Origin of the sequence: Lentzea sp. CC55, from assembly GCF_021056325.1 — a bacterium.
GTDB lineage: Bacteria > Actinomycetota > Actinomycetes > Mycobacteriales > Pseudonocardiaceae > Lentzea > Lentzea jiangxiensis.
In genome coordinates, this window is record NZ_JAJCXE010000002.1 from 168,621 (window position 1) to 266,536 (window position 97,916).

Here is a 97,916-nt window from a genome sequence, read left to right on the forward strand (position 1 = left end):
CGCGGTGTGCCCGCGCCCGAGGAACTGCAGCACCAGGTCGCCGCGCTCATCCCCGAGCGGGATCGTCATGCGGTCGGAGAACGTGAGCGTCGGCCACGTCAGGCCGGGGATCTCCCCCGGCTGCTCGAACAGCCGCGGCATGCGGCCGAACTCGCTCTCCCAGTCCTGCTGCCCGCGTTCGGCGATCAGCACCCGCGTCATCTCGTGCGCGACGATCTCCTGCGCCTCGAACGCGCTGGCCCCGAGCGTGCGCACGGCGTGGTAGTGGCTCAGCACGAGGTACCGCACCGGCTTGCGGGTGTGCTCGCGCAACTGGGCGAGCCACCTGCGTGCCGCCGCGGGGGTCGCCCGCGCCTCGAAGCAGATCAGGAAGTCCTCGGCCTCGATGGCCGCGACGTTGGGGTCGCCCTCGGCGGTCAGGGTGTAGACGCCCTCGGCGAGCTCGACGAAGACCTCGTCCTTGGGGGTGAGGTCGGCGCTGGAGGCGAACGGCTTCTTGGCCATGCCTCCACCGTAGCCACGTGATCCAGCTCAGGAGACCTCCACGATCGGCAACCGCAAGGCGGCCGGGGCCTGCTCGGGCACCGCCGGGTTCTTCGGCTTCGTCGGGTTGACCCTGCGGTAGGGCTGGTCCTGGGCGGGCCGCTGGTCCTCCTCGCCCTTGTTCGGCCACAGCGAGAACGCCCGCTCGGCCTGAGCGGTGATCGTGAGGCTCGGGTTCACGCCGAGGTTCGCGCTGATCGCCGATCCGTCCACAACGGACAGACTCGGGTAGTTGAAGACCCGGTGGTACGGGTCGATCACGCCCTGCCGCTCGTCGGACGCGATCGCGCAGCCACCGATGAAGTGCGCCGTCAGCGGGATGTTGAACAGCTCGCCCCACGTGCCGCCCGCCATGCCGTCGATGTGCTTGGCGGCCAGCAGGTTCGCCTCGTGCCCCGCCGGGATGAACGCCGGGTTCGGCTCGCCGTGACCCTGCCTGCTGGTGAGCCTGCCGCGCTTGAGGAACGTGGTGATGGAGTTGTCGAGACTCTGCATGACCAGCAGGATCACGGTCCGCTCGCTCCACCGGTGCACGCTGAGGAGCCGGAGCAGCCGCAGCGGGTGCCGGACGGCCTGCTTGAGGAACTGCACCCACCGCGGCGTGCTCAGCGCACCGTCCGTGGCGAGGGTCTGCAGCATGCCCATGGCGTTGCTGCCCTTGCCGTACCGGACGGGCTCGATGTGCGTGATCTCGTCGGGGTGGATGGAGCTCGTGATCGCGACGCCCTGCGTGAAGTCGTTGTCCGGGTCGACCGCGTACCGCGCGGCCCCGATGATCGACTCGGAGTTGGTGCGGGTCAGCTCACCCAGCCTGGCCGAGATCCTGGGCAGCGTCGTCGCCTTGGCCTTGTGCAACAACTGCTGCGTGCCCCACGTGCCGGCGGCGATGACGACCTGGTCGGCGGTGAACGTCCTGGTGGCGCGTCCGCCGGTCGTCCTGGTGTCGATGGTCCACCTGCCGCCGCCCTCGTGGAGCTTCGTGACCGTGGTCAGCGGGAAGACCTGCGCGCCGAGCTTCTCCGCGAGGTAGAGGTAGTTCTTGACCAGCGTGTTCTTGGCCCCGACCCGGCAGCCCGACATGCAGCTGCCGCACTCGGTGCACCCCGTCCGCTCGGGCCCGGCGCCGCCGAAGTACGGATCCGCGGCCTTCTTGCCGGGCTCGCCGAAGAACACCCCGACGGGCGTCGGGTGGTAGCTGTCCTCGACCCCCATGTCCTTCGCGACCTTCTGCATGACGACGTCGCTCGGGGTCGTCGTGGGGTTCGTGACGACCCCCAGCATCCGGCTCGCCTGGTCGTAGAACGCGTCCAGCTCGGCCTGCCAGTCGGTGATGTGCGCCCACTGCCGGTCCTCGTAGAACGGCTTGAGCGGCCGGTACAGCGTGTTCGCGTACACGAGGCTGCCACCGCCGACACCGGCGCCGGCGAGCACCATGACGTTGCGCAGGGTGTGGATGCGCTGGATGCCGAAGCACCTCAGCCGCGGCGCCCACAGGTACCGGCGCAGGTCCCAGCTGGTCTTCGCGAACTCGTCGTCGGCGAACCGGCGCCCCGCCTCCAGGACGGCGACGCGGTAGCCCTTCTCGGTCAGGCGGAGCGCGGCCACGCTTCCGCCGAACCCGGAGCCGACGATGACGACATCGAAGTTACCGGCGAGTTCACCCATGAACCGGAGAGTAGGCGTTACTTCCGGTAACGCCTAGTCCTCGATCGGTTCAGACGGCCGCGACCCGGTCATGAAGGCCGTCCACCGGTCCACCGCCTGCTCCAGGCTCAGGGCCGCGACCTGCTCCAACGGAACACCGGCCGTGTGGACGAGCCGGTTCGCCAGCCAGTCGGGAACCGGCTCGCGCGCCGGAGGCTCGTCGACGACCACGTCACCGGCCAGGCGACCCAGCCTGCCGATCACGTCAGCCAGCCGGGACAGCACGGAGTCCTTCTCGGCGATGGCGTCGAGCCTCGCCGCCGCCTCCGAGCAGACCTCGGCGTCCGACCGGACGTCCGACCTCCGGGTCGTCGAACGGGATCTGCACCTTCTCGAGCAGTCTGGGGACGACATCCGGCCAGAGGCGACGCAGGTCGTCGACCGCCGCGTCGGTGAACAGGACGTCAGCCATCGAGCGAGTCGTCGGCCTCCACCACGGCCGGCGACTCACGAGGGTGCGCGGGCAGGCGCACCCCCGCCTCAGAGCACCAGGCCCTCGATCACCCAGACCATGAAGGCCACGCACAGGGCGGTGATCACCAGCCCACCGCAGAGGAACAGCGCGAGGGCCTTCCAGCCGATGCCCCCGACGCCCTCGTCCTCCTCGGGCGCTTCCTCGACCTCGCGCTCCTGGACCTCGGCGTCCGGGTCGATCGTGTCCACGTCGCTGTTCTTGCCGTCGCCGAACAAGGCATCCAATTCCACGAACAGTGGGACGCACGGAGTGGTGGTTCGGTTGCGAGATCAGGTTTGGGCCCAAGCGGCGATCGGCAGGCCGAGGTGCACGCCCACCGGCCGCGAGCGGCAAAGCAGAAGGGCGCGCACCAGCCGGTGCGCGCCCTTCCGGGTGATCGTGTTCAGCCGCGGATCGTCAGGCCGACCTTCTGGAACTCCTTGAGGTCGGAGTAGCCGGTCTTGGCCATGGCCCGCTTGAGCGCGCCGAACAGGTTCGTCACGCCACGCGGGTCGGCGGACGGGCCGAACAGCAGCTGGCGCAGGTCGAGCTCCTGGTCCACCGCCTCGGCGACGAGGCTGCGCGGCACCGACGGGTGCGCGGACGAGGCCGTCCAGTACAGGCCCTGGCCCGGCGCCTCGGTCGCGGCCGCGAGGGGCTCGCCGAGCATCACGGCGTCGGCACCGCAGGCGATGGACTTCGCCACGTCGCCCGAGGTCGTGACGCCGCCGTCCGCGATGACGTGCACGTAGCGGCCACCGGTCTCGTCGAGGTAGTCGCGGCGCGCGGCCGCGGCGTCGGCGATCGCGGTGGCCATCGGCACGCCGATGCCGAGCACCGAGTCGGTGGTCGTGACGCCGGGCGTGTAGCCGTAGCCGACGATCACGCCCGCCGCGCCGGTGCGCATCAGGTGCATCGCGGTCCGGTAGTCGCCGACACCGCCGGCGATCACCGGGATGTCGAGGTCCGCGATGAACGACTTCAGGTTCAGCGGCTCGCCACCGCGGCTCACGTGCTCGGCCGAGATGATCGTGCCCTGCACGACCAGGATCTCGACGCCCGCGGCCAGCAGGTCCGGCGTGAGCTCGGCAGCGCGCTGCGGGCTCACGCGGACCGCGACGGTGACGCCCGACTCGCGGATCTGCTTGACCGCGGCGGCGATCAGGTCCATCCGCAGCGGGGCGGCGTGCAGCTCCTGCAGCACCTTCACCGCGGCGGCGGGGTCGTCGTTGTCCTCGGTGGCCTGCACGAGGCGGAACAACGCCTCGTCCACGTCACCGTGCCGCGCCCAGAGCCCCTCGGCGTTCAGCACGCCGAGGCCGCCGAGCTCACCGACCGCGACCGCCGTGCCCGGCGACACGATGGCGTCGGTGGGATGGGTGATCAGCGGGATGTCGAAGCGGTAGGCATCGATCTGCCACGTCGTGGAGACGTCCTTCGACGACCTCGTCCGACGCGACGGGATGATCTCGATGTCGTCCAGCTCGTAGGCCCGCCTCGCGGTCCGGCCCATGCCGATCTCGACCAGATCGCGCACCTGTTGTTCCTCTCCAAAGCATTAGAACAAGGCTTCAAGCAGCCAGAACACCCTAACGGGTGGTGTAGTTCGGAGCCTCGACGGTCATCGTGATGTCGTGCGGGTGGCTCTCCTTCAGGCCCGCCGCCGTGATGCGCACGAGCTGCTGGTTCTGCAGCTCGGCGATCGTGCGGGAGCCCGTGTAGCCCATCGCCGCCCGAAGGCCGCCGTTGAGCTGGTGCACGACCTGCGACAACGGGCCGCGGAACGGCGTGCGGCCCTCGATGCCCTCGGGGACGAGCTTGTCCTCGTTGAGCACGTCGTCCTGGAAGTAGCGGTCCTTCGAGAACGACTTGTTCTCGCCGCGCGACTGCATCGCGGCCAGCGAGCCCATGCCGCGGTAGGTCTTGAACTGCTTGCCGTTGACCAGGATCAGGTCGCCGGGCGCCTCCTGGGTGCCCGCGAGCAGCGAACCGAGCATCACGGCGGACGCGCCGGCCGCGATGGCCTTGGCGATGTCGCCGGAGTACTGGATGCCGCCGTCACCGATCACCGGCACGCCGGCCGCACGGCAGGCGAGCGAGGCCTCGTAGATCGCGGTGATCTGCGGCACACCCACACCGGCGACGACGCGCGTGGTGCAGATGGAGCCGGGGCCGACACCGACCTTGACGCCGTCCGCGCCCGCGTCGATCAGCGCCTGGGCACCGGCGCGCGTCGCGACGTTGCCGCCGACGACGTCCGTCGAGTCGCCGAGCTCCTTCTTGATGCGGGCGACCATCTCCAGCACGCCGCGCGAGTGGCCGTGGGCCGTGTCGACCATCAGCACGTCGACCCCCGCCTCGGCGAGCGTCATCGCGCGCACGAACGAGTCCTCGCCCACACCGACGGCGGCGGCGCACAGCAGGCGGCCGTCCGGGTCCTTGGTGGCGTTGGGGTACTGCTCGGTCTTCACGAAGTCCTTGACCGTGATCAGACCCTTGAGCTTGCCGTCACCGTCGACGATCGGCAGCTTCTCGACCTTGTGGCGGCGCAGCAGCCCGAGCGCGGCGTCGGCCGACACGCCCACCTGCGCGGTGACCAGCGGCCCGTTGGTCATGACCTCGCTCACGCGCTTGCTGTGGTCGAGCTCGAAGCGCATGTCGCGGTTCGTGATGATGCCCACGAGCTTGTTGCTCGCGTCGGTCACCGGCACACCGGAGATGCGGTACCGCGCACACAGCGCGTCGACCTCGGCGAGCGTGGCGTCCGGCGAGCACGTGACCGGGTCGGTCACCATGCCGGCCTCGGACCGCTTGACGGTCTCGGCCTGGCGGGCCTGGTCCTCGATGCTCAGGTTGCGGTGCAGCACGCCGATGCCGCCCTGGCGCGCCATCGAGATCGCCATCCGGCCCTCGGTGACCGTGTCCATCGCGGCACTGGCCAGCGGGATCTTGAGGGTGATGTTGCGCGAGATCCTGGTGCTCGTGTCGACGCCGCTGGGCACGACGTCCGACTCGGCAGGCAGCAGGAGCACGTCGTCGAAGGTCAGTCCCAGCATCGCGAACTTGGCCGGGACTCCGTCAGCGTTGAGCTCGCTGGTCATAGCGGGTGACATGCCTTCCGTGGTGCGGTCTGCGCTCTGCCTGCCCTTTTGGGGACCTGCGTGTCCAGTTTCCGCAGGCGGAGGCGGTGCGCCCCATGGTATCTGGACGCCCACAACACCACGGGGGGTACCGTGCGGGGTCGTGCCGCACGACGCGTTGCCACCGGACCCCTTCGCGGGCGACCCAGAGGACCCCGCGCTGTCCCTGGGCGAACCCGACCACGACCACCCGCCGATGGACGAAGACGAGCGAACAGAGCTGGTCAGCGACCTGAGCGACCTCGCCGTCTACCAGGCGCTGCTGGAACACCGCGGCGTCCGGGGCATCGTCGTGGACTGCGGCGAGTGCCAGGAGCCGCACTACCACGACTGGGAGCTGTTGCGAGCCTCACTGGAACAGCTCCTCGCCGACGGCCACATGCGCCCGCACGAGCCCGCGTTCGACCCGAATCCCGGCGCCTACGTCAGCTGGGAGTACTGCCGGGGGTACGCGGACGGTGTGACGGCCACGGAGTCGGCTCGCTGAGTTCTCCGCTTTTCGTGCGGTGCGCCGTGTCGGGCTGCGGGTGGGCTGCGGCGCGTCGGGATGCGGTGGACCAAGCCGCGGTGGGCGGACGTTCGCTGACCGGAGGACGACCAGTGACAGCGCGGCTCCGGAAACGCAGGCCGCGTCAGAGGCGCGGCCCGGGTCGGCTGCGAGTCGGCTGAGCAGCCTGAATCGCCAGGTTCGGCTCAGTGCTGAAACGCGCCATCGTCGCTTGTAGGAATGTCAACATTGCTACAAGCCGAGGCGGGCAGGACAGGTCGGAGCGAGGCTGGCCACGCAGGGCTGGGCGGAGCGAAGCTGGCCACACAGGGCTGACGGGCAAACCGACCGAGCAGGGCCGGTAGGCCGGCGGAACAAGCCGGGCGAACGCAGAGCCGTCTCACCGCGACGTCAAGCAGACGCAAAGCCGCCCCACCGCGACTCAGGCAGGCGCGAGCCCGCCCCACCACGACGTCAATCAGGCGCGAGCCCGCCCCACCGCGACGTCAATCAGGCGCGTGAAGCCGGATCCAGCATGAGGGCGAGCGGAGCCCAGCGAGGTTGAACGCAGGCTTACGCAAGGGTCCCCTCTGATTCCGAGTCCCCCGCGACCAAACGTACTCAGCGGGTCTGACAACCCCGGCGCGAAGCCGAAGGCGAGCCACCTCCCACCCACCGCGATGGCGAAGCCGAGCCGCACGAACCACACGGCCCTGAACAAGACCACCCCCGCCGGAACCGGAACCCAGCTCACGCAAGCCGACCTGGGCCACACCACCAGCCGACCGGCAGTTCACATTCCACCCGACGTGTGACACCCCGGGCATGTGAACGGCCCCTGACCTCGAAAGATCAGGGGCCGTTCACATCGCGTCTCACATGGCCGAGAAGGCCTCAGTTGGTCCCGGTCGACTGCCCGGCGGTCTCCGCGGCAGTCCCCGCGGTCCCAGCCGTCCCGCTCGACCCCGGAGTGGGATCGACAGGGGGCGGCGGAGGCGGGGGCGGGTCCTCCCCGTTGGACACCGGTGGCGGCGGGGTCTCCGACGAGGTCGAAGGCGTCGGCCGCGTGGTGACCGGCGGCTCGCTCGACGGCGTCGAGGACGGCGTCGACGGCTGCGTGGACCGGGTCGGCTGCGTGGCCGGGGTGGTCGTGAGGGGCGGTGGCGTGGTCGAGGTGTTGGTGTCGAGCTCCTTTTCGAGCTCCTTGTGCTTCTCCTCGAGCTGCGCCTTGCCGTCCGCGGTCGACACGGAGCCCAGGCTGGCCTCGACCTTGTTCAGCTTCTCGCGGGCCTCGTTGACCTTGCCCTCGCGCAGTGCCAGGCGGGCCGCGTCGAGGTCGCCGCTGATGATGGCGGCGGCTTCGATCGACTTCGCGTGTTCGGAGTACAGGACTCGCGTGAGGCCCCAGAGCGCGTCGCCCGGCTGTGCGTCGCGGGCCACGAGGCTCATGCCGGTGAAGGCGATGGCCAGGACCGCGGCGGCGCTCGCCAGCGGGATCAGGAAGCGGTGCCTCGAGACCGGCTGCGGGCGGGCGGCCTGGATCGTCGCGATGGCGGTGTCGGTGTCGACGAGCTCGCCGAACGGCTCGGTCTCCACCTCGTTGCGCCACGCGAGCAGCAACGCGTTCAGGTCGTCGTCGCCCCACGAGCCGGCCGCACCTGGTGTCGCGGACCCCAGTGCGTCCAGCAGCTTGTCATCAGCCTGTACAGCCGAAAGATCATCTGCGACGTGTTCGTGCGGGGATCTATCGTCCTGTCCGCGCACTTCTTCGTCGTCCTTCCCGTGTTCGTCGGCCACTCAGACCACCTCCTCCGCTGCCAGCGACTTGCGCAGCCGAGCGAGCGCACGGTGTTGCGCCACCCGGACCGCACCCGGCGTCGAACCGACCGCCTCGGCAGTTTCCTCGGCGGAGAGTCCGACCACCACCCTCAACAGCAGGATCTCCCGCTGCTTCTCCGGCAGGACCCGCAGCAGAACGGCCATCCGGTCGGAGAGTTCGCCCTGCATCGCCCGCTGCTCCGGACCAGCTCCGGTCTCCGGCGCGTCGGGAACTTCGGGAACGGGCTCGGAGCGGTTCCTGGCGGCAGACCGATGTGCGTCGGCAACCTTGTGCGCCGCGATCCCGTAGACGAACGCGAGGAAGGGCCGACCCTGGTCGCGGTAGCTGGGCAATGCCGTGAGCACCGCGAGACACACCTCCTGGGCCACATCGTCCGCCGAAGCGAAGCTCCGCTCCTGCCTGCCAACTCTGGCGCGGCAGTACCGCACCACGAGGGGACGTATGGAGGCCAGCAGGCGTTCGATCGCCTGGCGGTCGCCGTCGACGGCCGCGCCCACTTCGGCGTCCAGTCCGTCCCCCAAGTTGGTCATCGCAGACAACAGCCCTGGTGTTACCTGTTGGCGTACCGACAGGAAGCATCACGAGTCACTCACAGCGACTCGGTGCAGCGGCTTCACCGTACCGGTCTTCGGGCCCCTGTTCATCAGGGGGCTATGGACACCCCGAGTGACCAGCCGACACACCGAACAGCTCACAGCCCGGCGACATCGTCACCGGGCTGGGCCATGTTCGCGACCGGAGGACCGCGCGGTTGAACGGGTGAGCCCTCTCACGCCACCGGCCCCGCTTCCCCACATGCGGCATATGAGGACGCGGGGCCGGTGCGGCGAGAGCGGCTTACTGGACGAGGCCTCGCCGGAAGCCGTGCGCGACCGCCTGAGCGCGGTCACGGACACCGAGCTTGCGGAAGAGACGACGTGCGTGCGTCTTCACCGTGTCCTCCGACAGGTAGAGCTCGCGGCCGATCTGGCCGTTGCTCTTGCCCTGGCTCATGCCCCGCAGCACCTGGAGCTCACGCTCCGTGAGCTGCACGCCGGGGTCGGAGGGCTGACGAGGCGCCGGCACCGAGGTGCTGGCGAGCGTGTGCGCGAGGGCTGCCACAAGCTCGGGGCGCGACGCGTCCCACCTCAGGTAACCGCGGGCACCACCGGCGATCGCCGCGGCGATGCTCCCGGCGTCGTCGGGTGCTCCGAAGACGATGACGTTTGCCTGCGGGTTCGCGGAGACGAGCCGACGGGTTGCTTCCACCCCGGTCGGGACGGCGCGCTGGGTTCCCACCAGGACGACGTCGACCGGCTGCCTTGAAAAGCGAGCCAACAACTCGTCACCGTGCGCTACGCAGTCGATGCGGCTAACCCCGGGGACAGCCGACATCACGCGGGTGAGACCCTCCCGCACACTGCGCCGGTCGTCGCAAATAAGGACCGTGGTCACGGGGACTCCTTTCCTGCAGCCGAGTGACGTTCCATCTCCCCTATCGGACGCTGGAGGCCAGACCTTGACACGATCCGGTGCTTAATCCGTCAAGAAGTTCGCCTGAGGGTCTGCGTTCGGGGGTTCCCCGGAACGGAGCAGCCCGGTCGGCACCCAGGGGGACTCGAGTGCGGCCCTTCGGCTGACGGCATCAGCTCTGCGCAACACGCAGCTCAGAGCGTCCGTCGCCCGGTCGAGGACGTCTGCGCCGACCGTGGGGGCATGACCCACCAGGACGAGAGCGCTCGGCCAGATCAACGGATGAAGCTTTTTCAAGGCGCTGTGATTTAGCTCACACCCGACTAGCTCATGCCCTCGTTCCAGGCCTTCGGGTGTCCCTCGCACGACCAACGAGGTGCCCAGGACGAGTGCCGACTTGAGTTCGTGGCGGAGCGCCTTCCGCCTCGTCGCCACGCCGTGCGCCTCCTCGGCGGGCGCCACCGCGGCCTGCGCGCGCCCGGACGCCAGCTCGACCTCGGCGCTCACCCAGCCCCGCCGGACCTCGGCCCGCCACGACCGCGTCTCGGCCCGCGCGAGCAACCTGCGGGCCTCCCCGAGGCGTTGAGCACCGAGCGAATCGGCCGCGAGCCCGAGCAGCGCGTCCGTCCGGGCCCCCGCGGCGTCGATCCCGTCCGGGTCCCCGGCGTCCGTTCCGCGCACCCGCGCGAGCGCCGCGCCGTCGAGCGGCCGGGCGAGGTGGTGCGCCCCCAGCTGGCGCAGGTGCGACGCGCGAGTCGAGAGGGAAAGGGACGCGATCACGGGGTCGGGGTCGTGGCGGAGCGCGGCCAGCACGGTGGCGGCGGCCGCGTAGTGGCCCTGACCGCCCAGGACCACGGCCGCGAGCCACCTCACCCGGGAGCTCCCGGCGCAGAGCGCCGACCAGACGGCGAGATCGGGCGAGTCACCGAACGCGGCCCGGCGCAGCTCCTCTTCCACGGGGTGAGTCTGTCAGGTGACGGCGGCCTCGACGGCGGCCACGGCGGCGGCGAGGTCCTCGACCCGCTCGGCCGGCGGCGTGACCACCCCGCGCCGCCAGCCAGGACCGCCGACGAACACCCGCACCTGCTGCCGGGTGCGCGGCAGCGCGGAGATCACCCCCGGATCGGCGTACCGGGGCAGCTGCGCCCACAGCACCACCGCGGAGGGAGCGGTGCGGCGCACGGCGGCGGACAGCGCGTCCAGCGGCAGCGCCGCCCCCAGCTGCCGGACCACGATTCCGCGCTGCGCCAGTTCCGCCGCCAAGGGGTAGAGAGGAAGGTTGTGCCTCTCCTCCGGCATGCACGCCAGCAGCACAGGCCGATGGTTGCGCCCGAGAGTGACGAGAGGCGTTGCGCGCACGAACGCCGCGAGCACGCACTCGTTCAGCAGGTGCTCCACCTCCACGCCGGCACCGGAGAGCTGCCACCGCGCCGCGACGGCCGTCAGGACCGGGCGGACGACCTCGTTCCAGGTCGCGACGACCCCGTCGGACGCCAGCGAGTCGGCGAGCATCCCCTGCACGGCGATGGAATCCATGGCGACCGCCGCCCTGCCCAGTCCGCGCGCCGTCGGAGACGCTCCGGGCATTTTCAAAACGCGTCCGCCACCACCCGATCCAGCGACAGAAACCTCGCCGTGCGCCATTGACGATTTCGAGTCGAGAGCGAAACGCGCGGCCTCGGCGGAAGACGCGCCACGAAGAAGTGCGCGCTGCATCAATTCGAGCCGGGCGACGTCGCGCGGCCCGTATTTCCGATGGCGGCCGACGGTGTGACCGCTCGGGCCGAGCCCGTAACGGCGGTCCCACGTGCGGAGGGTGGCGGGAGCCACGCCGAGCCGCCTGGCCACGGCGGCCACCGACAGGAGGGGCTCGCCCGCCGGACCACCGGCAGATGCGCGCTCCGGCGGGGTCATCACGGGAGCCATCGTCCGTTCACCTCATCCGGGTGGCAACTCCGGGCGGTGAGTGATCGAACACGCGTGCTGTCACCCATCAGTTGATAAGGGTCTTCTGCCTCTTGAACAAGTTTTGACGCGGTTCTACGGTGGATCATCATTAAGCCGAATGGAGCAGTCGTCACGGAGGCGGTCTCGATGGCGGACACCCGAAGGCTCCCCGGTCCCAACGCAGATCTCTGGGACTGGCAGATGCGCGGTTCGTGCCGGGGCATGGACAGCGCGTTCTTCTTCCACCCCGACGGCGAGCGGGGTCCGGCGAGAGCCCGGCGGGAAGCTCGCGCCAAGGCTGTCTGCCTCGCCTGCCCGGTTCTGGAGTTGTGCCGCCAACACGCGCTGGCGGTGCAGGAACCGTACGGAATCTGGGGCGGGCTCTCGGAATCCGAGCGCGACCACATCATCAAGGCGAGAAAGCGCCAATTGGCGATCGTTTAAAAACAAACGGGCGGCACCCGGAGGTGCCGCCCGTTTCGTTCGTTCTCAAAAGCTGCGCTCGCGGAACGTCCGGAGCGGCGGCCTGGAACTCAGTGGCCGTGCCCGTGGCCGTGGCCGTGCCCGGCCGCGGCGGAGGTGGGCTCTTCCGCCTTCTTCTCGACGACGGCGCTCTCGGTCGTGAGCACCATGCGCGCGATGGAGGCGGCGTTCGCCACGGCGGACCGCGTGACCTTCACCGGGTCGATGATGCCCTGCTCGAGCAGGTCACCGAACTCCAGCGTGGCGGCGTTGAGGCCGAAGCCCCACTCGCCCTCGCGGACCTTGTTCACCACGACGGCACCCTCGAGGCCCGCGTTCGCGGCGATCCAGAACAGCGGCGCGGACAGGGCCTTCGCGACGAGCGCGACACCCGTGGCCTCGTCACCGGACAGGCCGAGGCCGCCGTCGAGCACCTTGGAGCCGTGCACGAGAGCGGAGCCACCGCCGGGGACGATGCCCTCCTCGACCGCGGCCTTCGTAGCGGCGACCGCGTCCTCGATGCGGTGCTTGCGCTCCTTGAGCTCGGTCTCGGTGGCGGCGCCGACCTTGATCACGGCGATGCCGCCGGAGAGCTTCGCGAGGCGCTCCTGCAGCTTCTCGCGGTCCCAGTCGGAGTCAGTGGCCTCGATCTCGCGGCGCAGCTGCTCCGCGCGGCCGGCGATGTCGGCCTTGGTGCCGCCGCCGTCGACGATCGTGGTGTCGTCCTTGGTCACGACGACGCGGCGGGCGGTGCCCAGCTGGTCGAGCGTGGTCTCGGACAGCTTGAGGCCGATCTCCGAGGAGATCACCTCGCCGCCGGTGACGACCGCGAGGTCGTCCAGGAACGCCTTGCGGCGGTCGCCGAAGAACGGCGCCTTCACGGCGACGACCTTCAGGGTCTTGCGAACGGCGTTGACCACCAGCGTGGACAGGGCCTCGCCCTCGACGTCCTCGGCGATGATCAGCAGCGGCTTGCCGGACTCCGCGACCTTCTCGAGGATCGGGAGGACGTCGGCCAGGGCCGAGATCTTCTCGCGGTGCAGCAGGATGCGGACGTCTTCGTAGACGGCCTCCTGCGCCTCGAGGTCGGTCGAGAAGTGCGTCGACACGTAGCCCTTGTCGAACTGCACGCCCTCGGTGATCGCGAGCTCGGTCGCGAGCGTGGACGACTCCTCGACGGTGATGACACCGTCCTCGCCGACGCGCTCGATGGCCTCGCCGAGCAGGGCGCCGATGGACTCGTCACGCGACGAGACCGTGCCGACCTGCGCGATGTTCTCGCGACCCTTGACCGGGGTGGCCTTGCCCTTGAGCGCGTCCACGACGGCGTCGGAGGCGGCCTGGATGCCCCGGCCGAGCGCGGTGGGGTTGGCGCCCGCGGCGATGTTGCGCAGGCCTTCCTTGACCAGCGCCTGCGCCAGCACGGTGGCGGTGGTGGTGCCGTCACCCGCGACGTCGTTGGTCTTGGTGGCGACCGACTTGGCGAGCTGCGCGCCGAGGTTCTCGAACGCGTCGTCCAGCTCGATCTCGCGGGCGATCGTCACACCGTCGTTGGTGACCGTGGGGCCACCGAACTTCTTGTCGAGCACGACGTGGCGACCGCGCGGGCCGAGGGTGACCTTGACCGTGTCCGCGAGCTTGTTGACGCCGCGCTCGAGCGCCCGACGAGCGTCCTCGTCGAAGCTGATCTGCTTGGGCATGTGACTCAAAAGCCTCTCTGGGTAGCGAAACGCCCCGGTAGCCCCGGGTGGGGCGCCGGGGCGTCAGGCATGACAGCCGAGCGTCGTCAGTTAGTTGACGACGGCCAGCACGTCGCGAGCGGAGAGGATGAGGTACTCCTCGCCGTTGTACTTGACCTCGGTGCCGCCGTACTTCGAGTAGATGACGACGTCACCGACGGCCACGTCCAGCGGGACGCGGTTGCCCTTGTCGTCGATGCGGCCGGGGCCAACCGCGAGGACCTTGCCCTCCTGGGGCTTCTCCTTCGCGGTGTCCGGGATCACGAGGCCGGAGGCAGTGGTCGTCTCGGCCTCGGAGGCCTGAACGACGATCTTGTCCTCGAGCGGCTTGATGTTCACGCTCACCGGGATGACCTCCACGGGTCGTTGGCAGGTTCGAATTAACGGCTCCTGCCACCCCGCCGTCGCGGGGGTCGGGGCGGTGCTGGTGCCGTGCAATTGGCACTCTACCCATGAGAGTGCCAAGGCTTCAACGAGCCCCCCGAACCGATCACCATCCGGGAGCCGTATTCAGGGCATGTCCCCGTTGACGCGCCGAACGCTGCTGCTCGCAGGCGTGGCAGGAGTCACAGCTCTCTCGGCCGCCGCCTCAGCGCGTCCCGGCGACCCTTTCACACTCGGTGTGGCCTCGGGCGACCCGGCACCCGATGGAGTGGTTCTGTGGACGCGGCTGGCCCCCGAGCCCCTCGCCGACGACGGCCTGGGAGGCATGCCGGCGCGTCCGGTCGACGTCGAGTGGCAGGTCGCCCACGACGAACGATTCACCCGGATCGTGCAACGCGGCTCCACCACGGCTCGACCGGAGGAGGCGCACAGCGTCCACGTGGAACTCGTCGGGCTGGAGTCCGGCCGCGAGTACTTCTACCGCTTCAAGGCCCTCAACCACCTCTCGCGGACGGGCCGTACGCGCACAACGCCCCCACCGAACGCCCTGCGGGTACCGCTGACGATGGCCTTCGCGTCGTGCGCGCAGTACGAGCACGGCTACTTCACGGCGTACAAGCGCATGGCCGAGGACGAACCCGACCTGGTGCTGCACCTCGGCGACTACACCTACGAGTACGAGAGCGGCATCCACGTCGCCCCGAGCGGCAACGTCCGCCAGGTCGAGGGCCCGACCACCACGACGCTCGCGGGCTACCGCCGCCGGCAGGCCCAGTACAAGACCGATCCGGACCTGCAGGCCGCGCACGCCGTGGCGCCGTGGGCGGTCATCTGGGACGACCACGAGATCGACAACAACTGGGCCGGACCGCTGCCCGACAAGCCGCAGCCGGACTTCCCCGCCCGCCGGGCCGCGGCGATCCAGGCCTACTACGAGAACATGCCCCTGCGCAGGTCATCAAGGCTGTACCGGCGGGTCCGGTGGGGCGAGCTGGCCACGTTCCACATGCTCGACACCCGCCGGTACCGCACCGACCAGGCCTGCGGCGACGGGCTGCAGCTCTGCCCGGAACGGCTGGAGCCGGAGCGCACGATGCTCGGGGACGCGCAGGAGGAGTGGCTGTTCGAGGGCCTGCGGGGCTCGCGGGCGCGCTGGGACGTGCTCGGGCAGCAGGTGTTCTTCTCGCAGTACGACTACGTCCCCGGCGAGGTCGACAAGTTCCTGCTCGACGCGTGGGACGGCTACGTCGCCGACCGGGACCGGGTGGTGGCGGAGCTCGCGAACGTGCGGAACCCGGTCGTGCTGACCGGCGACGTGCACGCGGCGTGGGGTGCGGAGGTCAAGGAGCGCTGGAGCGACCCGTCGTCGAGGACTCTCGCGACGGAACTCGTCACGACGTCGATCACGGCCGGTGGCGACGGGTCGGAGGAGTACGCCGAGACACCGCTGTGGCTGCGCGAGAACCCGCACGTGAAGTACTTCAACAACCGGCGCGGTTACACGCTCACCAGGTTCACGCCCGATGAGTTGCGCACGGACTTCCGCGGCCTCGACCACGTGACGAGGCCCGGCTCCCCGGTCTCCACCAAGGCGTCTTTCGCGGTGGAGGACGGGAGGCCGGGCCTCAACGAGCTGTGAGCCTCAGCCGGACCAGTTGCCGGACACGAACATCATGTACATCAGGGTCTGGGTGACCAGGCCGGTGTACATGACCACGTACACCGCGGGCTTGAGCGCGGCGACGCGCTGGCCGAGCAGCACCAGCGCCAGGTAGATGCCGAAGCACGGCAGCAGGTAGCGGTGCACCGACACCAGGTTGCCGTTCAGCGTGAGCATGATCAGCGACGCGACGCCGAAGAGGCCCACGGGCACCAGGTCACCCCGGCGCTGCGCCAGCAGGTAGGCCGAACCGGCGATCAGCAGGACGATGCCGGCCAGCGGCACCACGTGGTTCGTGAGGTTCCACGTGTTCAGGTCGGCCGGCTTCGTCAGGGTGTTGATGCTCATCAGGAGCTCGTTCCAGAGCGTCCCGGGGATGTTCGGCGTGAACTGGTGGTACGACCAGGCCGGGGCCTTCTCGTACGCCGACGTCATGCCGAGCGGGTCGCCGACCAGGACCTTCAGGTACAGCGCGAAGCCCAGGAAGCCGACGGCGCTCGCGGGGAACCACAGCAGGTGCCACGACAGCAGGCCGCGGAGCTTCCAGTCCTTGCTGCGCCAGAACTCGAGGAAGCACAGGCCGACGAACAGCACCGAGGTGATGCGCACGCCGGTCAGCGGCATCAGGCACAGGCCCATGAAGACCCACTGCCTGCGCAGCGCGAAGAGGTACGCCCACAGGCCGAGCGCGATGAACACTGCCTCGCTGTAGAACGCGTGCAGGAAGTACGCCGACGGCCACGTCAGCATCGCCATCACGACGAGCCACGGCGCGCGCTCGCCCGTCAGGAAGGTCCTGGCGATCTTGAGCAGGGCCACGGCACCCAGCCACGTGGCGACCGTGTTGACGATGATGCCCGCGACCAGCGTGCCGATCTTGCCGAGGAACACCATCTTCACGAGCCACACGAACAGCGGGAAGACCGGGTAGAACGCCTGCGAGGTCGGGACGTTCTGGTACGCGGTGCCCTCGGCGATGCCGGTGAAGTTCTCCGCGTCCCAGCGGTGCGTGTGCGACAGCAGCGTGTCGACCGAGCGGGACGAGGGCGGCGTGCCCTCGAAGATCGGCAACAGCGGTTCGAGCACGCGCCCGAGCACGGTCATGAAGACCTGCCAGGCGAAGACCAGCAGGAAGACCTTGGCGAAGTCGCCCGTCAGCGCGGTCTTCCACCGGGGAGCGGGTCGGGACGCCCCGTCGGCGACGACCTCCGGCTCGCGGATCGCGGTGTCAGTCATGAACGGGTTCCTTTGCGGGCTCTGCCGCCGGCCGGAACACCAGCCGGCTGTACAGCACGTAGTTCCAGACGAGGGCGACGCAGATGCCCGCGAGCTTGGGCGCCGCGATGGCGAGCGTCTCGGGCAGACCGGAGAACGCACCGCGCGTCGCCATGATCATCAACGGCTGGATCACCCACAGCCCGACGCCCGTGACCAGCACGAACAGCACGACCTGCCGGACGGTTCCCCCGCCTGCCGCGCGGAACGTGAAGCTGCGGTTGAGCGTGAAGCTGAGCGCCATGCCCGTCGTGGTCGAGATCAGGTTCGCGATCACGAGCGGGGTGCCGAGCGCGAACAGCACCGTGTAGCCGACCAGGTCGACCAGGGTGTTGCCGATGCCGACCAGACCGAAGCGGAGCTGCTGGGCGTTCAGCAGCTTCTTCACGACGCGAGCGCCCTGGCGTCGTTCGGCACCGGGGTCGCGGTGCGCACCGACGCCACGCTGTAGAGCGGGCGGGCCTGCACCTCCGTGTAGATGCGGCCGATGTAGCTGCCGAGCACGCCGAGCATGATCAGCTGGATGCCGCCGAGGAAGAAGACGGCGCTGGTGATGAACGCCCAGCCGGGCACGGCGGCGGCCGGCAGGAACAGCTTCACGCCGACGACGTAGCAGATGCCGAGGAACGCGAGGGCCGAGATGAAGTAGCCGACCTTCGAGATCAGCTTCAACGGGGCGGCGGAGAAGCCGACGATGCCGTCCGCGGCGAACCGCAGCATCTTGCGCAACGGGTAGCCCGTGACGCCCGCGTGGCGCTTGTCGCGGTCGAACTGCACGGCGGTCTGCTTGAAGCCGATGAAGCTCACCAGGCCGCGCAGGAACCTGTTGTGCTCGCGGAACTTGCGCAGCTCCTCGACGACCTTGCGGTCGACGAGGCGGAAGTCGCCGGTGTTCTCCGGGATGTCGATCTCGGCGACCTTGCGCAGGAACCAGTAGAACGCCCGCGCGGTCGCCTTCTTGAACGCCGTGTCCTGGCGTGAGCGGCGCTGCGCGTAGACGACGTCGTAGCCCTGCTCCCACTTCTCGATCAGCTCGAGGCTCACCGAGGGCGGGTCCTGCATGTCGCTGTCCATGATGATCACGGCGTCGGCGTCCGCGAGGTCGAGCCCCGCGGTCACGGCGAGCTGGTGACCGAAGTTGCGCGCCAGGTCGATGACGGTGACCCGGCCGTCCGCGTCGGCGACGGCGTTGAGCAGGTCCAGCGAGTTGTCGCGGCTGCCGTCGTTGACGTAGATGAAGTTGACCCGGTACCGGTCCTCGAGCGGCTTGACGACCTCGGACACCGTCTTGTGCAGCAGATCGATGTTCCCGCCCTCGTTGTAGATCGGGAACAGGTACGTGATCGTGCGCATGGGTTCAGCGCTCACCGCTTACTCCAAGATTCAAGTCCGCCCAGGATGGGCTCAGAGTATCTGCACCGTGCCGACGGGCAGACCGGGCGTCGTGGAGAGGTCCATGGGCGACGGCTTCGCGCCCGCCGCGACGAGGTGGGCACCGAGCGCGGCGATCATGGCGCCGTTGTCGGTGCACAGCCGCGGCCTCGGCACGCGCAGCTCGATGCCGGCCTCCGCGCACCTCTCGGCGGCCAGACCGCTCAGCCGCGAGTTCGCCGCGACGCCGCCGGAGATGACGAGCGTGCCGACGTCCAGGTCCTTCGCGGCGCGGATCGCCTTCGCGGTGAGCACGTCCGCGACCGCCTCCTGGAACGACGCGGCGACGTCGGCCAGCGGGATCTCCTCGCCGGCCCGTTCGGCGCGCTCGACCCAGCGGGCGACCGAGGTCTTGAGGCCGGAGAACGAGAAGTCGTACTTCGCGTCGCGCGGGCCCGTCAGGCCGCGCGGGAACGCGATCGCGCACCCGTTGCCCTGCTTGGCGAGCTTGTCGATGGGCGGGCCGCCGGGGTAGGGCAGGTCGAGCAGCCGCGCGACCTTGTCGTACGCCTCACCGGCGGCGTCGTCGACGGTCGAGCCGATCTCGGTGATCGAGTTCGCGAGACCGCCCTCGACGAGCAGCAGCTGCGAGTGGCCGCCGGAGACCAGCAGCGCGAGGCAGCGCTGCGGCAACGGGCCGTGCTGCAGCGTGTCCGCGGCCACGTGGCCCGCGAGGTGGTTCACGCCGTAGAGCGGCTTGCCGAGCGCGGCGGCGTACGCCTTCGCCGCGGACACGCCGACCAGCAGCGCGCCGGCGAGACCGGGGCCCGCGGTGACGGCGATCGAGTGGATCTGGGAGAGCTCGACCTTCGCCGTGTCGAGTGCGCGGCGCAGGGTCGGGACGAGGGCTTCGAGGTGGGCGCGGGAGGCGACCTCGGGCACGACGCCGCCGAAGCGGGCGTGCTCCTCGACGCTGGAGGCGACCTCGTCGGCGAGCAGGTCGAGCGAGCCGTCCGGACCGAGGCGGACGATGCCGAAGCCCGTCTCGTCGCACGAGCTCTCGATGCCGAGGATCAAGCGGTCAGACACTTTGAGCAGGCCTTCCCATCGTGTACGCGTCGGCACCCGACGGCTGGTAGTAGCGGCGGCGCAGGCCGAGTTGCTCGAAGCCGTGCGCCTTGTACAGGGCGATCGCGGGCTCGTTGTCCGTGCGGACCTCGAGGAAGACCGGCACGCCGATCTCGTCGACGCGGGCGAGCAGGTCGCGCAGCAGCATCCTGCCGACGCCCCTGCCCTGCCAGTGCCCGGCCACGGCGATCGTGTGGATGCTGGCCTCGTACGCGCCGGCGGCGAGCCCGGCGTAGCCGATCAGCTCGTCGCCCGCGTACGCACCGCGGTAGTAGTTGCCGTTGTTCAGCTCGCTGTGGAACGCGTCCTCGCTCCACGGGTCCTCGCCGGGGAACAACGCCAGCTCGATCTCGTGGCACGCGGGCACGTCGGCGTGCTGCAGCGGCGCGAGCGTGACGGTGCCGGTGGTCATGCCCTGGTCACCCGCTTGCGCCCGGTGGGCTCCACGGCGTCGGGGCGGCGCAGGTAGAGCGGGGTGAGCGCGGCCGGGCGGGCCTTCGCGAGCACCTCGGCGGCCGCGGCGGCGACCAGGCCCTCGGGGCTCGGGTGCCTCGCCTGGAGCAGCTCCAGGCCGAGGACCTCGGCGTAGATCTCCGCACCCTCACCGGTGGCCTGGCGCACGCCCAACGCGGGCAGCTTCCCGGCGAGGTCCTGCGGGCGCTCGACGTGCGGGCCGTCCGTGCGGCGGCCGGCGGCGTCGTACGCGGCCCAGTAGACCTCCTTGCGGCGCGCGTCGGTCGCGACGAGCAGCGGGTGACCGCTGGCGGCGTCCCTCGCGATGGCGTCCGGGGTGGCGACCGGGTAGACCGGGCGGTTGAGCGCCTGGCCGAGCGCGGCGGCGGTGGCGAGGCCCACCCGCAGGCCGGTGAACGGGCCGGGACCGGCGCCGACGACGATCGCGTCGAGGTCGGCGTAGCTCTTGCCGGCCTCCGCGAGCGCGTCGCTGATGTGCGGGGTGAGCAGTTCGCCGTGGGCCTTGGCGTTGAGCGTCACCCGCTTCGCGAGCAGGCGCGGCGGCGAATCGGGCGCGAGTTCGACCACACCGGCGGTGACTGCGGGGGTGGCCGTGTCGACGGCGAGCACTAGCACGATTGTCCAGGGTAGTACGTGTGCCGGACCGCACTTGCCGTGCGTCCGCGAGGCAGGCGTGCGACCTCGGCTCCAGGTTCACCGAAGCGGGTGAAGTGCCGGAACCGTCAGCCGGCCACGCCGCTCAGCCGCCCGCCACCGGGGATGGCCGACGGGCTCGTTCGGCCATCCCCCGCGACCCTCCGGGCTCATCGGCCGGAGAGGTTCCCGTCGCAGGCGGCGGACGACCGCGAGCGGTCGACCGTGAAGATCTCCAGCTGGTCGTTCCACCGCCACGGCGTGACGCAGGCGTCGTCCGGCACGCCGACGCCGGCACCACCGGTGGCGAGGTTGTCGGCGCACGCCGCGTAGCCGGGCGCGTGACCCTCGTGCAGCAGCGAGAGCGGGCCGTTCCACTGCCACGGCGCGGCGCAGAAGTTGCCGGCAACCCCGACGCCACCGTCGCGGTGGTGCTCACCGGCGGAGGCAGGGGCGACCACGAGCAGGGCGCCACCGACGACCGCGGTCGCGAAGAGGGTCTTCTTGGTCATGCGGATCGCATCGGCTCGGGGTGCTCCGTCCTCAACGGACTTCACCCCATCCGCCGACCGGCTTCACACCGGAAGGGTGCGGTCCGCCCATTCGCCGTGCGGCACCAGCTGAGCTGTGCGAACGTCGTCGATCCCGCGTTCGAGGCGGATCAGGAGATGATCTTCGTTCAGGCGTTCCGCGACGCCCTCCCCCCACTCGACGGCGACGACGGCGTCGACCAGCTCGGTGTCGAGGTCGAGGTCGTCCAGCTCGTCCAGGTGACCCCCGAGCCGGTACGCGTCGACGTGCACCAGCCGCACGCCGCCCTCCCGCTCCGGCTCGTGCACGCGGGCGACGACGAACGTCGGCGAGGACACCCGGCCCCGCACGCCCATGCCGCGCGCCAGACCGCGCACGAACGCCGTCTTCCCCGCGCCCAAGGGCCCCGCGAGGAGCAACAGGTCGCCCGCGCGGACGACTTCACCCAGCTTGCGGCCGAACTCCTCGGTGTCCTCCACCAAGGGCAGTTCGACGGTCTTCACGCTCGGCGCCACCACTTCTTCCGACTCTCTCCGCGATCGGCCGCGCAGCGTTCGACGAGCGCGACCAGGTGGTCGTTGACGAGGTCAGCCTGCTCCATCATCACCATGTGCCCGGCACCGGGGGCCCGGACGAGCGTGGCGTGCGGCATCTCCTCGGCCATCCGCTCGGCGTGCGAGAACGGCGTGAGCCTGTCCGCGTCGCCGCTCAGGATCAGCACCTCGCAGTGCCGCAGACCCGCCAGCGCTTTGTAGCGGTCGTGCGTGCCGAGGGTCTCGAGGAACTCGGTGAGCACCTTCACCGGGGTCCCGCCGATCATCTGCTCCATCAGGTCCACCAGGGACGGTGCTACCGCGCGGTCGCCGAACGCCCCCAGGCGGATGCCGCTCCACGTGAGGCTCTTCGCGCTCTTGCGGACCCACTCGACGAGTCCGGGCTGCACGCTCGCGAGCCGGCCGACGCCGAGCGTCACCGGGTTGTACCGCGACAGCACGGACTTCGGCAGCCCCGCGCCGCCGACGGCACCGGCGGCCGTGCCGACCAGCGCGACGCCGCGCACCCGTTCCTCGAAGAGCTCCGGGTGCTTCTCGGCCAGCGCCATGATCGTCATGCCGCCCATGGAGTGGCCGACGAGCACCAGCGGGCCCTCCGGCGCGATGGCCCTGATCACCGAGTCGAGGTCGAGCGCGAGCTGGTCGATCGTGCTGTTCTCGGTCGACGACCGCCCGGACCGGCCGTGGCTGCGCTGGTCGTAGAGCACCTGGTGGACCCGCGGGTCGAGCAGTTCGGCGAGGTCGCGGCGCTGGAAGTGCCAGCAGCGGCGGTCCAGCGCGAACCCGTGCACCAGCACGACGGTGATGTCCGGCTCGCCGCCGTCCGCGGGGTCGACCTCCTCGACCGAGATCGGCACGCCGTCCTCGGCGGCCACGGTCGACTCGCGGTCGGGCCGCAGCCGCCCGAGCGGCTCCTCGGCGAAGCTGTCGGACGCCGTCTTGCGCTCGTGCGAGACCTTCGCCGTCTGCGCCACGGCCGCACCGGCGACGGCGGCGCCGAGGGCGCCACCGACCCACCCGACGACCTTCCACACCGGCTTCACGTGTAGGTCCTCCGCACCCGCGGCCGGTACATCCCGCAGACGATCTCGTAGTCGATCGTCCCGGTCAGCTCCGCCCACTCCGTCGCCGTCGGCTCCCCCCGGCTCCCGTCGCCGAACAGCACGACCTCGGCACCCTCCCGCACCTCGTCGTCCTCGCAGCTCACGACGATCTGGTCCATGCAGACGCGACCGACCACCGGACGGCGCCTCCCGTTCAGGAGCACCTCCATCCGGCCGGAGAGCGCCCTCGGGACACCGTCCGCGTACCCGGCGGGCACCAGTGCCAGCGTCGTGTCCTTCCTCGCGGTCCATGTCATCCCGTAGGACACGGACTCACCTGCGGGGATACGTTTCGTGAGAGCCACGTACGACCGGAAGCTCATGACCGGCCGCAGGTCGTGGTCCGTCGGCACGGGGTTCAGGCCGTAGATCGCGATACCCGGCCTGACCAGGTCGAAGTGCAGGTCGGGCCTCGTCAGCAGGGCCGCGGAGTTCGCGATGTGCCGCAACGGGTCGAGCCCCGCCGCCTTCGCCACCTCGTAGGCGTCGTCGAACCGCTTGGCTTGAAGGTCGATGGACGGGTCGCCGATCACGTCGGCGGACGCGAGGTGCGACCAGATGGCCACGACCTCGTGCTTCTTCGCGGCGTCGACGAGCTCGGGCCAGTCCCGCGGCTGGCAGCCGTTGCGGCTCAGGCCGGTGTCGATCTTCAGGTGCAGCCGCGGCCGCGCGTCGGCCTCCTCGGCGGCCTGCTCGATCCGGCGCAGGTCCGACAGCGAGGAGACGCCCATGTCGACGTCCGCGGCGAGCCCGGCGGCCAGGTCCTCGTCCGGTGCGTCGAGCCAGGCGAGGATCGGCGCCTGGATGCCGGCCGCGCGCAGAGCGAGGGCTTCCTGCGTGCTGCACGAACCGAGCCAGGTGGCGCCCGCTTCGAGCGCGGCCCTGGCGACCTCGACCGCGCCGTGGCCGTAGCCGTCCGCCTTGACGACGGCCATGGTCTCGGAGGACGGCGCGAGGCCGGCGAGCAGGGCGACGTTGTGCCGCAGCGCGCCTAGGTCGACGACTACTTCTGAACGGGCCATAACCTGGTCATCGTTCCACAGGAGCGCAGCTCATCAGGTGTGAGCGAGCGCTCAGAGGCTCCTGATCGCGTCCGGGATCGCGCTCATCAGCCCCGACGCGGGCACCGGTGCCCCGTCCGCGGCCAGTTCCGCCGCCAGCACGTGCGCGTACGCCGCGTACCCCGCCGCCAGGAACGGGTCCAGGCCGCTCGCGAGCAGCGCGCCGATGATCCCCGACAGCACGTCACCCGACCCGGCCGTGGCGGGCCAGGACGACGTCGCCGAGTTGACCAGCGCCCGCCCGTCCGGTGCGGCGACGACGGTCCGGTGCCCCTTGAGCAGCACCACGGAGCCGAAGCGGTGGGCGGCCTTGCGGGCGGCGGCGACGCGGTCGGGGCCGACCGGACCGGCCAGGCGTTCGAACTCGCGGTCGTGCGGGGTCAGCACCAGCGGCGCATCGGGGTCGCGGGCGTCCCACAGCGACGGGGTCGAGGCGAGCAGCGTGATGGCGTCCGCGTCGGCGATCACCGGCACACCGGCGTCCAGCACGAAGCGCAGCACGTCGGCGGACGAGCTGCCGGTGCCCATGCCGGGGCCGACGACCCAGGCCTGCACTCGGCCCGCGTCGGTGATCGAGCCCGTGCAGATCGCCTCGGGCCAGCGGGCGCGGATGGCGTCGGCGGCGGGACCGGCGTAGCGGACCATGCCCGAGGTGGCCAGCACCGCGGCACCCGTCGACAGCACCGCGGCACCGGGGTAGGTCGCGCTGCCGGCGGCGACGCCCGTGACGCCCTGGGTGTACTTGTCGTCGGACGGGCCCGGCACCGGCCAGCTGATGTCCTGCCGGTCGAGCAGCACGAAGTCGGGGTCCTCCGGCCGCAGGCCGATGTCGACCAGGTGCACCTCGCCGCAGTCCGCCAGCGCGTGCACCGGCTTGAGGCAGCCGAACGTGACGGTCGTGTGGGCGCGCACGTGCGGTCCGGAGATCTCGCCGGTGTCCGGGTCGATGCCGGACGGCAGGTCCACGGCCAGGACCGGGGCGCGCACCGAGGAGACCAGTTCGGCCGCGGCCGGGCGCAACGGGCCCCGTGCGGACAGGCCGACGATGCCGTCGACCACGAGATCTGGCTCGCCGACCTCCGAGACGATCCGCCCGCCCGCGCGGCGGAACGCGGCCAGACCTTCGGCGTGGGCCTTCTCCGGCGACAGCAGCACGGCGGACACCGCGACACCGCGGCGGCGCAGGAAGTAGCCCGCCCACAGGGCGTCGCCGCCGTTGTTGCCCGCGCCGACGAGCAGCGTGACGCGGCGACGGCCGGCGAGCAGACGCAGGGCGTGGGTGGCCACACCGAACGCGGCCTTGCGCATCAGGGAACCCGGCGGGACGACCGCCATGAGCTCCTCTTCAGCGGACTTGACGCGTTCGGTGTGCCAGACGCCTCTCACCTATTCGACGGTAACGGACTTCGCGAGGTTGCGAGGCTTGTCGACGTCGTAGCCGCGGGCCGTCGCGATCTCGGCCGCGAGCACCTGCAGCGGGATCGTCGAGATCAGCGGCTGCAGCAGCGTCGGGACGGCCGGGATCTCGATCAGGTGGTCGGCGAACGGGCGCACCGTCTCGTCGCCCTCCTCCGCGATCACGATCGTGCGGGCGCCGCGGGCCTGGATCTCGCTGATGTTCGACACCAGCTTCGAGTGCAGGACGGCGCGGCCCTTCGGCGACGGCATCACCACGACGACCGGGAGGTTCTCCTCGATCAGCGCGATCGGGCCGTGCTTGAGCTCGCCCGCCGCGAAGCCCTCGGCGTGCATGTAGGCGAGCTCCTTGAGCTTGAGCGCGCCCTCCAGGGCGACCGGGTAGCCGACGTGGCGGCCGAGGAACAGCACCGCCTTCGAGTCGGCGAGCTCCCGGCCGAGCGCCTTGACCCGGTCGATGGTGCCGAGCACGCGCCGCACGGCCTCGGGCATGGCCTCCAGCTCGTGGAACTCGCGGGCGACCTCGTCCGGGTACTTGGTGCCGCGGGCCTGCGCCAGGGCCAGGCCGACGAGGTAGTTCGCGGCGATCTGGGCGAGGAACGCCTTCGTCGACGCGACACCGATCTCCGGGCCGGCGTGGGTGTAGAGCACGGCGTCGGACTCACGCGGGATCTGCGCGCCGTTGGTGTTGCAGACGGCCAGGACGCGGGCCTTCTGCGCACGGGCGTGGCGCACGGCCTCCAGCGTGTCCGCGGTCTCGCCGGACTGCGACACGGCGACGACGAGCGTGTCGCGGTCGAGGACCGGGTCGCGGTAGCGGAACTCCGAGGCCAGCTCGACCTCGACGGGCAGGCGGGTCCAGTGCTCGATCGCGTACTTCGCGACGAGGCCGGAGTGGTAGGCCGAGCCGCAGGCGACGACGAAGACCTTGTCGACGTCGCGGAGGTCCTGGTCGGACAGGCGCTGCTCGTCGAGGACGATCCGGCCGTTCGCGAAGTGGCCGCGCAGCGTGTTCGCCAGCGCCTCGGGCTGCTCCTCGATCTCCTTGAGCATGAAGTACTCGTGGCCGCCCTTCTCGGCGGCGCTGAGGTCCCAGTTGACCGTGAACGGCTTGGCCTCGGCGGGCTCGCCGTCGAAGTCGGTGACCTCGTAGCCGGAGCGGGTGAGCACGACCATCTGGTCCTGGCCCAGCTCGACGGCTTCCTTGGTGTGCGCGATGAACGCGGCCACGTCGCTCGCGACGAAGTACTCGTCCTCGCCGACGCCCACGACCAGCGGGGAGTTGCGGCGCGCGGCGACGACCTGGTCGGGCTCGCCGGCGTGCGTGACCACGATGGTGAACGCGCCCTCGAGCCGGCGGGCGATCTTGCGCACGCTGGCGGGCAGGTCACCCTTCGTGTCGCCCTCGGAGTAGGCGAACGCCACGAGGTGCGCGACCGTCTCGGTGTCCGTGTCGGACGCCATCTCGACGCCGAGGCCTTCGAGCTCGGCGCGCAGCGCGAGGAAGTTCTCGATGATGCCGTTGTGCACCACGGCGACCCGGTTCGTCGAGTCGCGGTGCGGGTGCGAGTTCCGGTCGATCGGCGCGCCGTGCGTCGCCCACCGGGTGTGGCCCATGCCGACGGTGCCCGCGAAGTTGTCGCGGCCCACCTCGTCGAGCCTGCCCTCCAGGTTCTGCAGCCGTCCGGCCTTGCGTTCGACGGCGAGGTCGTCGCCCGTCACGACCGCGACGCCCGCCGAGTCGTAACCCCGGTACTCGAGGCGCCTCAGCCCGTCCAGCACGACGTCGAGCGCCGACTGGTGACCCACGTATCCCACGATTCCGCACACGGGAAACAGACTAGCTAGACCACGCCGCTAACCCTAATGAGTGAGAGCGCTCCATTTGCGCAGGTCACACGACCGAGTGGTGTAGACCAATCTCAGGTGTGGTCCGCGCGACAGGATCGACTACGGTTCACCCATGGCTCGCCGCGTGATCACGCTGACCGCGAAACAGGCCCTCGAGCAGCTCAGCAGGCCCGGTCCGCACCCGGTGCTGCGCGGCGACCTCGCGCTCGTGGGGCTTCCCGGCGTGATCTTCACGCCCCGGTCGGGCCTCGGCCTGCCCGCCGTCGCGCTCGGGCACGGCTGGATGCAGCCGGTGCGCCGTTACCACGGCCTTTTGCGGCACCTGGCCTCCTGGGGCGTGGTCGCCGCGGCCCCCGCCGTCGAACGCGGCCCGCTGCTGTCGTCGCGGGTGCTGGCGGCGAACCTCCTGACCACTTTGGACATCTGCACCGGTGTGCGCCTGGGCACCGGCGAGATCAGCGTCGACCCGTCCCGCCTGGCCCTGGCAGGGCACTCGATGGGCGGAGGCGCGGCGGTGCTCGCCGCCGCGGAGGCGGAGCGCGTCCGGGCCGTTGTGACGTTGGCCGCAACGGAGACGCGTCCCTCCGCACTGGACGCCGCGCGCGAGGTCCGCGTGCCCGGCCTGCACCTCGCGGCGGGCGAGGACCGCATCGCACCGCCGGTCGGCCACGCCGAGGCCATCGCGTCCGCGTGGGGCGGTCCCGTGCAGCTGCGGTTGCTGCCGAAGTCCTCGCACCTCGGGTTCACCGAGGGCAGGCACTGGAGCGAGCTGGTGCTGGACGGCCACGCCGAGCGCCGCTCGCAGAAGCTCGGGCGCGCGTTCGTGACGGCGTTCCTGCTGCGCGTGCTCACCGGCGACCGCGCCTACGACGAGCTGCTGGACGCCGACCTCAAGAACGCGAACCTCGTGTTCCAGCGGGAAGCCCTGCCGCAACGCGCCGCACAGCGCTGACCTGACACGCGAAAGGGACGCCCCTCGGGGCGTCCCTTCTGCGCACGATCAGCTCAACCAGGTCTGGCCGCTCAGGTCGTCGTCATCGTCCACCGGTGCCGGGCGACGCGGGCGCACCGGAGGCGGCGGTGCCACCGGCTGCACGGGCGGGAGCGGCGGCGGAGGAGGAGTCGGGGTGGCCGCGCGGGGCGCGTAGCCGCCGTCGTCGTCCTCCGGGCCGAACGCCATCTCGCCGGCACCCCGTTCGGGACGCTCCCACTGCGGCTTGCGCTGCTGCGGCTTCTCCCCCTGCTTGCTGATGTTCTCCGCGCTCTCGCGAGCCTCGGAGACCTCGCGCCTGTGCTTGTCCTCGCGGGCCGCGATGTCCGCGGCGAGCTTGGCCTGGGCCGCCCTGAGCTCCGCCGAGACCTCGGTGGTGCTGCGACGGGTCTTGGCGAGGTTGTCGTCGAACTGCGCCTGCAGGCGCGGGTCCACGTCACCGATCATCGCCACGGGCTCGCGGCCTCCCCTCGCTCATCGCCCAGCACGGTCTGCATGGCGCTCAACGGGTTGCTGTTGTCGTCGTCGAACAACGTGCCCGTGGTGCGCCACTGGCTGGCTCCCCGCTCGGAGTCGCCACCCTGCTGACCGCCCGCTCCGGCGCCGGCCATGCCGCCGCCCATCATCCCGCCACCCATCATGCCGCCGGACGAGGCACCCGACGGCGGCTGGCCGTGGGCGTCCTGAAGGGACGGCAGGGCCGCGGAACCCGGCTGACCGGCTTCGGAGGTGTTCGTGTCGAACGAGCCGCCGTCGCCCGCGTTCGGGCTGGTCCACGCGGTGTCGGCGGACGTGCCGCCGAGCACCGACTCGCCGCTGCCGCCACCGCCGCCGGTGAACGAGACGCCGGAGGTCGTGGTGCTGTCCGAGGCCCGGCCGAGGACCGGACCGTCGGCGGGCCCCCTGGGCTCGCCGACGCTCGGCATGAAGCCGTTGTCCTGGACGTGGTCGCGGGCCACGGCTTCCCCGAAGCGCTCGCCCGGCGCGCTCCAGACCTGCTCCGCGGCCGGCGCGGGCATCGTCTGGAACCCGCCCTCGGCGGCCGGTGCGGGCATCGGCTGGAACCCGGCCTCGGCGGGCATCGTGGTGACGCCGCCCTCGGCCGGCACGACCTGCGGGAAGTCGGCCTCCGGCGTGCGGAGACCGTCCTCGAGCCTCACGCCGTCCATCACACCGCCACCGGCACCCGAACCCGAGTCCGGCGTCTGCGCGGCGGGGTTCTCGTCCTCGCCGAAGCCCACGCCGATCTTGTCCGGCGTGCCGTCGCCGTTGTCCGCGGTCAGGTTGATCTGACCGGTCTCGGTGTCGACCTCGGCGGTGAAGTTCACGCCGTCCTGCTCGATGTGGATCTTGCCGTCGGCGCCGACCTCGACCGGGATCGGGTTCGACTCCGAGCCCAGCGGGCCACCGCCGGGCGCGGCGGCGCCACCGGGTGCCGGGGTGGCACCGGCCGTCGCGCCGGCACCGGGTGCCTGCCCCGCCTGCGCCGGGGCCGAGCCGGTGAGCGTGCCGGCCATGGCGGTGATGGCCTGGGCGCCGTTCTGACCCATGAGGGCCTTGGCGGCCTCGGGGTTCTTGCTGAAGTCGAGGTCGTAGGTCTTCGGCTCGCCCTTGGGCGTGTCGATCGTCATCTTCACGTGCCCGTTGGCGTCGGGCTCCGTGACCTTGATCGTGTTGTCGCCCGCCGTGACCGTGACGGTCTCGAGCTCCTCCTCGGGCTTCGGCTGGTCGGGCTTGCCGTCACCGTCGAGGTCGTCCGGCTTGCCGTCGCCGTCGGTGTCACCGGGGACGTCCGGCTTGCCGTCGCCGTCCTTGTCGAGCGGGTTCTCCGGCTTCGGGATCTCGGGCGTGCCGCCACCGCCGGGCGGAGTGCCACCGCCGCCGGGCGGGGTGCCGCCGCCACCGGGCGGGGTGCCGCCGCCACCGGGCGGGGTGCCGCCACCGTTGTTGTTGACGTTCTGGCGGCCCTGGTTCGACTCGGTGAACGACGGCGGGTCGCCGACCTGCTGGAACGGGTCGCCGCCGAACGCCGTGGTGAGGCCCTGGAACATGGTCTTGTAGTCGGCGTCGACACCGGTCTGCACCGCGTCGCAGTAGCCGTCGAAGGCCTTCTTCTTGTTGTCGAACTCCTCGCAGAGCGCCTTCAGCTTCTCCTTGGCGTCGCTGATGATCCGGTCGCGCACGTCGGCGATCCAGCCGCCCCAGCCGAGGCCGGACAGGATGCCGAGCGGGCCGCCGCAGATCGCGCCGATCACCGAGTTCTTCAGGTCGCTCTGGACGCCGTAGACCCAGTCGAGGACGCCGCCGTCGTTCGGGAAGACGTCGCCGTTCGCGTGCCGGATGGCCTCCTCGGCCTTCTCGACGGTCAGGCCGCCGCAGGTCTCCGAGTACTGGTCGTGGATCTGCTGCGCGAACTCCTTGACGTGCTTCTGCATGTTGGTCACGCCACCGGTGATCGCACCGGGGCCCGTGCCCGCCTGCTGCACGAACGTCTTGGCGGTCGACGCGAACTTGTCGTGGTAGCCGCGCGCGGCATCGGCCGCCGAGCCCTCCCACGAACCGAGGCCGTTCCACGCGGCGCCGAGCTGGTTGTCGTGCTCCTGCGCCTTCTTGACGTTCTCGGTCAGCTTGTGCGCGTCCTCGCGGAACTTCGCGAAGTCGATGTCGCGCACCTCGTCGTACTTGCGGTAGATGTCGCCCTGGAGGTTCGGGGCGGCACCCTGGTGCCCGCAGGCCGGCGCGGCCTTGGCGTAGACCGGGATGAACTTCTCGAAGAACCGCAGGCCGGGAGCGCCGGCGTCGAGCAGCGTGTTGCTGTTCGGGACGTCACCCTGCTCGTTCAGCACCTTCTGGGTGGCGCCGAGCTCGCGTTCCTCGCCCGCCTTCTTGACGAGGGCGTCCGCCTCGGAGCCCTCCACCGTGAAGGCGGCGTGCTGGCCTTCCTTGCGGATGTTGTTGGCCTCGCTGAAACCCAGCGTCAGCGGAGCGAGGACCACGCCCACCACGTGGTCGCCGACACTCGGGTCGTCGGGGACGTCGACACCGTTCGCCTTGCCGTAGCGCTCGACCTCTTCCTGGGGAGCGCCGGCGCCGGCGAGGGCGCGGACGAGCTGCTTCTTGGTCTCCGGCGTGACGTTCGGGTCGTCGAGGAGCTTCTTGATCTCGTTCTGATCCGCCACGGCTGGTTACCCCTTGAACTGGCTCGAGGTCTGCGCCTCGTTCGACTCGTACGTCTTGGCGACGTCCTTCAGGCGCGTGGCGATGCCGGTCGCCTCTTTGCCGAACTTCTCGAGACTCGTGCCGAACTGGTCGAAGAAGGTCTTGTACTGGGCGGCGACGCCCTGGAACTTGCGCCCGACCTGACCGGCCCCCACGCCCGGCACGACCGAAGCCTTCATCTGGACCAGTTGCGACCCCTCGGCGTCGTACACCCCCGCCGTCTTGGTCAAATCGCCGGACTGTACGCCGAACCCAGCCATTCTCCGCCTCCCCTTGTCCCCGATCCGACGCAATTCGGCCTCATCGGGTTCCGCCATACAGTGCCAGCTCGGGTCACGCGGTGACCGGAGCTCCACGAGGTCGGTTGCCTTAGTAAACAGCCGTTCGGCCGAAGCCGCCGACGATCACCACTGACCGGGTGGCGGCTGTTGGGGTCCAGGGGGCTGCTGCGGCCACTGGCCGCCGGTCGGAGGGCCCTGGTGGCCGGGCGGCGGAGCTTGGTGCCCGGGCGGAGGGCCGTACTGACCGGGCGGCGGGCCATATTGACCGGGCGGCGGAGCCTGCTGCCAGTGCTGGGCGGGCGGGTGCTGGACCTTCTTCTTGCGGTTCACCGCGACGGCCACGACGAGCAGCACGGTCACGATGACGGCGATCAGGAACAGGGCCACGAGGATCTGGACAGGACCGATGTGGAACACGGCTCACCAGCCGTTCGGCGCGGGCGGCTGCTGGCCGGGCGCGGGTTGCGGGTGGGTCTGCTGCGGGAACCCCTGCTGCGGGATTCCCTGCGACGGGTACGGCTGCTGCGGGCGGCCGTGGCCGGGCGGGTACGGGGGCTGGGCGGTCCTGCGCTTCGACGCCACGACGACCGCGACGACGACCGCTGTCACACCTCCCAGCAGCACCAGGAGTACGAGCAACATCAGCACGGTCATCTCCAGCCCCCATCCGTCCTCAGTGCACCGAGGAAACCACACCCGCCAGGCGCTGCGCGGCGGACTCGGCCTGTTCGTGGCTCGTGGCCTCGACCATCACCCGCACGAGCTGCTCGGTGCCGGACGGGCGCAGCAGCACGCGGCCGGTCTCGCCGAGCTCGGCCTCGACGGCGGCGACGGCCTCGCTGACCGACGTGGCCTTGGCCACGGCCGCCTTGTCGGAGACCTTCACGTTGATCAGGACCTGCGGCAGGCGGCGCATCACCGAGGCGAGGTCGGCGAGCGACTTGCCGGTCTCGGCCATGCGGGCCATCAGGCGCAGCGCGGTGAGCAGGCCGTCGCCGGTGGTGGCGTGCGCGGGCAGCACGACGTGGCCGGACTGCTCGCCGCCGAGCGAGTAGCCGCCCGCCTTGAGCTCCTGCAGCACGTAGCGGTCGCCGACGGCGGTGGTGCGCAGCCGGATGCCGGCCTCCCGCATGGCGATGTGCAGGCCGAGGTTGCTCATCACAGTCGCGACGAGCGTGTCCTCGAACAGCTCACCCGCGTCGCGCATGGCGAGCGCGAGGACCACGAGGATCTGGTCGCCGTCCACCACGTTGCCGTCGGCGTCCACGGCGAGGCAGCGGTCGGCGTCACCGTCGTGCGCGATGCCGAGGTCGGCACCGTGCTCGCGGACCGCGGCGGCGACGACGTCGATGTGGGTGGAACCACAGCCGTCGTTGATGTTCAGGCCGTCCGGGGTCGCGTTGATCGCGATCACCTCGGCCCCGGCGCGGCGGTACGCGTCCGGTGCGGCCACCGACGCGGCACCGTTCGCGCAGTCCACCACGACCTTGAGGCCGTCGAGGCGGTGCGGTGTCACCTTGATCAGGTGCTCGACGTACTGGGTCTCGGCGTCGGGGACGTCGCGCACCCGGCCGATGGCGGCGCCGGTCGGGCGCTCGAACGCCTGGCCCATGTGCTGCTCGATCTCGTCCTCGACCGAGTCGGGCAGCTTGTGGCCGCCGGCGGCGAAGAGCTTGATCCCGTTGTCCGGCATCGCGTTGTGCGAAGCGGAGATCATCACACCGATGTCGGCGCCGAGGGCCGAGACCAGATGGGCGACGGCGGGGGTGGGCAGGGCGCCGACGCGCAGCACGTCCGCGCCCGCCGAGGTGAGGCCTGCGGTGACGGCGGCGTCGAGCATCTCGCTGCTCGCCCTGGGGTCGCGGCCGACGACGGCGACCGGGCGGTGGGAGCGGTCGTGCTCGGCGAGCACGCGTGCCGCCGCGGCGGCGACGGACATCGCGAGCTCGGGGGTGAGGTCGGCGTTGGCGAGACCACGCACTCCGTCGGTGCCGAACAGGCGGGCCATGAATCCTCCGGATTGGACACTTCGAGGCAGTGGGAAAAGACCCGGAAAACACTGCGGGAGCAGCAGTTCGGAGTGAACTGCTGCTCCCGCAGGTACAGCTGGGTGACGCTCGGGGTGCGGGGAGTCCCCGCTGTCACCGCGGAGGAGCCGTGGTCTGACGAACGCAGACACAGCTCCCGCGGTGACGGAGCATCAACGCTTGGAGTACTGAGGCGCCTTGCGGGCCTTCTTCAGACCGTACTTCTTGCGCTCCTTGACCCTCGGGTCACGGGTGAGGAAGCCGGCCTTCTTCAGCACCGGGCGGTCCTCGGAGTCGACGGCGATCAGCGCACGCGCGATGGCGAGGCGCAGCGCACCGGCCTGGCCGGTGATGCCGCCGCCACGCAGGTTCGCGATGACGTCGAAGGTCTCGGGCTTCTCCGTGGTGACGAGCGGCTCACGGATGAGCTGCTGGTGCACCTTGTTCGGGAAGTAGGCCTCGAGGGTCTTGCCGTTCAGCGTGAACTTGCCGGTGCCGGGCACGAGGCGGACGCGGACGACGGCCTCCTTGCGGCGACCGACGGTCTGCGCGAGGTGCGCGGCGCCGTTCAGCGAGGGCGCGACCACCGGTGCGGAGGTCTCCTCGACCTCGGCCTCGTCGGCCTCGGCCTCAGGAGCCTCGACGACCTCGGCCTCGACAACCTCAGCCTCGACCTCGGGGGTCTCGACCTCAGGGGTCTCGTTCTCAGGGGTGGTCACAGGAACTTCCTCGGTGTACTCGTCGCTCACTGGGCGATCTTCTTGATCTCGAACGCCTGCGGCTGCTGCGCGGCGTGCGGGTGGTTCGGTCCGCTGTAGACCTTCAGCTTGTTCGCGATCTGACGGCCCAGGCGGTTCTTGGGCAGCATGCCCTTGATCGCCTTCTCCACCAGGCGGTCCGGACGGGTGTCCAGGACCTCGCCGAAGGACTGCTTGCGCAGACCACCGGGGAAGCCGGAGTGGCGGTACTGGAACTCCTGGTCCCGCTTCGAGCCGGTCAGGGCGACCTTGTCAGCGTTGATGATGACCACGAAGTCACCGGTGTCAACGTGAGGGGCGTAGGTCGGCTTGTGCTTGCCGCGCAGCAGCGTCGCGGCCTGGGTGGCGAGCCGGCCGAGCACCACGTCCTGGGCGTCGATCACGTGCCAGGTGCGGGTCACCTCACCGGGCTTCGGGCTGTACGTGCGCACGGATCTACCTCGTCGTCACTTGCGTCTGGGGTCACTGCGGCGGTTGCCCCAGACCGATCTTGGACTGGCCAAGCGGTGGTTCCGAGACAGGCGCGGCACACACGGGCGCCAGCTACCGCACAACAACGTAAGAAGATACCGGATGGGTGCTGCGGGGACCAAAACGGCCCCTCCGAAGCGACCACCTCCGGACGTACGCGAGCCCCGGACCACGTGGTTCCGGGGCTCGCGAGAGGTGTTGCGGTACCGCGGTGCTTACCAGCGGCGGGCGTTCGCGCTCTCCGCGGCGTTGTAGGCCTCACCGGCGTCGCGCACGGCGATACCGATGGACGAGAGAACGGCCTGGAGGTCCGCAGCGCTCCGGTCCCACTGCTGCTGCGCGGCCTGGTAGGCCTCAGCGGCGCCACCCTCGTAGCCCGCCATGACCTTGACGACCTGACCCTTGAGGTCCTCGAGCTGCTGCTGGACCTGCTGCGCCGCGCTCGTGATGGAGCTGGCGGCGCCGGCGAGCTCGGCGAAGTTGACCTTGACCTGACCAGTGGACATTGTGGTTCTCCCCTAAATCTGTGTCTTACCTGCGGAAAAGAAGAAGCGGAAGGACTAGCCGGATCAGAGGCGGTTCGCGATGCTGCTGGACAGCTGGGTCGCTTCCTCTTCCTGCTGGGCGTAGGCGACCGCGCTGCTGTCCATCTGCTCGGCGATCGCGCGCAGGGCCTCCTGCAGCTTCATCGCGTCGGTGTCGAAGCGCTCCATCAGCTGGTTGAACGCGTTCGCGGCCGCACCGACCCAGATGCCCTGCAGGCCGGAGACGGTGTTGCGGACGTTGCGCAGCGTGCCCTGCGTGTCGTTGTCCACCGAGATGATGTGCTTCGCGAGCGCGGTGAGTTCCTCGGAAGTCGCGGTGTAACCAGACATTAGGAGATGCCCCCTTCAGAGAACTTCAGGTCGTACTTCTTGGTTCGTACGCCTCTTACGACGGGAACCTTGCCACGCCGGTTCCGCCCTGTCGCGACTTCTTTCGAAGTAGTTGCGCTAGTAAACGGCCCGGGGTGAAACCGCGCCTCAGTAGAGGATTCGCGACTGCGAAAAGTCCTCGTCATCGTCACTCGCACGGGGAAGTTGACCACTCGGACCGGCGACGGCCGAGGAACCCAGCGTGGCCGGTTCCGTCTCAACTGGACCTGCGACAACCGGTTCGGCGGCCTCCGGAACCCGTTCGACGGCCAGACCCCGGTCGGCGCGGAACCCCGTGGCGGCCTCCCGGACGTCGGCCGGGGTGGCCGCGGCGCCGGTGCCGGATCTGCCCTCACGGGCCCGCGCGGCCAGTTCACGGGTGCGTTCCCGCAGCTTGGCGTTGCGTTCACCGATCTCACCGGAGGCCCGGCGGGAACGCGTGACGGCGGCCGAGACCTCGGACCGGAACCGGGCGAGGACCTCGCTGGAGGACATCGGCAACTCCCCTAGGACTTGATGACGAGCGAGCGGACGACCTGCTCGCAGGCGGTGCGGACCTGCGCCTGCACACCCGGGGCAGCCTGGCAGCCCACGCTGACCTGGACGTCGCCCGCGAACTGGATGTACCAGTCGACACCGGTCGAGCCGACGACTTCGCGATAGTGAACAACCGGTTTCCCGGCGAATGAGGTGCTCTCGGTGAAGTTGAGAACCTCGTCACCTTTGCGGTCGCGTTCTTCGAACATGCGCCGCAACTCGGTCAACGCGCGAACTCTGTCCTGATCGCTGTTGTACTCGAGAGTTTGCTCCTGCACAGCAATGCGCGCCTGAGGCTGTTTGCCATTGGAATTCTCGCGCTCGACCGGTTGCAAAAGCACCTGCCGGTCGGCGGCGGCACCACCGGTCTGCTCCCAGCCGTCCGGGCGCGTGAAGCTGTAGTCGTACACGGCGATCTGGTCGCCGGTCGGGGTCGGCTGCGGCTTCTCGGGCTTGAACCAGTAGTAGGCGCCCACACCGGCCGCCGCGAGCACGACCACGACGCCGATCGCGATGAAGAGCGGCGCCCTGCTCTTCTTCGGCGGCGGCTGCGGTGTGGCGGCGGGGAACGGGAGCGGGAACTGGCCGGCGGGCGGCGGCGTGATCCGGCGGGTGATCTTGCGGGTGGTGTCGTCGCGGACCCGGAGGTTGTGGGTTACCTCACCGGACGGACCGCTCGGAACCGGCTTCTTCTGCTGCGCCACGCCCCCGGTCCGCTCCGGGTCGAGGCTCACCGCCCGCAGCGCGCCGCGGGCCACGACGGTCTCCGGCTGGTCGATGCTCGTCGGCACGACGCGGAGGTGGTCGTGCACCAGCCGCGCGACGAGCGGGATCCGGCTGGACCCGCCGACCAGGAACACCCCGGCGAGCTGCTGCGGCGCGAGGCCCGCGTCGCGCACCGCGGCACCGGCCAGCGCGGCCGCCCGGCTCAGCGGTGCGGTGATCAGCTGCTCCAGGTCCGACCTCGTCACGTGCGCGTCGGGGAACGGCGGCGGCATCGGCACGTCGGTGTAGGCGTGCCGGGACAGCGTCTCCTTGGCCCCCCGCACGTCCTGCCGCAGCACCCGCCGCTTGCGCCGGTCGGCCATCTCGCGCCCCTCGACGAGCTGCCGCCACGCCTCGGGGTCCTTGGCCGAGACCAGTCCGCCGACGTGGTCCAGCAGCGCCTGGTCGACGTCGGCGCCACCGAAGCCCGGGTCGCCCTTGGCGGACAGCACCCGGAAGCTCTTCCCCGCACGCGCCACCACGCTCGCGTCGACCGTGCCACCGCCGAGGTCGAGCACGGCGAGGGCGGCACCGTCCGGAATGGAGTGGCTCGCGGAGTGGAAGACGGCGGCGGCGACGGGTTCCGGGACCAGCACGACCTCGCGACCGAGCCCGCGCGCCGCCTGCAGAAGGACGCGCGTGCGCACCGTGCCCCAGTCGGCGGGATGCGTCAGCACGAGGAGGTCGACCGGTGCACCACCGCCAACGCGCCGTGCTTCGTTGACGGCCCGTGTCAGCACCGCGCGCACAACGTCCACAACGGGCAGCACAGTGCTGCCGAGCAGCAACTCCCCCTCGTCGACCCGGCGCTTCGGGTGCGGCTCGTACCGGGCGGGGTCGACCGCGGCCTGGCGCTCGGCCTCCTGGCCGACGAACAGCGTGCCGTCGGCCGCGGCGAACACCGCGGACGGCACCAGCGGCTGGCCGTCGAACACGACGACCTGCGGCTCCCGGCCGTGTGCGGAGATCGCCACGCAGGTGCTCGACGTGCCGAAGTCGACCGCGACGTGCAGGCTCATGCACCTTCCCCTCTTCCGCGCACATGCTTACCTGATGGGACTGAGCTGGACGACACGGATGACGAAGGTCGTCACCACGAGTTCAGCGCAGTGCCTCCACACGCGCGGCCAGTGCGTCCGCCCGCGCGTCGTCGCGGCTGCGGTAGATCTCGACGGCCTCCTGCCACACCGCCGCGGCCTCGTCGAGCCTGCCCTGCCCGACGAGCACGTCGCCGATCAGCCCCAGCCCGTCGGTCACGCCGTCCGTGTCGCCGACGCGCCTCATCACCTCGACGACCGCGCGCAGCTCCGGCTCGGCCTCGGCGTACCGGCCGAGCCCTGCAAGCGCTTGGGCCCGCCACCCGCGCACACGGGCGATGAGGAACTCGTCCCCGTGCCGGGCGGCGAGAGGAGCGACGACGCCGATCTCCCGCAGTGCCTCCTCCCAGCGCCCGTCGCGGTTGAACCGGCTGGTCAGGTTGCCCCGCTGGATGATCTCCTGGTAGACGTTCCCCGACTCCTGCGCGATGGCCAGGGCCTCGCGAAGGGTGGCGTCGGCTTCTTCCCGACGGCCCAAGGTGCTGTAGAGCGTAGACAGGTTGCCCAGCGCTCCCCCGATCGCGGCGCGGTCGCCCCCGGCCCGCAGGAGCGACAGCCCGGTTTCGAAACTGCGCAGCGAGTCGTCCCAACGACCTTCGACCTTGTAGGTCGAGGCGAGCTTGCAGTGCAGGACCCCCTGCTCTCCCAGAGACCCGAACCCGCGCACCGCCTCGTACAGCTCGATCGAGTCGTGCCGGTGCGTCTGATCGATGACGAAGTAGCTGTGCAGGTGGATCGGGATCATCAGGGCTTGCCGCTGCCAGCCCCTCGCGATCGCGGCGAAGGTGACCGCCTTCAGGTTCGGCCACTCCTGACGCCGCCACCTGAGCGCCTCCGACCACGACGAGAAGTCCTGGGGCGTCACGCCGGACGTGATGGCGTCGGCACGCAGCATGATCGTCGACGGGTCGAGGGCGGTCGCGTTCTCCAGGCTGTGGAGGTACCACTCGGTCAGCCGCAGCGCCGCTTCCTCGTCGTCACCGCACAGCTCCGCCGAGTACGCCCGCAACAGGTCGTGCAGGCTGTACCGCCCCGGGGCGCACGACTGCACGAGGTGGTCCGCGACCAGCCGCTCCAGCAGACGGCGGGCCCGGACCACGGGGAGACCGGCGAGCGCCGCCGCGGCCCCGGTGTCGAAGTCCACGCCGGGGTGCACCGACAGCAGCCGGAACATCCGTGCCGACTCCGCGTCCAGCGCCCGGTACGACCACGAGAACACCGCGCGCACGTCGACGTCGTCGAAGTCGGTCAGCGCATCGAGCCGGGCGTCGTCCAGCTCGGCGACGAACTCCCGCAGCGGCACGTCCGGGAACCGGGAGACCCGCTCGGCGAACACGCGCAGCGCGAGCGGCAGCCCGGTGCAGCGCTCGACGATCTGCCGTGCGGCCTCGGGTTCGGCGGCGATCCGCTCCTCGCCGAGGACGGCGCCGAGCAGCGTCCGCCCCGCCTCCAGGTCCAGTTCGTCCAGGGCGATCGCGGTGGCGTCGTGCTGCAGGACCAGCGCGCGGAGCTGGTTGCGGCTGGTGATCACCACGCGCACGCCGGCCGCACCGGGCAGCAGCGGGAGCACCTGGCGGGGTGAGGCGGCGTTGTCGAGCACCAGCAGCAGGCGCCGGTCGACGAGCGTGGTGCGCAGCAACGCGAACCGCGCGTCCGCGGCCGCCGGGACGTTCTGCACGCCCAGCCCCACCAGCAGCGTCTCCGTCGCGGCCACCGGGTCGACGGGCTGCGCCTCCGGGTCGAACCCGCGCAGGTCGAGGTGGAGGTCGCCGTCCGGGAACTCCTCGCGCGCCTGGCGTGCCCAGTGCAGCACCAGCGCGGTCTTCCCGACGCCGCCGACGCCGTGCACGACGGTGACCCCGGTCGTCTTGTCGAGCAGGCGCAGCTCGTGGTCGCGCCCGACGAAGTTCCGCACGCCCGCGGGCAGCTGCCGCGGCACCTGACGCCCGCCGGCGGGCACCTCGCCGCGCAGGACCTGCTGGTGCAGCGCCCGCAGCGCCGGTCCCGGTTCGACGCCGAGCTCGTCATCGAGCGTCCGGCGCACCTTCTGGTAGGTGGCGAGCGCCTCGGCCTGCAGTCCCGACCGGTACAGCGCGAGCATCAGGTACCGCCAGAACGACTCCCGCAGCGGGTGGTCGGCGACCAGCGACTTCAGCTCGGCGACGAGCTCGCGGCCGAGACCGCGGTCGAGGTCGGCCTCGAGGCGCGACTCCAGCGCGTCGAGCCGTTCGCCCGCGAGCCGCGGCACGTCGTCGCGGTGCAGCGAGTCGGAGGTGACGTTGCCGAGCACCGGGCCGCGCCACAACGCCGACGCGGCACCGTGGTCGCCGGACGCCGCCAGCGCGCGGAACCTCAGCAGGTCGAGCTGGTCGGGCTCGACCTCGGCCAGGTAACCGCCGGGCCGGGTGCGCACGCAGTCGGCGGGGCCCAGCGCGGACCTCAGCCGTGCCACCACCATGTGCAACGTCTTGCGCGCACGGTCGGCCGTCGGCGGTTCACCGTCCCAGATGCGCTCGATCAGCTCGTCGACCGGGACGAACTCGTTGGGGCGCAACAACAACGTGGCCAGCAGGACCTGCCCGCGACCGGTCGGCACCGCGACCGGTTCGCCGTCGAGCAGCACCTCCAGCGGTCCCAGCACCCGGAACTCGACGCTCACCGGCCGCCCTCCCCGCGTGCCTGCTCGAGCGCGGCCCGCAACCGGCCCTCCGCGCTCGCGTCACCGGCGTCGGCGTGGCTCTCCAGCGCGGCGCTCGCCACCTCGGCCGCCCTGTCCGCGAGGCCGAGCGCGAGGTTCGCCTCCGCGATCAGGGCGAGGGCGCGCACACTCCCGCGCCGTTCGCCCATCGACTCGAAGACGCTCACGGCTTTCTCGGCCCCCGTCAGGGCGGCGGCCGGGTCGCCCTGCGCGAGGGCGATCTGGGACACGAGCACCGTGCAGTAGGCGACGCCCCTGTCCTCACCGAGTCCGGTCATCAGGTCGAGGGCCTCGACGGCCGCGGCGCTCGCCCGTTCCAGGTCGCCGTGCGCCAGCGCGGCCTGCCCGATCCGGTTCAGCTGCTGGGCGATGTCGCTGGGCTCGCCGTGCCGGCGGCTGATCTCCAGGGCTTCGTCCAGCGCGCGCACCGACTCGTCGTAACGCCCCTCGTTCGCGAGCATCGTGCCCAGCTCGCGCAGGACGCTCACGTACGTCCGCTCGTCGCCGCCCGCCTTCGCGGCGGCCACGGCGCGCTCGGCCAGCTCGAGCTGCGGCTGTCCGGTGTGGAGCATCGTGAAGTAGGCCAGCGATCCCAGCGCCACGGCGAGCTCGGTCTGCGCGCCGACGGCCTCGAACCCGGCCACGCACCGGGAGTACTCGGCGAGCGTCTCGTCGGTGACGCCTTTCATCACCTGGTGGCTCGTCATCGAGAAGTGCACCCGCCAGACGGTCAGCTCGTTGCCCTCCTCGGCCGCCGCGTCCCGGACGAGCGCGCACAGCTGCATGAACCGTTCGTGCGGGTAGTAGATGTCGAGGAAGACGAACGCGCGGTGCATGAGGTTCTCGGCCAGCTCGACCCACCGCTGTTCCACGCACACCGTGATCGCGCGGTCGATGTTGAGCATCTCGGCGAGCAGCAGCTTCTCCCTGCTGCCGGTCAGCCGCTCGACCTCGGACTCCTCCAGCGCCGTCGAGCGCGTGACGGGGCGCTTCGGCGCGTCGTCCGGGGTGTACCACTCGCTCGCCGCCTGGTCGACGAGCGTCAGCATCACCTCGACGTAGTCGCGCAGGGCCGCGGACACGGTCGCGGGGTCCTCGCCGCGAACCAGCTCGGCGGCGTAGACGGCGAGCAGGTCGTGCATGCGGTAGCGGGGTTCGCCGGTCACGTCGAGCCCGACCTCGTCGACGAGGTTCGCCTCCACCAGCCGTTCGACCAGCCTCTCGCCGTCCCCGCCCGCCAGCACGCCCACCGCCCACGCGGCGACGTCGGTGGCGCCGAGCAGGCCGAGCCTGCGGAACGCCGTCGCCGCGTCGGCGGGCAGCGCCTCGTAGCTCGGCCCGAACGTCGCGCGGACCTCCAGGTCACCGGTGCTGAGCTCGTCGAGCCGGCGCCGTTCGTCGGAGAGCCTGCGGGCCAGCGCGTTCAGCGGCAACGACTCGCGGGCGGCGAGCCGGGCACCGACGACCCGCAGCGCGAGCGGCAGGCCTCCGCACGCGTCGGTGATCGCACGGGCGGCGGCCGGATCCGTGGCCACGCGGGCCTCGCCGATGACGTCCGCCAGCAGCGCCACCGCGTCCTCGTCGCCCAGCGGCGGCAGCCGCACGCTCTGCGCGCCCTCGATCTGGACCAGCCGCTGCCTGCTGCTGACCAGCACCGCGCACCCGGCCGTGCCCGGCAGCAACGGCCTGACCTGCTCCGGTCCCGCCGCGTCGTCGAGCACCACGAGCACCGCCCGGTCCGCGAGCTGGGCCCGGAAGGCGGCGGCGCGGGCCTCCAGGCCGTCCGGCATGCCGGTCACCGACACGCCCAGCGCCACCAGCAGCTCGCCGAGCACCTCGGCGGGGTCGCGCGGTGCGGAGCCGGCACCGTTCAGCCGGACGAACAGCTGCCCGTCGGGAAAGCGGTCGCGCAGCCGGTGCGCCGCCCTGGTCGTGAACGCGCTCTTGCCCACCCCGGGAGCTCCGCTCAGCACGACGACCGGCACACCGGCGTCCCGCGCCAGCTCGGCCTCGACCTGGCGCAGCAGCTGCTCGCGGCCGACGAACGCGGACGTGTCCGGCGGCAGCTGGCAGATCACCTTGCGCTCGGGGAGCTCCGCGTCGCCGTTGAGCAGGGCGAGGTGCAGCCGGCTCAGCTCCGGTGACGGGTCGACGCCCAGTTCGCCGGCCAGCAGCGCGGTGAGCTCGCGGTAGCTCTCGAGCGCCTCCGCCTGCCGTCCCGACCGGGCGAGCGCCGTCATCCGCTGCCCCCAGAACCGCTCCCGCAACGGGTGCTGCCCGACGAGCGCGCCCAGCTCGGCGACGAGCTCACCGGCGAGACCGCGCTCCAGGTCGGCGTCGATCCTGCGCTCGACCGCGGCCAGGTGCTCGTCCTCGAGGTGCGGCACCTCGTCGCGGTGCAACGCGTCCGAGGCGACGTTCGCCAGCGCGGGACCGCGCCACAGCGCCGTCGCCGAGGCGAAGTCCCGGGCCCGCACGAACTCGCGGAACCTCAGCAGGTCGAGCTCCTCCGGCGTCACCTCGGCCAGGTAGCCACCGGACGTGGTCCGCACGCGGTTGGCCGCCCCGAGCGCCTGGCGCAGGCGCAGCACCGTCGTCTGCAACGTCTTGTGTGCACGGTCGGCGGTGGGCGGGTCGCCGTCCCACAGGCGGTCCACGAGTTCGTCGACCGAAACGAACTGGTTGGGGCGCAACAACAACGTCGCCAACAGCACTCGCCCGCGACCGGCGGGCACGGACACGGGTTCGCCGTCGAGCAGGACTTCCAGCGGGCCCAGCACCCGGAACTCGACGTTCATCACCACCACCCCCAGCCGGCGGACTCGCGTCCCTGACCATTGCTCATCGATGTGCCGATGTCCAGGTGGGCGCGGCGCAGCTGCACGACCGCGGATCTGCGACAACGGCGTGGGAACCCTCCCACGTGCGGGCCGTGCGATACCAGTCCATGGGACTGCTCGACCGGGTGATGGAACACCTCGCAGGATCGGAACCGGTGGTGCCGGGCGGTCGTCCGGTGGCGGCCCCGCTCCCCTCCACAGTGGACCTCCGGAGCGGGGGACGAGGTGCGTGAGCGCCGTGTGAGCGAAGTGTGACCGGCGTCCGGCAGAGTTCTCCCCAGCGGTGCTGGTGGCGAAGTTCCTGGGGGGCCACCAGCACCGCTCATCACTTCCAGGGCCGTGACCGGGTGTGAGCGCTCCCGGCGGCGCCGATGACCGGCCGGCCCCGCCGCGGTCACCTCCCTCTTCGCCGCGGCGGGGCCGGCCATCCGACCCGCGGTGCCGGGGCGTGGACTCGGTGTGACCGAAGTGTGAGCGCCACCGGGCAAAGTGGTGCTCAGCCGGAACGACGAGAGTGACAACGGGTTTGGGGGGTGTCACGCTCGCCGATCTCCTGCCGGGCCATCCCTCCCAGTGGGGCGGCCCGGAGGGAGTTCCGGTCATGGGGGAAAAACGGACAGCCCCTGCTGTCCGGTCAGGGCCCGCGGCTTGCGCTGCGGGCCCTTTTGCTTCGCCCGAAACCGGTGTCATCGAAGCGTGAGCGTCGCGAGAGCGGTCTGCGGCAGAGTTCTGACCAGCCGGTTCGGCAGAGGCAGACCTGGGGGCTGCCTCTGCCGAACTCCTGCCGGCCGGTCTTCCCCGTGAGGACGGCCCGGCGGGACACCGGTCATGGGGGGGGGGAACCGGACAGTCCCCTGCTGTCCGTTCACGGCCCGCGGCTCCGGTCGCGGGCCGTTTTCCGTTGCCCGGAACGACTCGTGGGTGGCCCCGCCGAACGGCGAGACCACCCACGAGGACGTTGCACCCGGCTCTAGTCCGGCGGGATCCAGGCGAACTGCATGCGCTGCTGACCGTGCTTGCGGGTCACCAGCGTGCCCCGGCCGGGAGGCTGCGGCGACGGCTTGAGGTTGCCGACGATGCTGCCCTCCTCCTTCGAACCGGACCCGATGAAGATCGGCGCCGCGATCTCCTTGAGCTTGCCGACGATCGGGTCGTACAGCGCGCGGGACGCACCACCCATGCGGCGGACAACGACGACGTGCAGACCGACGTCCTTCGCCTGCGGGATGAACTCCGCGAGCGGCTGCATCGGGTTCGCGCCACCCTGCGGGGCCACCAGGTCGTAGTCGTCGACGACGATGAAGACCTCGGGACCCGTCCACCACGACCGGTTCTTGAGCTGCTCCTGCGTCACGTCCGGGCCGGGCATGCGCTTCGCGAGCGAACCGCGCACCTCCTGGATGTTCTGCGTGAACTGCTGGCCCGACACGGCGTAGCTGAGCAGGTGGTCGGTGTCGATGAAGCCGAGCATCGTGCGGCGGTAGTCCGCGAGCAGGATCAACGCCTCGGTCGAGGTGTAGCTCTGCATGATGCCGCGGACGATCGTGCGCAGGATGTTCGTCTTGCCGGACTCGCCGTCGGCCAGCGCGAGGAAGTGCGGTTCCGCGTCGAAGTCCATGTAGACCGGCGCGAGCTCGTCCTCGTTGACGCCGACCGGGACCAGGTGGCCGCGGTTCGGGTTGATCTGCTGGACCTGCGCCATGAACTGCGCGTGGTCGAGCAGGTCGGGCAGCATCCGGACCTGGGGGGCCCGCGGGCCCTGCCACGCCTGGTTGAGCTTGTTGCTGAGGTCCTGCACGCCCTGCGAGATCGTGGTCGGGTCCTGCAGGGTGTCGATGCGCGGCAGACCGGTGAGGCAGTGCAGCTTGTCGCCGGTGAGACCGCGGCCGGGACGGCCGGGCGGCACGTTGACGGCGACCTTGCGGTCGACCTCGGACTCGCTCGGGTCACCGAGCCGCAGCTCGAAGCGCGTGCCCAGGAGGTCCTTCATCGCGGGCCGGATCTCCGCCCACCGGTTCGCGGCGACGATCACGTGCACGCCGTAGGACAGACCCTGCGCCGCCAGCGCCTGGATCTGCGGCTCGACCATCTCGAACTCCTGGCGGAAGTTCATCCAGCCGTCGACGATCAGGAACGCGTCGCCGAAGGCGTCGTCGTTGATCTCACCGCGGCGCCGGCGGTTGCGGAACTCGGCCATCGAGTCGATGCGCTGGTCGCGCCACCGCAGTTCGCGCTCGGTGATGAGCGTCTGGAGCTCGGCCACCATGCGGCGGACCTTGTCGACGTCGAGACGACCCGCGAAGCCACCGACGTGCGGCAGGTCCTCCATCGAGGCGAGCGTGCCACCACCGAGGTCGATGCAGTAGAACTGCGCCTCCTGCGGCGTGTGCGTGAGCGCCATCGACGCGATGATCGTCCTGAGCAGCGTCGACTTGCCCGACTGCGGACCACCGACGACCGCGCCGTGGCCGGCCGCACCGGAGAAGTCCGCCCACAGCAGGTCGCGGCGCTGCTCGAACGGCTTGTCGACCACGCCGACCGGGATCTGCAGCGTGCCGTTGGCGCCGTAGCCCGGCGACGTCAGACCGCGGTCCGGCGTCACGTCGAGCGGCGGCAGCATCGTGTCCATCGTCGGCGGCTCGTTGAGCGGCGGCAGCCACACCTCGTGCGCGGGCGGGCCCTGGCCGACGAGGCGGTCGACGATGAGCTCGAGCTGCGTCGGCTCGTTCGCGTCCTCCTTGACCGGCGCGGCCGCGACCGGCACCGCCTCGGCGGGGCGCTCCGGCTCCTTCGGGATCTCGATGAAGTCCGGCACGAAGAACCGCGGGCGCTTGTCGCTGCGCACCGCCACGGACTCGCCGGCGGACTGCATGCCCGACGGGCGGTAGGTGCCCGAGACGTAGAGCGCCTTGAACCTCGTGAGCGGCATGCCCTGCACGCTCAGGTAGCCCGAACCCGGGATCGGCGGCAGCTCGTAGGCGTCCGGCACACCGATCGCCGCGCGGGACTCGGCCGCGTTGAAGGTCTTCAGACCGATCCGGTACGAGAGGAACGTGTCCAGACCGCGCAGCTTGCCCTCCTCGAGCCGCTGCGACGCGAGGAGCATGTGCATCTGCAGCGACCGGCCGACACGACCGATCTGGAGGAAGATGTCGATGAAGTCCGGCTTCGCCGTCAGCATCTCGGAGAACTCGTCGATGCAGATGAACAGCGCGGGCAGCGGGTCGAGCTGGGCGCCGTTCTCCCGGGCCTTCTCGTAGTCCCAGACGTTCTTGTAGTTGCCCTTCGCCAGGACCTCCTGGCGACGCGACACCTCACCGGCGATGGCGTCCTTCATGCGGTCGACCAGGCTGAGGTCGCCCGCGAGGTTGGTGATCGTCGCGGCGACGTGCGGCGCCTTGTCCAGGCCGAGGAACGTCGCACCACCCTTGAAGTCGACGAGGATCATGTTGAGCGCCGTCGACGAGTGCGAGGCCAGCAGGCCCAGCACCAGGGTGCGGAGGAACTCCGACTTGCCGGAACCGGTGGCGCCGATGCACAGGCCGTGCGGGCCCATGCCGTCTTCCGCCGCCTCCTTGATGTCGAGCTCGACCTGCTGGCCGTGCTCGCCGATGCCGAACGGGATGCGGTAGCGGTCGCGCTTGGGCCGGGGCCGCCACGCCTGCTGCACGTCGAACGTGATCGGGTCGCCGGGGATGCCCATGAACTCGAGCAGCGGCGGGTTGTTGTTCATCGCCAGCGGGTCCTCGCCCGAGTCGCCACCGGCCTCGCCGGCGGCGCCCATGCGGTAGGGCGAGAGGCGGCGGGCGAGGGCCTCGGCCTCCACGACGGACAGCCGGTCCGGGGCGCCGAACCACTCGACACCGCTCGCGGAACGGGCGCCCAGCTGGTTGTTCTCGACGACGAGGCGCAGACCGCGCCGGGCCGTCAGGTTGCCCAGGCACTCGGACAGGTCGAGCAGCGTGACGCCGACCAGGCCCTCCTCGAGGATGATCATCTCTTCGCGGCTGATGTCGCCGTCGTCGATGACGATCACGATGTGCGGCTGGTCGGGCGGCGGCGGGGCGTTGCGGGTGAACCGCTGGCGGTCGCGCAGGTTCTCGTCCAGCATCGCCTCGACCTCGGCGAGCGAGTTCGCCATCATGCGGCGCTGGCCGATGCCGTCGATGTCGGTGGGGTGCTGCACGTGCGGCAGCCACTTCGCCCACTCCCACAGCTGCTTCGTGCGGCCCGCGCTGACGACCGCGATCAGCAGGTCGTCCGGGGCGTGGAAGGTGACGAGCTGGGCGATGAGGGCGCGCGCCAGGTCGCGGCGGTCCTCGATGTCGCCGAGGAGGCCGACGGCGGCGAACCCGCGCAGCGCGATGGAGATCGGGAGGTCGGGCACGAGCGAGTGGGCGCGCACGAAGCGGCGCAGCGCCAGCGTCGCGATCGGCTCGAGCTCCTCGACGGGACCGGTCTGCGGCGGCACCAGACGGGTCGCGAGGCGCTGCGAACCCCGGCCCGCGCGCAGGTGGCAGAAGTCCGGGTCGTTCTGGCGGCGTTCCCACATGCGCCTGGTGGTGGCGAGCGACCACAGCATCTGCGGGTCCGGGTGCACCCACTCGCGCTCGGCGCGCTGCTCGTCGGCGGCTTCGCGGGCGCGGTCGCGCATCTGGCCGAGGTACCGCAGGTAGTCCTTGCGGTCCTCGTTCATCTCGGCTTTCTTCTGGCCCTTGCCCGAGCCCATGCCGCTCGCCATCATGCCGATGGTCGAGATCATCATCATGCCCGGCATGATCATCGCCGCGGGCTGCCGCGGCATGAAGACGAGCATCATGCCCATCATGCCCACGGACGCGACGATCATGACGACGGGCATCGCCTTCATCATGATGTTGCCGGGGATGATGCGGGGGACCTCGGGTGGCGGTTCGAGGTGGACCTCACCGCCAGGAGGCCGGGGAGCAGCAAGGCGTGCCGTTCGCTTGAACTGCAGCGTGCTCAACTGACAGGCACCTCTTCGACTCGTCACACCACCAGTAGCAACCGACACTATTGCGCATCCGTGCGCGTCACGAAGGTGGGTCGGGAAAAAACCCAGTCGGACGTGTTCTGCGAACCACACGTGCAAGAGTCGCCGGTGCGGCCATACTAGGGCCGCCCGACAACGGCCCAGGTGGACCAATAAGGTCGGTCCGTTGACGGATGTGCAAGCGCTGATCTGACTGAATGACTTTAGGGGGCCCTGGTGGCGACCGGTACGACGGTGTTCAGCCGTGTCACGGTGGTGGCACCTCGAACGCGTATCGACGTCGCGCTGCCTGCCGACGTGGCGGTGGCCGATCTCCTGCCGATGCTGCTCGACATGGCGAGAGAGGCCACCCCGGACGGTGGCGTGCGACACGGTGGCTGGTGCCTCGCCAAGCTCGGCGACAGCCCGCTCGACCCCGCGCGCACGCTGGCCTCGCTCGGCGTGGTCGACGGCGAGCTGCTGCAGTTGCGGCGTCGCAACGAGAACCCGCCTCCTCCGCTGTACGACGACGTCGTCGACGCGATCGCCGAGTCCGACCCGGACTCCTTCCGGCCGTGGACCAGGGAGACCGCCCAGCGGTTCGGCCACATCGCCGGCGCGCTCGCGCTGATCGCCGCCGCGGTGGCGCTGTTCCTGTCCGGCCCGGTGACGGCGGGTGGCAGTGGCAGCGGCCTCGCGGCCGCCATCGCCGGCGGTGTCGCCGCGGTCGCCGCGCTGGCGGCGGGCGCGACCATCGCGCGGGCCTACGGTGCCGTCTCGACCGGTGTGCTGATCGCCGCGTGCGGGTCGCTGCCGATGGCGTTCGTCGCGGGCTACCACGCCGTGCCCGGTGTCGGGTTCAACCCGAAGATGCTGCTGGCCTCCGCGCTGATGATGATCTTCGCGTGGGGCGGCATCCTGCTGATCGGCCAGGGCATCACGGTGTTCATCGCCGCGGCCACCGGCGGCACGCTCGTGGCGCTGGCGTTCCTCGTCGCGACGTTCGTCGAGCACCCGCTGGCCGGCGTCGCCGCCGCGACCGGTGCCGTGGCGCTCGCCGCGCTGTCGATGCTGCCGAGGCTCACGCTGCAGCTCGCCAAGATCCCGCCGCCCGTCGTGCCGACGAACGCCGAGGACCTCAAGGAGGACAGCGGCTTCCCGGAGTACGCGGTCATCGAGCGCCGCACGGCCGTGGCCCACGAGTACCTCACCGGCATGATCATCGGCACCGGCACGGTCGCCGCGCTGGCCGCCATCGTCGCCGCGGGCGGCGCGGGCGACTCGGTGTGGGGCCCGATCTACGGCGTCGTCGTCGCGATCGTGCTGATGATGCGCGGCCGGGCGTACGCGAACGGCGCGCAGGCCGTGGCACTGCTGTCCACCGGCATGTTCGCGAGCGCGGGCATCCTGCTCGGCTGGCTGATCTCCACGAGCTCGTTCAACCGCATCGCCTTCGTCTTCGGCACGCTGCTCGTGCTGGGCGCGCTCGCGCTGGTGCTCGGCGTGATCTTCCCCGGCCAGAAGTTCTCGCCGCCGCTGCGCCGCACCGTCGACATCATCGAGGCGATCCTCATCGCCTCCGTGCTGCCGCTGGCGCTGGCCGTCATGGACATGTACGCCGTCTTCCGGGGTCTGATCACGCTATGAGGACCGGCATCAGGCGCACCACGGCGGCAGCGACCGCCGGACTGCTTCTGCTGACGGGGACCCTTCCGCAGGCCTCCGCTCAGCCGTCGTCGACGTCGGCGACCGCACGGCCGAACTCGGTGCCGCCGGACCTGCCGCCGAACACGCCGCCCCCGGCGGACGAGGGCAAGCCGGACGTGAAGTACGAGCGCACCAACAAGGGCTGCGTCGAGTCCGACACCAAGAGCGAACTGATCAAGACGATGCCCTGGGGCCAGGTCCAGCTGAACCTGGAGCAGGCGCACCGGTTCGCCAAGGGCAAGGGCGTCAAGATCGCGATCATCGACACCGGCGTCGACCCGCGCAACCCGCGCTTCGGCAACAGGGTCGTCGGTGCCGGCGAGTACGTCGACGGCAACAAGAACGGCCTGGACGACTGCGACGGCCACGGCACCGAGGTCGCGGGTGTCGCCGCGGCGGCCAAGACCGAGGGCGACTTCGTCGGCGCGGCACCGGAGGCGACGATCCTCGCCATCCGCCAGACCAGCGACCGCTTCGAGTTCAAGGGCGACGCCAACAACGAGAAGCGGGGCTCCGCCGGCAAGGTCGGCACGCTGGCGCAGGCCATCGTGCGCGCGGCCAACGCCGACGCGAAGGTCATCAACATCTCGCTGACGAACTGCGGCGCCCCCAAGGGCTTCAGCGCGGACGACCAGAAGCTGCAGGCCGCGATCCGGTACGCCGTCGACGTCAAGAACGTCGTGATCGTCACGGCCGCCGGCAACCTGAGCGACCAGGGCACGGGGTGTGCCGCGCAGAACAACAACCTCGACCCGAACACGGTCAACTCGGTCTCGTCACCCGCGTGGTTCGCCAACGACGTGCTGTCGGTGGCGTCCCTGGCCCGCAACGGCGAGGTCTCGTCGTTCAGCGTCTGGGGCCCGTGGGTCAGCATCGCCGCACCGGGCGAGGAGATCATCTCCGTCGACCCCAAGGGCACCGGCCTGACGAACGCGAACGTGACGGCGCAGGGCGTGCAGGACATCAAGGGCACGAGCTTCGCGTCCCCGTACGTGGCGGGTATCACGGCGTTGGTGCGCGAGAGGTTCCCGGACCTCACCGCGCGCCAGGTGATGAACCGCCTCAAGGCGACGGCGCTGCACCCCGGCAACGTGTCCGGAAAGGACAACAAGATCGGGTTCGGCATGATCAACCCGGTCGCGGCGCTGACCGCGGTCCTGCCCGCCGAGGCCAAGGGGTTCAAGAAGCCCCAGCCCAAGGAGATGAACACCGCCGTCACCCCGCCGCCGGGTCTCGACTGGCCGCCGATCATCGTGGCGCTGTCGGGCATCGGCATCGGCGTCGGACTGCTGTTGCTGACGCTGTTCGTGCGCAACTCGCTGAACCGCAGGCGCGGCCAGCCGGTCTGACCCGGTTTCTTCGCGAACGACGCGAAAAGGCCCCGTCGGGAGAATGTCCCGACGGGGCCTTTTCGCGTTGTGAGCCGGAGCCGCTAGTCCTCGCCGATCGTCTTCGGCGCAGCCTTCTTGGGCTTGCCGAGCAGGTCGTCGATCGAGCCGGTGAGGCGCTGCTTCGCCTTGTGCTCCTTGTCGCCGCCCTGCTGGCCACCCATGGCGCCCATCATCGGCGCCATGCCGCCCATCATCGCGCCACCACCGGGAACGCCCCCGGAACGGCCGCTCGCGGCCGCCGCGGCCGGAGCGGCACCCGCACCCGCCTCCGCCGGCGGAACCTGCTCAGCGACGCCCGTGGCGCCTCCGAACTGCATCGGCTGCGGCGCCGCGGTGGCAGGGGAACCGCCTCCCACGGCCGCGCCGACACCGCCACCGACACCACCGCCACCGCCTCCCGGCGAGGCGCCGGTGCCCGCGGGAGCCGTGTCCGAGGCCTTGGCGGGCTCGGGCGCCTTGCTCTTCTGCTCGGCGGGCGCGCTGTAGGTCCAGTCCTCGTCCGGGTACCTGTGCTCCATCCGCACGGAGTCGAAGCCGCCCGCCTCACCGGACACCCCGTCGCAGAGCCGCAGGAACGCCTCCAGCACCTGCCGCGCGGACTCGTGCATCTCCCGGACCGGGTGCTTGAGCTCCTCGATGTGCTTGACGGCCCGCTGGTCGCCCTCCTGCGGCAGCGACGCCGTGCCGGACACCGAGTCCGCCGCGTCCGCGAGCACGTGGGCCATGTCCTGGACGATGTCCCGGACGCCGTCCGCGGTCTCCTCCAGCGCGTCCGCCATGGCGTCCATCGCGTCGGCGAGGTCGCCTCCCGCGAGGCCCACCTTGCGCATGTGGTCGAGGAACGCGTCGGCGTCCCTGCCCTCCCACCGCGCGTCGACGCCGCCCAGCGGTGCCGCGACGTGCTCGTTCGCCGCCTCGGTCACCTTCGCGGCCTTGCGCCAGCGTTCGGCTTCGTCGCGCAGGTCGTTCCAGTCGCCCACGAGAGGGTCGAAGAAGTCGTGCACGAGGTCCACGACACCGAGCTTGCGACTGACCCGCGAGAGGTAGTCGAGCTCGGGACCGACCTCGGCCGCGATCTGCCTGCCGTCCTTGGCCACCACTGCTCCCCCTACCGCCGGTCGACCTTCTCGATCGCCCGCAGGCTCTCCTCCTCGCCCGCCCCGTGCTGCCGGGCGACGGCGTGCAGGCCCCTGGCGGCGGCGTCGAGCGTGTCGCAGGCGCGGGCGAGCTGGGAGTTGAGCAGGGCGGCCGCCCGCGCGTAGGCGCGGTCGGTGCCGGCGGCCCTGCCGATCTCGCCGAACGACTGCGGGCGCAGCGGTGAGGCCTTCATGGCGTCCCGCACCCGCCTCAGGTCGTCGGTCGTGCCGTCGATCCTGTCCGCGTAGGACTCCAGCCACCGCGGATCGACGCTGATGCGACCGGCCACGACTCTTCCCCCAAACCAGCTCCGGGTGCTTTCGCCCGGTTCGACGGTGCTGCGCCCGGAGCGGTTCCGCTACTTCTGGACGGCCTGCGGGTCCTTGATGGTGCCGCCCGGCGCCGGGATCGAGTCGTAGCTGCGGTTGGCCTCGTTCTTGTTGAGCTGCGGCCCCATCGGCAGCAGGCTCAGGATCTGGTTCGGCGCCGGCGGGAACGTCCCGTCGAGACCCAGCGCGCCCGCCGTGGCGGCGTCCGGGACGCCGTAGCGGACACCGCGGCCCGTGACGACCTGCACCGGCCCGGTGCCGAAGTCGCCCTTGCCCTGGCTCGCCCGCACGACGGCGGCCTTGCCCGGCAGCATCAGGAACTCCTCGACGATCTCACCCGTCGCGCCGGCCGCGTTCATCTCGACCGGGGTCATCTCCTTGGGGCCGGGGAGCTTGGACCCGATCGTGACCGAGGTGTGCTCGGCCTTGGTCGTGTCCGTGTAGTTCTCGGCCTTCCAGCCCAGGCACAGCACCGTGTTGTTCGGGTTGGCCTCGAGCGTGGTCGGGATGTTCGCCGGGTAGGAGTCGAGCTTCAGCGGGTTCTTCGGGTTCTTGTGGTCCGCGACGGCGCTCGGCGAGAGCCTGACCGCCTGCTTGTTGTTCGAGTACGCCCAGCGCAGCAGGTCGCCGACCGTCTCGCCGACGGTCTGGAAGCCGTCCTCGAGCGCCACCAGGAACTCCGGGGCGCCGGTCCGCTCGACCTGGACGACCTCGCCGATGTTGACCGTGGTCTCGGTGACGTACGCGGCCTTCTTGCCCTGGTTGTTCATCACCGGCGCGGCCAGCGGGGCCACCTCGGGGATGGTGTTGAGCAGCGCCGTGCTGATCGAGCGCGCCTGCTTGCCGTTCAGGTTGAGGGCGTTGAGCACCTTGTCGTTCTTGAGGTCCACCTCGGCGCGCACCGTCGACGACGAGATGTCGTTCAGCGGGTCGGGCTTCTTGTAGATCAGGTACGCCTTCTTGGCACCGGTGCGCTGCTGCACCAGCACCGCCTCGTCGCCGAGCTCGGGGTTGCCGCCGCTCACGCCACCGATGACGGAGGTCTTGATCTGGTTCTCCGCCGCCTGGTTCTCGCGGAACTCGTTCAGGTCGAGGGTGTCGCAGACCGACCACTGCGCGTCGATGCGGAGGTCCTGCTTCGGCAGCACGTCCGGCGCGTCCGGCAGACCGGTGAGACGGCCGCGCGGCAGGTTCGCCAGCGCCTTCTCGCTCACCAGCTTCGGGGTGCCGCCCGCGGCCTCCGCCGGGGCTCCCGTCGTGCCGGCCGGCGCGTCACCGCCGCCCTGGCCCTGCTGCTGGTCCGGGTTGCTGCGGGAGTACCAGAGCAGCCGCGCCGACGCGAGGTTCGTCATCGGGATCAACCGCCGCGGGGCGTTGTCGACGACGTAGACCTGGCCGGTCTCCTTGCTGATGGCGATCTGCGTCTGGTCGTCCAACCGCGGCGCGGGGCTGAAGAGCCCGACGATGAGGAAGCCGAGCAGACCGACAACGCCCAGGACGACACCCACCGCTGTCGCACGCGAGTGGTTGCGCATGGGGTCGTGCAACATCACTGCGTCTCTGCGGACCAGGGCGGACTGCATCCGCCGCAGGACGAATTGGTAGGCCTGGACCTGTGACTTGGTGGTGGGTGTTGATGCCATTCTCGGCTCGCTGCTCTCCCAGTCGCGGTACGGTTCGGCAGGATAGCCGGACGCAGGTTGCTTCGTGGGCCGGTTCGCCAAGCCCACCGACCGTCGAGGGGAAAGAGACCACAACGGATGTCCGTGACCACTCCACATCCGCCCCGGCCCAACCCAGGGATGGCACGGCCGCAGGGACCTGGGGGTCCTGGCCAGCAGGCACCCGCGCCTCCGCGTCCGGTCGGGCGTGTCCGTCGCAGGGCCGCGGGCGTCAGCCTCGGCTCTTTGCCCGTCTCGAACGTAGTCACGATCGAGGTCGGTCTCGCCATCGCCCTCCTCGTGCTCGCGATCATGGGCGTGAAGGACGGCGACGCGCTGAACGTCGTCTCCGTCTCGATCGCCGGCGGTGTGCTCCTCGTCGCACTGGTCCTCGCCTTCACGCGTTCGCGCGGCCGCTGGCTGACCCAGTGGATCGGTGTCCGGCTCCGCTACAACTTCCGGTCGCACAGCAGGACCGCGAAGCGCCAGGACCCGCAGGAGTCCAAGCCCGGTGACGACGAGATGCAGGTGCTCGGCCCGGAGGACCCCCGCGTCGCGTTGCTGCGCCTCGCGATCCCGGACCTGGTGATCGCCAAGGGCGTCGACCACGAACGCCGCCCGCTCGCGCTGTCGTGGCACGACGGCGTGTGGACCGCGGTGCTGCTCGTCGACCCGACGCCGCCGCTGATCTCCGCGGTCGGCTCGGCCCCCTCGCTGCCCCTGGGAGCACTCACACCGTGCCTCGAGGACCGCGGTGTCGTCCTGGACGCGATCACCGTGATCTGGCACTGCTACCCCGGCAGCGCGGCTCTCCCGCCGAACTCGCCGGCCGTCAGCTCGTACATGGAGGTGCTCGGCCCGCTGCCCGCGGCGGCCCGGCGCACCACGTGGATCACGGTGCGGCTCGACCCGCGCCGCTGCGGCGAGGCGATCAGGGAGCGCGGCGGCGGCGTCGTCGGCGCCCACCGCGCGCTGATCGGCGCGCTGTCCCGCGTCCGCAACGCCCTGGAGTCCGCCGGCGTGACGATCCGCCCGCTCGACTCGGACGAGCTGCTGCGCGCGGCGATCTCGTCCGCGGAGCTGACCGCCGTCGTCGGCGGCACGAACCCCGTGTCGTTGCGCGAGAAGTGGAAGGGCGTCACCGCGGGTGGCGTCGGTCACGCCAGCTACGCGATCACCGGCTGGCCCGCGAAGGGCCTCAAGGGCAACCTGAACGCGCTGACCGGTGTGCGCGCTCTCTCGTCGACGCTCGCGATGTCGATCTCACCGTCACGTGAGGACGGTCAGGTCTCGCTGCGCGGCCTGGTCCGGGTGAGCGCCCGCACGCCGAGCGAGCTCGACCGCGCCGAGGACCAGCTGTCGAAGCTGGGCGACAAGCTCGACATCACGCTGACCCCGTTGCGGGGCATGCAGCTCGCGGGCCTCGCCGCGACGCTGCCGCTGGGAGGTGTGGCATGAGCAGCTCGTCCCGTTTGCTCGACGCGCGCGGCCGTGGCGCGGTGGCACCGGAGTTCCTGGTGTCGCCGACCATGCTCGACCTCGTCAGCCCGAGCGGTGACCGCGGCGGCATGATGCTCGGCCAGGGCACCAAGGGCGAACCGCTGAGCGTGTCCGTCCTGCGCCCGACCCCGACCCGCATGGTGGTCGTCGGCGGCCTGTACCTGGCCCGCCAGATCGCGTTGCGCGCCATGGCGACCGGAGCGTGGATCATCATCGCGACCGGCCGCCCCCAGGCGTGGCAGCCGGTCGTGCGCGCCGCGGGCCAGGGCCCGGACGGCCGTCCGTCTCAACTGGTGCAGCTGCGCCGGCTGTCCCCGGCGGACCTCCCGCGCCCGACCGAGGACATGCCGCTGCTGGTGATCCACGACGGCGGCCACGTCCCGCAGGAGCTGTTCCCGCCGCGCGCCCCGTGGCAGACCACGATGTACGTCCTGCCGTACCTGCACCCGCAGGCGTCGTCCACGGCGAACAACGCGGACCTCGTGCTGCTGCAGCGCCTCCCGATGGGCCAGGCGCAGCTGGCGGGCCAGATGTGGCGCCTGCGCCCGCAGATGTTCCAGCAGCTCACGCAGCTCAAGGACGACCAGGTGATCGCCCTGGGCCAGGACATGTGGGCGCACCTGCGCCTGTACACCACGCCCGCCGAGCAGCAGATCCTCGGAGCGGTCCGCCGCGGCGATTGAGACGCTGGACGAATAGGCGAAACATGCGCCCCGAACGGTTCATCGTTCGGGGCGCAATTGTTTTGTAAAGAGATCAGCCGCACCAACCGGTTCACATCACCGGCCAAATCTGTGGATTCGCCATTCGAAGGCAAATCCGTGGACCGTCTTGTGCCAAATCAGTCCGCGCCACTAAGAAAACTCTCACTGCACCACCCTGCGACGAGGGAGCTTGCTGCTATGGGAGAATCGTGGGCCAGCCGAGCGGCCGGAATCGGGCTGGTGGCGGGCACTGCGCTCGTCCTGTCGTCCGTCTCCGCCACCGCTGCGCCCGAGGGGGAGATTCGCAACCTCGGTGCGCCCGACTCGGTCAAGGACAACTACATCGTCGTGCTGAAGGACTTCAGCACGACGAGCGTGGAGAACCTCAGCGCCAAGTACAACGCGAAGGTCAAGCACACTTACAAGTCCGCTTTGCGCGGTTTCTCCGCGCAGATGTCCGAAGCCCAGGCGAAGCGCCTCGCGGCTGACCCGTCGGTCGCCCACGTCGAACAGGACGGCGAGGTCCGCATCTCGGACACGCAGACCCCGACCCCGTCGTGGGGCCTGGACCGCATCGACCAGCGCACGCTCCCGCTGGACAACAGCTACACCTACCCGAACCGGGGCGCGGGCGTCACCGCGTACATCATCGACACCGGCATCCGCACCTCGCACACCGACTTCGGCGGCCGCGCCGTCCACGGCCGCGACACCGTGGACAACGACAACGATGCCACCGACTGCAACGGCCACGGAACCCACGTCGCGGGCACCGTGGGCGGCACGAAGCACGGCGTCGCCAAGGACGTCACCCTCGTGGCGGTCCGGGTGCTCAACTGCTCCGGCTCCGGCACCTTCGCGGGCGTCATCGCCGGCATCGACTGGGTCACCGCCGACGTCCAGGCCACCCCGTCCCGCAAGCCGGCCGTGGCCAACATGTCCCTCGGCGGCGGCGCCAACCAGACCGTCGACGACGCCGTGAAGCGCTCCATCGCGGCAGGCGTCACCTACGGCCTCGCAGCGGGCAATGACAACGGTGGCAACGCCTGCAACACCTCCCCGGCCCGCACCCCGGAAGCCATCACCGTCGGCTCCACGGACCGCACCGACGCCCGCTCGTCGTTCTCGAACATCGGCACCTGCCTCGACATCTTCGCGCCGGGCCGCGACATCACCTCGTCCTGGCACACCGGCGACGAGGCCACGAACACCATCAGCGGCACCTCGATGGCCACCCCGCACGTCGTCGGCGCGGCAGCCGTCTACCTGGCCTCGTCCCCCGCGGCGACCCCGCAGCAGGTCCGAGACGCCCTGGTCGAGAACGCCACCTCCGACGTGGTCACCAACCCGGGCACCGGCTCGCCGAACAAGCTCCTGCACATCACCGGCACGGCCCCCGGCAACCCGCCCGGCCAGTGCCCCGCGGTCACCAACGACACCGACACGGCCATCCCGGACGCCGCAAGCGTGACGTCCTCCATCACCATCGCCGACTGCAACGGCAAGGCCAGCGCCACCGGCTCCGTGAAGGTCGCCATCAAGCACACCTACCGAGGCGACCTCGAACTGGCCCTGATCGCCCCCAGCGGCGCCGTGAAGCTGCTGAAGGTCAACAACGGCAACGACAGCGCGGCCGACGTCAACGCCACCTACGCCGTGAACGTCTCGACCGAGGACGCCAACGGCACCTGGCAGCTGCGGGTCCGCGACCTCTACAGCCAGGACACGGGCCACATCGACTCGTGGACGCTCGACATCTGATCCCCGCCCAGCACGCCAAGGAGCCCCCGGTCCCCCCGCCGGGGGCTCCTCCCTTTCCGGAACGGATGGGAGGACGGCTGCGGCCGATGCAGGGCGCGGGGAGGCGGTCGAGCGAAGCGGGCAGGCTCTCCGCGATGCGAAGGAGCCGTCTTCCCACACTCGACGGGTGGGGGTGGTCCCGTCACGAGTGACGGGACCACCCCCACCGATCACAGCAACCGGAGCGCCCCCACAGGCTCACAGCAGCGTCAGGACAACGTCCGAACCCGCCGAGTCAGCTCAGCCCGAGCCGCCAACTCCGAATCCGCGGGGAAATCCACCCGGACCAAGCTCAACCCGTGAGCAGGAGCCACAGCCACCCCACTGGCCCGCCCGCTCAACGACAGCAAGGACGAAGGCCACTCGACGGCCTTCCGCCCCTCCCCGACAGCCAGCAACGCCCCGATGAGCGACCGGACCATCGAGTGGCAGAACGCGTCAGCGGACACGAACGCCGTCACGACCCCGTCAGCCGACGACCGCACCAGCTCCAAGCGCTGGAGCTCACGAATCGTCGTGGCCCCTTCACGCCGCTTGCAAAAAGCGCAGAAGTCGTGCTCCCCCAACAACAACGCGGCCGCGCGGTTCATGGCCTCGACGTCCAGCGGACGCGGCCACGCCAGCGTGTTCAGCCGGCGCAGCGGATGCGCTCCGAAGTCGGCATCCGCGACCCGGTACTCGTAGTGCCGCCGCAACGCCGAGAAACGGGCGTCGAAGGCGAACGGCACCACACGGGCCGAGAAGACCCGCACGTCGGCGGGCAGCACGCGGGCAAGCCGCTTCGGCAGGCCGGCGACGTCCGCGGTCGAGGGCAGGTCGACGTGAGCGACCTGTCCGGACGCGTGCACGCCGGCGTCCGTGCGCCCGGCCACGGTCAGGACCACGTCCTCCCGCAGCACCATCGACATGGTGTCCTCGAGCACCCCGCACACGGTCCGACGGGAAGGCTGGCGGGCCCAGCCGGAGAACTCCGTCCCGTCGTACCCGAGGTCGAGCCGCACACGAACGAGCCCGCCGTCCCCGGAAGCGGGAACGACGGGCTCGTCAGCGTTCAGACGACTCAGGACTTGTCCTTGGACTTGTCCTTGGACTCGTCCTTGGCCTCTTCCGCCTTGACGTCCTCGGCCGACGGCTCGCCGTCGACCTCGACAGCGCCCTCGGCGGGCTCGTCGGCAGCGTCCTTCGTCGCGGACTCGGGCGCGTCAGCGTCCTGGTCGACGACGGCGGTCTCGGCCGGCTTCTCGTCCTTGGCGAACTTGGTCTTGCGCGCAGCCTCGGCCTCGGTGGAGACGAGCTTCTGCTGCACCAGCTCGATGATGGCCATGGGGGCGTTGTCGCCCTTGCGCGCCAGCGTCTTGGTGATGCGGGTGTAACCACCGGAACGGTCGCTGAAGAACGGACCGATCTCGGCGATCAGCTTGTGGACGACGTCCTTGTCGCGGATCAGCTTCATGATCTCGCGACGGTTGTGCAGGTCGCCGGCCTTGGCCTTCGAGATGATCTTCTCGGCGTACGGACGCAGCCGCTTCGCCTTGGCCTCAGTGGTCTTGATCCGGCCGTGCTGGAACAGCGCCGTCGCCAGGTTGGCGAGCAGCAGCCGCTCGTGCGCCGGAGACCCACCGAGCCGTGGGCCCTTGGTAGGGGTGGGCATCGCTTACTCCTGTAACTGAAAGAGATCCTCTAGCTCTGAATCAGAGCGTCAGAGCTGCTCGGTCTCCGCGTAGTCCTGGCCGTCGTCGTGCGAGTCCAGGCCGGCACCGGCGCCCCAGCCCGTGTGTCCGGGGTGGTAGTCGGCGGCAGCCGCGGACGGGTCGAACCCAGGAGGCGAGTCCTTCAGGGCGAGGCCGAGGCCGACGAGCTTCATCTTGACCTCGTCGATCGACTTCGCACCGAAGTTGCGGATGTCCAGCAGGTCCGCCTCGCTGCGCGACACGAGCTCGCCGACGGTGTGGATGCCTTCCCGCTTCAAGCAGTTGTAGGACCGGACCGTGAGGTCGAGGTCCTCGATCGGCATCGCGAACGCGGCGATGGTGTCGGCTTCGGCCGGCGACGGGCCGATCTCGATGCCCTCGGCGTCGATGTTCAGCTCGCGAGCGAGGCCGAACAGCTCCACCAGGGTCTTGCCCGCGGAAGCGACCGCGTCCCTCGGGGTGATCGAGGGCTTGGTCTCCACGTCGAGGATCAGCTTGTCGAAGTCCGTGCGCTGCTCGACACGAGTCGCCTCGACCTTGTACGTCACCTTGAGAACCGGCGAGTAGATCGAGTCGACGGGGATGCGGCCGATCTCGGCGCCCGCCTGCTTGTTCTGGACAGCCGGGACGTAGCCGCGACCGCGCTCGACGACGAGCTCGATCTCCAGCTTCCCCTTGCCGTTCAGGGTCGCGATGTGCAGGTCGGGGTTGTGCACGGTGACACCGGCCGGAGGCACGATGTCGCCCGCGGTCACCACACCGGGGCCCTGCTTGCGCAGGTACATGGTCACCGGCTCGTCCTCCTCGGACGAGACGACGAGCTCCTTGAGGTTCAGGATGACGTCGGTGACGTCCTCCTTCACCCCGGGAACCGTGGTGAACTCGTGCAGCACGCCGTCGATGCGGATGCTCGTGACAGCAGCACCGGGGATCGACGAGAGCAGCGTGCGGCGGATCGAGTTGCCGAGCGTGTAACCGAAGCCCGGCTCCAGCGGTTCGATGACGAACCGGGAACGGGTCTCGGAGACCGCTTCCTCGCCGAGCGAGGGGCGCTGGGAAATCAGCACTGGGTTCAACCTTTCTACAACGACGCCCGCTATTTGACGCCGTCAACAACAGCCAGTCGCGGAGACCGGCGTACGCACTCGGCACACCCTTCGCGCCGATGCGGGACCCGACCCGAGCCACCGTCCGGGGAGGACAGCGGCTCGGAGAGGATCACTTCGAGTAGAGCTCGACGATGAGCTGCTCGGTGACAGGCGTGTCGATCTGCGCGCGCTCGGGCAGCTGGTGCACGAGGATGCGCAGGTTCGACGGGACGACCTGCAGCCAAGCGGGAATCGGGCGGTCACCGAAGGACGCGCGAGCAGCCTCGAAGGGCAGCGTCGGCATGGACTTCGGCTTCACGTCGATGATGTCGAACTTCGACACCTGGTAGCTCGGGATGTTCACCTTGTGGCCGTTGACCAGGAAGTGACCGTGGCTGACCAGCTGACGAGCCTGGCGACGCGTGCGGGCGAGGCCCGCGCGGTACACCACGTTGTCGAGGCGGGCCTCGAGGATCTGGAGCAGGTTCTCACCGGTCTTGCCCGGGCGACGAACCGCTTCCTTGTAGTAACGGACGAACTGCTTCTCGAGCACGCCGTAGGTGTACCGAGCCTTCTGCTTCTCCTGGAGCTGCAGCAGGTACTCGGACTCCTTCACCCGGCCGCGGCCGTGCTGGCCGGGCGGGTACGGACGGCGCTCGAACGCCTGGTCCCCACCAACGAGGTCGACCTTCAGGCGGCGCGAGATGCGCGTCGCGGGTCCCGTGTAACGAGCCATTAGTTCTTACTCCTCCCCGTGCCTCAGACCCGGCGCCGCTTGGGCGGGCGGCAGCCGTTGTGGGGCTGCGGGGTCACGTCCTGGATGGTGCCGACCTCGAGACCGGCGGCCTGCAGCGAACGGATCGCGGTCTCACGGCCGGAGCCGGGACCCTTCACGAACACGTCCACCTTGCGCATGCCGTGCTCGGCGGCCTTGCGGGCGGCGTTCTCGGCAGCCATCTGCGCCGCGAACGGCGTGGACTTGCGCGAGCCCTTGAAACCCACGTGGCCGGCGGACGCCCAGCTGATCACGTTGCCCATCGGGTCCGTGATGGACACGATGGTGTTGTTGAACGTGCTCTTGATGTGCGCCTGGCCGTGCGAGACGTTCTTCTTTTCCTTGCGCCGGATCTTCTTGACCCCGGCGCCCGTGCGGGACTTCGGTGGCAAAACGAGCTCCTAAGTTGAGGGCAGTAGACGCGAGGTCTTACTTCTTGCCGGCCTTCTTCTTGCCGGCCACGGTCTTCTTCGGACCCTTGCGGGTACGGGCGTTCGTCTTGGTGCGCTGTCCGCGAACGGGCAGGCCGCGACGGTGCCGAAGACCCGCGTAGCAACCGATCTCCATCTTGCGACGGATGTCGGCCGCAACCTCACGGCGAAGGTCACCCTCGACCTTGTAGTTCGTCTCGATGTGGTCCCGCAGCTTGGCGAGGTCGTCGTCCGTCAGATCCTTCACCCGGAGGTCCGGGGAGATCTCCGTGGCGGCGAGCAGCTCCTTGGAGCGCGTACGACCGATGCCGAAGATGTAGGTGAGCGCGATCTCCATCCGCTTCTCGCGGGGGAGGTCGACGCCAGCGAGTCGTGCCATGTGGCGGTTAACTCCTGTCGTTTACTTCCAGGTCTGCTCCTCGCCCGGTTCCGGTGACTGACTCGCTGTGTGTCGTGTCCGGCTGCTCTCACAGCCGGTGTCCCGGCCCCGGCCTGGAATCCGGGGGTGTCCGCACGCTTGAAGCCCTGCGTGCGGTAGGTGCGAGGAGTGTCTCGTTACTGCGTCATCGAACGATCTCGACGAGCGCGAGTGGAACTGCTCAGCCCTGGCGCTGCTTGTGGCGCAGGTTCTCGCAGATCACCATGACCCGGCCGTGACGGCGGATCACCTTGCACTTGTCGCAGATCTTCTTGACGCTCGGCTGGACCTTCACGCCTGAAGTCTCCTGCTATTGGAGGTCACTTGTAGCGGTAGACGATGCGCCCGCGGGACAGGTCGTAGGGCGAGAGCTCCACGACAACCCGGTCCTCAGGGAGGATGCGGATGTAGTGCTGACGCATCTTGCCGCTGATGTGCGCGAGTACCTTGTGACCGTTTTCCAACTCGACGCGGAACATCGCGTTGGGAAGCGGTTCGACTACGCGGCCCTCGACCTCAATGGCCCCGTCCTTCTTGCCCATGTCCTCCGCGTTTCGTGACGGTGATAATAACCTTTGGACGCGCGCCAGCCGGGTTCGATCTCACCTGCGAGGGCATGACAGAACCGGCGCGACGGATGCGCCACCTGACCAGTGTACGCAGTTCACTCCGGCAACCCAAATCGGGCCCGGTCGCGGCCGCCGTCGGGCACCGCTGCACGCTCCAGGACGGGCCGGAGCTTCGCGATCCGGTTGATCTGCTCCTCGTGCCTGCCGAGCACCGAACGCAGCGTGCGCAGGCGTTGAGCAGCGATGCCGGTGCCGTACCAGGTCTCGTCGGAACACCTCTGAGCTGCGTTGTCGAGCGCGACGTCGCCCTGGGAGACCCCGTAGCTCTCCAGACCGGGGTCACCGGGACCGCGCTGGGTGAACCCGGCCCGGTCGAGGCAGTGCAGCAGGGTCGCGGTCATCGCCCGCGTCTCGGCGGCCTCGGGCCCGGACGCGAGCAGGACCTCCCACTCGCGGACCACGGTGTCGTGCAGCGCCGTGACACGGTTGACGGCGTCGGAGTACTCCCACGAGGCGCCGGCCCTGATCGCACCACCGCACCCGCCGTCCACGGGTGGTGGCGCGCCGGTGAAGGTCGGCCGGCGGACGACGACGTCGGAGAACGGCGGATCGCACTGCTCGACGGCCGCGATGGTGTCGGCGAGGAAGATCCGGTCGGCGACCCGTTCGGCCGGGACGTCCTGGTAGGTGAAGTCGGTGGCCGGCTTGGTGGCAGCACAGCCGGCGAGTGGAACCAATAGCGCGGACAGGACGAAACGGGTTACCCCCACAATGCCCCCAAGCATTGGACTCGTTCGTCACCCTCGACGGTATCGGTCGTGACAAACGAAATAACCCCGCCCACCGCACGCGGTGAACGGGGTTACGTCCAAGCCTGGATCAGTCTTCCTCGGGGGCCGTGAGCACCCAGGGACCGTCCTCGGTGATCGCGACGCTGTGCTCCCAGTGCGCGGCGCGCGTGCCGTCGAGCGTGACGACGGTCCAGCCGTCCTCCAGCTCCTGCGAGTCGTCCGTGCCGAGCGTCAGCATCGGCTCGATCGCGATCGCCATGCCGACCTTGAGCCTCGGCCCCTTGCCCGGCTTGCCGTAGTTCGGCAGGAACGGGTCCATGTGCATCTTGGAGCCGATGCCGTGGCCGCCGTAGTCGGCGACGATCCCGTACTCGATGCCGTCGCGGTCGCCCGACTCCAGGGCCGAGGACTCGATGGCGAACGAGATGTCCGTGAGCCTGCCACCGGGCACCGCGGCCTCGATGCCCGCGAGCATCGACAGCCTGGTCGCCTCGGACAGCTTGTGGTCCGCGGGCGAGAGCTCGCCGACGCCGACCGTGACGGCCGAGTCGCCGTGCCAGTCGTCGAGGATCGCACCGCAGTCGATGGAGATCAGGTCGCCTTCGGCCAGCACCTGGGTCTTGCTGGGGATGCCGTGGACGATCTGGTCGTTCACCGACGCGCAGATGCTCGCCGGGAAGCCGTGGTAGCCCTTGAACGACGGGATGGCGCCGGCGTCGCGGATGGTCTGCTCGGCGATCTCGTCGAGCTCCCACGTGGACACGCCGGGCTTCACCGCCGCGACGACGTTCTTCAGTGCCCGAGCCACGACCAGGCCGGAGGCGCGCATGGCCTCCAGCTGGCCGGGGGTCTTGATCTCGATCTTGCTCATGCTGTCGCTGCCACCCGTGATGGCAGTGCGGAGCCGGTCAAGCAGTCCACCTGTCACTTCTCGTCGCGCAGTGAGTGCAGCGCGGCCAGCGCGCGCTCGCTGATCTCGTCGATCTCCCCGACGGCGTCGATGGAGACGACCTTGTCCGCGTAGTAGCTCAGCAGCGGCGCGGTCTCGTTGCGGTACACCTGCTGGCGGTGCCGGATGACGTCTTCCTTGTCGTCCGTGCGCCCGCGGGCGAGCAACCGCTCCACGACGACGTCCTCGTCGACCCGGAACTCCAGCACCGCGTCGAGGGTGTGGCCACCGACGGCGAGGAACTCACCGAGCTTGTCCGCCTGGGCGACGTTGCGCGGGAACCCGTCGAGCAGGAACCCGTCCGTCGCGTCGGCCTCGGCGAGGCGCTTGCGCACCATCTCGTTGGTGATGGAGTCCGGCACGAGAGCGCCCTCGTCGAGGATGCCCTGCACCTCCAGCCCGAGCTCGGTCTGGTTGCTGATGTGTGACCGGAAGAGGTCGCCCGTCGAGATGTGCGGCACTCCGAGCTTGCGGCTCAGAACTTCGGCCTGGGTGCCCTTGCCCGCGCCGGGCGGGCCAACGAGAACGAGTCGCATCTAGCGGAGGAACCCTTCGTAATTGCGCTGCATGAGCTGGCTCTCGATCTGCTTCACGGTGTCGAGACCGACACCGACCATGATCAGAACCGCGGTGCCGCCGAACGGGAAGTTCTGGTTCTGGCCGTCGCCGGTCAGGTCCAGGAACAGGTTCGGCAGGATCGCCACGATGCCGAGGTAGAGCGAACCGGGGAGCGTGATGCGACCCAGGACGAACTTGAGGTACTCGGCGGTCGGGCGGCCGGGACGGATGCCGGGGATGAAGCCACCGAACTTCTTCATCTCGTCGGCGCGCTCGTCCGGGTTGAACGTGATGCCGACGTAGAAGTACGTGAAGAAGACGATGAGCAGGAAGTACGTGGCGATGTGCACCCAGCTCGACTGCTTGACCAGGTAGGTCTGGACGAAGGTCGAGAACCAGTTCGGCTCGGTCGACGAGCCCTGGGTGAGGCGCACGATCAGGTCCGGCAGGTACAGCAGCGAAGAGGCGAAGATGACCGGGATGACGCCGGCCTGGTTCACCTTGAGGGGGAGGTACGTCGACGTGCCGCCGTACATGCGGCGGCCGATCATGCGCTTGGCGTACTGCACCGGGATGCGGCGCTGGGCCTGCTCGACGTAGATGACGCTCGCGATGATGATCAGAGCGGCCACGACCACGAGGGCGAAGGTGATGCCGCTCTTGTCGAGGATGTTCTTGCCCTCGGCCGGGATGCGGGCGGCGATACCGGTGAAGATCAGCAACGACATGCCGTTGCCGATGCCCTTCTCGGTGATCAGCTCACCCAGCCACATGATGACCGAGGTACCGGCGGTCATGGTGATGACCAGCACGATGAGGGTGAAGATGCTGTCCTTGTTCGGGATGACGTCCTGGTCGCACTCACCGAACAGCTGACCGCGCACCGCCAGCGCCACCAGACCGGTCGACTGCAGGATCGCGAGGCCGATCGTCAGGTAGCGCGTGTACTGCGTCAGCTTGCCCTGACCGGCCTGCCCTTCCTTCTTCAACTGCTCGAACCGCGGGATGACCACGGTGAGCAGCTGGATGATGATGCTCGCGGTGATGTAGGGCATGATGCCCAGCGCGAACACCGACAGGTTAAGCAGGGCACCACCGCTGAACAGGTTGATCAGCGAGTAGATGTTCTGGCCCTCGAGCTGTTCAGCACACGCCCGCACGTTCTTGAAGGACACGCCCGGCGCGGGCATGGTCGCACCAAGCCGGTACACAATGATGATCCCGAGCGTGAACAGGATCTTCTTGCGTAGATCCGGCGTCGCGAGAGCCGAGCGGAATGCGCCGAGCACGCGAACCTCCTGAGCGTTGCCGACCCCCAGGGACCGGCACATGCGGTAGTTGGCAGGCCGAAGCAGGCAGCCACGACCAAGCAACCCGGAGGACATCCGGGTTCAGCCCGCGACTCTAACAGTCCCCCACGACTCCGCCGTACCCAGTGGCCAATCACAGGTTCCAACTCGTTGATCTCTCACCACACCACTAGCCCATCCGGGGTAGAAACTCCTCCACTTCCGTGCTACCAGCAGCCATTACACCGCCCGCGAACGTTTGCGGAGTCTCCGTTGTTCCCGCAGAAATCCCCGCAAAGCGAACCCGCCCCGCGCGTCGCCGGCCGAGGCGCACGGCGAGACGGGGACGGCAGCGCGTCCCCGCCAGGCGACAGCGAGCACGGCGAGTGAGACGAGGCGGCGCTTGGGTGGGCGACGTTGGGGTGGGCGGCCTCGGCAAGGGCACGGCGAGCAGCACGGGACAGGCGGAGCCGGGCCGGACGAGCGCACCCAGCCACACCCGCCAATGCAAGCCGACCACTGTGAACCCCGCCGCCAGCCGTTTGTAGGAATGTTGACATTCCTACAAGCGGGGTTCGTGCGTGTGGTGCGAGCCGCAGCCGCCAGCGCGAGACGACCACGCATCCAGGCTCGGCGCGCGGTGCCAGCCGGACAGCCGACAACCCGAGGCGACCACGCACCCAGACCCGGCGCGCGGTGCCAGCCGGACAGCCGACAGCCCATCTCAGCCGCGCATGCAGCCTGGCGTGGCGATGCGCAGCGAGCCGTTCGAACTATGCGCCGCCGAGCAGCGGTCGGCACCGGCGAAGGCGATTGGGGCTTTACCTCGAGGAGGCGGGATGCTCCCCTCGCAGGGCACGGCCGGGGCTCTTTTCGCCCCGGCTTTTCCGGCCGTCCCAGCATCCCGCCAGAGGCTCGAGGTCAAGCCCCAATCGCCACCCCGGCGCTTCGTCCCGACCCGCGCAAACACCCTCGCAACACAACCCGACCAACAAAACGCAACCAACCCCGCTGGAACAGGCACCTCACCAACGCAACCCAACCCCTAGCAACGCCGAAGGGCCCCGAGGCAAAAGCCTCGGGGCCCTTCGACAACGTCCCAGAAGGAAACGTCAGGACGCGACGGTGGAAGACCCACCGGCAGCGGCCAGCTTCTCCACAGCGGACTTGGAGAACTTGTCGGCGGTGACGTCCAGCTTGACGCTGACCTCACCATCGCCCAGCACCTTGACGAGCGAGCCCTTGCGGACCAGCCCGGCCAGGACCAGCGCCGGAACGTCGACCGAACCGCCCTCGGGGAACGAGGCAGCGATGTCGGACACGTTCACGACCTGGTACTCGGTGCGGAACGGGTTGCGGAAGCCCTTGAGCTTCGGCAGCCGCATGTGCAGCGGCATCTGGCCACCCTCGAAGCGCGGCGAGACGTTCTTGCGAGCGCCCGTGCCCTTCGTGCCGCGGCCGGCGGTCTTGCCCTTGGAGCCCTCACCACGACCGACGCGGGTCTTGGCGGTCTTGGCTCCGGGGGCGGGACGCAGGTCGTGGATCTTGATGGTCACGACTGGACCTCCTCAACAACCACCAGGTGGCGCACGGTGTGGATCAGACCGAGCACCTGGGGGGTGTCCTCACGCACGACCGACTGGCGGATCTTGCGCAGCCCGAGGGTGCGCATCGACTCGCGGTGGTTGTGCTTGGTACCGATGGTGCTGCGAACCTGCGTGATCTTCAGCTGAGCCATGATCACACCCCCTGGCCCGCGCGAGCGCGGATCATGCCGGCGGGGGCGACGTCCTCGAGGGGCAGGCCACGACGGGCCGCGACCTCTTCGGGACGCTGCAGGCCCTTGAGGGCCGCCACGGTCGCGTGCACGATGTTGATCGCGTTGTCGGAGCCGAGCGACTTCGACAGCACGTCGTGCACGCCGGCGCACTCGAGGACGGCGCGGACAGCGCCACCCGCGATGACACCGGTACCGGCCGAGGCCGGACGCAGCAGGACCACGCCAGCGGCCTTCTCACCCTGGACCGGGTGGGGGATGGTGCCGGCGATGCGGGGAACGCGGAAGAAGTTCTTCTTCGCTTCCTCGACACCCTTGGCGATGGCCGCGGGAACTTCCTTGGCCTTGCCGTAGCCGACGCCGACCATGCCGTCGCCGTCGCCCACCACCACGAGGGCGGTGAAGCTGAACCGACGACCACCCTTGACCACCTTGGAGACGCGGTTGATCGCAACCACGCGCTCGAGGTGGGGGGTCTTCTCCTGGGCCGCGCCGCCGCGGCCGCCGTCACGACGGTCGCGGCGCTCTCCGCGCTCGCCCCCGCCGCCTTCGCGACGCGTACGTCCTGGCATCAGGCGTCCCTCTCAATTCCGGTGATGATCATTGTCAGAACTCCAGCCCCGCCTCGCGAGCGGCGTCAGCCAGAGCGGCGATGCGGCCGTGGTACGCGTTGCCGCCGCGGTCGAACACGACCGCCGTGACGCCGGCGTCCTTGGCACGGGCCGCGGCCAGCTGGCCGACCTTGGCCGCACGGGCCTTCTTGTCGCCCTCGAGCGCACGGACGTCGGCCTCCATGGAGGACGCGGACGCGATCGTGTGGCCCTTGAGGTCGTCGATGATCTGCACGGTGATGTGCTTCGACGAACGGTGCACGGCCAGGCGCGGACGCTCGGCGGTACCGTTGACCTTCTTGCGGAGGCGGAAGTGGCGACGGGCCTTCGCAACACGACGCCTGGTGGAGATGTCCTTGCCCACCGGCTTGCGCTTCGTAACAGTCGACTCGCTCATGTCACTTACCCGTCTTTCCGACCTTGCGACGGATCTTCTCGCCCGAGTAGCGGACGCCCTTGCCCTTGTACGGGTCGGGCTTGCGCAGCTTGCGGATGTTGGCGGCGACCTCACCGACCAGCTGCTTGTCGATACCCGAAACGGAGAAGCGGGTCGGGGTCTCGACCGCGAAGGTGATGCCCGCGGGGGCCTCCACCTTGACGGGGTGCGAGTAACCGAGCGCGAACTCGAGCTCAGAGCCCTTGAGCGCGACGCGGTAACCGACGCCGTGGATCTCCATCTTCTTTTCGTAACCCTGGGTCACGCCGACGACCATGTTGTGCACCAGCGTGCGCGACAGGCCGTGGAGCGCGCGGTTGCGGCGCTCGTCGTTCGGACGCTTCACCTCGAGCGTGCCGTCCTCAGCCTTCTCCAGGCTGATCGGCTCAGCGATCGTCAGCGTCAGGGTGCCCTTCGGGCCCTTGATGCTGACGTCCTGGCCGGCGATGTTCACGTCGACCCCGGAGGGGACAATGATCGGCTGCTTACCGATGCGCGACATGTCTACTCCCCCTTACCAAACGTAGGCGAGGACTTCTCCGCCCACGCCTGCCTTGTTGGCCTGGCGGTCGGTCATGAGACCGCCAGAGGTCGAAATGATCGCCACACCAAGACCGCCGAGAACTCGCGGCAGGCCGGTGGACTTCGCGTACACGCGCAGGCCGGGCTTCGACACGCGGCGGAGGCCGGCGATGCTGCGCTCGCGGTTCGGGCCGTACTTCAGCTCGACGACGAGGTTCTTCGCGACCTCGCCCTCCTCGTCGCGGTACGAGGCGATGTAGCCCTCGCGCTTGAGGATCTCGGCGATGTTGGCCTTCAGCTTCGAGTGCGGCATCACGACCTTGTCGTGGTAAGCCGAGTTCGCGTTCCGCAGACGAGTGAGCATGTCTGCGATCGGGTCGGTCATCGTCATGGTGACCTGGTCAACCTTTCTCGCTGCGGTTCGCCGCTCAGGGTCCAGACCCGGCCTCCCCCCGGAGAGGGAGGCGCGGGACGGTCGTGTGCGGGCCTACAGCGAAGTAATGGAGCTTGGAATTACCAGCTGGACTTGCTCACGCCAGGCAGCTCACCGCGGTGAGCCATCTCGCGCAGGCAGATCCGGCAGAGGCCGAACTTGCGGAACACCGCGTGGGGGCGGCCGCAACGCTGGCACCGGGTGTAGCCCCGGACCTTGAACTTCGGCTTCTTCGCGGCCTTGTTGATCAACGCCTTCTTGGCCATCGACTCAGTTCTCCTTGAACGGGAAGCCCAGGTGCTTCAGCAGCGCCCGGCCCTCCTCGTCGTTCGTGGCGGTGGTGACGACGGTGATGTCCATGCCGCGGGGACGGTCGATCGAGTCGGGGTCGATCTCGTGGAACATCGACTGCTCGTTCAGACCGAACGTGTAGTTGCCGTTGCCGTCGAACTGCTTGCCCGAGAGACCGCGGAAGTCGCGGATGCGCGGGAGAGCGATCGTCAGCAGGCGGTCCAAGAACTCCCACATGCGGTCGCCGCGCAGCGTGACGCGCGCGCCGATCGGCATGCCCTCGCGCAGCTTGAACTGCGCGATGGACTTGCGGGCCCGACGGACCTCGGGACGCTGGCCGGTGATGATCGAGAGGTCCTTGACGGCACCCTCGATCAGCTTGCCGTCACGGGCGGCGTCGCCGACACCCATGTTGACGACGACCTTCACGACGCCCGGGATCTGCATCACGTTGGCGTAGTTGAACTGCTTCTGCAGCTCGCCGGTGATCTCCGAGCGGTAGCGCGTCTTGAGCCGCGGGATGATCTTCTCTGCGGTAGTCATGATCAGATGTCCTTCCCGTTACGACGGGAAATGCGGACCCGCTTGCCCTCGTCGTTCGTACGGTAACCAACACGGGTCGGCTTGCCGTCCGAGTCGACCACCATCACGTTGGAGACGTTGATCGGGGCTTCCTGGGTCACGATGCCACCGGACTGCGCGCCCCGCTGGGTCTGCGAGATCTTGGTGTGCTTCTTGATCCGGTTGACGCCCTCGACCAGGACCTTGCCGGTCTCCGGGTAGGCCTGGATGACCTTGCCCTTCGCGCCCTTGTCCTTGCCGGCGATGACGACGACCGTGTCGCCCTTCTTCACCTTCATGGTCAGAGCACCTCCGGAGCCAGCGAGATGATCTTCATGAACTTCTTGTCGCGCAGCTCACGACCGACCGGGCCGAAGATGCGGGTGCCGCGGGGCTCGTTGTCGTTCTTGATGAGCACGGCGGCGTTCTCGTCGAAGCGGATGTACGAGCCATCCGGACGACGGCGCTCCTTGACGGTGCGGACGATGACGGCCTTGACGACGTCACCCTTCTTCACACCGGCACCGGGGATCGCGTCCTTGACGGTCGCGACGATGATGTCGCCGATGCCCGCGTAGCGGCGGCCCGAACCACCGAGAACACGGATGCAAAGGATTTCCTTCGCACCAGTGTTGTCGGCGACACGAAGCCGCGACTCCTGCTGAATCACTTACTTGCTCCTGACCATTCCTGGCCCGCCGGATTTCCGACCCGACGGGCTCGGTCTGTCTAGAAAGGACTTACTTGGCCTTCTCGAGGATCTCGACGAGCCGCCAGCGCTTGGTCGCCGACAGCGGTCGGGTCTCCATCAGCAGGACGCGGTCGCCGACGCCCGCCGCGTTCTCCTCGTCGTGCACCTTCACCTTGGTGGTGGAGCGCATGATCTTGGAGTAACGCGGGTGCTTCTTGCGGTCCTCGAGCGCCACGACGATCGTCTTGTCCATCTTGTCGGACACGACGAGGCCCTCGCGGACCTTGCGGTCGTTGCGCTTCTCGGTCTGGACTTCGTTGCTTTCGGTCATGCCGCACCCTCACCAGTGGAATCCGGCGAAGCGGAGAGCCCGAGCTCCCGCTCCCGCATCACGGTGTAGATCCGGGCGATGTCGTGCCGGACCGTGCGCAGACGCCGGTTGTTGTCGAGCTGGCCCGTGGCCATCTGGAAGCGAAGGTTGAAGAGCTCTTCCTTCGACTCCTTCAGACGCAGCACGAGCTCTTCCTCGGTGAGCTCACGCAGCTCGGAAGCGGTGGTACCCGCTGCCATCAGAACTCACCACCCTCACGCGTAACGATGCGGCACTTCATCGGGAGCTTGTGGATCGCGCGGCGGAGCGCCTCGCGAGCGACCTGCTCGTTCGGGAAGGCCATCTCGAAGAGGACGCGACCCGGCTTGACGTTGGCCACCCACCACTCCGGCGAACCCTTACCGGAACCCATGCGGGTCTCGGCCGGCTTCTTCGTCAGCGGACGGTCCGGGAAGATGTTGATCCAGACCTTGCCGCCACGACGGATGTGGCGCGTGATGGCGATACGAGCGGACTCGATCTGCCTGTTGGTGACGTACGCCGGCTCGAGAGCCTGGATGCCGTACTCGCCGAAGGTGACCTTCGTGCCGCCCTTGGCAGCACCCGACCGCTTGGGGTGGTGCTGCTTGCGGTGCTTGACCCTACGAGGGATGAGCATGACTCAGCTCTCCGTCTTCTCTGCAGCAGCCGGGGCCTCGGCCGACGCGGAAGCGTCAGCTGCGGCACGACCGGCCTCGGTGCTCGTCGCGGTGGTGCCGCTGGCACCGGAGCGACGGGCCCGGTTCGGACGCTCGCCACGGTCGCGGCGCGGGGCGCGGTCGGCCTGCGAAGGCGCAGCCGCGTCGAGCGCGCGCTTGGCGGAGATGCCACCGACGATGTCGCCCTTGTAGATCCACACCTTCACGCCGATACGGCCGAACGTGGTGCGGGCCTCGAAGAAGCCGTAGTCGATGTTGGCGCGGAGCGTGTGCAGCGGCACGCGGCCGTCGCGGTAGTGCTCCGAGCGGGACATCTCGGCGCCGCCGAGGCGACCGCCGCACTGCACGCGGATGCCCTTGACCTGCGGCGAACGCATGGCCGACTGGATGGCCTTGCGCATCGCGCGCCGGAAGGCGACGCGGTTGGACAGCTGCTCGGCGACACCCTGTGCCACGAGCTGCGCGTCCGACTCGGGGCTCTTGACCTCGAGGATGTTCAGCTGGACCTGCTTCTTGGTGAGCTTCTCGAGCTCACCGCGGATGCGGTCCGCCTCGGCACCGCGACGGCCGATGACGATGCCCGGCCGGGCGGTGTGGATGTCGACGCGCACCCGGTCACGGGTCCGCTCGATCTCCACCTTGGAGATGCCGGCACGCTCCATGCCCTTGCTGAGCAGGCGGCGGATCTTGACGTCCTCCGCCACGTACTCGGCGTACTGCTTGTCTGCGTACCAGCGGGACTTCCAGTCGGTGGTGATCCCCAGCCGGAAGCCGTGCGGGTTGATCTTCTGGCCCACTACCGCGTTCCCTTCGCGCTGGTCTTCTTGGGACGAGACTCCACCTCGATGGTGATGTGGCTCGTCCGCTTGCGGATCCGGTACGCGCGGCCCTGGGCACGCGGGCGGAAACGCTTGAGGGTCGGACCCTCGTCCACAAAGGCCGCCGACACCCAGAGGGTGGCGGGGTCCAGGGACAGGTTGTTCTCGGCGTTGGCCATGGCGCTGGCGAGCACCTTCGCGACCGGCTCAGAAGCGGCCTGGGGCGCGAACTGGAGCACGGCCAGGGCCTCGCTGGCGTTACGACCCTTGATGAGCTCGACGACGCGACGGACCTTCATGGGGGTGTCGCGGACGTAGCGAGCCCGAGCCACGGCGCGCGGAAACTCCTGCGCCTCAGCGTCCTTACGGGCGTTCATCGCTGCTTTTCCCTTGCTCTTCTCAGTTCGACGCCTAGCGGCGACGAGACTTCCGGTCGTCCTTGATGTGACCCTTGAAGGTGCGGGTCGGGGCGAACTCGCCCAGCTTGTGCCCGACCATCGCCTCGGTCACGAACACCGGGACGTGCTTGCGACCGTCGTGCACCGCGATGGTGTGGCCGAGCATGTCCGGGATGATCGTGGACCGGCGGGACCACGTCTTGATGACGGTCTTCTTGCCCGCTTCGTTCTGGACGTCCACCTTCTTGAGCAGGTGGTCGTCGACGAAGGGACCCTTCTTAAGGCTGCGAGGCATCCTTCACTCCCTCCCTGCTCAGCGCTTCTTACCGGTGCGACGACGCCGGACGATGAGCTTGTCGCTTGGCTTACGGCGGCGGGTACGGCCTTCGGGCTTACCAGCCGGGTTGACCGGGTGGCGACCACCGGAGGTCTTACCTTCACCACCACCATGCGGGTGGTCAACGGGGTTCATGGCGACACCGCGGACGGTGGGCTTCTTGCCCTTCCACCGCATGCGGCCGGCCTTGCCCCAGTTGATGTTCTGGTGCTCCTTGTTGCCGACCTCGCCGAGCGTGGCGCGGCAGCGCACGTCCACGTTGCGGATCTCGCCCGAAGGCATCCGCAGCTGGGCGTACGGGCCGTCCTTCGCCACGAGCTGCACCGAGGCACCGGCGGAGCGGGCGATCTTCGCGCCGCCGCCGGGGCGGAGCTCGATCGCGTGGATCACGGAACCGACCGGGATGTTGCGCAGCGGCAGGTTGTTGCCCGGCTTGATGTCGGCCTTGGGGCCGTTCTCAACCGTGTCACCCTGCTTGAGCTTCTCCGGGGCGATGATGTAGCGCTTCTCGCCGTCCGCGTAGTGCAGCAGCGCGATGCGCGCGGTGCGGTTGGGGTCGTACTCGATGTGAGCGACCTTGGCCGGCACGCCGTCCTTGTCGTTGCGACGGAAGTCGATCAGGCGGTAAGCCCGCTTGTGACCGCCACCCTTGTGCCGCGTGGTGATCTTGCCCGACGCGTTGCGGCCGCCCAGCTTGTGCAGCGGACGGATCAGCGACTTCTCCGGAGTCGACCGAGTGATCTCGGCGAAGTCGGAGACGCTCGCACCGCGACGACCGGGGGTCGTCGGCTTGTACTTGCGAATGCCCATCTCTACGCAGTCCTCGTCATCAGGCGGCAGGGCCGCCGAAGATCTCGATCGGCTTGCTGTCCGAAGACAGCGTCACGATCGCGCGCTTCGTGTCCTTGCGCTTGCCGAACCCGGTGCGGGTGCGCTTGCGCTTGCCCTGCCGGTTGATGGTGTTGACGCTGACGACCTTCACGCCGAAGACCTTCTCCACGGCGATCTTGATCTGCGTCTTGTTCGAACCCGGAGCCACCAGGAAGGTGTACTTGTTCTCCTCGAGCAGTCCGTAGGACTTCTCGGAGATCACGGGCGCGAGCAGGACGTCCCTGTGGTCGGGGATCACTTCGAGGCCTCCTCGTCCACCACGGTCGCCGTGGCCTCGGCCGAGCCAGAACCCGACTGGGCCTTGCTGGCGAGGAACACGTCGAGCGAGTCCTTGGTGAACACCACGTCGTCGTTGACGAGCACGTCGTAGGTGTTGAGCTGGTCGGGCGCGATCACGTGCACGTGCGGCAGGTTGCGCACGCTGACCCACGCGACCTCGTCGGTGCGGTTGAGCACCACGAGAACGCGACGGGCCTGGGTGACCGACTCCAGGACCTTGCGCGCGGTCTTGGTCGACGGGGTGTCCCCGTCCACCAGGCCGGACACGACGTGCACCTGGTTGGCGCGGGCCCGGTCGGAGAGGGCGCCACGCAGAGCGGCGGCCTTCATCTTCTTGGGCGTCCGCTGCGAGTAGTCACGCGGCTGCGGGCCGTGGACGACGCCACCGCCGGCGAACTGCGGAGCACGCGTCGAACCCTGGCGGGCACGACCGGTGCCCTTCTGGCGGTACGGCTTCTTGCCACCACCGGACACCTCGCCGCGGGTCTTCGTGGCGTGCGTGCCCTGGCGAGCGGCGGCCTGCTGGGCCACCACGACCTGGTGCAGCAGCGCGACGTTCGCCTGCGCGTCGAAAACAGCCGAGGGGAGCTCGACCGTGCCGGCGGACGCACCGTCCGGCGTACGGATCTCAACCGTCGACATCAGGCACCACCCTTCGCGGCAGTCCGGACGAACACCAGACCACCCTTGGGGCCGGGAACAGCGCCCTTGATGAGCAGCAGGCCGTTCTCGGCGTCGATCTTGTGCACCTTCAGGTTCTGGGTCGTGACGCGCACGTGGCCCATGCGGCCGGCCATGCGCAGACCCTTGAAGACGCGACCCGGAGTGGCGCAGCCACCGATGGAACCCGGCGAGCGGTGCTTGCGCTGGGTGCCGTGGCTGGAGCCGAGACCCCGGAAGTTGTGGCGCTTCATGACACCCGCGGTGCCCTTGCCCTTGCTGGTGCCGGTGATGTCGACAACAGCGCCGGCCTCGAACACCTCAGCGGTGATCTCCTGGCCGACCGTGTACTCGCCGGCGTCCGCCGTGCGCAGCTCCACCAGGTGGCGACGGGGCGTGACCCCGGCCTTGGCGAAGTGGCCCGCGACGGGCTTGTTGACCTTGCGCGGGTCGATCGCGCCGGCCGCCAGCTGGACGGCGGTGTAGCCGTCCTTCTCCTCGGTGCGAACCTGGGTCACGACATTGGGCTCAGCCCTGACGACGGTCACCGGGACGACCCGGTTGTTCTCGTCGAAGACCTGAGTCATGCCGAGCTTGGTGCCCAGGATGCCCTTCATCTGCCTGTCAGACATTGGTCCGTTACTCTCCGCGCCCAACGCTTACTGGATGTTGACGTCGACGCTGGCCGGCAGGTCGATGCGCATGAGCGCGTCCACCGTCTTCGGCGTCGGGTCGAGGATGTCGATCAACCGCTTGTGCGTGCGCATCTCGAAGTGCTCGCGCGAGTCCTTGTACTTGTGCGGCGAGCGGATGACGCAGTACACGTTCTTCTCAGTGGGCAGCGGCACGGGCCCGACAACCCGAGCGCCGGTGCGCGTCACGGTCTCAACGATCTTGCGCGCAGACGCGTCGATCGCCTCGTGGTCGTAGGCCTTGAGCCGGATGCGGATCTTTTGTCCCGCCATGATGGCTTGCCGTTCCTCTGCTTCTCGTAACCGCTGCGGTGCGGTGCCTCGGATGAGGCCTGTTACAGCCTCTTGGCGCGCTCCGCCCCTGTTGAAGTGTCATGGTGCCCGGTCCACGCGGTCGGGCGTGTCGCGCCCGGTGCGCATACCGGTCCCACGCAAGGTCTCCCCGGTGGGATTGGGCCTACCACAGCCCATGCACCCTGATGCCCATCTCCGCAAGGAGGCGTTCACTAACAGGGCGCGGACGCTCGGTCGAAGGGTCCGAGCACGCACGGATGCGACCCGGCCTTCGTCGAGCAACCCGTAAAGAATGCCACATGGTCGTGAGGCACTCCAAATCGGGGTGGCCGACTTGGTCCCAGATCACGTCCGGATCTTGACCGGTGAGCCGCTCCGTCCGTCGCGTGTGGAGCGACGGCGGCGCCGGTTCCATTGTCCGGCAACGGGTTCGCCGACGCGTCCTCGTTCCCCGGTTCCCGGCGACTGCGCGGCGTGAGCTACCGCACAGCTCGTCCGGGGGAACGACGAAGGCCGGGCCAACGGGAAGCCGTTGGCCCGGCCTGTCGCCGAACTGGGTCGAGCTAGGTCACTTGATGATCTTGGTGACCGAGCCGGCGCCGACGGTGCGGCCACCCTCGCGGATCGCGAAGCGGAGGCCCTCGTCCATGGCGATCGGCTGGATCAGCTTGACCGACATACCGGTGGTGTCACCCGGCATGACCATCTCGGTGCCCTCGGGCAGCGTCACAACGCCGGTCACGTCCGTCGTGCGGAAGTAGAACTGCGGACGGTAGTTGTTGAAGAACGGCGTGTGGCGGCCACCCTCGTCCTTGGACAGGATGTAGACCTGCGCCTCGAACTCGGTGTGCGGGGTCGTGGTGCCCGGCTTGACGATGACCATGCCGCGCTCCACCTCCTCGCGCTTGATGCCGCGGAGCAGCAGCGCGGCGTTGTCACCGGCGCGACCCTCGTCGAGGAACTTCTTGAACATCTCGATCGAGGTGACAGTCGTCTTCTTCGACTGCTCCTTGATACCGACGATCTCGATCTCGGAGTTCACGTTGATGATGCCGCGCTCGATACGACCGGTCACGACGGTGCCGCGGCCGGTGATCGTGAAGACGTCCTCGACGGGCATGAGGAACGGCTTGTCGGTCTCGCGCTCGGGCTCCGGGATCGCCGTGTCGACGGCGTTCATGAGCTCGAGAACGGACTTGCCCCAGGTCTCGTCACCCTCCAGCGCCTTCAGCGCCGAAACGCGCACGACCGGCAGGTCGTCGCCCGGGAACTCGTACTCGGAGAGCAGCTCGCGGACCTCGAGCTCGACGAGCTCCAGGATCTCCTCGTCGTCGACCATGTCGGCCTTGTTGAGCGCGACGACGATGTAGGGGACGCCGACCTGGCGGGCCAGGAGGACGTGCTCCTTCGTCTGCGGCATCGGGCCGTCGGTCGCCGCGACCACCAGGATGGCGCCGTCCATCTGCGCCGCACCGGTGATCATGTTCTTGATGTAGTCGGCGTGACCGGGGCAGTCGACGTGCGCGTAGTGACGGTTCTCCGTCTGGTACTCGATGTGCGCGATCGAGATCGTGATGCCGCGCTGCTTCTCTTCCGGCGCCTTGTCGATCTGGTCGAACGCGAACGAAGCGTTCACATCGGGGTACGCGTCGTGCAGAACCTTGGAGATCGCCGCGGTCAGCGTGGTCTTGCCATGGTCGATGTGACCGATGGTGCCGATGTTGACGTGCGGCTTCGTCCGCTCGAACTTCGCCTTCGCCACTGGATTGTCCTCCTGGACTTCTTTTGCTGGTCCGGCCGGCTAGGTGGCGGCCGGCCGGACTTACACGTCAGGGTCAAAAAGTAGCGGACCCCAGGGAATCAACCCCGGAGAGCCCGCGGTGGAACTGCGGTGCTCCGGTGTGGGGTTATTCCCCAGTCGCCTTCGCGATGATCTCCTTCGAGACGTTCGCGGGAACCTCTGCGTAGGAGTCGAACACCATCGAGTAGTTGGCACGACCCTGGGTCTTGGACCGCAGGTCACCCACGTACCCGAACATTTCCGACAGCGGGACCAGCGCCTTGACGACACGGGTACCGCTGCGCTCCTCCATGGCCTGGATCTGGCCACGGCGGGAGTTCAGGTCGCCGATCACTTCACCCATGTAGTCCTCGGGCGTCGTGACCTCGACGGCCATGATCGGCTCGAGGATCGCGGGGGAAGCCTGACGAGCAGCTTCCTTCAGCGCCATGGAGCCGGCGATCTTGAACGCCATTTCCGAGGAGTCGACCTCGTGGTAGGCGCCGTCGAGCAGCGTCACCTTCACGCCGACCAGCGGGTAGCCCGCCAGCACGCCGTACTGCATCGCGTCCTGTGCACCCGCGTCGACCGACGGGATGTACTCACGCGGGATGCGACCACCGGTGACCGCGTTGACGAACTCGTAGAGAGCGCCGTCGTCGGACTTCGGCAGCGGCTCGACGGTGACGAGCACCTTCGCGAACTGGCCGGAACCACCGGTCTGCTTCTTGTGGGTGTAGGAGTACTTCTCCACCGCCTTGCGGATGGTCTCCCGGTACGCCACCTGAGGCTTGCCGATGTTGGCCTCGACCTTGAACTCGCGGCGCATGCGGTCCACCAGGATGTCCAGGTGGAGCTCGCCCATGCCGGCGATGATGGTCTGGCCCGTCTCCTCGTCGAGGTTGACCCGGAACGTCGGGTCCTCCTCGGCGAGCTTCTGGATCGCGGTGCCGAGCTTCTCCTGGTCCGCCTTCGTCTTGGGCTCGATGGCCACCTGGATGACGGGCTCGGGGAAGGTCATCGACTCGAGCACGATGGGGTGCTGCGGGTCGGCGAGGGTCTCACCGGTCGTGGTGTCCTTGAGACCGATCACGGCGTAGATGTGACCCGCGATGGCCTCGGTGACCGGGTTCTCCTTGTTGGCGTGCATCTGGAAGATCTTCCCGATGCGCTCCTTGCGGTCCTTGGTCGCGTTGACGACCTGGGTGCCGGAGGCGACCTTGCCCGAGTAGACCCGGATGTAGGTCAGCTTGCCGAAGAACGGGTGCACGGCGATCTTGAACGCCAGCGCCGAGAAGGGCTCCTCGGAGGAGGCCTTGCGCGACACGACGGTCTCGCCGTCCTGCAGCGTGCCCTCGACCGGCGGGAGGTCCAGCGGCGACGGCAGGAAGTCGATCACCGCGTCGAGCATGGGCTGGACGCCCTTGTTCTTGAACGCGGAACCGCACAGCACCGGGTAGGCGGTGCCCTCGGCGACGATCTTGCGGAGACCCGCCTTGATCTCGTCGACGGTGAGGTCGCCCTCCTCGAGGAACTTCTCCATCAGCTCGTCGCTGGTCTCAGCGACAGCCTCCAGGAGCCCCTCGCGGAACTCGTTCGCCTTGTCGACGAGGTCGGCCGGGATCTCCTCGACCGCGTAGTCCTCGCCCTTCTGGACCTCGCCACGCCACGTGAGCGCGCGCATCTCGACCAGGTCGACGACGCCGATGAAGTCGCTCTCGGCACCGATCGGGATCTGGATCGGGAGGGGCTTCGCGCCCAGGCGCTCGGAGATGGTGCGGATGGTGAAGTAGAAGTCCGCGCCGAGCTTGTCCATCTTGTTGACGAAGCAGATGCGCGGGACGTCGTACTTGGTCGCCTGCCGCCAGACCTGCTCGGACTGCGGCTCGACGCCCTCCTTGCCGTCGAAGACGGCAACGGCACCGTCGAGGACGCGCAGGTTGCGCTCGACCTCGACGGTGAAGTCGACGTGGCCGGGCGTGTCGATCAGGTTGATCTGGTGGTTCTTCCAGTAGCAGGTCGTCGCGGCCGACGTGATCGTGATGCCGCGCTCCTGCTCCTGCTCCATCCAGTCCATCACGGCCGCGCCGTCGTGAACCTCGCCGATCTTGTAGCTGATCCCCGTGTAGAAGAGGATCCGCTCAGTCGTCGTGGTCTTGCCCGCGTCGATGTGCGCCATGATCCCGATGTTGCGGACCTTGGCAAGATCAGTGAGCACGTCCTGTGCCACGGGTCTTTCCCCTGTCTTGAGCTTGTCAGCTCACTAGGGCCGGGAGCGCCCGGCCTGCTTGGAGGCCGGGCGTCACATCACCAGCGGTAGTGGGCGAAGGCCTTGTTGGACTCGGCCATCTTGTGAGTGTCCTCACGGCGCTTGACGCTCGCACCGAGACCGTTGCTCGCATCGAGCAGCTCGTTCATCAGACGCTCGACCATCGTCTTCTCACGGCGCTGCCGGGAGAAGGTGATCAGCCAACGAAGCGCCAGCGTGGTGGAGCGGCCGGGCTTGACCTCGACCGGGACCTGGTAGGTCGCGCCACCGACGCGGCGGCTCTTGACCTCGAGGGCCGGCTTGACGTTGTCGAGCGCGCGCTTCAGCGTGACGACCGGGTCGGTGCCGGTCTTCTCGCGAGCACCCTCGAGCGCTTCGTAGACGATCTTCTCGGCCACCGAGCGCTTGCCGTCGACCAGCACCTTGTTGATCAGCTGGGTCACCAGCGGCGAGCTGTAGACCGGGTCGGAGATCAGCGGCCGCTTGGGGGCCGGTCCCTTGCGGGGCATCTCAGCTCTTCTCCTTCTTCGCGCCGTAACGGCTGCGAGCCTGCTTGCGGTTCTTCACACCCTGGGTGTCGAGAGAGCCACGGATGATCTTGTAACGAACACCCGGCAGGTCCTTCACACGACCGCCGCGCACGAGCACCATCGAGTGCTCCTGGAGGTTGTGACCCTCACCGGGGATGTACGCCGTGACCTCGATACCGCTGGTCAGCTTCACGCGAGCGACCTTGCGCAGTGCGGAGTTCGGCTTCTTGGGGGTGGTGGTGTAAACGCGGGTGCACACACCGCGCCGCTGCGGCGAGCCCTTGAGGGCCGCCGTCTTCTGCTTCGCCACCTTGTCCTGGCGGCCCTTGCGGACCAGCTGCTGGATCGTTGGCATTCGCCGGCTGCTTCTTCCGTCTTGTGCGGGATTCCCTTGCGGTTCACCCTCGTGTTTCTTGTTCCCTCTCTGCACCCGAGGTCGGGCGTGTCGCCCTCTCCCCAGGTCCGCAGGCACCAGTTCAACTGCCCCTGCGAGTGGAGGACACCGCGGCCTCACGGGCACGCGGAGCGGCCCGACATGGATCGGGCACGAGTAGCAAAGATACCCGCCCACGTCTACCTGGGTCAAAACGGGGGTACCGCGGCACCGCCTGCAGTAGACATGTCGCGCTTGATCAACACGCTACGGGGGGAACGACCTTGTCGCAGGCGAGCGGCTTCGAGAAGTGGTACATGCGTTGTGTGGTGACGTTCTTCGGTCTGGTGCTGGTCGTTCCGGCGATCATCTTCATCCCCGAGGTGCTGTCGGAACCGGAGGTCGGTGACTGCGCCGAGCCGGTCGCCGAGTCGGAGGGCGGGTTCGACATGGATGAGACCAACTGCACAGCGCGGGAGGCGGCCTACCGGCTCGTGCGCCTCGATCGGAAGCGCGGGTGCCCTGAGGGCGACTACCTCGCGCGCTCCGAGCGGGCGGCGGGCAAGAGCGGCGGCAGGAAGTACTTCTGCTTCGTCCTCAACGCGGCGGAGGGCGACTGCTTCAAGCGGGGTGACGCCTTCCACGAGCGCGTCGCGTGCGGCACCAGCGGTGCGCAGAGGGTGTCCAAGGTGGCCCGCGCCCACGACCGGGCGTTGTGCGGCGACCGCGAGGCCCGCGTCTACCCGGACCCCGCGCTGACGGTCTGCCTGGAGAAGGCGTGAAGTCCGCGGCGCTGGTCGCCGCCCTGGTGCTGGCCGCGACCGGATGTGCCGGCTGCTCCGAGCAGGCCGGCGTCGGCGAGTGCGCGAAGCAGGTCGACCTGAACGACACGAGCGTGAACATGGCCGAGGTCGACTGTTCGTCGCAGGAGGCCGTGTACCGCGTCTCCTCCCGTGAGCGGCGCACGACGTGTCCCACCGGCGACTACCTGACGGAGTCGTCGGGCAGGTCGAAGAAGAACGGCAGGACGCGGCTCTGCTACGTGCTCAACGTGAAGGAGGGTGACTGCCTGAAAGCGGTCAACCAGTACTTCGAACGAGTGAAATGCGGCGCGGGGACCCGCAAGGTCACGAAGGTCGTGGACGGGAAGTACGACCGGGCGCTGTGCGCGGGCGACGACTCGAAGACGTACCTGCAGCCGGTGAGGACGATCTGCCTCGGCAGGGCCTGATCTACTTGTGCGCGTGGACGACCTGATCGCGGCGATGGCCTCGCTGACCGGCTCCCCCGCCGACCCGGAGGTGCTCGGCGGCGACCGCGGCGACGTCGTGGTGGTGCGCGTCGGCGACGTGGTGGCCAAGGCGCTGCCCGCGGACACCGACATCGAGGCGCTGCGGCAGCGGCTGGACATCGCGGCGGCGCACCCGGAGCTGATGCTGCCGCCGCTGATGCCGTTGCAGTTCGTGGACGACCGGCCCGTGACGGTGTGGCCGTACGGGACGCCGGTGAGCCAGGCGGATCCCGATGCCGCGCCGTGGGAGGAAAGCGCGGCACTGCTGGCGAAGTTGCACGTGTTGCCCGCGCAGGGTCCCGTGGCCGGTGCGCCGGAACGGATCGTGCGCGCCATCAAGGCGTTGCCGCCGGAGTTGCCGCACGCCGATGTGGTGCTGAGGGCGTTCGAGGTGCTGCCGCCTCTCGGCATGTCGGCGAAGGCCCTCATCCACGGCGACTGGCACCTGGGGCAGCTCGTGCACCGGGGTGCCTGGCGGCTCATCGACGTGGACGACCTGGGGGTCGGGGATCCGGTCTGGGACCTGGCCCGGCCCGCGGCGTTGTTCGCGGCCGGGGTCCTGCCCGCCGACCTGTGGGCGCGGTTCCTGAACGCCTACCGTGAAGCGGGAGGTGTGGCGCTGCCGACATCCGAGTGGGAAGCGCTCAACATCCCGGCTCAGGCGTACGTTGTGCAGATGGCGGCGCGGGCGCTCATGTCCGGGTTGCAGGCAGTGGAACCGCTGGTCGAGGCCTGTCGTCGGATCGTCGCGACGTACGAGAGCAGTGACCGCGGCTAATATCGTTTTTGTCCGGTCCCACCGCAGGAGGCTCACCACGATGCAGTGTCCCAAGTGTCATGCGAACATGCGCACGTTCGACCGCATGGGCGTCCACATCGAGCAGTGCGACGGCTGCCGCGGGGTCTTCCTCGACTACGGCGAGCTCGAGTCGATCACGCGCCTCGAGGCCCAGATGCAGGCTCCGCCGCCCGTCGCCCCGCCGCCCGCCGCCTACCCGGCGCCGGCCCAGCCCGCCTGGGGTGCCGCACCGCAGCAGGTCCACCACCACCACGGCGGCCACGCGGGCTACGGCTACGGCCACCGCAAGCACCGCGGCCTCGGCGGCCTGTTCTTCTCCTCCTGATCTGCGCGACGGCCCCGGATCCCTGGTCCGGGGCCGTTGACGACTACCGAAAAACAGGTGGATAATCGGTAGTCAAAGGGAGGTGCAGCCATGTCCGTCGCGACCGAGGCCGCCCAGATCCGCGACCTCTTCGACACGATCGAGGAGATCGAGGCCGTAGCCTCGTCCCTCTCCGAAGACGACGAACGCCGCCGCCGCCTCGACGGCGTGGTGGCCAAGACCCTCCGCCAGGCCCCACCGGTACGTCCCGTGGTGGCGGGCGAGCTCCTCGACCTCACCGAGAAGACCGTGAAGGCCTGGGCCCGCGAAGGCGTGCTGGCCATCCACAGCCGAGAACCGCGCATGCTGCTCGACACCGTGCGCCTGCACGAGGTCCTGCACCTCGTCTCGGACCTCCGCCGCGCCGGCAAGACCCGCGGCCTCATCGACGAGGTGCACCGCCGTCTCAGCGACCGGTCCCTGCTCGACAGGTCCGACCTCGCCACCTCCCTCGACGAGATGCGCAACGGCAAGGGACGCGTGGTCCGCACAGCTTGATCCAGGTAGTAGAGACCCACACCGCCCACGCCCAGGCCAACGGCCTGCGCGGCCGTGCCCGCCTGGCCTACGAACGCTTCCTCGACGAGCTGGCCCACTCCGGCTGCGCCGCCCTCGGCTACCGCGTCACGGGCCCGGAGCCCCTGCCGCGCCTGTGCGTGAAACACCTGCGCGGCGCCGACCGCGTGGTCGTCGCCTTCCCCTCCCCCGACGTCGTGTGGGTGCTCCTGGTGGGCCCGCACGACGACGACCCGGGGGTCGACCTCTACGAGGCCCTGTACGAGATGGCCGGCGTGCGACCCCGGCTGTCGGAGAAGCGCACCAAGCCCCGCTGCTGCACCGACGAGAGCGGCGTGCCGCCGTTGGTCGACGAGCATCTGGTGGACGACCTCGTCATTCGGGCCCGCGCACTCGCCCGCGCCCGCCGCCGCTAGTCCGACGACCTTCCGCGCACTCCCTTGCCGGATGTCACCGACAAATTTTATTGTCAAGACAAGGATGGTTGTCCTAGTCTCGGTTCCACCAGACGAACGGAGACCACGATGTCGTTCCAGGCCTACCTCGACGGCGCCGAGAAGAAGACCGGCAAGACCCCCGCCGAACTGCTGGCCGCGGCCGCCGAGCGGGGCTACGACGCCACGACCAAGGCGGGCGTGTTCCTGGAGTGGCTGAAGACGGACTACGACCTGGGCCGCGGTCACGGAATGGCGTTGTTCCACGTCCTGAAGAACGGGCCGGAGATCAGCGCGAAGCACGTCGGCACCACCGGCAGCCACCGCGACGACTCCGCCACACTTCGCCTGGACGGCCTCGCAAACCGCTGAAACGTGAAGCTTCCGTCACGTATATTCCCAGGTCAGCACCTTGCTGGTGCTGTTGACCCTGGGGACTCGGATGAACACGGTGGGCAAGCGGTCGCTGGCGCCTGACCTGGCGCGCGGCTTGATGTTGATGCTGATCGCGCTCTCACACGCGCACCAGTTCATCCGCGGGCATCCGACCACCCACCGCAACTACCCGACGGACGGCGACTCGCTCGACCTCGCGATCGCCGGCGTGCAGATGGTCTTCGTCGACGGACAGCCGTTGCCGCTGTTCGCGGCGTTGTTCGGCTACGGGCTGGTTCAGCTGGCAGGCCGGCAGCCCACGTGGCCCGCGGCGCGCTGGACCGTCGTCAAGCGCTGCTTCTGGATGATCGTGCTCGGCGGCCTGCACGCGCACTTCCTGTTCGAGGCGGACATCCTCGGCACCTACGGCCTGCTCGGGCTGATCCTGGTCGGCACGATGGTGTGGCGCGACCAGTCGCTGCTCGCGCTCGCCGGCGGGTGGATGGTCGTGTACCTGGCCTACGTCGTGCTGTCGGCGTTCCGCGTCATCAAGGTCGACGGGGTGTTCCCCGAAGGGATCGCCACCTGGGCGTTGCACTCGGTGGCGTGGCCCGCGGCGGTGCTGGTCCCGGTGGTGCTGGGCATGTGGGCCGCACGGCACAAGATGCTCATGGAGCCGGAACGGCACGTGCGGTTCCTGCGGAACGTGGCGATCGGCGGCATCAGCTTCATGATCGTCGGCAGCCTGCCGCTCGCCCTGACCGTCGCGCAGGTGCTGCCGGGCGTGCCGATGCCGCTCGTCGTCCTGCACACTGTCAGCGTCCTGCCCGGCGGCCTCGGCTACGCAGCGCTGATGGGCTGGATTTCGGCCCGTGTGAAGAAGCCGAACCTGCTGATGGTGGCGATCGCCGCGACCGGTGAGCGCTCGTTGACCAACTACATCCTGCAGTCCGTGTCGTGGACGCTGGTGTTCACGATCGGCGGCCTCGGCTACCGGATCGGCGTCGCGGAAGCCTCGCTCGTCGGTCTGCTCACCTGGCTCGCGACCGTCGTGCTGTCGCTCGGCATGCACCTCGCCGGCATCCGCGGGCCACTGGAGGTGCTGCTGCGGTTCCTGACGTACGGGCGGCGCAAGAAGAAGCCCGCGGCGCGTCCTCCGCTCCCACCTGCTCCCGTGCCGGCCCAGCAGTCCAGGTAGCCCGGCACGGCCTGGTCCTGCCGCGCAGGCCCACCCACTCCCGAGAACGGGAACGGCCCCCGGAGCGCGAGGCTCCGGGGGCCGTTCCAAGACCACCGACTAGCGGTAGTCGCGACCGAAGTCGTAGTCGTCCAGCGGCACCGCGGCACCCGTGCCCGTGCCGAAGACGTCCGGGGTGTAGTACCCGTCGTCGTACGAGGGGATCGCGTACGCGGCGGCACGCGCTTCCTCGGTCGGCTGGACCTGGATGTTGCGGTAGCGGTTGATGCCCGTACCGGCCGGGATCAACTTACCGATGATGACGTTCTCCTTCAGACCGATGAGCTTGTCCGAACGCCCGTTGATGGCGGCGTCGGTCAGCACACGCGTGGTCTCCTGGAACGACGCGGCGGAGAGCCACGAGTCGGTCGCCAGCGAAGCCTTCGTGATACCCATCAGCACCGGACGGCCGGCTGCCGGCTCGCCACCCTCGGCGACGACGGCGCGGTTGCCCGACTCGAAGTCCGCGCGCTCGACCAGCGAGCCCGGGAGGAACTCCGTCGCACCCGAGTCGATGATCGTGACCCGGCGGAGCATCTGCCGGACGATGACCTCGATGTGCTTGTCGTGGATCGCCACACCCTGGGCGCGGTACACCTTCTGCACTTCCTGCACCAGGTGCAGCTGGGCCTCGCGCGGGCCCATGACGCGCAGGACCTCGTGCGGGTCCGGAGTACCTTCCAGCAGCTGCTGGCCGACGGCCACGTGGTCGCCGTCCTGCAGCGGGCCGGTGGCCGTGTTGGCGAGACGCTGACGCTTGGACAGCTTCTCGAACACGATCTCCTCGGAGCCGTCGTCCGGGATCAGCGTGATCTTCCAGAAGCGGTCGCCGTCCTCGATGCGGACGCGGCCGTCGACGTCGGCGATCGGCGCCTTGCCCTTCGGGACGCGGGCCTCGAAGAGCTCCTGGACACGCGGCAGACCGGTCGTGATGTCGTCACCGGCCACACCACCCTGGTGGAAGGTGCGCATCGTCAGCTGCGTACCCGGCTCACCGATCGACTGGGCGGCGACGATGCCGACGGCCTCGCCGACGTCGACCAGCTGGCCGGTGGCCATCGAGCGGCCGTAGCAGGACGCGCACACACCGACCGCGGACTCGCAGGTCAGGACCGAGCGGACCTTGACCCGCAGGATGCCGGCCTCGACCAGCGACTGCAGAGCCGGGTCGCCGAGGTCGTCACCGCGGTTCAGCACCAGGTTGCCCTGGGCGTCGTGGATGTCGTCCGCGACCGTGCGGGCGTAGACCGACGTCTGCGCGAACTCGTGCAGGCCGACCTTGTCGCCCAGCTGCTCGCCGACGGTCATGTTCACGCCACGCGTGGTGCCGCAGTCGACCTCGCGGATGATGACGTCCTGCGAGACGTCCACCAGACGACGGGTCAGGTAACCCGAGTCGGCGGTGCGCAGCGCGGTGTCGGCGAGACCCTTGCGGGCACCGTGCGTCGCGATGAAGTACTCCAGCACCGACAAGCCCTCGCGGAACGAGTTCTTGATCGGACGCGGGATGTACTCACCCTTCGGGTTGGTCACGAGACCACGCATACCCGCGAGCGAACGGACCTGCGTCATGTTGCCGGCGGCGCCGGACTGCACGATGACGCGGATCGAGTTGTCCTCGGGGAAGTTGTCTTCCATGATCTCGTGGACCTGCTCGGTGGCCTTGGTCCACACCTTGACCAGCTCGGAGTTGCGCTCCTCGTGGGAGAGCTGACCGCGCTGGTAGCGCTTCTCGACGGCGTCCGCGAGGCGCTCGTGCTCCTCGAGGATGTCCTGCTTCGCCGCGGGCACGAGGACGTCCGAGATCGCGACCGTGACACCGGAGCGGGTGGCCCAGTGGAAGCCGGCGTCCTTCAGCTTGTCCAGCGTCCGGGCGACGGTGACCATCGGGTACCGCTCGGCCAGGTCGTTGATGATGATGGCCTGCCGCTTCTTGGGCATGACCTCGTTGATGAAGGCGTAGTCCTGCGGCAGGATCTCGTTGAACAGCACGCGACCCAGCGTGGTCTCCGCGAGCCACGGCTGACCGGGCTCCCAGCCCTCCGGCTCCTGCCCCTTGGGCGGGTTCTTGTCGGAGACGCGGATCTTCACCATCGCCTGCAGGCCCAGGACCTTGCGGTCGAACGCCATCAGGGCCTCGGCGGGCGACGAGTAGAAGTGGCCCTCGCCGATGTCGCCGGGCTTGTGACGGGTCAGGTGGTACAGGCCCGTCACCATGTCCAGACGCGGCATGGCCAGCGGCTTGCCGGACGCCGGGGACAGGATGTTGTTCGACGACAGCATCAGGACGCGGGCCTCGGCCTGCGCCTCGGCGCTCAGCGGCAGGTGGACCGCCATCTGGTCACCGTCGAAGTCGGCGTTGAACGCTTCACAGACCAGCGGGTGCAGCTGGATGGCCTTGCCCTCGACCAGCTGCGGCTCGAAGGCCTGGATGCCGAGGCGGTGCAGCGTGGGTGCGCGGTTGAGCAGCACCGGGTGCTCGGTGATGACCTCTTCCAGCACGTCCCACACGGCCGGGCGCGCGCGCTCGACCATCCGCTTGGCGGACTTGATGTTCTGCGCGTGGTTGAGGTCCACGAGCCGCTTCATCACGAACGGCTTGAACAGCTCCAGGGCCATCTGCTTGGGCAGACCGCACTGGTGCAGCTTGAGCTGCGGGCCGACCACGATGACCGAACGGCCGGAGTAGTCGACGCGCTTGCCGAGCAGGTTCTGGCGGAACCGGCCCTGCTTGCCCTTCAGCAGGTCGGACAGCGACTTCAGCGGGCGGTTGCCCGGTCCGGTGACCGGACGGCCGCGGCGGCCGTTGTCGAACAGCGCGTCGACGGCCTCCTGCAGCATCCGCTTCTCGTTGTTGACGATGATCTCGGGCGCGCCGAGGTCGATCAGTCGCTTGAGGCGGTTGTTGCGGTTGATGACGCGGCGGTACAGGTCGTTCAGGTCGGACGTCGCGAAGCGGCCACCGTCGAGCTGCACCATCGGGCGCAGGTCCGGCGGGATGACCGGGACGCAGTCCAGCACCATGCCCTGCGGGTTGTTGCGGGTCGCCTGGAAGGCGGCAACGACCTTGAGGCGCTTGAGCGCACGCAGCTTCTTCTGGCCCTTGCCGCTGCGGATCGTCTCGCGCAGGACCTCGGCCTCGGCGTCCACGTCGTAGTCACCCAGCAGCTTCTGGATGGCCTCGGCGCCCATGGCACCGGTGAAGTAGTCGCCGTAGCGGTCGTACAGCTCGCGGTAGAGCAGCTCGTCCGCGATCAGCTGGGCGCGCTCGAGCTTGGTGAAGGTGGACCAGATCTCGTCGAGGCGGTCCAGCTCGCGCTGGGCGCGGTCGCGGAGCTGGCGCATCTCACGCTCGCCGCCCTCCTTGACCTTGCGGCGCACGTCGGACTTGGCACCCTCGGCCTCGAGCTCGGCCAGGTCGGCCTCGAGCTTCTGGGCGCGGGCCTCCACGTCGGCGTCGCGGCGGTTCTCGACGCGCTTGCGCTCGACCTGCATCTCGCTCTCGAGCGTCGGCAGGTCGTTGTGGCGCAGCTCGGCGTTCACGCCCACGATGACGTAGGCGGCGAAGTAGATGATCTTCTCGAGGTCCTTGGGGGCCAGGTCGAGCAGGTAGCCCAACCGGCTGGGGACGCCCTTGAAGTACCAGATGTGCGTGACCGGAGCGGCGAGCTCGATGTGGCCCATGCGCTCACGACGCACCTTCGCGCGGGTCACCTCGACGCCGCAGCGCTCGCAGATGATGCCCTTGAAGCGCACGCGCTTGTACTTGCCGCAGTAGCACTCCCAGTCCCGGGTGGGACCGAAGATCTTCTCGCAGAACAAGCCGTCCTTCTCGGGCTTGAGCGTGCGGTAGTTGATGGTCTCGGGCTTCTTGACCTCGCCAAAAGACCACTGGCGGATGTCGTCCGCGGTCGCGAGACCGATGCGGAGCTCATCGAAGAAGTTGACGTCGAGCACGTCTACTCTCTTCCCCTTTTTAGATCGGTGGCAAAAGGAGCTGGTCGGGAAGGCTGGGGAGCGCTACGCGGGAGGCATTGCGCTCCCCAGCCGGCGAGGTGACTAGTTGACGACGTCGTCCACGGAGGGCGACTCGGACCTCGACAGGTTGATGCCGAGGTTCGCGGCCGCGCGCTCCAGGTCCTCGTCGTCGCCGTCGCGCATCTCGATCGCGGCACCGTCCGAAGACAGGACCTCGACGTTGAGGCAGAGCGACTGCAGCTCCTTGAGCAGCACCTTGAAGGACTCCGGGATACCGGGTTCCGGGATGTTCTCGCCCTTGACGATGGCCTCGTAGACCTTCACGCGGCCGAGCACGTCGTCGGACTTGATGGTGAGCAGCTCCTGCAGGGTGTATGCGGCGCCGTACGCCTGCATCGCCCAGCACTCCATCTCACCGAAGCGCTGACCACCGAACTGCGCCTTACCACCCAGCGGCTGCTGCGTGATCATCGAGTACGGGCCGGTCGAACGCGCGTGGATCTTGTCGTCCACCAGGTGCAGCAGCTTCAGGATGTACATGTAGCCGACCGACACGGGGAACGGGTACGGCTCGCCGGAGCGGCCGTCGAAGAGCTGCGCCTTGCCGTTCTCCTTGACCATCCGCTCGCCGTCGCGGTTCGGGATCGTCGAGCCGAGCAGGCCCGTGATCTCCTCTTCCTTGGCGCCGTCGAAGACGGGGGTCGCGGTCTTGGTGCCGGGCTCGACGTCGTACAGCTCTTCCGGCAGGTTCTTCGCCCAGTCCGGGTCGCCGTTGACGCTCCAGCCCTGCTTGGCGATCCACCCGAGGTGGGTCTCCAGCACCTGGCCGATGTTCATACGACGCGGCACACCGTGGGTGTTCAGGATGATGTCGACCGGCGTGCCGTCCTCGAGGAACGGCATGTCCTCCGCGGGGAGGATCTTGCCGATGACGCCCTTGTTGCCGTGGCGGCCGGCGAGCTTGTCACCGTCCTGGATCTTGCGCTTCTGGGCCACGTAGACGCGGACGAGCTCGTTGACGCCCGGAGGCAGCTCGTCGTCGTCCTCACGCGAGAAGACGCGGATGCCGATGACCTTGCCGTACTCGCCGTGCGGCACCTTCAGCGAGGTGTCGCGCACCTCGCGCGCCTTCTCACCGAAGATCGCGCGGAGCAGGCGCTCCTCCGGCGTCAGCTCGGTCTCGCCCTTGGGCGTGACCTTGCCGACGAGGATGTCGCCCGGCTGCACCTCGGCACCGATGCGGATGATGCCGCGCTCGTCGAGGTCGGCCAGGACCTCCTCGGAGACGTTCGGGATGTCCCGGGTGATCTCCTCGGCGCCGAGCTTCGTGTCGCGGGCGTCGATCTCGTGCTCCTCGATGTGGATCGAGGTGAGAACGTCGTCCTGCACGAGGCGCTGCGACAGGATGATCGCGTCCTCGTAGTTGTGGCCTTCCCACGGCATGATCGCCACGAGCAGGTTCTTGCCGAGCGCCATCTCACCGTTCTCGGTGCACGGCCCGTCGGCCAGGACCTGGCCCTCCTGCACCCGGTCGCCCTCGTTCACGATGGGCTTCTGGTTGATGCAGGTGCCCTGGTTCGAGCGGCGGAACTTGTGCAGCGCGTAGGTGTTGCGCGCACCGTCGTCGGCCATGACGGTGATGTAGTCGGCGGAGACCTCCTCGACGACACCCGTCTTCTTCGCGACGACGACGTCACCGGCGTCGACGGCGGCGCGCAGCTCCATGCCGGTGCCGACGAGCGGCGACTCGGAGCGGAGCAGCGGCACGGCCTGGCGCTGCATGTTCGCACCCATCAGGGCGCGGTTCGCGTCGTCGTGCTCGAGGAACGGGATCATGGCCGTCGCGGCCGACACCATCTGGCGCGGCGAGACGTCCATGTAGTCGACGTCGGTCGGGTCGATGAACTCGACCTCGCCGCCCTTCTTGCGGACCAGGACGCGGTCGTCGGTGAAGTTGCCCTCGTCGTCGGTCGGCGAGTTCGCCTGCGCCTTGACGAAGCGGTCTTCCTCGTCCGCGGTCAGGTAGTCGATCTGGTCGGTGACCCGGCCGTCGACGACCTTGCGGTACGGCGTCTCGATGAAGCCGAACGGGTTGACCCGCGCGTAGGACGAGAGCGAACCGATCAGGCCGATGTTCGGGCCTTCCGGCGTCTCGATCGGGCACATGCGGCCGTAGTGCGACGGGTGGACGTCGCGGACCTCCATGCCGGCCCGCTCACGGGACAGACCACCGGGACCCAGCGCCGACAGGCGGCGCTTGTGGGTCAGACCCGCGAGCGGGTTGGTCTGGTCCATGAACTGCGACAGCTGCGAGGTGCCGAAGAACTCCTTGATCGCCGCCACGACGGGACGGATGTTGATCAGGGTCTGCGGCGTGATGGCCTCGACGTCCTGCGTGGTCATGCGCTCGCGGACGACGCGCTCCATGCGGGACAGGCCGACGCGGATCTGGTTCTGGATCAGCTCGCCGACCGTGCGCAGACGGCGGTTGCCGAAGTGGTCGATGTCGTCGACCTCGACGGGGACCTCGGTGCCGTTGGCGCCGTCCATCATCGTCTCACCGGCGTGCAGGCGGACGAGGTACTCGATCGTCGTGACGATGTCGTCCTCGGTCAGCACACCGGTGTTGATGTCGGTGTCCAGGCCCAGCTTCTTGTTGACCTTGTAGCGGCCAACCTTCGCCAGGTCGTAGCGCTTGTCCTTGAAGAACAGGTTCTCCAGCAGGGCCTGCGCGGACTCCTTCGTGGGCGGCTCGCCCGGACGCAGCTTGCGGTAGATGTCGAGCAACGCCTCGTCGGTACCCGCGGTGTGGTCCTTCTCGAGCGTGGTCAGCAACGTCTCGCTGAACGCGAACCGCTCGCGGATCTGCTCCGTGCTCCAGCCCAGAGCCTTCAACAGCACCGTCACCGGCTGGCGACGCTTCCGGTCGATGCGGACACCGACGGTGTCGCGCTTGTCGACGTCGAACTCCAGCCAAGCACCCCGGGACGGGATGATCTTGACGCTGAAGACGTCCTTGTCGGTCGTCTTGTCGACCGCGGTGTCGTAGTACACACCGGGCGAACGCACGAGCTGAGAAACCACCACGCGCTCGGTGCCGTTGATGATGAACGTGCCCTTGTTCGTCATCATCGGGAAGTCACCCATGAACACCGTCTGGCTCTTGATCTCGCCAGTGGTGTGGTTGGTGAACTCGGCCGTGACGAACAGAGGTGCCGCGTACGTCATGTCCTTGTCCTTGCACTCCTCGGTCGAGGCCTTGACCTCGTCGAAGCGCGGATCGGAGAAGGACAGTGACATGGAGCCGGAGAAGTCCTCGATCGGCGAGATCTCGTTGAGGACCTCTTCGAGGCCGCCCGTCGGGGTCTCGTCACCGGCGTCGACGCGGCGCTGGAACCACGCCTCGTCACCGGTGAGCCATTCGAAGGACTGGATCTGCAGGTCAAGCAGGTTGGGCGTCGAAAGCGGTTCGTGAATCTTCGCGAAGGAGACTCGCTTCGGCGCTCCAGGGATCCCCGACGTGGAGTTGGTCGCAGCAGTGGCCTTGGTCGCGCGAGAGATCGCCAAGATGCGTCCTTCCAGGGACAGGTAGCTGGCTAGAGCGAACTAGCACGGCTGTCAAGGGTGCGGCGATGCCCGACTAATCCACGCTCTCGGCGAAGGGCAAGCGGAAAATGGGCAGCGCAAAGGGGCAGTCTAGCCACACGCACGGCGACTGTCGAGAGGCACCTGGAAGGACCCTCCTCTTGCTCACCGACAGAGTGACCCTGCATGAGCGCGCAGTCAAGATGTTGCGGGCCGATCCACCCTCTGGATGGAGCGGCGTCTTCTTCCCCTCATCCAACTGACCTGCACAAACACGTGTGCGGCCGGTTTGGTGGGAAGTTGACGGCTTCTAGCGGTCTCACAGAGCGCCACGAGAATTCATGTGACCGAGATCACGCGTGTCGGGGCTGGCGGAGGACGTCGGTTCGGTGCTTCTGGAGCTCCTGAGGCGACCTCGCAGGGAGTTGATCTTAGCGGGCGGAGATCAGGTACCCGGAGCCGGGCCGAGCCAAACGATCTTGGGCGCGGCTGTGCCGGGGCTCGCGGCCGGTGGTGTTGGGGCGGGTGGGTCGGGACGGTCGGCGCCACCCCCAGGGTGGGGCGTGGTGGTCCCGATGAGGCGCGGCGGTCCCGATGAGGCGCGGGCGCGGCCCTGCGCGGCCGGCTCGTGGGCAGGAGGGGCGCAGGAGGCAGGCCCGCGGTCGACACGCCCCGCAGCCGGCCCGTCCACCGGCTCCCGGCCGGCCGCTCTCGAGCGGACCCGTCAGCAGCCCTGGAGCTGGCGGTTCTGCTCGGCCGTCGCGCCGAACATCTCCATGTTGTCGATCTTCCAGCGGCCGTCGTCGTCCACGGCGCTCACGCGGAGCATGGCGGTGCCGCCACCGGTCTGGTTGTCGGTCGTGCGGGTGGTGACCTGGTCGGCGAAGACGAGGACGGCGGCGCGGCCGTCCTTGAGGGACGACACGGCCGAGGAGACCACGCGGACGGTCACGACGAGCTTTTGCTGCGGCGCGACTTCCTTCACCGGGCCGAAGACGGCGTTGTACTGGCACAGGGCCTTGCCGGTGAGCAGTTCCTTCGCGGCCTTCTCGGTGGCCTCGACGTCGGCGAAGTTGTACGAGAACGACTTCTCGACGGCCTCGCGGACCTGGCCGTTCACGGCCGAGGTGGTGGCCGAGTCGACCAGGGCCGCGTCGTAGGCCACCGCACGCGACTTCAGCAGGAAGAACGTGCCCAGGCCACCCAGCAGCACCGCCACCACGAGCAGGGACACCGGGAGCAGCCAGCCGGTCCTCACGGCCGGCGGCTCGTCGGCCTTCTCCGCCGCGGCGGGTTCGTCCACGGCCTCGGCGGCGGCAGGCTCGTCAGCAGCGGCCCTGACCGCCGCCTTCCCGCCCGACGGCTTCTTCACCGCCGGCGGCTCCCACTCGACCGGCGCCGGCGCCTTGAGCTCCGCCTCCTCGACCGCGCCCGCAGCGGCGGGCACGGCCTCAGCCGGCTCGACGGCCTCAGCCGGCTCGACGGCCTCGGCGGGCTCGGCCGGGGAAGCGGCGGGGCGCCGGTTCAGACCGGCCACCTTCGGGCGGCCTCCTGCGGGCGGCGTGGGGATGGGGCGGCGGCGGGATGGGGGCACGTGCACTCGTCCAATCAACTCATGCCGGATCAGACGCCGGCCCGCAGCGGGCCCAGCTGGCTCAGCTTCCAGCCGTCCTCGGTGCGGGTGAGCATCGTCAGGTACCGGTTGATCTTGGTGACCTTCTGGCCGCCGTCGGGGGTCACGGTGCTCTCGACGACGGCGATCATCGAGGCGCTGCCCGCGCGGTCGTCCAGCTCGGTGATCGCGGCGTCGAGGACCTTCGACGTCGTCACGGACTTGGCGTCGACCAGCTGCTTCTTGCGCGAGTCCTTGTCCTTGTCGATCTCGGCGCGCAGGTCGCCGGTCGACGAGCTGAGCCAGCGCTGCAGGTCCTCGTCGACCTTCCGGTAGTCGAGCGTCAGGAAGTTCGTGATGCCGACCTGGCCGGAGCGCAGGGCCTCGTCGCGCGTCGCGGCGAACGACGACTCCGACGAGTGCGACGCCGAGTACCAGGCCACGCCCGCGTACGCCGCGAAGCCG

At 69.4% G+C, this 97,916-nt stretch carries 100 protein-coding genes and 1 pseudogene (1 of these 101 only partly in view); 17 read left to right on the plus strand and 84 right to left on the minus strand.

Features of this window, described 5'->3' with window-relative positions:
* The 6 genes from L6E10_RS01520 to guaB form a co-directional block, all read right to left on the minus strand.
* Window positions 1–504, minus strand: partial view of an MBL fold metallo-hydrolase gene (locus L6E10_RS01520; protein WP_236216039.1) — the 5' portion only. Its footprint begins 456 nt before the window's first position; only the first 504 of its 960 coding nucleotides appear in the window; the start codon lies at window positions 502–504; its stop codon lies beyond the left edge, outside the window.
* A 27-nt stretch (window positions 505–531) separates the two neighbouring features.
* Entirely contained in the window at window positions 532–2,208 is a 1,677-nt protein-coding gene (locus L6E10_RS01525) for an FAD-dependent oxidoreductase (protein ID WP_236216041.1), read from the minus strand.
* Between the two features lie 33 nt (window positions 2,209–2,241).
* The gene (locus L6E10_RS01530; protein ID WP_236216043.1) at window positions 2,242–2,601 is read right to left on the minus strand and encodes a hypothetical protein; all 360 of its coding nucleotides are present in this window, start codon (window positions 2,599–2,601) and stop codon (window positions 2,242–2,244) included.
* Window positions 2,602–2,727: 126 nt separating this feature from the next.
* Entirely contained in the window at window positions 2,728–2,946 is a 219-nt protein-coding gene (locus L6E10_RS01535) for a hypothetical protein (protein ID WP_236216045.1), read from the minus strand.
* A gap of 158 nt (window positions 2,947–3,104) precedes the next feature.
* A complete protein-coding gene (locus L6E10_RS01540; protein WP_090094758.1) occupies window positions 3,105–4,238 on the minus strand; it encodes a GuaB3 family IMP dehydrogenase-related protein in 1,134 nt (377 codons plus the stop codon).
* 52 nt (window positions 4,239–4,290) lie between these two features.
* Window positions 4,291–5,802, minus strand: coding sequence for an IMP dehydrogenase (gene guaB, locus L6E10_RS01545; RefSeq protein WP_236216175.1), 1,512 nt, complete (start codon window positions 5,800–5,802; stop codon window positions 4,291–4,293).
* 142 nt (window positions 5,803–5,944) lie between these two features.
* Between guaB and L6E10_RS01550 the strand changes: the two genes are divergently transcribed.
* Window positions 5,945–6,328, plus strand: a complete 384-nt coding sequence (locus tag L6E10_RS01550; protein ID WP_236216047.1) for a DUF5319 family protein — start codon at window positions 5,945–5,947, stop codon at window positions 6,326–6,328.
* Window positions 6,329–7,222: 894 nt separating this feature from the next.
* Here L6E10_RS01550 and L6E10_RS01555 read toward each other — a convergent pair.
* The 6 genes and pseudogenes from L6E10_RS01555 to L6E10_RS01580 form a co-directional block, all read right to left on the minus strand.
* Window positions 7,223–8,125, minus strand: a complete 903-nt coding sequence (locus L6E10_RS01555) for an anti-sigma-D factor RsdA (protein ID WP_236216049.1) — start codon at window positions 8,123–8,125, stop codon at window positions 7,223–7,225.
* Window positions 8,126–8,698, minus strand: coding sequence for a sigma-70 family RNA polymerase sigma factor (locus tag L6E10_RS01560; protein WP_053737331.1), 573 nt, complete (start codon window positions 8,696–8,698; stop codon window positions 8,126–8,128).
* A gap of 307 nt (window positions 8,699–9,005) precedes the next feature.
* Window positions 9,006–9,602 (minus strand): response regulator transcription factor, encoded by a 597-nt coding sequence (locus L6E10_RS01565; RefSeq protein WP_030471988.1) that lies wholly within the window; start codon window positions 9,600–9,602, stop codon window positions 9,006–9,008.
* Window positions 9,603–9,683: 81 nt separating this feature from the next.
* Window positions 9,684–10,577, minus strand: coding sequence for a hypothetical protein (locus L6E10_RS01570; RefSeq protein WP_236216051.1), 894 nt, complete (start codon window positions 10,575–10,577; stop codon window positions 9,684–9,686).
* A gap of 12 nt (window positions 10,578–10,589) precedes the next feature.
* The gene (locus L6E10_RS01575) at window positions 10,590–11,156 is read right to left on the minus strand and encodes a hypothetical protein (RefSeq protein ID WP_236216181.1); all 567 of its coding nucleotides are present in this window, start codon (window positions 11,154–11,156) and stop codon (window positions 10,590–10,592) included.
* 144 nt (window positions 11,157–11,300) lie between these two features.
* Window positions 11,301–11,546, minus strand: a pseudogene (locus tag L6E10_RS01580) (MerR family transcriptional regulator); the annotation flags it as partial.
* A 168-nt stretch (window positions 11,547–11,714) separates the two neighbouring features.
* Between L6E10_RS01580 and L6E10_RS01585 the strand changes: the two are divergent.
* Complete coding sequence (locus L6E10_RS01585; RefSeq protein WP_275675736.1) at window positions 11,715–12,011, plus strand: WhiB family transcriptional regulator; 297 nt, start codon at window positions 11,715–11,717, stop codon at window positions 12,009–12,011.
* Between the two features lie 89 nt (window positions 12,012–12,100).
* Here the strand turns inward: L6E10_RS01585 and groL are convergent, their stop codons facing one another.
* On the minus strand, window positions 12,101–13,729 hold the full coding sequence (gene groL / locus L6E10_RS01590) for a chaperonin GroEL (protein ID WP_236216053.1): 1,629 nt from the start codon (window positions 13,727–13,729) through the stop codon (window positions 12,101–12,103).
* Between the two features lie 90 nt (window positions 13,730–13,819).
* Window positions 13,820–14,113, minus strand: a complete 294-nt coding sequence (gene groES / locus L6E10_RS01595; RefSeq protein ID WP_030478362.1) for a co-chaperone GroES — start codon at window positions 14,111–14,113, stop codon at window positions 13,820–13,822.
* A gap of 172 nt (window positions 14,114–14,285) precedes the next feature.
* On the opposite strand from groES, the gene L6E10_RS01600 reads away from it, so the two are divergent.
* A complete protein-coding gene (locus L6E10_RS01600; RefSeq protein WP_236216055.1) occupies window positions 14,286–15,791 on the plus strand; it encodes an alkaline phosphatase in 1,506 nt (501 codons plus the stop codon).
* 3 nt (window positions 15,792–15,794) lie between these two features.
* Here the strand turns inward: L6E10_RS01600 and L6E10_RS01605 are convergent, their stop codons facing one another.
* The 12 genes from L6E10_RS01605 to glmS form a co-directional block, all read right to left on the minus strand.
* Entirely contained in the window at window positions 15,795–17,048 is a 1,254-nt protein-coding gene (locus L6E10_RS01605) for a hypothetical protein (RefSeq protein WP_236216057.1), read from the minus strand.
* Complete coding sequence (locus tag L6E10_RS01610) at window positions 17,041–17,475, minus strand: GtrA family protein (RefSeq protein ID WP_236216059.1); 435 nt, start codon at window positions 17,473–17,475, stop codon at window positions 17,041–17,043. The genes L6E10_RS01605 and L6E10_RS01610 overlap by 8 nt, the downstream gene beginning before the upstream one ends.
* Complete coding sequence (locus L6E10_RS01615) at window positions 17,472–18,455, minus strand: glycosyltransferase family 2 protein (protein WP_236216061.1); 984 nt, start codon at window positions 18,453–18,455, stop codon at window positions 17,472–17,474. Before L6E10_RS01615 ends, L6E10_RS01610 begins: the two co-directional genes overlap by 4 nt.
* A 36-nt stretch (window positions 18,456–18,491) precedes the next feature.
* A complete protein-coding gene (gene tsaD, locus L6E10_RS01620) occupies window positions 18,492–19,547 on the minus strand; it encodes a tRNA (adenosine(37)-N6)-threonylcarbamoyltransferase complex transferase subunit TsaD (RefSeq protein ID WP_236216063.1) in 1,056 nt (351 codons plus the stop codon).
* A complete protein-coding gene (rimI, locus tag L6E10_RS01625) occupies window positions 19,540–19,998 on the minus strand; it encodes a ribosomal protein S18-alanine N-acetyltransferase (protein ID WP_236216065.1) in 459 nt (152 codons plus the stop codon). The genes tsaD and rimI overlap by 8 nt, the downstream gene beginning before the upstream one ends.
* On the minus strand, window positions 19,995–20,675 hold the full coding sequence (gene tsaB, locus L6E10_RS01630) for a tRNA (adenosine(37)-N6)-threonylcarbamoyltransferase complex dimerization subunit type 1 TsaB (RefSeq protein ID WP_236216067.1): 681 nt from the start codon (window positions 20,673–20,675) through the stop codon (window positions 19,995–19,997). Before tsaB ends, rimI begins: the two co-directional genes overlap by 4 nt.
* 188 nt (window positions 20,676–20,863) lie before the next feature.
* Entirely contained in the window at window positions 20,864–21,205 is a 342-nt protein-coding gene (locus L6E10_RS01635; RefSeq protein WP_236216069.1) for a hypothetical protein, read from the minus strand.
* A gap of 63 nt (window positions 21,206–21,268) precedes the next feature.
* The gene (gene tsaE, locus L6E10_RS01640) at window positions 21,269–21,727 is read right to left on the minus strand and encodes a tRNA (adenosine(37)-N6)-threonylcarbamoyltransferase complex ATPase subunit type 1 TsaE (RefSeq protein WP_236216071.1); all 459 of its coding nucleotides are present in this window, start codon (window positions 21,725–21,727) and stop codon (window positions 21,269–21,271) included.
* Window positions 21,724–22,821 carry an alpha/beta fold hydrolase gene (locus L6E10_RS01645; protein WP_236216073.1) on the minus strand — a complete coding sequence of 366 codons (1,098 nt, stop codon included), beginning with the start codon at window positions 22,819–22,821 and terminating at the stop codon, window positions 21,724–21,726. Before L6E10_RS01645 ends, tsaE begins: the two co-directional genes overlap by 4 nt.
* Complete coding sequence (gene alr / locus L6E10_RS01650) at window positions 22,818–23,903, minus strand: alanine racemase (protein ID WP_236216074.1); 1,086 nt, start codon at window positions 23,901–23,903, stop codon at window positions 22,818–22,820. Before alr ends, L6E10_RS01645 begins: the two co-directional genes overlap by 4 nt.
* A 51-nt stretch (window positions 23,904–23,954) precedes the next feature.
* Window positions 23,955–25,328 carry an NAD(P)H-hydrate dehydratase gene (locus tag L6E10_RS01655; RefSeq protein ID WP_236216076.1) on the minus strand — a complete coding sequence of 458 codons (1,374 nt, stop codon included), beginning with the start codon at window positions 25,326–25,328 and terminating at the stop codon, window positions 23,955–23,957.
* Window positions 25,329–27,188, minus strand: coding sequence for a glutamine--fructose-6-phosphate transaminase (isomerizing) (glmS, locus tag L6E10_RS01660; protein ID WP_236216078.1), 1,860 nt, complete (start codon window positions 27,186–27,188; stop codon window positions 25,329–25,331). It abuts the gene before it with no gap.
* A 148-nt stretch (window positions 27,189–27,336) separates the two neighbouring features.
* Here glmS and L6E10_RS01665 point away from each other — a divergent pair, with 148 nt between their 5' ends.
* Window positions 27,337–28,161 carry a dienelactone hydrolase family protein gene (locus L6E10_RS01665; RefSeq protein WP_374235538.1) on the plus strand — a complete coding sequence of 275 codons (825 nt, stop codon included), beginning with the start codon at window positions 27,337–27,339 and terminating at the stop codon, window positions 28,159–28,161.
* A 48-nt stretch (window positions 28,162–28,209) separates the two neighbouring features.
* Here the strand turns inward: L6E10_RS01665 and L6E10_RS01670 are convergent, their stop codons facing one another.
* From L6E10_RS01670 to eccCa, 14 genes are all read right to left on the minus strand, one after another.
* The gene (locus L6E10_RS01670; protein WP_236216082.1) at window positions 28,210–28,653 is read right to left on the minus strand and encodes a hypothetical protein; all 444 of its coding nucleotides are present in this window, start codon (window positions 28,651–28,653) and stop codon (window positions 28,210–28,212) included.
* Window positions 28,644–31,379 (minus strand): hypothetical protein, encoded by a 2,736-nt coding sequence (locus L6E10_RS01675; protein WP_236216183.1) that lies wholly within the window; start codon window positions 31,377–31,379, stop codon window positions 28,644–28,646. The genes L6E10_RS01670 and L6E10_RS01675 overlap by 10 nt, the downstream gene beginning before the upstream one ends.
* A gap of 6 nt (window positions 31,380–31,385) precedes the next feature.
* On the minus strand, window positions 31,386–31,649 hold the full coding sequence (locus L6E10_RS01680) for a hypothetical protein (protein WP_143022478.1): 264 nt from the start codon (window positions 31,647–31,649) through the stop codon (window positions 31,386–31,388).
* Window positions 31,650–32,120: 471 nt separating this feature from the next.
* Complete coding sequence (locus tag L6E10_RS01685; protein ID WP_236216085.1) at window positions 32,121–32,354, minus strand: hypothetical protein; 234 nt, start codon at window positions 32,352–32,354, stop codon at window positions 32,121–32,123.
* Window positions 32,355–32,373: 19 nt separating this feature from the next.
* Window positions 32,374–33,708, minus strand: a complete 1,335-nt coding sequence (gene glmM / locus L6E10_RS01690; protein ID WP_236216087.1) for a phosphoglucosamine mutase — start codon at window positions 33,706–33,708, stop codon at window positions 32,374–32,376.
* A 192-nt stretch (window positions 33,709–33,900) separates the two neighbouring features.
* Complete coding sequence (gene rpsI, locus L6E10_RS01695) at window positions 33,901–34,446, minus strand: 30S ribosomal protein S9 (protein ID WP_090095906.1); 546 nt, start codon at window positions 34,444–34,446, stop codon at window positions 33,901–33,903.
* Window positions 34,447–34,472: 26 nt separating this feature from the next.
* Window positions 34,473–34,916 carry a 50S ribosomal protein L13 gene (rplM, locus tag L6E10_RS01700; protein WP_030472013.1) on the minus strand — a complete coding sequence of 148 codons (444 nt, stop codon included), beginning with the start codon at window positions 34,914–34,916 and terminating at the stop codon, window positions 34,473–34,475.
* Window positions 34,917–35,171: 255 nt separating this feature from the next.
* Window positions 35,172–35,462 (minus strand): WXG100 family type VII secretion target, encoded by a 291-nt coding sequence (locus tag L6E10_RS01705; RefSeq protein WP_236216089.1) that lies wholly within the window; start codon window positions 35,460–35,462, stop codon window positions 35,172–35,174.
* A gap of 63 nt (window positions 35,463–35,525) precedes the next feature.
* A complete protein-coding gene (locus L6E10_RS01710; RefSeq protein WP_236216091.1) occupies window positions 35,526–35,831 on the minus strand; it encodes a WXG100 family type VII secretion target in 306 nt (101 codons plus the stop codon).
* A gap of 147 nt (window positions 35,832–35,978) precedes the next feature.
* Window positions 35,979–36,365, minus strand: a complete 387-nt coding sequence (locus L6E10_RS01715) for a hypothetical protein (protein WP_236216093.1) — start codon at window positions 36,363–36,365, stop codon at window positions 35,979–35,981.
* Window positions 36,366–36,376: 11 nt separating this feature from the next.
* Window positions 36,377–38,191: a type VII secretion-associated protein gene (locus tag L6E10_RS01720; RefSeq protein WP_236216095.1), complete on the minus strand. Its 1,815-nt coding sequence runs from the start codon at window positions 38,189–38,191 to the stop codon at window positions 36,377–36,379.
* A gap of 82 nt (window positions 38,192–38,273) precedes the next feature.
* Window positions 38,274–40,928, minus strand: a complete 2,655-nt coding sequence (locus tag L6E10_RS01725; RefSeq protein WP_236216097.1) for a BTAD domain-containing putative transcriptional regulator — start codon at window positions 40,926–40,928, stop codon at window positions 38,274–38,276.
* Window positions 40,925–43,765 (minus strand): BTAD domain-containing putative transcriptional regulator, encoded by a 2,841-nt coding sequence (locus L6E10_RS01730; protein WP_236216099.1) that lies wholly within the window; start codon window positions 43,763–43,765, stop codon window positions 40,925–40,927. Before L6E10_RS01730 ends, L6E10_RS01725 begins: the two co-directional genes overlap by 4 nt.
* A 1,012-nt stretch (window positions 43,766–44,777) precedes the next feature.
* The gene (gene eccCa / locus L6E10_RS01735) at window positions 44,778–48,794 is read right to left on the minus strand and encodes a type VII secretion protein EccCa (protein ID WP_236216101.1); all 4,017 of its coding nucleotides are present in this window, start codon (window positions 48,792–48,794) and stop codon (window positions 44,778–44,780) included.
* 243 nt (window positions 48,795–49,037) lie between these two features.
* Between eccCa and eccD the strand changes: the two genes are divergently transcribed.
* Window positions 49,038–50,447 carry a type VII secretion integral membrane protein EccD gene (eccD, locus tag L6E10_RS01740; RefSeq protein WP_236216103.1) on the plus strand — a complete coding sequence of 470 codons (1,410 nt, stop codon included), beginning with the start codon at window positions 49,038–49,040 and terminating at the stop codon, window positions 50,445–50,447.
* Window positions 50,444–51,856, plus strand: a complete 1,413-nt coding sequence (mycP, locus tag L6E10_RS01745) for a type VII secretion-associated serine protease mycosin (RefSeq protein ID WP_236216105.1) — start codon at window positions 50,444–50,446, stop codon at window positions 51,854–51,856. Before eccD ends, mycP begins: the two co-directional genes overlap by 4 nt.
* A gap of 83 nt (window positions 51,857–51,939) precedes the next feature.
* Here mycP and L6E10_RS01750 read toward each other — a convergent pair whose 3' ends face one another.
* The 3 genes from L6E10_RS01750 to eccB all read right to left on the minus strand — a co-directional run bounded on the left by L6E10_RS01750 (window position 51,940) and on the right by eccB (window position 55,007).
* A complete protein-coding gene (locus L6E10_RS01750; protein WP_236216107.1) occupies window positions 51,940–52,995 on the minus strand; it encodes a hypothetical protein in 1,056 nt (351 codons plus the stop codon).
* A gap of 11 nt (window positions 52,996–53,006) precedes the next feature.
* A complete protein-coding gene (locus L6E10_RS01755) occupies window positions 53,007–53,324 on the minus strand; it encodes a hypothetical protein (protein ID WP_236216109.1) in 318 nt (105 codons plus the stop codon).
* Window positions 53,325–53,393: 69 nt separating this feature from the next.
* Window positions 53,394–55,007 (minus strand): type VII secretion protein EccB, encoded by a 1,614-nt coding sequence (eccB, locus tag L6E10_RS01760; RefSeq protein WP_236216111.1) that lies wholly within the window; start codon window positions 55,005–55,007, stop codon window positions 53,394–53,396.
* Between the two features lie 159 nt (window positions 55,008–55,166).
* Here eccB and eccE point away from each other — a divergent pair, with 159 nt between their 5' ends.
* The 3 genes from eccE (at window position 55,167) to L6E10_RS01775 (ending at window position 58,990) form a co-directional block, all read left to right on the plus strand.
* On the plus strand, window positions 55,167–56,483 hold the full coding sequence (gene eccE / locus L6E10_RS01765) for a type VII secretion protein EccE (protein WP_374235512.1): 1,317 nt from the start codon (window positions 55,167–55,169) through the stop codon (window positions 56,481–56,483).
* A complete protein-coding gene (locus L6E10_RS01770) occupies window positions 56,480–57,208 on the plus strand; it encodes a hypothetical protein (RefSeq protein WP_236216114.1) in 729 nt (242 codons plus the stop codon). Before eccE ends, L6E10_RS01770 begins: the two co-directional genes overlap by 4 nt.
* Window positions 57,209–57,427: 219 nt before the next feature.
* A complete protein-coding gene (locus L6E10_RS01775; protein WP_236216116.1) occupies window positions 57,428–58,990 on the plus strand; it encodes a S8 family peptidase in 1,563 nt (520 codons plus the stop codon).
* A 248-nt stretch (window positions 58,991–59,238) separates the two neighbouring features.
* On the opposite strand, the gene truA is transcribed toward L6E10_RS01775, so the two are convergent.
* The 37 genes from truA to rpsL all read right to left on the minus strand — a co-directional run bounded on the left by truA (window position 59,239) and on the right by rpsL (window position 83,242).
* Window positions 59,239–60,030, minus strand: a complete 792-nt coding sequence (truA, locus tag L6E10_RS01780; protein WP_236216118.1) for a tRNA pseudouridine(38-40) synthase TruA — start codon at window positions 60,028–60,030, stop codon at window positions 59,239–59,241.
* Window positions 60,031–60,089: 59 nt separating this feature from the next.
* Window positions 60,090–60,680, minus strand: coding sequence for a 50S ribosomal protein L17 (gene rplQ, locus L6E10_RS01785; protein WP_236216120.1), 591 nt, complete (start codon window positions 60,678–60,680; stop codon window positions 60,090–60,092).
* A gap of 48 nt (window positions 60,681–60,728) precedes the next feature.
* Entirely contained in the window at window positions 60,729–61,787 is a 1,059-nt protein-coding gene (locus L6E10_RS01790) for a DNA-directed RNA polymerase subunit alpha (RefSeq protein WP_236216122.1), read from the minus strand.
* A gap of 151 nt (window positions 61,788–61,938) precedes the next feature.
* The gene (rpsD, locus tag L6E10_RS01795; RefSeq protein WP_030472035.1) at window positions 61,939–62,544 is read right to left on the minus strand and encodes a 30S ribosomal protein S4; all 606 of its coding nucleotides are present in this window, start codon (window positions 62,542–62,544) and stop codon (window positions 61,939–61,941) included.
* A 23-nt stretch (window positions 62,545–62,567) separates the two neighbouring features.
* Entirely contained in the window at window positions 62,568–62,975 is a 408-nt protein-coding gene (gene rpsK, locus L6E10_RS01800; RefSeq protein ID WP_086669042.1) for a 30S ribosomal protein S11, read from the minus strand.
* A 37-nt stretch (window positions 62,976–63,012) separates the two neighbouring features.
* Window positions 63,013–63,393 (minus strand): 30S ribosomal protein S13, encoded by a 381-nt coding sequence (gene rpsM, locus L6E10_RS01805; RefSeq protein WP_089949064.1) that lies wholly within the window; start codon window positions 63,391–63,393, stop codon window positions 63,013–63,015.
* A 220-nt stretch (window positions 63,394–63,613) separates the two neighbouring features.
* A complete protein-coding gene (rpmJ, locus tag L6E10_RS01810) occupies window positions 63,614–63,727 on the minus strand; it encodes a 50S ribosomal protein L36 (protein WP_010148647.1) in 114 nt (37 codons plus the stop codon).
* 25 nt (window positions 63,728–63,752) lie between these two features.
* The gene (infA, locus tag L6E10_RS01815; protein WP_005166804.1) at window positions 63,753–63,974 is read right to left on the minus strand and encodes a translation initiation factor IF-1; all 222 of its coding nucleotides are present in this window, start codon (window positions 63,972–63,974) and stop codon (window positions 63,753–63,755) included.
* A 122-nt stretch (window positions 63,975–64,096) separates the two neighbouring features.
* Window positions 64,097–64,738 carry a hypothetical protein gene (locus L6E10_RS01820; protein ID WP_236216124.1) on the minus strand — a complete coding sequence of 214 codons (642 nt, stop codon included), beginning with the start codon at window positions 64,736–64,738 and terminating at the stop codon, window positions 64,097–64,099.
* Window positions 64,739–64,880: 142 nt separating this feature from the next.
* Window positions 64,881–65,663: a type I methionyl aminopeptidase gene (gene map / locus L6E10_RS01825; RefSeq protein ID WP_090094713.1), complete on the minus strand. Its 783-nt coding sequence runs from the start codon at window positions 65,661–65,663 to the stop codon at window positions 64,881–64,883.
* A gap of 53 nt (window positions 65,664–65,716) precedes the next feature.
* Window positions 65,717–66,277, minus strand: coding sequence for an adenylate kinase (locus L6E10_RS01830; protein WP_236216126.1), 561 nt, complete (start codon window positions 66,275–66,277; stop codon window positions 65,717–65,719).
* Window positions 66,278–67,588: a preprotein translocase subunit SecY gene (secY, locus tag L6E10_RS01835; protein WP_090095905.1), complete on the minus strand. Its 1,311-nt coding sequence runs from the start codon at window positions 67,586–67,588 to the stop codon at window positions 66,278–66,280.
* A 1,112-nt stretch (window positions 67,589–68,700) separates the two neighbouring features.
* Window positions 68,701–69,144 (minus strand): 50S ribosomal protein L15, encoded by a 444-nt coding sequence (rplO, locus tag L6E10_RS01840; RefSeq protein WP_236216129.1) that lies wholly within the window; start codon window positions 69,142–69,144, stop codon window positions 68,701–68,703.
* Window positions 69,141–69,326 (minus strand): 50S ribosomal protein L30, encoded by a 186-nt coding sequence (rpmD, locus tag L6E10_RS01845; protein ID WP_090046919.1) that lies wholly within the window; start codon window positions 69,324–69,326, stop codon window positions 69,141–69,143. The genes rplO and rpmD overlap by 4 nt, the downstream gene beginning before the upstream one ends.
* 2 nt (window positions 69,327–69,328) lie before the next feature.
* Window positions 69,329–69,937 (minus strand): 30S ribosomal protein S5, encoded by a 609-nt coding sequence (gene rpsE, locus L6E10_RS01850; RefSeq protein WP_030473451.1) that lies wholly within the window; start codon window positions 69,935–69,937, stop codon window positions 69,329–69,331.
* Window positions 69,938–69,971: 34 nt separating this feature from the next.
* Entirely contained in the window at window positions 69,972–70,373 is a 402-nt protein-coding gene (rplR, locus tag L6E10_RS01855) for a 50S ribosomal protein L18 (protein ID WP_236216131.1), read from the minus strand.
* 1 nt (window position 70,374) lies between these two features.
* Window positions 70,375–70,914, minus strand: a complete 540-nt coding sequence (rplF, locus tag L6E10_RS01860) for a 50S ribosomal protein L6 (protein ID WP_090094708.1) — start codon at window positions 70,912–70,914, stop codon at window positions 70,375–70,377.
* 12 nt (window positions 70,915–70,926) lie between these two features.
* Window positions 70,927–71,325 carry a 30S ribosomal protein S8 gene (gene rpsH / locus L6E10_RS01865; RefSeq protein ID WP_030473454.1) on the minus strand — a complete coding sequence of 133 codons (399 nt, stop codon included), beginning with the start codon at window positions 71,323–71,325 and terminating at the stop codon, window positions 70,927–70,929.
* Between the two features lie 122 nt (window positions 71,326–71,447).
* Window positions 71,448–71,633, minus strand: coding sequence for a type Z 30S ribosomal protein S14 (locus L6E10_RS01870; RefSeq protein WP_030473455.1), 186 nt, complete (start codon window positions 71,631–71,633; stop codon window positions 71,448–71,450).
* 4 nt (window positions 71,634–71,637) lie between these two features.
* A complete protein-coding gene (gene rplE, locus L6E10_RS01875) occupies window positions 71,638–72,201 on the minus strand; it encodes a 50S ribosomal protein L5 (RefSeq protein WP_090094707.1) in 564 nt (187 codons plus the stop codon).
* A 2-nt stretch (window positions 72,202–72,203) separates the two neighbouring features.
* Window positions 72,204–72,518, minus strand: coding sequence for a 50S ribosomal protein L24 (gene rplX / locus L6E10_RS01880; RefSeq protein WP_236216133.1), 315 nt, complete (start codon window positions 72,516–72,518; stop codon window positions 72,204–72,206).
* 2 nt (window positions 72,519–72,520) lie between these two features.
* On the minus strand, window positions 72,521–72,889 hold the full coding sequence (gene rplN / locus L6E10_RS01885; protein WP_030478306.1) for a 50S ribosomal protein L14: 369 nt from the start codon (window positions 72,887–72,889) through the stop codon (window positions 72,521–72,523).
* Window positions 72,890–72,959: 70 nt separating this feature from the next.
* Entirely contained in the window at window positions 72,960–73,241 is a 282-nt protein-coding gene (gene rpsQ / locus L6E10_RS01890) for a 30S ribosomal protein S17 (RefSeq protein WP_089949051.1), read from the minus strand.
* Complete coding sequence (gene rpmC, locus L6E10_RS01895; protein ID WP_090094705.1) at window positions 73,238–73,480, minus strand: 50S ribosomal protein L29; 243 nt, start codon at window positions 73,478–73,480, stop codon at window positions 73,238–73,240. The genes rpsQ and rpmC overlap by 4 nt, the downstream gene beginning before the upstream one ends.
* Entirely contained in the window at window positions 73,480–73,899 is a 420-nt protein-coding gene (gene rplP, locus L6E10_RS01900) for a 50S ribosomal protein L16 (protein WP_030473461.1), read from the minus strand. The genes rpmC and rplP overlap by 1 nt, the downstream gene beginning before the upstream one ends.
* Window positions 73,900–73,902: 3 nt before the next feature.
* Complete coding sequence (gene rpsC, locus L6E10_RS01905) at window positions 73,903–74,736, minus strand: 30S ribosomal protein S3 (RefSeq protein ID WP_090094704.1); 834 nt, start codon at window positions 74,734–74,736, stop codon at window positions 73,903–73,905.
* On the minus strand, window positions 74,736–75,134 hold the full coding sequence (gene rplV, locus L6E10_RS01910; RefSeq protein ID WP_090094703.1) for a 50S ribosomal protein L22: 399 nt from the start codon (window positions 75,132–75,134) through the stop codon (window positions 74,736–74,738). The genes rpsC and rplV overlap by 1 nt, the downstream gene beginning before the upstream one ends.
* A gap of 34 nt (window positions 75,135–75,168) precedes the next feature.
* The gene (rpsS, locus tag L6E10_RS01915; RefSeq protein ID WP_030478300.1) at window positions 75,169–75,450 is read right to left on the minus strand and encodes a 30S ribosomal protein S19; all 282 of its coding nucleotides are present in this window, start codon (window positions 75,448–75,450) and stop codon (window positions 75,169–75,171) included.
* An 18-nt stretch (window positions 75,451–75,468) separates the two neighbouring features.
* A complete protein-coding gene (gene rplB, locus L6E10_RS01920) occupies window positions 75,469–76,302 on the minus strand; it encodes a 50S ribosomal protein L2 (RefSeq protein WP_089949047.1) in 834 nt (277 codons plus the stop codon).
* Window positions 76,303–76,321: 19 nt separating this feature from the next.
* Window positions 76,322–76,621, minus strand: a complete 300-nt coding sequence (gene rplW / locus L6E10_RS01925; RefSeq protein ID WP_090046572.1) for a 50S ribosomal protein L23 — start codon at window positions 76,619–76,621, stop codon at window positions 76,322–76,324.
* Window positions 76,618–77,304, minus strand: coding sequence for a 50S ribosomal protein L4 (gene rplD, locus L6E10_RS01930; RefSeq protein WP_236216135.1), 687 nt, complete (start codon window positions 77,302–77,304; stop codon window positions 76,618–76,620). The genes rplW and rplD overlap by 4 nt, the downstream gene beginning before the upstream one ends.
* A complete protein-coding gene (gene rplC / locus L6E10_RS01935; protein ID WP_089949042.1) occupies window positions 77,304–77,954 on the minus strand; it encodes a 50S ribosomal protein L3 in 651 nt (216 codons plus the stop codon). The genes rplD and rplC overlap by 1 nt, the downstream gene beginning before the upstream one ends.
* A 27-nt stretch (window positions 77,955–77,981) precedes the next feature.
* Window positions 77,982–78,287 (minus strand): 30S ribosomal protein S10, encoded by a 306-nt coding sequence (gene rpsJ, locus L6E10_RS01940; protein ID WP_003938093.1) that lies wholly within the window; start codon window positions 78,285–78,287, stop codon window positions 77,982–77,984.
* 589 nt (window positions 78,288–78,876) lie between these two features.
* Entirely contained in the window at window positions 78,877–80,070 is a 1,194-nt protein-coding gene (gene tuf / locus L6E10_RS01945; RefSeq protein WP_090094700.1) for an elongation factor Tu, read from the minus strand.
* A 145-nt stretch (window positions 80,071–80,215) separates the two neighbouring features.
* The gene (gene fusA, locus L6E10_RS01950) at window positions 80,216–82,318 is read right to left on the minus strand and encodes an elongation factor G (RefSeq protein ID WP_236216137.1); all 2,103 of its coding nucleotides are present in this window, start codon (window positions 82,316–82,318) and stop codon (window positions 80,216–80,218) included.
* A 77-nt stretch (window positions 82,319–82,395) separates the two neighbouring features.
* A complete protein-coding gene (gene rpsG, locus L6E10_RS01955; protein WP_065915967.1) occupies window positions 82,396–82,866 on the minus strand; it encodes a 30S ribosomal protein S7 in 471 nt (156 codons plus the stop codon).
* A gap of 1 nt (window position 82,867) precedes the next feature.
* Window positions 82,868–83,242 (minus strand): 30S ribosomal protein S12, encoded by a 375-nt coding sequence (gene rpsL / locus L6E10_RS01960; RefSeq protein WP_030473471.1) that lies wholly within the window; start codon window positions 83,240–83,242, stop codon window positions 82,868–82,870.
* A gap of 335 nt (window positions 83,243–83,577) precedes the next feature.
* On the opposite strand from rpsL, the gene L6E10_RS01965 reads away from it, so the two are divergent.
* From L6E10_RS01965 to L6E10_RS02000, 8 genes are all read left to right on the plus strand, one after another.
* Entirely contained in the window at window positions 83,578–84,042 is a 465-nt protein-coding gene (locus tag L6E10_RS01965; protein ID WP_236216139.1) for a hypothetical protein, read from the plus strand.
* Window positions 84,039–84,491 (plus strand): hypothetical protein, encoded by a 453-nt coding sequence (locus L6E10_RS01970; protein ID WP_236216140.1) that lies wholly within the window; start codon window positions 84,039–84,041, stop codon window positions 84,489–84,491. The genes L6E10_RS01965 and L6E10_RS01970 overlap by 4 nt, the downstream gene beginning before the upstream one ends.
* A 13-nt stretch (window positions 84,492–84,504) precedes the next feature.
* A complete protein-coding gene (locus tag L6E10_RS01975) occupies window positions 84,505–85,329 on the plus strand; it encodes a phosphotransferase family protein (protein WP_236216141.1) in 825 nt (274 codons plus the stop codon).
* A 40-nt stretch (window positions 85,330–85,369) separates the two neighbouring features.
* A complete protein-coding gene (locus L6E10_RS01980) occupies window positions 85,370–85,675 on the plus strand; it encodes a zf-TFIIB domain-containing protein (RefSeq protein WP_090094696.1) in 306 nt (101 codons plus the stop codon).
* A 90-nt stretch (window positions 85,676–85,765) separates the two neighbouring features.
* Complete coding sequence (locus L6E10_RS01985; RefSeq protein ID WP_236216143.1) at window positions 85,766–86,212, plus strand: hypothetical protein; 447 nt, start codon at window positions 85,766–85,768, stop codon at window positions 86,210–86,212.
* A complete protein-coding gene (locus L6E10_RS01990; protein WP_236216145.1) occupies window positions 86,209–86,646 on the plus strand; it encodes a hypothetical protein in 438 nt (145 codons plus the stop codon). The genes L6E10_RS01985 and L6E10_RS01990 overlap by 4 nt, the downstream gene beginning before the upstream one ends.
* Window positions 86,647–86,754: 108 nt before the next feature.
* The gene (locus tag L6E10_RS01995; RefSeq protein WP_236216147.1) at window positions 86,755–87,036 is read left to right on the plus strand and encodes a DUF4287 domain-containing protein; all 282 of its coding nucleotides are present in this window, start codon (window positions 86,755–86,757) and stop codon (window positions 87,034–87,036) included.
* A 46-nt stretch (window positions 87,037–87,082) separates the two neighbouring features.
* Complete coding sequence (locus L6E10_RS02000; protein WP_236216179.1) at window positions 87,083–88,237, plus strand: DUF418 domain-containing protein; 1,155 nt, start codon at window positions 87,083–87,085, stop codon at window positions 88,235–88,237.
* Window positions 88,238–88,336: 99 nt separating this feature from the next.
* Here L6E10_RS02000 and L6E10_RS02005 read toward each other — a convergent pair whose 3' ends face one another.
* The 4 genes from L6E10_RS02005 to L6E10_RS02020 all read right to left on the minus strand — a co-directional run.
* Window positions 88,337–92,233: a DNA-directed RNA polymerase subunit beta' gene (locus L6E10_RS02005; protein WP_236216148.1), complete on the minus strand. Its 3,897-nt coding sequence runs from the start codon at window positions 92,231–92,233 to the stop codon at window positions 88,337–88,339.
* A 102-nt stretch (window positions 92,234–92,335) separates the two neighbouring features.
* Window positions 92,336–95,821, minus strand: coding sequence for a DNA-directed RNA polymerase subunit beta (locus L6E10_RS02010; protein WP_236216150.1), 3,486 nt, complete (start codon window positions 95,819–95,821; stop codon window positions 92,336–92,338).
* A 742-nt stretch (window positions 95,822–96,563) separates the two neighbouring features.
* Window positions 96,564–97,376 carry a hypothetical protein gene (locus L6E10_RS02015; RefSeq protein WP_236216151.1) on the minus strand — a complete coding sequence of 271 codons (813 nt, stop codon included), beginning with the start codon at window positions 97,374–97,376 and terminating at the stop codon, window positions 96,564–96,566.
* An 86-nt stretch (window positions 97,377–97,462) separates the two neighbouring features.
* The coding region (locus tag L6E10_RS02020; RefSeq protein ID WP_236216153.1) for a hypothetical protein at window positions 97,463–97,916 on the minus strand (454 nt) is incomplete at its 5' end.

Excerpts from the sequence above, each read along its gene's own strand:
- L6E10_RS01600 (WP_236216055.1), top strand. The coding sequence starts at position 14,286 with ATGTCCCCGTTGACGCGCCGAACGCTGCTGCTCGCAGGCGTGGCAGGA.
- L6E10_RS01985 (WP_236216143.1), top strand. The coding sequence starts at position 85,766 with ATGTCCGTCGCGACCGAGGCCGCCCAGATCCGCGACCTCTTCGACACG.
- rimI (WP_236216065.1), bottom strand. The coding sequence starts at position 19,998 with ATGACCACCGGCACCGTCACGCTCGCGCCGCTGCAGCACGCCGACGTG.
- glmM (WP_236216087.1), bottom strand. The coding sequence starts at position 33,708 with ATGGCCCGCCTGTTCGGCACCGACGGAGTGCGTGGTCTCGCCAACGCC.
- L6E10_RS01730 (WP_236216099.1), bottom strand. The coding sequence starts at position 43,765 with ATGAACGTCGAGTTCCGGGTGCTGGGCCCGCTGGAAGTCCTGCTCGAC.
- L6E10_RS01585 (WP_275675736.1), top strand. The coding sequence starts at position 11,715 with ATGGCGGACACCCGAAGGCTCCCCGGTCCCAACGCAGATCTCTGGGAC.
- L6E10_RS01705 (WP_236216089.1), bottom strand. The coding sequence starts at position 35,462 with ATGTCCACTGGTCAGGTCAAGGTCAACTTCGCCGAGCTCGCCGGCGCC.
- L6E10_RS01525 (WP_236216041.1), bottom strand. The coding sequence starts at position 2,208 with ATGGGTGAACTCGCCGGTAACTTCGATGTCGTCATCGTCGGCTCCGGG.
- rpsE (WP_030473451.1), bottom strand. The coding sequence starts at position 69,937 with ATGCCAGGACGTACGCGTCGCGAAGGCGGCGGGGGCGAGCGCGGAGAG.
- L6E10_RS01965 (WP_236216139.1), top strand. The coding sequence starts at position 83,578 with ATGCGTTGTGTGGTGACGTTCTTCGGTCTGGTGCTGGTCGTTCCGGCG.
- rplV (WP_090094703.1), bottom strand. The coding sequence starts at position 75,134 with ATGAACGCCCGTAAGGACGCTGAGGCGCAGGAGTTTCCGCGCGCCGTG.
- L6E10_RS01605 (WP_236216057.1), bottom strand. The coding sequence starts at position 17,048 with ATGACTGACACCGCGATCCGCGAGCCGGAGGTCGTCGCCGACGGGGCG.
- L6E10_RS01775 (WP_236216116.1), top strand. The coding sequence starts at position 57,428 with ATGGGAGAATCGTGGGCCAGCCGAGCGGCCGGAATCGGGCTGGTGGCG.
- L6E10_RS01560 (WP_053737331.1), bottom strand. The coding sequence starts at position 8,698 with ATGACCAACTTGGGGGACGGACTGGACGCCGAAGTGGGCGCGGCCGTC.
- rplE (WP_090094707.1), bottom strand. The coding sequence starts at position 72,201 with ATGACTACCGCAGAGAAGATCATCCCGCGGCTCAAGACGCGCTACCGC.
- mycP (WP_236216105.1), top strand. The coding sequence starts at position 50,444 with ATGAGGACCGGCATCAGGCGCACCACGGCGGCAGCGACCGCCGGACTG.
- L6E10_RS01710 (WP_236216091.1), bottom strand. The coding sequence starts at position 35,831 with ATGTCTGGTTACACCGCGACTTCCGAGGAACTCACCGCGCTCGCGAAG.
- rplC (WP_089949042.1), bottom strand. The coding sequence starts at position 77,954 with ATGTCTGACAGGCAGATGAAGGGCATCCTGGGCACCAAGCTCGGCATG.
- rplF (WP_090094708.1), bottom strand. The coding sequence starts at position 70,914 with ATGTCGCGCATCGGTAAGCAGCCGATCATTGTCCCCTCCGGGGTCGAC.
- rpmC (WP_090094705.1), bottom strand. The coding sequence starts at position 73,480 with ATGGCAGCGGGTACCACCGCTTCCGAGCTGCGTGAGCTCACCGAGGAA.
- rpsD (WP_030472035.1), bottom strand. The coding sequence starts at position 62,544 with ATGGCTCGTTACACGGGACCCGCGACGCGCATCTCGCGCCGCCTGAAG.
- groL (WP_236216053.1), bottom strand. The coding sequence starts at position 13,729 with ATGCCCAAGCAGATCAGCTTCGACGAGGACGCTCGTCGGGCGCTCGAG.
- L6E10_RS01830 (WP_236216126.1), bottom strand. The coding sequence starts at position 66,277 with ATGCGACTCGTTCTCGTTGGCCCGCCCGGCGCGGGCAAGGGCACCCAG.
- infA (WP_005166804.1), bottom strand. The coding sequence starts at position 63,974 with ATGGGCAAGAAGGACGGGGCCATTGAGGTCGAGGGCCGCGTAGTCGAA.
- rpsS (WP_030478300.1), bottom strand. The coding sequence starts at position 75,450 with ATGCCTCGCAGCCTTAAGAAGGGTCCCTTCGTCGACGACCACCTGCTC.
- L6E10_RS01720 (WP_236216095.1), bottom strand. The coding sequence starts at position 38,191 with ATGAGCCTGCACGTCGCGGTCGACTTCGGCACGTCGAGCACCTGCGTG.
- L6E10_RS01685 (WP_236216085.1), bottom strand. The coding sequence starts at position 32,354 with ATGACCGTGCTGATGTTGCTCGTACTCCTGGTGCTGCTGGGAGGTGTG.
- rpsM (WP_089949064.1), bottom strand. The coding sequence starts at position 63,393 with ATGGCACGACTCGCTGGCGTCGACCTCCCCCGCGAGAAGCGGATGGAG.
- eccE (WP_374235512.1), top strand. The coding sequence starts at position 55,167 with ATGGCACGGCCGCAGGGACCTGGGGGTCCTGGCCAGCAGGCACCCGCG.
- rplQ (WP_236216120.1), bottom strand. The coding sequence starts at position 60,680 with ATGCCCACCCCTACCAAGGGCCCACGGCTCGGTGGGTCTCCGGCGCAC.
- L6E10_RS01575 (WP_236216181.1), bottom strand. The coding sequence starts at position 11,156 with ATGGATTCCATCGCCGTGCAGGGGATGCTCGCCGACTCGCTGGCGTCC.
- L6E10_RS01715 (WP_236216093.1), bottom strand. The coding sequence starts at position 36,365 with ATGTCCTCCAGCGAGGTCCTCGCCCGGTTCCGGTCCGAGGTCTCGGCC.
- map (WP_090094713.1), bottom strand. The coding sequence starts at position 65,663 with ATGAGCAAGATCGAGATCAAGACCCCCGGCCAGCTGGAGGCCATGCGC.
- L6E10_RS01635 (WP_236216069.1), bottom strand. The coding sequence starts at position 21,205 with ATGACCAAGAAGACCCTCTTCGCGACCGCGGTCGTCGGTGGCGCCCTG.
- L6E10_RS01770 (WP_236216114.1), top strand. The coding sequence starts at position 56,480 with ATGAGCAGCTCGTCCCGTTTGCTCGACGCGCGCGGCCGTGGCGCGGTG.
- rplD (WP_236216135.1), bottom strand. The coding sequence starts at position 77,304 with ATGTCGACGGTTGAGATCCGTACGCCGGACGGTGCGTCCGCCGGCACG.
- rpmD (WP_090046919.1), bottom strand. The coding sequence starts at position 69,326 with ATGGCTCAGCTGAAGATCACGCAGGTTCGCAGCACCATCGGTACCAAG.
- rplP (WP_030473461.1), bottom strand. The coding sequence starts at position 73,899 with ATGCTCATCCCTCGTAGGGTCAAGCACCGCAAGCAGCACCACCCCAAG.
- rplR (WP_236216131.1), bottom strand. The coding sequence starts at position 70,373 with ATGAGCGAGTCGACTGTTACGAAGCGCAAGCCGGTGGGCAAGGACATC.
- guaB (WP_236216175.1), bottom strand. The coding sequence starts at position 5,802 with ATGACCAGCGAGCTCAACGCTGACGGAGTCCCGGCCAAGTTCGCGATG.
- rpsL (WP_030473471.1), bottom strand. The coding sequence starts at position 83,242 with ATGCCAACGATCCAGCAGCTGGTCCGCAAGGGCCGCCAGGACAAGGTG.
- rplX (WP_236216133.1), bottom strand. The coding sequence starts at position 72,518 with ATGAAGGTGAAGAAGGGCGACACGGTCGTCGTCATCGCCGGCAAGGAC.
- L6E10_RS01530 (WP_236216043.1), bottom strand. The coding sequence starts at position 2,601 with ATGTCGTCCCCAGACTGCTCGAGAAGGTGCAGATCCCGTTCGACGACC.
- alr (WP_236216074.1), bottom strand. The coding sequence starts at position 23,903 with ATGGCCCGTTCAGAAGTAGTCGTCGACCTAGGCGCGCTGCGGCACAAC.
- rpsJ (WP_003938093.1), bottom strand. The coding sequence starts at position 78,287 with ATGGCGGGACAAAAGATCCGCATCCGGCTCAAGGCCTACGACCACGAG.
- eccB (WP_236216111.1), bottom strand. The coding sequence starts at position 55,007 with ATGGCATCAACACCCACCACCAAGTCACAGGTCCAGGCCTACCAATTC.
- L6E10_RS01980 (WP_090094696.1), top strand. The coding sequence starts at position 85,370 with ATGCAGTGTCCCAAGTGTCATGCGAACATGCGCACGTTCGACCGCATG.
- rpsQ (WP_089949051.1), bottom strand. The coding sequence starts at position 73,241 with ATGACCGAAAGCAACGAAGTCCAGACCGAGAAGCGCAACGACCGCAAG.
- rplB (WP_089949047.1), bottom strand. The coding sequence starts at position 76,302 with ATGGGCATTCGCAAGTACAAGCCGACGACCCCCGGTCGTCGCGGTGCG.
- L6E10_RS01995 (WP_236216147.1), top strand. The coding sequence starts at position 86,755 with ATGTCGTTCCAGGCCTACCTCGACGGCGCCGAGAAGAAGACCGGCAAG.
- L6E10_RS01870 (WP_030473455.1), bottom strand. The coding sequence starts at position 71,633 with ATGGCCAAGAAGGCGTTGATCAACAAGGCCGCGAAGAAGCCGAAGTTC.
- rpsG (WP_065915967.1), bottom strand. The coding sequence starts at position 82,866 with ATGCCCCGCAAGGGACCGGCCCCCAAGCGGCCGCTGATCTCCGACCCG.
- rpsH (WP_030473454.1), bottom strand. The coding sequence starts at position 71,325 with ATGACGATGACCGACCCGATCGCAGACATGCTCACTCGTCTGCGGAAC.